At 64.9% G+C, this 113406-nt stretch carries 104 protein-coding genes (2 of these 104 cut by a window edge); 64 read left to right on the top strand and 40 right to left on the bottom strand.

Features of this window, described 5'->3' with window-relative positions:
* On the bottom strand, window positions 1–631 hold the 5' portion of the coding sequence (locus M2339_RS10855) for a cytochrome ubiquinol oxidase subunit II (protein ID WP_264586617.1). The gene continues 242 nt to the left of window position 1, outside the view; the window shows 631 of its 873 coding nt (coding positions 1–631); the start codon lies at window positions 629–631; its stop codon lies off the left edge, out of view.
* On the bottom strand, window positions 628–2955 hold the full coding sequence (locus tag M2339_RS10850; protein ID WP_264586618.1) for an FdhF/YdeP family oxidoreductase: 2328 nt from the start codon (window positions 2953–2955) through the stop codon (window positions 628–630). The genes M2339_RS10855 and M2339_RS10850 overlap by 4 nt, the downstream gene beginning before the upstream one ends.
* Window positions 2956–3177: 222 nt before the next feature.
* Between M2339_RS10850 and M2339_RS10845 the strand changes: the two genes are divergently transcribed.
* The 3 genes from M2339_RS10845 to M2339_RS10835 all read left to right on the top strand — a co-directional run bounded on the left by M2339_RS10845 (window position 3178) and on the right by M2339_RS10835 (window position 6683).
* Complete coding sequence (locus M2339_RS10845) at window positions 3178–4254, top strand: alpha/beta hydrolase (protein WP_264586619.1); 1077 nt, start codon at window positions 3178–3180, stop codon at window positions 4252–4254.
* Between the two features lie 90 nt (window positions 4255–4344).
* A complete protein-coding gene (locus tag M2339_RS10840) occupies window positions 4345–5694 on the top strand; it encodes an MFS transporter (protein WP_264586620.1) in 1350 nt (449 codons plus the stop codon).
* The gene (locus tag M2339_RS10835) at window positions 5691–6683 is read left to right on the top strand and encodes an amidohydrolase family protein (protein ID WP_264586621.1); all 993 of its coding nucleotides are present in this window, start codon (window positions 5691–5693) and stop codon (window positions 6681–6683) included. The genes M2339_RS10840 and M2339_RS10835 overlap by 4 nt, the downstream gene beginning before the upstream one ends.
* A 93-nt stretch (window positions 6684–6776) precedes the next feature.
* Here M2339_RS10835 and M2339_RS10830 read toward each other — a convergent pair whose 3' ends face one another.
* From M2339_RS10830 to M2339_RS10820, 3 genes are all read right to left on the bottom strand, one after another.
* Window positions 6777–7505 (bottom strand): SDR family oxidoreductase, encoded by a 729-nt coding sequence (locus tag M2339_RS10830; RefSeq protein WP_264586622.1) that lies wholly within the window; start codon window positions 7503–7505, stop codon window positions 6777–6779.
* A gap of 27 nt (window positions 7506–7532) precedes the next feature.
* A complete protein-coding gene (locus M2339_RS10825) occupies window positions 7533–8537 on the bottom strand; it encodes a Rieske 2Fe-2S domain-containing protein (protein WP_264586623.1) in 1005 nt (334 codons plus the stop codon).
* 183 nt (window positions 8538–8720) lie between these two features.
* Window positions 8721–9569 (bottom strand): TetR/AcrR family transcriptional regulator, encoded by an 849-nt coding sequence (locus M2339_RS10820; RefSeq protein ID WP_264578230.1) that lies wholly within the window; start codon window positions 9567–9569, stop codon window positions 8721–8723.
* Window positions 9570–9625: 56 nt separating this feature from the next.
* Here M2339_RS10820 and M2339_RS10815 point away from each other — a divergent pair, with 56 nt between their 5' ends.
* From M2339_RS10815 to M2339_RS10805, 3 genes are read left to right on the top strand one after another with little or no spacing between them, the layout of a single operon-like run.
* On the top strand, window positions 9626–11392 hold the full coding sequence (locus M2339_RS10815; protein ID WP_264586624.1) for a CocE/NonD family hydrolase: 1767 nt from the start codon (window positions 9626–9628) through the stop codon (window positions 11390–11392).
* On the top strand, window positions 11385–12053 hold the full coding sequence (ribB, locus tag M2339_RS10810; RefSeq protein ID WP_319801000.1) for a 3,4-dihydroxy-2-butanone-4-phosphate synthase: 669 nt from the start codon (window positions 11385–11387) through the stop codon (window positions 12051–12053). Before M2339_RS10815 ends, ribB begins: the two co-directional genes overlap by 8 nt.
* Window positions 12054–12066: 13 nt before the next feature.
* On the top strand, window positions 12067–12573 hold the full coding sequence (locus M2339_RS10805) for a flavin reductase family protein (RefSeq protein WP_264578232.1): 507 nt from the start codon (window positions 12067–12069) through the stop codon (window positions 12571–12573).
* Window positions 12574–12750: 177 nt separating this feature from the next.
* On the opposite strand, the gene M2339_RS10800 is transcribed toward M2339_RS10805, so the two are convergent.
* Window positions 12751–15534 carry a TonB-dependent receptor domain-containing protein gene (locus M2339_RS10800; protein ID WP_264606335.1) on the bottom strand — a complete coding sequence of 928 codons (2784 nt, stop codon included), beginning with the start codon at window positions 15532–15534 and terminating at the stop codon, window positions 12751–12753.
* A gap of 482 nt (window positions 15535–16016) precedes the next feature.
* On the opposite strand from M2339_RS10800, the gene M2339_RS10795 reads away from it, so the two are divergent.
* Window positions 16017–17153, top strand: a complete 1137-nt coding sequence (locus M2339_RS10795) for an LLM class flavin-dependent oxidoreductase (RefSeq protein WP_181558785.1) — start codon at window positions 16017–16019, stop codon at window positions 17151–17153.
* A gap of 159 nt (window positions 17154–17312) precedes the next feature.
* On the opposite strand, the gene M2339_RS10790 is transcribed toward M2339_RS10795, so the two are convergent.
* Window positions 17313–18023: an anti-sigma factor family protein gene (locus M2339_RS10790; protein WP_264586626.1), complete on the bottom strand. Its 711-nt coding sequence runs from the start codon at window positions 18021–18023 to the stop codon at window positions 17313–17315.
* A 28-nt stretch (window positions 18024–18051) separates the two neighbouring features.
* Window positions 18052–18510, bottom strand: a complete 459-nt coding sequence (locus tag M2339_RS10785) for an RNA polymerase sigma factor (protein WP_264588316.1) — start codon at window positions 18508–18510, stop codon at window positions 18052–18054.
* A gap of 115 nt (window positions 18511–18625) precedes the next feature.
* On the opposite strand from M2339_RS10785, the gene M2339_RS10780 reads away from it, so the two are divergent.
* Together M2339_RS10780 and M2339_RS10775 are read left to right on the top strand one after the other, a co-directional pair.
* A complete protein-coding gene (locus M2339_RS10780; protein WP_264586627.1) occupies window positions 18626–19951 on the top strand; it encodes a S8 family serine peptidase in 1326 nt (441 codons plus the stop codon).
* A gap of 95 nt (window positions 19952–20046) precedes the next feature.
* Window positions 20047–20742, top strand: coding sequence for a hypothetical protein (locus M2339_RS10775; protein ID WP_264586628.1), 696 nt, complete (start codon window positions 20047–20049; stop codon window positions 20740–20742).
* Between the two features lie 108 nt (window positions 20743–20850).
* On the opposite strand, the gene M2339_RS10770 is transcribed toward M2339_RS10775, so the two are convergent.
* From M2339_RS10770 to M2339_RS10750, 5 genes are all read right to left on the bottom strand, one after another.
* The gene (locus tag M2339_RS10770) at window positions 20851–22083 is read right to left on the bottom strand and encodes a serine hydrolase domain-containing protein (protein WP_264606334.1); all 1233 of its coding nucleotides are present in this window, start codon (window positions 22081–22083) and stop codon (window positions 20851–20853) included.
* 140 nt (window positions 22084–22223) lie between these two features.
* On the bottom strand, window positions 22224–23069 hold the full coding sequence (locus tag M2339_RS10765; RefSeq protein ID WP_264572128.1) for a beta-etherase: 846 nt from the start codon (window positions 23067–23069) through the stop codon (window positions 22224–22226).
* A 148-nt stretch (window positions 23070–23217) separates the two neighbouring features.
* The gene (locus M2339_RS10760) at window positions 23218–24027 is read right to left on the bottom strand and encodes a class I mannose-6-phosphate isomerase (protein ID WP_264586630.1); all 810 of its coding nucleotides are present in this window, start codon (window positions 24025–24027) and stop codon (window positions 23218–23220) included.
* A gap of 3 nt (window positions 24028–24030) precedes the next feature.
* Window positions 24031–25701, bottom strand: a complete 1671-nt coding sequence (locus tag M2339_RS10755; RefSeq protein ID WP_413714811.1) for an amidohydrolase — start codon at window positions 25699–25701, stop codon at window positions 24031–24033.
* Window positions 25698–26567 carry an NAD(P)-dependent oxidoreductase gene (locus M2339_RS10750; protein ID WP_264572130.1) on the bottom strand — a complete coding sequence of 290 codons (870 nt, stop codon included), beginning with the start codon at window positions 26565–26567 and terminating at the stop codon, window positions 25698–25700. The genes M2339_RS10755 and M2339_RS10750 overlap by 4 nt, the downstream gene beginning before the upstream one ends.
* Before the next feature lie 57 nt (window positions 26568–26624).
* Between M2339_RS10750 and M2339_RS10745 the strand changes: the two genes are divergently transcribed.
* Entirely contained in the window at window positions 26625–27884 is a 1260-nt protein-coding gene (locus tag M2339_RS10745) for a threonine ammonia-lyase (protein WP_181558795.1), read from the top strand.
* A gap of 35 nt (window positions 27885–27919) precedes the next feature.
* Here M2339_RS10745 and M2339_RS10740 read toward each other — a convergent pair whose 3' ends face one another.
* The 3 genes from M2339_RS10740 to M2339_RS10730 form a co-directional block, all read right to left on the bottom strand.
* Entirely contained in the window at window positions 27920–28315 is a 396-nt protein-coding gene (locus M2339_RS10740; protein WP_264572131.1) for a response regulator, read from the bottom strand.
* The gene (locus M2339_RS10735; protein ID WP_264606333.1) at window positions 28312–29763 is read right to left on the bottom strand and encodes a sensor histidine kinase; all 1452 of its coding nucleotides are present in this window, start codon (window positions 29761–29763) and stop codon (window positions 28312–28314) included. Before M2339_RS10735 ends, M2339_RS10740 begins: the two co-directional genes overlap by 4 nt.
* 152 nt (window positions 29764–29915) lie before the next feature.
* Entirely contained in the window at window positions 29916–30305 is a 390-nt protein-coding gene (locus tag M2339_RS10730; protein ID WP_264574524.1) for a nuclear transport factor 2 family protein, read from the bottom strand.
* Window positions 30306–30433: 128 nt separating this feature from the next.
* Here M2339_RS10730 and M2339_RS10725 point away from each other — a divergent pair, with 128 nt between their 5' ends.
* Both M2339_RS10725 and M2339_RS10720 read left to right on the top strand, forming a co-directional pair.
* Window positions 30434–32059: a GMC family oxidoreductase gene (locus tag M2339_RS10725; RefSeq protein WP_264586632.1), complete on the top strand. Its 1626-nt coding sequence runs from the start codon at window positions 30434–30436 to the stop codon at window positions 32057–32059.
* 64 nt (window positions 32060–32123) lie between these two features.
* Window positions 32124–33425 (top strand): MFS transporter, encoded by a 1302-nt coding sequence (locus M2339_RS10720; RefSeq protein ID WP_264586633.1) that lies wholly within the window; start codon window positions 32124–32126, stop codon window positions 33423–33425.
* Here the strand turns inward: M2339_RS10720 and M2339_RS10715 are convergent.
* From M2339_RS10715 to otsB, 3 genes are read right to left on the bottom strand one after another with little or no spacing between them, the layout of a single operon-like run.
* The gene (locus M2339_RS10715) at window positions 33404–34864 is read right to left on the bottom strand and encodes an alpha,alpha-trehalose-phosphate synthase (UDP-forming) (RefSeq protein WP_264586634.1); all 1461 of its coding nucleotides are present in this window, start codon (window positions 34862–34864) and stop codon (window positions 33404–33406) included. The two genes, M2339_RS10720 and M2339_RS10715, sit on opposite strands and share 22 nt — an antisense overlap.
* A complete protein-coding gene (locus M2339_RS10710) occupies window positions 34861–36657 on the bottom strand; it encodes a glycoside hydrolase family 15 protein (RefSeq protein ID WP_264586635.1) in 1797 nt (598 codons plus the stop codon). Before M2339_RS10710 ends, M2339_RS10715 begins: the two co-directional genes overlap by 4 nt.
* Window positions 36657–37331, bottom strand: a complete 675-nt coding sequence (gene otsB / locus M2339_RS10705; protein ID WP_319801001.1) for a trehalose-phosphatase — start codon at window positions 37329–37331, stop codon at window positions 36657–36659. Before otsB ends, M2339_RS10710 begins: the two co-directional genes overlap by 1 nt.
* Window positions 37332–37569: 238 nt before the next feature.
* On the opposite strand from otsB, the gene M2339_RS10700 reads away from it, so the two are divergent.
* On the top strand, window positions 37570–38037 hold the full coding sequence (locus tag M2339_RS10700) for a low molecular weight protein-tyrosine-phosphatase (RefSeq protein ID WP_264586636.1): 468 nt from the start codon (window positions 37570–37572) through the stop codon (window positions 38035–38037).
* Here the strand turns inward: M2339_RS10700 and M2339_RS10695 are convergent.
* Complete coding sequence (locus M2339_RS10695; RefSeq protein WP_264586637.1) at window positions 38024–38953, bottom strand: 1-phosphofructokinase family hexose kinase; 930 nt, start codon at window positions 38951–38953, stop codon at window positions 38024–38026. The genes M2339_RS10700 and M2339_RS10695 overlap by 14 nt on opposite strands.
* Window positions 38954–39227: 274 nt before the next feature.
* Between M2339_RS10695 and M2339_RS10690 the strand changes: the two genes are divergently transcribed.
* The 6 genes from M2339_RS10690 (at window position 39228) to M2339_RS10665 (ending at window position 47610) form a co-directional block, all read left to right on the top strand.
* Window positions 39228–41198, top strand: a complete 1971-nt coding sequence (locus tag M2339_RS10690; protein WP_264586638.1) for an extracellular solute-binding protein — start codon at window positions 39228–39230, stop codon at window positions 41196–41198.
* Window positions 41195–42274 carry a microcin C ABC transporter permease YejB gene (locus M2339_RS10685; RefSeq protein WP_181558805.1) on the top strand — a complete coding sequence of 360 codons (1080 nt, stop codon included), beginning with the start codon at window positions 41195–41197 and terminating at the stop codon, window positions 42272–42274. Before M2339_RS10690 ends, M2339_RS10685 begins: the two co-directional genes overlap by 4 nt.
* A 65-nt stretch (window positions 42275–42339) precedes the next feature.
* On the top strand, window positions 42340–43359 hold the full coding sequence (locus tag M2339_RS10680) for an ABC transporter permease (protein WP_413714904.1): 1020 nt from the start codon (window positions 42340–42342) through the stop codon (window positions 43357–43359).
* On the top strand, window positions 43356–44981 hold the full coding sequence (locus M2339_RS10675; RefSeq protein WP_264586640.1) for an ABC transporter ATP-binding protein: 1626 nt from the start codon (window positions 43356–43358) through the stop codon (window positions 44979–44981). Before M2339_RS10680 ends, M2339_RS10675 begins: the two co-directional genes overlap by 4 nt.
* A gap of 236 nt (window positions 44982–45217) precedes the next feature.
* The gene (locus M2339_RS10670; protein WP_181560230.1) at window positions 45218–45616 is read left to right on the top strand and encodes a VOC family protein; all 399 of its coding nucleotides are present in this window, start codon (window positions 45218–45220) and stop codon (window positions 45614–45616) included.
* A 917-nt stretch (window positions 45617–46533) separates the two neighbouring features.
* Window positions 46534–47610 (top strand): ABC transporter substrate-binding protein, encoded by a 1077-nt coding sequence (locus M2339_RS10665; RefSeq protein WP_264586641.1) that lies wholly within the window; start codon window positions 46534–46536, stop codon window positions 47608–47610.
* 20 nt (window positions 47611–47630) lie between these two features.
* On the opposite strand, the gene M2339_RS10660 is transcribed toward M2339_RS10665, so the two are convergent.
* The 3 genes from M2339_RS10660 to gmk form a co-directional block, all read right to left on the bottom strand.
* On the bottom strand, window positions 47631–48080 hold the full coding sequence (locus tag M2339_RS10660) for a YaiI/YqxD family protein (protein ID WP_264577533.1): 450 nt from the start codon (window positions 48078–48080) through the stop codon (window positions 47631–47633).
* A complete protein-coding gene (locus M2339_RS10655; protein ID WP_264606332.1) occupies window positions 48080–49879 on the bottom strand; it encodes a DEAD/DEAH box helicase in 1800 nt (599 codons plus the stop codon). Before M2339_RS10655 ends, M2339_RS10660 begins: the two co-directional genes overlap by 1 nt.
* Before the next feature lie 191 nt (window positions 49880–50070).
* Window positions 50071–50751 (bottom strand): guanylate kinase, encoded by a 681-nt coding sequence (gmk, locus tag M2339_RS10650; protein ID WP_181558811.1) that lies wholly within the window; start codon window positions 50749–50751, stop codon window positions 50071–50073.
* Between the two features lie 396 nt (window positions 50752–51147).
* Between gmk and M2339_RS10645 the strand changes: the two genes are divergently transcribed.
* Both M2339_RS10645 and M2339_RS10640 read left to right on the top strand, forming a co-directional pair.
* Window positions 51148–51351: a Flp family type IVb pilin gene (locus tag M2339_RS10645; RefSeq protein WP_264578257.1), complete on the top strand. Its 204-nt coding sequence runs from the start codon at window positions 51148–51150 to the stop codon at window positions 51349–51351.
* 111 nt (window positions 51352–51462) lie between these two features.
* Complete coding sequence (locus M2339_RS10640) at window positions 51463–51651, top strand: flagellar FlbD family protein (protein WP_181558812.1); 189 nt, start codon at window positions 51463–51465, stop codon at window positions 51649–51651.
* A 19-nt stretch (window positions 51652–51670) separates the two neighbouring features.
* On the opposite strand, the gene M2339_RS10635 is transcribed toward M2339_RS10640, so the two are convergent.
* The 4 genes from M2339_RS10635 to lepA form a co-directional block, all read right to left on the bottom strand.
* Window positions 51671–51997: a hypothetical protein gene (locus tag M2339_RS10635; protein WP_264576471.1), complete on the bottom strand. Its 327-nt coding sequence runs from the start codon at window positions 51995–51997 to the stop codon at window positions 51671–51673.
* 191 nt (window positions 51998–52188) lie between these two features.
* Window positions 52189–52383, bottom strand: coding sequence for a hypothetical protein (locus M2339_RS10630; protein ID WP_181558813.1), 195 nt, complete (start codon window positions 52381–52383; stop codon window positions 52189–52191).
* A gap of 40 nt (window positions 52384–52423) precedes the next feature.
* Window positions 52424–52738 carry an alkylphosphonate utilization protein gene (locus tag M2339_RS10625; RefSeq protein WP_181558814.1) on the bottom strand — a complete coding sequence of 105 codons (315 nt, stop codon included), beginning with the start codon at window positions 52736–52738 and terminating at the stop codon, window positions 52424–52426.
* Window positions 52735–54555: a translation elongation factor 4 gene (gene lepA, locus M2339_RS10620; RefSeq protein ID WP_264572150.1), complete on the bottom strand. Its 1821-nt coding sequence runs from the start codon at window positions 54553–54555 to the stop codon at window positions 52735–52737. The genes M2339_RS10625 and lepA overlap by 4 nt, the downstream gene beginning before the upstream one ends.
* 211 nt (window positions 54556–54766) lie before the next feature.
* On the opposite strand from lepA, the gene M2339_RS10615 reads away from it, so the two are divergent.
* From M2339_RS10615 to M2339_RS10600, 4 genes are all read left to right on the top strand, one after another.
* The gene (locus M2339_RS10615) at window positions 54767–55528 is read left to right on the top strand and encodes a CsgG/HfaB family protein (protein ID WP_264574542.1); all 762 of its coding nucleotides are present in this window, start codon (window positions 54767–54769) and stop codon (window positions 55526–55528) included.
* Between the two features lie 167 nt (window positions 55529–55695).
* A complete protein-coding gene (locus tag M2339_RS10610; RefSeq protein WP_264574543.1) occupies window positions 55696–56994 on the top strand; it encodes an FAD-dependent oxidoreductase in 1299 nt (432 codons plus the stop codon).
* 436 nt (window positions 56995–57430) lie between these two features.
* A complete protein-coding gene (locus M2339_RS10605) occupies window positions 57431–59599 on the top strand; it encodes a TonB-dependent receptor (protein WP_264574544.1) in 2169 nt (722 codons plus the stop codon).
* 127 nt (window positions 59600–59726) lie between these two features.
* The gene (locus M2339_RS10600; protein ID WP_264574545.1) at window positions 59727–60329 is read left to right on the top strand and encodes a nuclear transport factor 2 family protein; all 603 of its coding nucleotides are present in this window, start codon (window positions 59727–59729) and stop codon (window positions 60327–60329) included.
* Window positions 60330–60372: 43 nt separating this feature from the next.
* Here M2339_RS10600 and M2339_RS10595 read toward each other — a convergent pair whose 3' ends face one another.
* Together M2339_RS10595 and M2339_RS10590 are read right to left on the bottom strand one after the other, a co-directional pair.
* Window positions 60373–61788 carry an AtzE family amidohydrolase gene (locus M2339_RS10595; RefSeq protein ID WP_264574546.1) on the bottom strand — a complete coding sequence of 472 codons (1416 nt, stop codon included), beginning with the start codon at window positions 61786–61788 and terminating at the stop codon, window positions 60373–60375.
* Complete coding sequence (locus tag M2339_RS10590) at window positions 61785–61997, bottom strand: DUF4089 domain-containing protein (RefSeq protein ID WP_264572156.1); 213 nt, start codon at window positions 61995–61997, stop codon at window positions 61785–61787. The genes M2339_RS10595 and M2339_RS10590 overlap by 4 nt, the downstream gene beginning before the upstream one ends.
* Before the next feature lie 231 nt (window positions 61998–62228).
* Here M2339_RS10590 and M2339_RS10585 point away from each other — a divergent pair, with 231 nt between their 5' ends.
* The 10 genes from M2339_RS10585 to M2339_RS10540 all read left to right on the top strand — a co-directional run bounded on the left by M2339_RS10585 (window position 62229) and on the right by M2339_RS10540 (window position 72546).
* A complete protein-coding gene (locus M2339_RS10585) occupies window positions 62229–63839 on the top strand; it encodes a CocE/NonD family hydrolase (RefSeq protein ID WP_264606331.1) in 1611 nt (536 codons plus the stop codon).
* Window positions 63836–65131: a cytosine deaminase gene (locus tag M2339_RS10580; protein ID WP_264586647.1), complete on the top strand. Its 1296-nt coding sequence runs from the start codon at window positions 63836–63838 to the stop codon at window positions 65129–65131. Before M2339_RS10585 ends, M2339_RS10580 begins: the two co-directional genes overlap by 4 nt.
* The gene (gene argE, locus M2339_RS10575; RefSeq protein WP_264586648.1) at window positions 65131–66294 is read left to right on the top strand and encodes an acetylornithine deacetylase; all 1164 of its coding nucleotides are present in this window, start codon (window positions 65131–65133) and stop codon (window positions 66292–66294) included. Before M2339_RS10580 ends, argE begins: the two co-directional genes overlap by 1 nt.
* 180 nt (window positions 66295–66474) lie before the next feature.
* The gene (locus tag M2339_RS10570; RefSeq protein ID WP_264586649.1) at window positions 66475–67344 is read left to right on the top strand and encodes a bifunctional 5,10-methylenetetrahydrofolate dehydrogenase/5,10-methenyltetrahydrofolate cyclohydrolase; all 870 of its coding nucleotides are present in this window, start codon (window positions 66475–66477) and stop codon (window positions 67342–67344) included.
* Window positions 67345–67448: 104 nt separating this feature from the next.
* Window positions 67449–68156, top strand: coding sequence for a TetR family transcriptional regulator (locus tag M2339_RS10565; protein WP_264572161.1), 708 nt, complete (start codon window positions 67449–67451; stop codon window positions 68154–68156).
* 167 nt (window positions 68157–68323) lie between these two features.
* Window positions 68324–68905, top strand: coding sequence for an NAD(P)H-dependent oxidoreductase (locus M2339_RS10560; protein WP_264586650.1), 582 nt, complete (start codon window positions 68324–68326; stop codon window positions 68903–68905).
* 2 nt (window positions 68906–68907) lie between these two features.
* Entirely contained in the window at window positions 68908–69696 is a 789-nt protein-coding gene (locus M2339_RS10555; protein ID WP_264586651.1) for an ABC transporter ATP-binding protein, read from the top strand.
* Window positions 69693–70535 carry an ABC transporter permease gene (locus M2339_RS10550; protein ID WP_264586652.1) on the top strand — a complete coding sequence of 281 codons (843 nt, stop codon included), beginning with the start codon at window positions 69693–69695 and terminating at the stop codon, window positions 70533–70535. The genes M2339_RS10555 and M2339_RS10550 overlap by 4 nt, the downstream gene beginning before the upstream one ends.
* Window positions 70532–71695 carry a hypothetical protein gene (locus M2339_RS10545; protein WP_264586653.1) on the top strand — a complete coding sequence of 388 codons (1164 nt, stop codon included), beginning with the start codon at window positions 70532–70534 and terminating at the stop codon, window positions 71693–71695. Before M2339_RS10550 ends, M2339_RS10545 begins: the two co-directional genes overlap by 4 nt.
* Window positions 71695–72546, top strand: a complete 852-nt coding sequence (locus M2339_RS10540) for a bifunctional 5,10-methylenetetrahydrofolate dehydrogenase/5,10-methenyltetrahydrofolate cyclohydrolase (RefSeq protein WP_264586654.1) — start codon at window positions 71695–71697, stop codon at window positions 72544–72546. The genes M2339_RS10545 and M2339_RS10540 overlap by 1 nt, the downstream gene beginning before the upstream one ends.
* A gap of 16 nt (window positions 72547–72562) precedes the next feature.
* Here the strand turns inward: M2339_RS10540 and M2339_RS10535 are convergent, their stop codons facing one another.
* A complete protein-coding gene (locus M2339_RS10535; protein WP_264586655.1) occupies window positions 72563–73876 on the bottom strand; it encodes a Rieske 2Fe-2S domain-containing protein in 1314 nt (437 codons plus the stop codon).
* 15 nt (window positions 73877–73891) lie between these two features.
* Window positions 73892–75247: an FAD-binding oxidoreductase gene (locus M2339_RS10530; protein ID WP_264586656.1), complete on the bottom strand. Its 1356-nt coding sequence runs from the start codon at window positions 75245–75247 to the stop codon at window positions 73892–73894.
* Between the two features lie 222 nt (window positions 75248–75469).
* On the opposite strand from M2339_RS10530, the gene M2339_RS10525 reads away from it, so the two are divergent.
* From M2339_RS10525 to hpxZ, 4 genes are read left to right on the top strand one after another with little or no spacing between them, the layout of a single operon-like run.
* On the top strand, window positions 75470–76258 hold the full coding sequence (locus tag M2339_RS10525) for a creatininase family protein (RefSeq protein ID WP_264586657.1): 789 nt from the start codon (window positions 75470–75472) through the stop codon (window positions 76256–76258).
* Window positions 76255–76683 (top strand): cupin domain-containing protein, encoded by a 429-nt coding sequence (locus tag M2339_RS10520; protein ID WP_264574559.1) that lies wholly within the window; start codon window positions 76255–76257, stop codon window positions 76681–76683. The genes M2339_RS10525 and M2339_RS10520 overlap by 4 nt, the downstream gene beginning before the upstream one ends.
* The gene (locus tag M2339_RS10515) at window positions 76683–77483 is read left to right on the top strand and encodes a cysteine hydrolase family protein (RefSeq protein WP_264574560.1); all 801 of its coding nucleotides are present in this window, start codon (window positions 76683–76685) and stop codon (window positions 77481–77483) included. The genes M2339_RS10520 and M2339_RS10515 overlap by 1 nt, the downstream gene beginning before the upstream one ends.
* Window positions 77483–77866, top strand: a complete 384-nt coding sequence (gene hpxZ / locus M2339_RS10510; protein ID WP_264574561.1) for an oxalurate catabolism protein HpxZ — start codon at window positions 77483–77485, stop codon at window positions 77864–77866. Before M2339_RS10515 ends, hpxZ begins: the two co-directional genes overlap by 1 nt.
* A 25-nt stretch (window positions 77867–77891) precedes the next feature.
* Here the strand turns inward: hpxZ and M2339_RS10505 are convergent, their stop codons facing one another.
* Complete coding sequence (locus M2339_RS10505; RefSeq protein WP_264588318.1) at window positions 77892–79469, bottom strand: gamma-glutamyltransferase family protein; 1578 nt, start codon at window positions 79467–79469, stop codon at window positions 77892–77894.
* A gap of 152 nt (window positions 79470–79621) precedes the next feature.
* Here M2339_RS10505 and M2339_RS10500 point away from each other — a divergent pair, with 152 nt between their 5' ends.
* Entirely contained in the window at window positions 79622–80953 is a 1332-nt protein-coding gene (locus tag M2339_RS10500) for an amidohydrolase (protein ID WP_264606330.1), read from the top strand.
* 15 nt (window positions 80954–80968) lie between these two features.
* On the opposite strand, the gene dnaN is transcribed toward M2339_RS10500, so the two are convergent.
* Window positions 80969–82081, bottom strand: a complete 1113-nt coding sequence (dnaN, locus tag M2339_RS10495; protein WP_264586659.1) for a DNA polymerase III subunit beta — start codon at window positions 82079–82081, stop codon at window positions 80969–80971.
* A 172-nt stretch (window positions 82082–82253) separates the two neighbouring features.
* Here dnaN and M2339_RS10490 point away from each other — a divergent pair, with 172 nt between their 5' ends.
* Window positions 82254–82769: a hypothetical protein gene (locus M2339_RS10490; RefSeq protein WP_264586660.1), complete on the top strand. Its 516-nt coding sequence runs from the start codon at window positions 82254–82256 to the stop codon at window positions 82767–82769.
* A gap of 86 nt (window positions 82770–82855) precedes the next feature.
* Window positions 82856–84451 (top strand): M28 family metallopeptidase, encoded by a 1596-nt coding sequence (locus tag M2339_RS10485; RefSeq protein WP_264586661.1) that lies wholly within the window; start codon window positions 82856–82858, stop codon window positions 84449–84451.
* An 11-nt stretch (window positions 84452–84462) separates the two neighbouring features.
* On the opposite strand, the gene M2339_RS10480 is transcribed toward M2339_RS10485, so the two are convergent.
* Complete coding sequence (locus M2339_RS10480) at window positions 84463–84735, bottom strand: PepSY domain-containing protein (protein WP_264586662.1); 273 nt, start codon at window positions 84733–84735, stop codon at window positions 84463–84465.
* Between the two features lie 260 nt (window positions 84736–84995).
* On the opposite strand from M2339_RS10480, the gene rlmN reads away from it, so the two are divergent.
* Window positions 84996–86264, top strand: coding sequence for a 23S rRNA (adenine(2503)-C(2))-methyltransferase RlmN (rlmN, locus tag M2339_RS10475; RefSeq protein ID WP_264586663.1), 1269 nt, complete (start codon window positions 84996–84998; stop codon window positions 86262–86264).
* A gap of 9 nt (window positions 86265–86273) precedes the next feature.
* Here rlmN and M2339_RS10470 read toward each other — a convergent pair whose 3' ends face one another.
* Window positions 86274–86897 carry a flavin reductase family protein gene (locus M2339_RS10470; protein ID WP_264586664.1) on the bottom strand — a complete coding sequence of 208 codons (624 nt, stop codon included), beginning with the start codon at window positions 86895–86897 and terminating at the stop codon, window positions 86274–86276.
* Window positions 86898–87015: 118 nt separating this feature from the next.
* On the opposite strand from M2339_RS10470, the gene M2339_RS10465 reads away from it, so the two are divergent.
* From M2339_RS10465 to M2339_RS10455, 3 genes are all read left to right on the top strand, one after another.
* Window positions 87016–88251, top strand: coding sequence for an SAM-dependent methyltransferase (locus M2339_RS10465; protein WP_264576448.1), 1236 nt, complete (start codon window positions 87016–87018; stop codon window positions 88249–88251).
* Window positions 88252–88358: 107 nt separating this feature from the next.
* Window positions 88359–90590, top strand: a complete 2232-nt coding sequence (katG, locus tag M2339_RS10460) for a catalase/peroxidase HPI (protein ID WP_264586665.1) — start codon at window positions 88359–88361, stop codon at window positions 90588–90590.
* Between the two features lie 420 nt (window positions 90591–91010).
* On the top strand, window positions 91011–92228 hold the full coding sequence (locus M2339_RS10455) for an argininosuccinate synthase (RefSeq protein WP_264586666.1): 1218 nt from the start codon (window positions 91011–91013) through the stop codon (window positions 92226–92228).
* Between the two features lie 63 nt (window positions 92229–92291).
* Here the strand turns inward: M2339_RS10455 and M2339_RS10450 are convergent, their stop codons facing one another.
* The 5 genes from M2339_RS10450 to ispH all read right to left on the bottom strand — a co-directional run bounded on the left by M2339_RS10450 (window position 92292) and on the right by ispH (window position 96593).
* Complete coding sequence (locus tag M2339_RS10450; RefSeq protein ID WP_181558843.1) at window positions 92292–92435, bottom strand: hypothetical protein; 144 nt, start codon at window positions 92433–92435, stop codon at window positions 92292–92294.
* Window positions 92436–92540: 105 nt separating this feature from the next.
* Window positions 92541–94028 carry an alpha-amylase gene (gene amyA / locus M2339_RS10445; protein WP_264586667.1) on the bottom strand — a complete coding sequence of 496 codons (1488 nt, stop codon included), beginning with the start codon at window positions 94026–94028 and terminating at the stop codon, window positions 92541–92543.
* 187 nt (window positions 94029–94215) lie between these two features.
* Window positions 94216–94653, bottom strand: a complete 438-nt coding sequence (gene rnhA, locus M2339_RS10440; RefSeq protein WP_181558845.1) for a ribonuclease HI — start codon at window positions 94651–94653, stop codon at window positions 94216–94218.
* Complete coding sequence (gene thrB / locus M2339_RS10435; RefSeq protein ID WP_264586668.1) at window positions 94650–95633, bottom strand: homoserine kinase; 984 nt, start codon at window positions 95631–95633, stop codon at window positions 94650–94652. Before thrB ends, rnhA begins: the two co-directional genes overlap by 4 nt.
* Window positions 95634–95636: 3 nt before the next feature.
* Complete coding sequence (gene ispH / locus M2339_RS10430) at window positions 95637–96593, bottom strand: 4-hydroxy-3-methylbut-2-enyl diphosphate reductase (protein WP_413714902.1); 957 nt, start codon at window positions 96591–96593, stop codon at window positions 95637–95639.
* A gap of 255 nt (window positions 96594–96848) precedes the next feature.
* On the opposite strand from ispH, the gene M2339_RS10425 reads away from it, so the two are divergent.
* The 18 genes from M2339_RS10425 to M2339_RS10340 all read left to right on the top strand — a co-directional run.
* On the top strand, window positions 96849–97502 hold the full coding sequence (locus tag M2339_RS10425; protein WP_413714804.1) for a hypothetical protein: 654 nt from the start codon (window positions 96849–96851) through the stop codon (window positions 97500–97502).
* Window positions 97503–97573: 71 nt separating this feature from the next.
* Window positions 97574–99301, top strand: coding sequence for an arginine--tRNA ligase (gene argS, locus M2339_RS10420; RefSeq protein WP_264586669.1), 1728 nt, complete (start codon window positions 97574–97576; stop codon window positions 99299–99301).
* The gene (locus M2339_RS10415) at window positions 99301–100062 is read left to right on the top strand and encodes an SPOR domain-containing protein (RefSeq protein ID WP_264586670.1); all 762 of its coding nucleotides are present in this window, start codon (window positions 99301–99303) and stop codon (window positions 100060–100062) included. Before argS ends, M2339_RS10415 begins: the two co-directional genes overlap by 1 nt.
* Window positions 100063–100072: 10 nt before the next feature.
* Entirely contained in the window at window positions 100073–101089 is a 1017-nt protein-coding gene (nagZ, locus tag M2339_RS10410; RefSeq protein WP_264586671.1) for a beta-N-acetylhexosaminidase, read from the top strand.
* Between the two features lie 62 nt (window positions 101090–101151).
* The gene (locus M2339_RS10405; protein ID WP_264588320.1) at window positions 101152–101907 is read left to right on the top strand and encodes a segregation and condensation protein A; all 756 of its coding nucleotides are present in this window, start codon (window positions 101152–101154) and stop codon (window positions 101905–101907) included.
* Window positions 101904–102521: an SMC-Scp complex subunit ScpB gene (scpB, locus tag M2339_RS10400; protein ID WP_264586672.1), complete on the top strand. Its 618-nt coding sequence runs from the start codon at window positions 101904–101906 to the stop codon at window positions 102519–102521. Before M2339_RS10405 ends, scpB begins: the two co-directional genes overlap by 4 nt.
* A 95-nt stretch (window positions 102522–102616) precedes the next feature.
* On the top strand, window positions 102617–102859 hold the full coding sequence (locus M2339_RS10395; protein WP_181558851.1) for a twin-arginine translocase TatA/TatE family subunit: 243 nt from the start codon (window positions 102617–102619) through the stop codon (window positions 102857–102859).
* A 29-nt stretch (window positions 102860–102888) separates the two neighbouring features.
* On the top strand, window positions 102889–103359 hold the full coding sequence (tatB, locus tag M2339_RS10390) for a Sec-independent protein translocase protein TatB (RefSeq protein WP_264586673.1): 471 nt from the start codon (window positions 102889–102891) through the stop codon (window positions 103357–103359).
* A complete protein-coding gene (gene tatC / locus M2339_RS10385; protein ID WP_264574577.1) occupies window positions 103356–104144 on the top strand; it encodes a twin-arginine translocase subunit TatC in 789 nt (262 codons plus the stop codon). The genes tatB and tatC overlap by 4 nt, the downstream gene beginning before the upstream one ends.
* A 95-nt stretch (window positions 104145–104239) precedes the next feature.
* Window positions 104240–105226: a cysteine synthase A gene (locus M2339_RS10380; protein WP_264572192.1), complete on the top strand. Its 987-nt coding sequence runs from the start codon at window positions 104240–104242 to the stop codon at window positions 105224–105226.
* A gap of 11 nt (window positions 105227–105237) precedes the next feature.
* Window positions 105238–105666 carry a hypothetical protein gene (locus M2339_RS10375; RefSeq protein WP_264572193.1) on the top strand — a complete coding sequence of 143 codons (429 nt, stop codon included), beginning with the start codon at window positions 105238–105240 and terminating at the stop codon, window positions 105664–105666.
* A 20-nt stretch (window positions 105667–105686) separates the two neighbouring features.
* The gene (locus M2339_RS10370; RefSeq protein WP_264586674.1) at window positions 105687–107078 is read left to right on the top strand and encodes a GldG family protein; all 1392 of its coding nucleotides are present in this window, start codon (window positions 105687–105689) and stop codon (window positions 107076–107078) included.
* Between the two features lie 179 nt (window positions 107079–107257).
* Window positions 107258–107755 carry a division/cell wall cluster transcriptional repressor MraZ gene (locus M2339_RS10365; protein ID WP_181558856.1) on the top strand — a complete coding sequence of 166 codons (498 nt, stop codon included), beginning with the start codon at window positions 107258–107260 and terminating at the stop codon, window positions 107753–107755.
* Window positions 107755–108735 carry a 16S rRNA (cytosine(1402)-N(4))-methyltransferase RsmH gene (gene rsmH / locus M2339_RS10360; protein WP_264572196.1) on the top strand — a complete coding sequence of 327 codons (981 nt, stop codon included), beginning with the start codon at window positions 107755–107757 and terminating at the stop codon, window positions 108733–108735. The genes M2339_RS10365 and rsmH overlap by 1 nt, the downstream gene beginning before the upstream one ends.
* The gene (locus tag M2339_RS10355) at window positions 108732–109367 is read left to right on the top strand and encodes a colicin transporter (RefSeq protein WP_264586675.1); all 636 of its coding nucleotides are present in this window, start codon (window positions 108732–108734) and stop codon (window positions 109365–109367) included. The genes rsmH and M2339_RS10355 overlap by 4 nt, the downstream gene beginning before the upstream one ends.
* The gene (locus M2339_RS10350; RefSeq protein WP_264578308.1) at window positions 109367–111121 is read left to right on the top strand and encodes a peptidoglycan D,D-transpeptidase FtsI family protein; all 1755 of its coding nucleotides are present in this window, start codon (window positions 109367–109369) and stop codon (window positions 111119–111121) included. The genes M2339_RS10355 and M2339_RS10350 overlap by 1 nt, the downstream gene beginning before the upstream one ends.
* Window positions 111121–112548, top strand: a complete 1428-nt coding sequence (locus tag M2339_RS10345) for a UDP-N-acetylmuramoyl-L-alanyl-D-glutamate--2,6-diaminopimelate ligase (protein WP_264588321.1) — start codon at window positions 111121–111123, stop codon at window positions 112546–112548. Before M2339_RS10350 ends, M2339_RS10345 begins: the two co-directional genes overlap by 1 nt.
* Window positions 112545–113406, top strand: partial view of a UDP-N-acetylmuramoyl-tripeptide--D-alanyl-D-alanine ligase gene (locus M2339_RS10340; protein ID WP_264586676.1) — the 5' portion only. It continues 518 nt past the right edge of the window; 862 of the gene's 1380 nt are visible here — the first part of the coding sequence; it begins with the start codon at window positions 112545–112547; its stop codon lies off the right edge, out of view. Before M2339_RS10345 ends, M2339_RS10340 begins: the two co-directional genes overlap by 4 nt.

Genomic DNA, 113406 nt, shown 5'->3' with positions numbered 1-113406 from the left:
GGCCGCGGAAGACGCCGGCCCGACTGGCGGCCAGGTGCAGATGCGTGCGCATACCGGCCATGGCATAGATTTGCCCGGCAAGCTGCGGGATCAGTAGCGACTGCATGACCGTCCCGCTGGTCAGGCTGAGATGGACCGGCCGGCCCACAGGGATGGCCAGCCGATTGACAGTCGCGATGCCCTCCTTGGGGTAGATGAAGAGCCATTTCCAATCGAGCGCCACCACCTGCACCTCCAGTGGCGGCTGGTTGGAGGCGAGCGGGCGGTAGGGATCGAGCCGGTGCGTCGCATTCCACAGGAGGACGCCGAGCCCGATCACGATGGCGGCCGGCGGGATCCAGATGAGCAGCTCGAGCGGCCAGGAAAATCCCCAATTGGGCCGATAGGCGTCATCCCGGTTGGACAGGCGATAGTGCCAAGCGAAGAGGGGGACGAGGATGAAAACGGGCCCCGCTACGAAGATGAGCACGAGGGCAAGCTGAAGAAAAAGGTGCCACTGGTCCGCCGCCACAGGTCCAGCATGGTTGACCACGCCGAGCTTCAATGCCTCGCATCCGCCGAGCAGCAGCGGCAGGCCGAGCAGCGCGGCGCCCGGGCGAACCGCCCGAGCGCCTTCGCCACTGCGCTTCATCCCGCCTGTCCCCCTCCGGTGGCCGACTGCGCCACGATCCGCACCGGCACGCCCTTAGCAGCCGGCGTCTTGGAGGCTTTGTCATGATACCAGAGCGGGATGAGCGGGTTCATCTCCGGATAATAAGCGCCGACGCAGCCCTCCGGCAGGTCGAAGGGGGTCACGGTGAGCCCACCCACCTGCCGATCAATGCCATCGTCCGCATCGCTGGCGAGGCCCACGACCTGCCCGGCCGCAAGCCCGGCTGCCTCAATGTCGCGCGGGCTCATCAGCAGCACGTCGCGCGTGCCCTCGATCCCGCGCAGGCGATCGGAGAAGCCATAGATCGTTGTGTTGAACTGATCGTTCGAACGCATGGTGATGAGCCGGTAGCGGCCCGGCTTGTCCGGCACGCCCATGGCGGTGAGGCTCGTCGGCGTCGTGAACTCGGCCTTGCCGCTCTCGGTCTGCCAGATGCGCTCGCGGGCCTTGTTGCCCTTGAAGAAGCCGCCCGGCGTGAACAGGCGCTGGTTGAAGTCCGCGAACTTGTCCGGATAGGTCGCCTCGATGAGGTTGCGCACCTGGCCGTAATGGCCGACCCAGTCATCCCATTTTACGGCAGGGCGGGCGGGCAGCGTCGCCTTGGCCATGCCGGCGACGATGGCGAGCTCGGAGAGAAGATGCTCGCTCGCCCGCTTGCGCTTGCCGACCGAGCCATGGATCATTGAGAGCGAATCCTCCATCGTCACGGTCTGCGGTCCGCCGGCCTGCATGTCCTCCTCCGAGCGGCCGAGGCAGGGCAGGAGATAGGCGACCTCGCCGTTGATCAGATGACTGCGATTGAGCTTGGTGGCGATCTGGACGGTGAGCCGCATGTTGGTCCACGCGGCCTCCATCTTCTCCCGCTCCGGGATGGCGCGGACGAAATTGCCGCCCAGGCCGATGAAGGCGCGAATGCTGCCATCGATGATGCCCTCGCAGGCCTCGACGGTGTTGACGCCCTTCTCGGTCGGCGGATCGAAGCCGAACAGCTCTTTCAGCCGATCAAGCGGCACGAGTTCGGGCTTCTCGGAAATGCCGACGGTCCGCTGGCCCTGCACGTTCGAATGGCCGCGCACGGGAGAGATGCCCGCCCCCTCGACGCCGATATGGCCGCGCAGCAGCAACAGGTTGACCAGCATGCCGATGGTCTGCGAGCCATGGACATGCTGGGTGACGCCCATGCCATAGATGCCGATGACTTTCTTGGCGTCGCAATAGATCTGCCCGGCCGTTTCGAGATGAGAGCGGCTGAGGCCGGACTCCTGTTCGATCTCAGCCCAGGAGGTCGCGCGGACCTTCTCGACCATGGCTTCGAAGCCATGCGTGTGCTGCGCGATGAAGTCCATATCCAGAAGATGCTGCTTTTGCTCGGCCCATTGGCGGTCTTCTTCCGCGAGGACATGCTTGATCATCCCCATGATCGCGGCGATGTCTCCGCCTGGCTTCACCTGATAATAGAGGCAGGAAATCTCGGTCCGCTTCTGCGTCACCATCTGAACGGGGTTCTGCGGATCGACGAACTCGATCAACCCTTTCTCGCGGACGGGATTGAAGGTAACGATCTTGCAGCCGCGCTCCACCGCAGACTTGAGCGTATGGAGAAAGCGCGGGCTGTTGGTGCCGGTATTCTGGCCGAAGAAGAAGATCGCGTCGCAATGGTCGAAATCCTTGAGCTGACAGGTGCCGACCGGCGACCCCGTCACTTTCTTCAACCCGACCGAGGTCGTCTCATGGCACATGTTGGAGCTGTCGGGCAGATTGTTGTGGCCATAGAGCCGCGCGAACAGGGCATAGAGATAAGAGGTCTCCAGGCTGGCGCGGCCTGAGGCGTAGAAGACGGTGGACTTGGGATCGAGCGCCTTGAGTTCAGCGCCGATGCCCGCGAAGGCCTCGTCCCAGCTGACCGGCACATAGCGATCGCTGGCCTGGTCGTAGCGCATGGGGTGGGTGAGCCGGCCGGTCTGCTCGAGGTCATAGTCCTGCCACGCCTGTAATTCGGTCACTGTGTGCTTGGCGAAGAAGTCCGGTGTGCAGCTGCGCGTGGTGAGCTCCCACAGCGTCGCCTTGGCGCCATTTTCGCAGAATTCGGCGGGGTGGGGATGCTCCGGTTTGGTCCAGGCGCAGGAGACGCACATGAAGCCGCCGGGCTTGTTCTGGCGCCGCAATGTCTCCAGCGCCATGGGCGTTGCCCACTCCTTGCCGAAGATGCGCGCGACGCCGCTCAGCGAACCAAAGCCGCCGGAGGGGCCGCCGTAATGGACCGTGTCCTCGTCCTGCGTCGTGGGGTCATCTTCATGCGCCATCGTGCCCGCTCCCGTGCCATTTGCAGCATAACGCTTCGGACCGGCGAGCGATCCGATCTGTTTGGGGAAAGTCGAGAAGGGCGGCGTATTCAGCGATGGGTGGAGCACAAGCAGGTTTGCTTGCCATTATTTATAGAGTATTATAATATAGACGTCGAGGGAGTGGCGTCTGTGCTGGAGCATCAAGCTCACCTTCCAGATGCCAACTCTTTGGAGAGGTTGATGACTCGCAATCACATGTTTCCCGGCCAGATCGCGCGGTGCCTCCTCGTCGCGGTACTCGTCATTACGGGACCATCCGCGTCGCTCGCGAGGACCGCGGGGCCGCCGCCCCTGATGATCGAGCGACAAGGCTCCTTCGCAGCCGGAGGAACACGGGTCGGGGACCCAGCCGTCAAGTCCACTGTCTGTGATCACGGCTATGTGGAGTACCAAATCCCGGCGAATGCGGGCCCTACTGGCCTCTTCTTTTGGCATAGCTCCAGTGTCGCCGCCTGGAAAAACCGGTGGGACGGCGGGGAAGGTTTCGACAGCATCTTTCTGCGACGGCATTTCCCGGTTTATCTCTGGGATGGCCCCCGCGTCGGCCGCGCGAATCTGCCCTGTGAAACGGTGGAGTCAGCCCCGCGCTTGGGATCTGACCAGGAGACCTTCACGGCCTGGAGGTTTGGCCCAAGCTATATGAAGTGGCACCCCGGCGTGCAGTTCCCGACTGCGGACGCCCGCGCTTGGGAGCAGGCTAGCCGGGCCCGTTATGCCGAATATGATACGATGGAGAACGTCGCCTTGCAGGCGCATGCCGCAGCCGCCGCACTGGAGCGGACCGGTCCGGTGGTCATGATCACGAATTCGGCGGGCGGCCTCCGGGCTCTCCTCACGGCGATTGAGAGCGACCGCGTGAAGGCGATTGTCGCCTATGAAAATGTCGGCTTCGTTCTACCGGAGAGCGAGAATGACGGTTCGCCCCCAGGCCCCTACGGCCCGGTCTACGTGCCGCTCGAGACATTCAAGAAACTGGCAAAGATCCCCATGCAATTTGTCTGGGGAGACAATCTGTCGCAACCGCGCGGTCCGCAACTCGCGCTGCCGCTGAACCGGCGGTTCGTAAAGCTCATCAATCAATATGGGGGCAAGGCGGAAATTCTCGAGCTTGCCAATGCGGGCCTCAAGGGCAACACGCACCTCCCCTTTGCCGATCTCAATAATGTCGCCGTGGCAGATTTGCTTCAAAATTTCCTGGCGAAGCACAAGCTCGCGACGCCAGCGGGCGAAGTGTCGCGCAAACGACCAAATAATTAAATTTATATAGAATATATTGCCCGTGTCGATTTGTGATGTTAGCTGATTGGCGAGCGCTCTGCGATATGTGGAGGGCCGGAGGGGATCTGCATGGCTGTTCAGTCGATTGATAGCATTCTCGAGCGCCCAACGATGGGTCGCTACCGCTGGACCATCTATCTCCTGTGCGGCATCCTCATGGCCCTGGAAGGATATGACGCCTATATCGTTGCGAACCTCGCGGCCGTCATCGCCCGCGACCTCGATATACCCATTCCGTCCATGGCCTATGTGTTCTCGGCGCAGGCAGCCGGTATGGCCTTGGGCTTCTACACCATCCCCGTCCTGGCCGATCGCATCGGTCGCCGGAATATCATCCTGGTCGGTGCCACTTTCTTCGGGCTGCTGACGCTCCTGTCGACCGCTGTCCAGACGCTTGAAATGTTCACCCTTGTGCGCTTTCTGGCCTTCGCAGCCATGGGCGGAACGATGCCGAACATTGTCGCGCTGGCGACCGAGTTCATGCCGGAGAACCGCCGCGGCAAGTTGCTCACCTGGCTTTACATCGGCCACGGCCTGGGCGCGTCTGTGGCCGGGCTTGTCGGCCCAAGTTTCGTTCATTTTCACTCATGGCAGTCCGCCTTATGGGGCGGGGGCATCGCACTTCTCCTGCTGGTGCCCTACCTTTACGTTCGTTTGCCGGAGAGCTGCCGGTATCTGATGACGCGCAATCCCCGGGATCCGCGCGTCGCCCAGATCCTCGGAAAAATCGCTCCCGACCTGCAACTCGCGCCTGACACCATCTTCGTGTCCAACGAGGAGCGTAATGAGGGCTCGCCGGTGATCGGCCTGTTCAAAAGCGGTCGCGCACCCATGACGTTGCTCCTCTGGGTTGCCATGGGGAGCACGCTGTGCGTGGTGGCAACACTGACCTCCTGGCTCCCGAGCTTCCTCCATCTTCTCGGGGGCGTAGAGACCGGGGCCGCCGCGCGGATGTCGTCAGTGTCTGCGTTCGGCGCTATCGCTGGGCCGATTCTGCTGACCCTGCTCATGCAGCGCCTTGGTCTTGCTCCGTCACTGGCGCTCATGTCGCTGCTGGGATTTGCCGCAATGACCTGCTTCTACTTCGTGAGCGGCTATCATGCGCTGGGCTGGTTCCTGGGTTTCGCTTATGGCTTCTTCGTCATCGCCGTCCAGGCGGGCCTGAATTCCCTTGTTGCCTCAAGCTATCCCACCTCCATGCGGTCGACGGGTATCGGGTGGGCCGGGGGGATCGGGCGGGTAACCTCCATGATCGGTCCGGCCGTTGGCGGCGTGATGCTTGCGGCACAGGTCCCAGGCTTGTGGATCTATATGATCGTTGCTTCGCCGCTTCTGCTCACGGCCATTGCCATGATCCTTTTCCACGTCATCGTGTCGGGGCCGGCGTTGTCGGCTCGTACGGCAAAGGGCGTGCGATGAGCGCCCCCGGCCGCTCCGCCGTCCTCTCGCGCAGGGCGCTGCTGGGAGCTGTTCCGCCGCTCCTCGTCGCAGGGCCGGCGCTGGCACGAACGCGGCTGCAGCCATCGCAGCCCGATGCAACGGCGGGCATGATCGATGCTCATATCCACTTTTTCTCCGCTGACTTTGCGCACTATCCGGTCGACATGCGCAACGCCCGTGAGCCGGAAGAGGTGATGCGCGCACGCGTCCTCAATGCGCCTGTTACGCCCGAGAAGATGCTCCCCCTCTGGGAAAAGATGGGCATCAGGGCCGGCATCGGGGTGCAGTATAGCGGCGCCTATAAGACCGATAACACCTATCTTCTCGACGTCGCGCAGGCCCATTGGGACCGCATCCGCACGGAGATCATCCTGAATCCTGCGCAGGTGCAGAGTCGCAGCGTGCTTCAGGCGCTCCTGCCCACGAAGCGCGTTTCGGCTATTCGCCTGACCGGCTTTGTCGATGGGGACGGGGATTTGCCCTGGCTGAAGTCTCCGGGCGCGCAGGAATTGTGGCAGATGGCACAGGCTGAAAAGCTCCCGCTCTGCATCACCTACCTGCGGATGGACCCAAGGTCGGCGGCCCTCCGGACGGTGCGCGAACTGGCCGACCGCTACCCGGACTGTCAGGTCGTACTCGAACATTTGGGTTGGACTGGAGGCACAGGCAGCCAGGACGGTCTGCTTCCTGACCACATGGCCCTGAAGGATCACGAGACGATCGCCTTCAAGTGGACCAGCCTGAATGTCGACGCGCTTGCGGGCGCAGGCATCGACACGGCAAATTTCCTTCGTACCGCAGTAGACGTGTTCGGGGCGTCGCGCCTCATGTGGGGGTCCGATTACGGAAACACCACGAGGCCTTATGCCGGCATTGTTGCCGATGGGATTGATGCGACGCGCCTTCTCAACGCGGCGGAGCGAGCGGCAGTGCTTGGCGAAACCGCGCGGCGCGTCTTCAGGATTTAGGCCCCACTACCATTCTTATGCGCGATGCGACCCGGCGCGTGCCAGGTCAACGGGGCGGCACTTCGCCTCTTCGCGGGGTGGGGCAGCGCGCCATTACCATGGCACTGGACCACCCTCACCAAAAAAACCGCCGGTCGGCCCGTCTGCGTCCAGGAGAGCAAGGGAGATGGCGACTTTCGCCCCCGCCACCGGCGATTGGCCTTTGCCGCCAGAAAGCTCTGTGGCGCAAAGGCCCGGATTGGCCGCGTTGATCTTGATTGGCGTCCCGGCAAGTTCGTTCGCGAATTGCACGGTCACGGCATTGAGCGCCGTCTTGGAGCTGTTGTAGGCGAGGAGGCGACTGAACGCCATCGGCCCATCCGGCCCGCGGGTCAGCGCAAGGGAGCCAAGGCCCGTCGACATGTTGACGATGCGGCCACGGTCCGATTGGCGGAGGAGCGGCAGCATCGCCTGGATGACCGCCACCACGCCGAAGACATTGGTTTCGTACACCCTGCGCATTTCGTCGAGATCGGCGGTGCTTGGCAGGCTGTGCTTGTCCAGGGAAATGCCGGCATTGTTGACCAGGACGTCGAGCCGCTTGAAGCGGTCTGCTAGCACCGCAGCCGCAGCCTGAACCGATGCGCGATCGGTCACGTCGATGATCACATAATGGGCATCCAGGCCCTGATCGCACAGGGCCTCGGCAGCCTTTTGCCCGCTCGCAGGATCGCGGGCGCCGATCACCACCCGCATGCCGTGCTCTGCCAGGCCTCTGGCAATCTCGAACCCGATGCCCCGGGTTGCCCCGGTCACAAGTGCAACCCGTCCAGCCTCAGTCATTCCTCATCCCTTTTTACGGATCGGTCCTCAGACGTCGAAGGGTGCGGAGCGGGGATATTTCTCGAGATACTGGAGAAACTGGCCGAAATATTTGTCGGCCCTCAGGAGCGCGCTTTTGCCATAGCCCCGGAAACGGAGCTTGAAGAGGATCGGCTCATCCTCCGCATATAGCTTGTGCATATAGGCGATGCGGTTATCCAACTCTTCCTGCGCGGCCTGGTCGCCCATCTTCTCCGCATCGGACCGACGCATGGCGACGACGAAGAACGCGTCGGACCAGCCGGGCGCAACCTGCGAACTCCCGGCCATGAACAAGCGCTCGCTGCCATTGGGAAACTGCATATGCGCGGTAAGCCAGGTTGCGCCCCACAGCTGCGTATCGGCGATCCGCGTCACGGATTCCTGTCGGACGGTAATGAGATAGTCCTCGAACACCACGCTGACCGGATTCGGGTCAGGGATGCCATGCACGGTGGACAGATGCTGGAAGTCCACCAGATTCGAGGAGCCAATCCACCCTTCGATCTCTCGCTGCCCTCTGTGAAACGCACGGTAGACCAGCTCGTCTTCCCTAAGGTTCGGCATCTCGGGAAGGGGATAGAGCGGCTCTTCTCCGTTGAATGCCCAGATCATGCCCCAGCGCTCGGCAGCGGCATAATTGTAGATCCTCGCGGCGCCGGGAATAATCGTCTCGCCTGGAATTTCAGCGCATCGGCCATCGGCAGCGAACTTCCAGTGATGATAGGGGCAGCGCACCTTGCCATCGACAATTTCCCCGCCGGACAGGTCGGCGCCGACATGGGGGCAGTAGGCGCTCTGCACGACAGGCTCACCCTGCTCGTTGCGGTAGACGATGATGCGCGTCCCGAGAAAATCCTTCCCGACGATCTTTCCCTGCACCAGCTCCGAGGCCAGCATGATCGGATTCCAGTTCTTGAGATAGGTGCCGTCAGGGACCCGGCCATATTCCTGGCCGGCAAAAGGGCGCTGGCGTGAGGCGTTCACTTGCTCATCGACCGTCGTAACAGACATCACAATCCTCCTGGTTTTGGGCTCCCTATCACGCGCAAAATGAGAAGAAAAGTTTTTTATAGGATGCTATAAATATGTATTACCCCGGCCGTCGTGCGGATGTTCCTGCTCAGGACGAGCGGCATCGCTCGCTCCCACTGGTGGAACGTCGTCGAACACCGATGAGTAATGCTGCCGTGAGGCTCAGCCCGTGCGGGCGGGCTCGAGCGCAATTCCACTCAGCATGAGCTGATAGACGAAGGCCTTATATTCTGCCGCCACGTCGGAATGAGGGGCGCCGCCTGCTGCCAAATTGCCTTGCTCGACGAAGCGGGATGCGTGCTGATATTGCTCGCACAGCCCCATGATCGCGAAAAATGTGAAGTAGGGATCGACCTTCCGCAACGACCCTTCCGCCACGCCCTTGTCGATAATGTCGCGATAGATATCGAGCGTCTTCCCCACCCACAAAGCGATCAGCTCAGCCGCGAGCGGATCGGTCTCGTCGGCGATAATCTCGGTCATGAGCCGGTGATAGAAAGGATTGACGAAAAAGAAGTCGACCATCGTGTCGATTCTGATCTTTATCCGCTCCACGGCCGGCAGGGATCCCGCTTCGGTCTGGGCGAGGCCGTCGCCCAAAGAGACGGCCAGGGTTCGCGCGACGTCGACCAGCAGCCGGGTTCGGTCGGTGAAATAATATTTGAAAAGGGTGAGGTGTACCCCGGCATTGCGCGCCGCCATGGACAGGGACAGCTTTTCGGGCGGCACATGGCGCAGGAGTTCGACAGTCTTGTCGATCAACAGCTTCTTGCCGATACCACGCTGCCCGGATGGACGGCCGATCGAGCGCTTTTTGGCCGGTCGCGCGCCCTTCGTTTCGGCACCCTCGCTGCTGTTTTGGCTCTCCGCCTTCTTCCGGCCCATCTTAACCACCCTGGAAAGGGCATCGGATTTATCCGACACCTTGAAAACTCTGCCTGCGCATAATCGGCTTGCACGCCAGCCAGTTAGTCCGGCCGACATCCCGCGATACGGGGCGTTCATAGCCATAGCCGGTCCCCTTGTCATTTTCTACGGACGCGCAGTTTACGCGAAAGGCCGGCAGGATGGGAACGGCGGCCTACATCACGCCCGGAATAAATTCTAATCGTATTGAAATTAATCCCGGCCCCGGTTATGAGGCGCAAGCCAATTGGTCAGTGGAGAGCGAGAGGATGGGCGATTATCGGGAAAGACTGAGGCGGCCGCCCAACACGCCGCAATTTCGTGGAGGGCGCCCCCGCCAGCACGAGCTTTCCTTCCGCGATCGCATCCGCATCGAGCGGGACATTGCGGTGCCGACCCGGGAAGGCAAGCCGCTCTGGATCGACCTCTTTCTGCCAGCGGACCTGACGGGGCCGATCCCTGTTCTGGTCGCCTGGACCCCCTATGGCAAGCACGACCCGGCGCCGCTTGCGACGCTCTATCCGACATCCGGCGTGAAGGCAGAGTGGCAGTCGGACCTCACCATTTTCGAGGCCCCGGATCCCGTCTACTGGACCGGCCAGGGCTATGCGGTGATTACGGCCGACATCCCCGGAACTTGGTACGCGGAAACCGCAGCAAGCTATTTCTCGCGCAAGGAAGGCGAAGCTCATTATGATCTCATCGAATGGGCCGGCACGCAGCCATGGAGCAACGGGCGCGTAGGTCTGTCAGGCGTATCCTACCTCTCGTCGTCGCAGTGGAACGTGGCCGCACTTAACCCGCCGCATCTGGCGGCTATCAATCCTTGGGAGGGCTGGTCGGACACTTTCAATGAGATCGTGCGCCACGGGGGCATCCCAGAGACGCATTTCTGGCCGCACATCCAGGTGCGTTGGGGCGCCTCGGATACCATGGTGGAGGATCTCTGGGCGTTTACCGCCGAGCATCCGTTCTTCGACGAGTACTGGCAATCGAAGGTGCCTGATTTCGGCCGGATCGACGTCCCGGCCTATGTGGTCGCGAGCTGGAGCGACCACGGCGTGCATACGCGCGGCACCCTCGAAGGCTTCAAGAAAATCGCATCTTCGCGCAAGTGGCTCGAGGTTCATGGCGGCAAGAAATGGGGCTATTATTACGAACCTGCGTCCATCGCGCGCCAGACAGCGTTCTTCGACCATGTTCTGAAGGGCGTATCGAACGACATGGGCGCCTGGCCGCCGATCAGGCTGCACGTGCGCGACAAGGCTGGCTCGGCAATCATGAAGCAGTCAGAGCAATGGCCCGTGGAGAACACCCAATACCGTCGGTTGTATCTCGACGCAGCGACCGGACACATGAGCGGCAAGCCAGTCGCCGCCGAAGCAATCCGGAGCTATGATCCGCTCGATGACGCGGCAGAGGCGACGTTCGACTATCGGTTCGATGAAGACTGTGCGCTCGTCGGGCATATGAAGCTCAAGCTCATGGTCTCCACCGAAGACGCCGATGACATGGACGTATTTGTCGCGGTCGAAAAGGTCGAAGATGGCGAGAAGGTGGGCTTCATCCACTGGGCTGTGTTCGAGGACGGCGCTGCCGCCTATGGCTGGTTGCGCCTCTCGCGGCGTGAGTTGGACGCCGAACGCTCGACCGAATTTCAGCCCGTGCTCACCAACACCTCTGAGTGGAAGGTCACGCCGGGAGAGATTGTCGAAGCGCAGATCGAGATACTGCCCTCCGGCACGCTCTTCAGGGCCGGCGACGTGCTGCGGATCAGGATCAAGGGGCGGGACATTTACCAGTATCCCAAGCCGATGCTCTACATGCGGCACGAAGACACGGTCAATCGAGGCATGCACCACATCCACACCGGGGGCGAGCATGACTCCCATCTGCTGATCCCTGTCGTGGCCCTGCGCGATGCTTGAGGCAGAATATCCACGTCCGGTCGTGGACGGACCGCTGTCCCCGCTCTCGCCCATCCATGAGCTGGTTGGCGCGCTTCGTGCGGGCAGGCCTATCATCCTCGTGGATTCGGAAGATCGAGAGAATGAAGGTGATCTCGTTATTGCAGCCGAATTTGCAACGGCCGCGGAAATCAACTTCATGGCCCGTTATGGCCGCGGTTTGATTTGCCTCGCCCTCACTGCGGCTCGCGCGGAGGATCTGGATCTGCAGCCAATGGTCGCAACAAACAACGCGCCGCATGGCACGGCTTTCACGGTGTCGATCGAAGCTGCCGAGGGCGTGACGACCGGCATCTCGGCCCATGACCGCGCGCGGACCATCGCCGCGGCCATCGACGACAAGTGCGGGCCGCCCGACCTCGTCTCGCCAGGCCATATCTTCCCGCTCGTCGCGCAGCCCGGTGGCGTCCTCACGCGACCTGGTCACACAGAGGCAGCGGTCGACATGGCAAGGCTGGCCGGCCTGAAGCCCGCAGGCGTGATCTGCGAGATCCTCAACGATGATGGCACAATGGCGCGTCTGCCCGACCTCATCCGCTTCGCCGATCGGCACGGGCTCTGCATTGGCTCAATCGAAGACCTTATCATCCACCGCCGCCAGACAGAGCGTCAGGCAGCGTGACGGAGCAAATGACATGACCGAACTCTCCCCCGTGGCCATCAGCTTGCGCGAGGGGCTGCGGCGTCTCGCCAAAGCCGTCGTCGTGATCACCTGTCGCTATAATGGCGCGCGCTACGCGATGGCCGCGACCGCGGTGAGCGAACTCAGCATGGATCCCCCATCGCTGCTCATCTGCGTCAATCGCTCGGCGAGCTTGTACCTGCCGCTCTCTGAAGGCGCCGACTTCTGCGTGAATATTTTGCACAGCGACCATGCCGACATATCGGCAGCGTGTGCCGGCAAAGCGCGCGGAGAAGAAAGGTTCGCCACGGGCAAGTGGGGCACGGCTGCAGATGGCTGTCCCCGGTTGGAAGATGCGCAGGCGAGCTTTTTCTGTCGCTACGAGCAGGCTCTGGACTATGGCACGCATCACATTGTGATCGGCCGTGTCGAAGAAGTGTTCCTCACTGATGAGGTCAGCCCGCTGGTATACGCGAACGGTTCCTACGTCAGCCTGGGCGCCCCTATCGCTGCCGGATGATCGTTTTTACCGCGTGAGAGCAGGAGGTCTGGAAAGGCGGGTCCATGCACCGCTGAACCGGCCAACGGAACGGGTCGCCATGGCGGTGGCGAGCAGTTCGCCTCGTCAGGGCAATTGAAGCAGCAGAGACTTCCGTGGAACGGGCCAGCGCGCTCGCCGCACTGGCCCGCCCGATCGTCAGAAGCGAACCTTCGCCCCTACCTCGAACACGCGTCCGATCTTGTCGTAGAGCTGGCCGTTCACCGGCTGGCTCTGCGTCGCATAGGGACTGGACGGAGGATCCTTGTCGAGGAGATTGGAGACGCTGGCGGACAGCTCGAAATTGCCCGCTACGCGGATCGTCGAGAACAGATTGACGTAAGCGGCGGCCGGTATGTCGTTCTCATTGATCGTCAACGCAGGGATCGTGTCGAACTGGTTATCGTTCTTGCCCTTGCTGATGTACAAGAGCTGCGCTGACAGCGAGACCGCATCGGTGCTGAATGTCTGCGTGAGATTTCCCCGGAAGCGTGGCTGTGAGCCGAGGCTGCCCATCCCGTTCTCGCCCGACCGGTCGATGCCATTGATATAGGACCGCAAGGCGTAGGTTCCGGTGAAACGCGTGCTCATGGACACGCCGCCGCCAAGACTGACCTGGTAAGAGAGTGCCATGTCCAGTCCGCTCGTCTTGAACTGCGAAATATTCTGGACAGGCGCGACGAGGCGCGTCGGCGTTGCGCCGCTGAAGGTGATGTAGCTGCACGCCTGGGCATCGCCCGCCGAGCAGGCATTGCCGATATTGGCGGCAGTGATCGAGTCGATCGCATCCTTGAGGTCGATGAGATAGTAGTCGAGTGACATGCGCAGCCCGGGCAGGCTCGAGGGCTGTACGACAACGCCTAGGGTGAGCGTGTCGGCCTTCTCAGGCCTCAGATCGGGATTCCCCACCGTGCGGTTCTGCGGAATGACGGCCGTGACCCCGTTCACCGTCAAAGGCACGTTCACGAAAGAACCGGGCGAGAACAGTTCGTAGATCGCCGCTGCACGGATGTCCTTCGAGCGTGTCACGCGAAAACGCAGCCCCTGGATGGGCTCATATACGCCGCCCACCTTCCAGGTCGTCTGGCCCCCGGCGGTGCTGTAATCGGCATAGCGAATGGCGCCATTGAGATCGAGATTGCGCGCGAAAGACAGGTCCCTGGCGAGCGGCACGATTGCCTCGACATAGCCTTCCTTGACATTGAACTTGCCGGAGAAGGGCGCGACATTGCCGATCGCAAACCGACCGGCTGTCGCGAGCGGACCGGCCGTCAAAACCTGCGACTCTTGGCGATACTCACCACCAAAGGCGACGGCGACAGGCGCAGCCCAGGTGGAGAACGGCTCGCCGCGCATGTTGATGCTCGCGGCGTGCTGCTTGTAGATCACCTCGTGATAATCGGAGCGGTTCACATAAGCGAGCGCGGCCGGCGTTTGGGTGCTGACGGCATTCGGCCCGAAGATGTTGACTGGAACACAGCCAGCGGCGAGGGGATTGGCAGGCTGCCCGGCGAGGGTCGACCGGCAGACGATCCCGCCGCCCGGAGCCGCGACAGCATCCACTGCCAGATTCCAGAAGGCGGGTGAGAAGTTATTGCTGAAGTCGCTGCGGAACTGGTTTTCGCCATAGGAATAATGGGCATCATAGTGCCACGAATTGCCGAGGTCGCCCTCGACGCCAATCGTGCCGTGCGGCGTCTTGTTCTTTACCCGGAAATTGATGTTCCCGACATCATAGACACCCTTGGCGACGGTGATGCTGGTCAGCCCCTGCGCAGCCATGGCATTCTTGACCGCTTGCGGCAGGAAGGCATTGTCGTTGCGGATCGTAAAGGACGCAAAGTTCGGCAGGCCGCCGGTGAACAGGCCTAGCGTCTCTGAATAGCCCCCGGACAGGGTGATATTAAGAGCAGGCGAGACTTCGAAACTGCTGAGGGCGTGAACGACAAAGCGCTCGATGCCGGGGATCAGGCTCGACCCCTTGGACCGGCTAAGACCCTCGCCGCCAATCTGATTGGTGCCGTCATCGACACTGCCGACCTGATAGGGCCGGATGGTGCCATCATCATTGAAGGTATAGTTGCGCAGGCTGAAGTTGGCAGGGCCGATGATGCGGCCGCCGATGCTGTTGGAATTGCGCACGCCGTCGGCCACGATATTGGCGGGCAAGCCATTGGTCAGATAGGCTCTGTTGGTGACGATCATCTCTTCGCGGCGTCCCCAATCGCGGCGATAAATGTCCTGAATCTCGTCACTGCGGGCTTTCTCGACCGCCACGACGATGTTCCCTCGGCCGTCCCCGAACGACAAGCCTCCCACGGCGCCGAGCTTGTAACGGAAATTGTCGCCTTGCTGCGAAATGCCGGTCTGGGCAGACAGCTCGATGCCGGTCATCTTCTTCTTGAGAAGAATGTTGACCACGCCTGCAACGGCATCCGATCCATATTGTGCGGACGCGCCGCCCGTGACTACTTCGACCCTTTCAATCATGTTCGTTGGAATGACGTTGAGGTCCGTCGCGACGGGTGATCCGGTCGTGACCGAAGATGCCTGAGGCACAACCCGTGACCCATCGACGAGCACGAGGGTTCGCTGCCCGCCAAGCCCCCGAAGATCTGCCGTCGCCTGCCCCGGGCTCGCGAAGTTGTTCGCGTTTCCGCCGACCGAGCGCGTGGCCTTGAAAGCCGGCTCCTGCTGCAGCACTTCTGCAATGCTGATCGGCGACTGCTGATCGACGATATCGGCGCCGATGACTGACACGGCCGATGGTGCAGAAAAGCCGGCCGCGGCGGCGCGAGATCCGGTTACGATGATGTCGGTGCTATTGGCGCTTTCCGGCGCGCTGGCTTGTGTGCCGGCCTGAGGAAGAGCCGCCATGCCATCGGGCTGGCCACCTTCCGACGCATTCGCAGCGCTCGGTAGGCTCAGGACAATGCTGGTCACGAGTGCGGTGGTTGCCTTCCATGTTCCGCGCGGTGGCGTGAAAGCGGCAACTTTCCTGAGTGTCTTCATAATCCTCCCTCCAGTCAGCTTCGGCAGCATATGGCGCGCCGAGTTTTTTTGGTCTCTTGACGTCGTCCAGCCCTGGTTGGGCCTGGCGAGAAACGCCATCCTCCTAACCGATCATTCCCGCCGAAACAACTTATTTATAGATATATATAAAAACCGAAGTAAAGCTGTGAGCGCTTGTGAAGGTTGCCGTTTTTGCGTCATCTGCCAACTTCCCTTCACTCGGGATATGACACGGAAAAGACGGTATATTACGGCCCGTATCCCACGTGCGATGAGCCGCTTTTCACGCGCTCGGTTCGCTCGCTGTCCGAGCGGTCAGGCTTCGCGAGTCTCACGAAATAATAATTTCTATTGTGTTTTAATTATTGCGTTGATAGTCGGGCCGTGACGATAAGATTTGCGGGAGAAAACCCATGTATGAGAGGCGCAACGTTCGTGCAGGCGTATTCCTGCCCCCACATCACGGCAACGATGAGGACGTGGCGCTCTGCATGCGTCGGGATTTCGAGCTTGTGGACTGGCTGGAGCATCTCGGTTTCGCCGAATTGTGGATGGGCGAGCATCATTCCGGTGGCATGCAAATATATGGCTCGCCAGAGTTGTTCATCGCGGCTGCGGCGGAACGGACCTCGAGGATCAAGCTCGGCGCCGGGGTGATCTCGGTGCCCTATCATCACCCCTATATGATTGCGGATCGCATCCTGCAGCTCGATCATCAGACACGCGGTCGGGCCATGTTCGGCTTTGGTCCCGGCATGCTGGTGTCCGATGCGCACATGTTGAACATCAAGCCGGAACAGCAGCGTGAGAGGCTGGTCGAAGGCTTGGATGTGATTGTCCGTTTGCTGGATGGCGAAGTCGTCGATCACGATAGCGACTGGTTCTCGCTGCGGGAGGCGAGCCTCCAAATGGCGCCTTATAGCTTCCGTCGTCCCGAAATGGCGGTCGTGACCTCCAAGACGCCGATCGGATCGCGCCTGGCAGGCAAATACGGTCTAGGCATCCTCACTCATGGCGGCGGCGATGTTGCCGCGGCATGGAAGCTGGCGGAAGAAGCCGGCAGCGCCCACGGCAATCAACTCAATCGCGATAATCTGCGTGTCGTGGTTTCCTTCCACTTGGCCGAGAGCCGCGCGGATGCCGCTGCGGCCATGCGTTTCGGGCTCGAGCCTTGGCTGGCTTATCTCGAAGCGCTCAACCCGAAAAGCTATGCGGATACGCGCGCCAAAGCCGGATCCGATCCGGAGCGCATCATCGCGGCGCGTGGCGGGTTGATCGGCACGCCAGACGATGCCGTCGAATATCTCGAGGCCTTATGGGAAAAGACGGGTGGCTTCGGTTATATTACGATGACCGGGACCAATTGGATGGATTTCGAAGCGACCAAGCGGTCTTATGAGCTCATGATGCGCTACGTCATGCCACGGTTTAACCGGGCCAATGCCCAACGGGAACGGTCCTTCAACTGGGTCCACGAGAGACGCGATGAATTCAGCGGTGCCAACCAGGCCGCCATTGCCAAGGCTGTTTCAGAGGGCGGGAAAAGCTGAGCCGGCAATATGGGGCAACTCGCGGGGTGGGCCGGTCGGTGAGTGTGCGTCCCAGGTAAACTGGGACGGCGCCGCCTAAGAGTCAGGCCATCAATGGTGGCACCTCGGGCCGATTGGCGCAGCAAGACCACCTTTTTTATCCTCCGGCCTGTATGGCAGTTATTTCTTCCACCCTTTCGCCATGGCCCGCTTTTCGGCCGCCGCATCCAGCGGATCGCCGCTGATCTGGGCGTCCACATAGGCCATGATGGCGGCATCGCCACTGGTCGCCATGCGATAGCTTCCCTCGGTCTGGCGGGGATGGCTGACCAGCGCGCGGACGGCCCAGCTGTCCTGATCCCGACAGGCGACCCCGGCGGTGCTGGCGGTATCGAAGCTGCGGCAAATGTCGCCTTTGCCGTCCTTGAAGGTGAGGCGAACCCTGACCGGCGCAGCGGCACCATCGGCATCCCCGGCGCTGGCAAGCTGGGTGTCCAGTGCCTGCGTCAGCTCTGCGCTTGCGACCAGCCCGTCCTGAGCGGTGGCGCCGCCCTTTGGCAGCATCTGCGCCCCGACGAACCCCGCCACCAGTGCCGCCGCGACGGCCGCCCATTGCGGCAGGCCAAAGCCCGCACGGCTTGTGCGCCGGGCGCGCGCTTCGGCCAAGCCTTGCACGGCCCCATCGCTCGTTGCGATTGCGGCCATGCCGGCCGGCACCGGGGCAGCGGCGACTGGATCGAAGGCCGCGCGCAGGCCCGCCTGCAACCGGCGCTGCGCTTCCAGCTTCTCGCCCAGCGCGGGATTGGCGGCGACGAGTGCGGCGACACGCTTGGCCTCGTCCTCGGGCAGTTCGCCATCGAGCCAGGCATAGAGCGTTTCGTCATCGATCATGGGGCCGATCCTTGGGTCCGTCATCTGCTCATCCTTCGCCCACAAGCGCCAGCAGCGCATTGCGTCCACGCACCAGCCGGCTCGACAGCGTGCCGACGGGTATCTCCAATATCTCCGCGGCCTCCCGATAGCCGCAGCCTTCGATCAGCACGAGCGCGACAGCCTCGCGCTGGTCTTCCGGCAGCCGGGTCATCGCTGCCATCATCCGGTCGAGGTCCAGCCGGGCTTCGAGGCCGGGCCGGGGGTCTTCGCCCACCTGCTCGCCGGCTTCCTCCGGCAGTAGGCGCGCGGACTCACGGTTTCGTGCGCGCGCCGTATCGATCCAGGCGTTGCGCGTGATCCGGTAGAGCCAGGAGTCGAGGCGTGTGCCGGCCTGCCACTGGCTGCGGGACCGCAAGGCGCGCTCCACGGCGATCTGCGCCAGATCGTCCGCGTCGGCGGCGCTGTGCGACAGCCCATGTGCGAACCGGCGCAGGCGCGGCAACATGGCAGTGAGGCCTTCCTCGAACCCGTCCAAGCCAATTCCTTTCAGCTCTCGTGGATGAAACGACGCGGCACGAGCGTTTCATCCAAAGCTTGAGAAAAAATGATAAGGACCGACCATGGCGCGACAATCAACCGCAATTCTCCTGATCGCCGCTCTGCTCGGCGCAAGTGCGCAGGCGCAGCTTCTGCCGGGCAATATTGGCCAGCTTCCCAGCCAACTTCCCAGTCAACTTCCTGGCCAGATCGCCGGCGGCGTGGTCGATCCGCTCTTGCGTGATGCGCCCGCGACCATCGGCGGCGCGGTGGACACGCTCAGCATCCGCGCGGCTGACACGCTGGACCGGGTGTCCCTGCGTGATTTGCGCCGCGCCCGGCTCGATGCGCTGATCCGCGCCAACCGCGATGTGCTGGAGGCGGATGCCGACGGGCAGCCGGTGCGGCGGGGCGAGATCATCGCGCTTGATTCGTCTCCGGATCTGCTCGCGCGCCTCAAGGCGGCGGGTTTCGAGACATTGCGGACGGAGACGATGGCGGAACTGGGCCTGCGCACCCATGTGCTCGGCGTGCCGCGCGGCGAAACGGCGCGCAAGGCGCTGGAGCGCGCCCGCAAGCTCGCGCCGGAGGGCGTGTTCGATCTCAACCATGTCTTCGAGCCAGCCGGCGGGGCGCTGGGCGGCGCGGACGGCGCAGCGGCGGCCGGCGAGAGCGGGGCCAGCGATGTGCCCATCGGCATGATCGACGGTGGCGTCGCGGCCCATCCGGCGCTGGCTGGAGCATCGATCCGCCAACGCGGCTTCGCGGCGGGCGGGCCCAAGGGCAGCGGCCATGGAACGGCCATCGCCTCGCTGCTGGTCGGCCGGGACGGCGCCTTCAAGGGCGCGGCCACGGGGCGAGTATTGCTGGCGGCGGATGTCTATGGCGGCAATCCCGCTGCCGGATCGGCTGAGCTGATCGCGCAGGCGCTGGGCTGGCTGGTCAAGAGTGGCGCGCCGGTCATCACTGTTTCGCTGGTTGGGCCGCCCAACCAGTTGCTGGCCCGCGCCGTGGCGCTGGCGCAGCAGCGCGGCGTGATCGTCGTTGCGGCGGTGGGCAATGACGGGCCTGCCGCGCCGCCCATGTATCCGGCTTCCTATCCCGGCGTGATTGCGGTCACCGGTGTCGATGGGCGGGACCGGGCGCTACTCGAGGCGGGGCGCGCCAGGCATCTGGATTTTGCCGCGCCGGGCGCTGACATGGTCGCCGCGCTGCCCGGCAAGGGCTATGGGAAAGTGCGCGGCACATCCTTTGCCGCGCCGCTCGTTGCGGCACGTCTGGCTGCCGCGCAGGGCTCTCCCGCGCGTCGCGTCAGCGCGGTGGCCGGCGAAGCGGTGAAGGGCAAGGGCAATGTCGGGCGCGGCATCGTCTGCAAAGCCTGCCGCACGGTGCCCGCGACCGCGCGGTAAAAATTTTTCCGGCGGGTCGGGATGAAGTCCCATCCGGCCATCGTTCTCCTTCCGACGGGCCAGAAGAGAGGCCCGCATCTTGAAGGAGATGACATATGAACCGGATTTTGATCACCACGTTCGCCGCTGCCGCTATTTTCGCGATGCCCGCGCAGGCGCAGCTCCTTGGTAATGCCGGCGGGTCGCTGGGCGGCACGCTTGGTGGCACGCTGGGCGGTGCCGGCAATCTTGGCGGTACGCTCGGCTCGGTCGGCTCTGCCTCCCAGAGCGTCACCGGCACCCTGTCCGGCGCGGGCCGGGCCGACACCAGCCGCTCGGTCGATACGCGCTCGGGTTCGGCCAGCGCCAATGCGGGTCTGGCCGGCACGGTTGCCGGCACCGTTGAAGGGGCGACGTCCGCGACTGGCCCGGCTGGCTCCGTGACCGGTGGCGGTGCGCTCGGTACCAGCCAGAGTATCGACAAGAGCGTCGGTGTCTCGGCGCAGGGCGTTGGCACCGACGCGGTCCGCAGTACGGCGGGCGAAGTCGTCGGCACGGCGCGGGGCACGGTGCAGGGCACGGCCGAGACGGCGCGGGGCACCGCTCGCGGCACAGTGGAGACCGCGCGCGGCACGGCCCGCGGTGCGGCTCAAACGGCGCGCGGTACCGCTCGTGGAACGGCCAACGCTGCTCGCACCGCGGCCGGTCAGGTGCGTGATACCGCCAGCTCGGTGGATGCCAGCGGCACCGTGAGTGGCTCGGTCCAGGGTTCCGGCGCGGCCGGCCAGTCTGCCAGCACCGGCGACGAGTAAGCCTCCCTCGCACCGTCGCCGCAGAACGGCGCTGTGTGGGACAGACCGTTCGGAATGCCCCGGCTTCGATGAGAGGCCGGGGCATTTCTCATGCTCGAGAGATGGCGCTCAGCGCGGTGTCCAGGCGGCTGCGGCCTTCAGGAATGCAGCCGTCTCTTCGTCCGCGCTCATATTGGCTGGCGGGAAGTAGCTGAGCTTCACCACCACCGTGCGGCTCTCCGGATCGACGAACACATATTGTCCCTGCAGGCCGATGGCGGAGTAGGAGCCGCCGCCCAGCGTCCACCACTGATAGCCATAACCCATTGGCCCTGCTTCCTTGGGGTCGGTCGGCCGCGTCGATTCCGCGACCCAGGCGGCCGAGACGATCTGCTTGCCATTGGCCTTGCCGCCATCGAGCATCATCTGCCCCACGCGCGCCCAATCGCGCAGCGTGGCATTGTAGCCGGCGCCGTTGAACTCGCGGCCGACGCCCGGCGGGCCATCCATGATGAAGAAGCCGTCACGCTCGGCGCCCAGCGGCTCCCACAGATGCTTGGTCGCATAGCCGGCAATGGTGTCGCCGCCGCTCACCCGCTCGATCAGCCAGCCGAGCACGGCAGTGTCGATGGTCTTGTACTGGAACACAGTGCCCGGCGTGTGCAGCCGCTTCACCTGCCGCGCCATGTCGGCAAAGCGCGAGACATTCTTGACCAGCGCATTGATGTGATTGGTCGCGGCGATGCCGGGATTGGCGAAGTCGTAGCGCTCCTCATAGTCCACGCCCGAGCGCATCTGCAGGATGTGGCGGATCGACACGCCCTCATAGCCCGAGCCCTTCAGCTCAGGCAGATAGGCGGTGATGGGATCGTCGAGCGACTTGATCCGCCCTTCCGCCAGCGCGCTGCCGATGAGAATAGATGTCAGCGACTTGGTCATCGACCAGCCCATGAAGCGGGTCTGCTCATTGCTATTGTTGCGGTAGATCTCGGTGACGATCTTGCCGTCCTTCATCACCAGCAGCGCGTTGGTATAGGTGCGCTCCAGAAGGTCGTCGGCCTTGTAGGTCGTGCCCTTATAGGCATAGCTGAAATCGAGCGGCTTGTCGTTGCGCGGGAGCTGCCAGATCGGCCCGGAGCGCGGCGCCGAGCGTGTGGTGAACAGCGTGTCCATGCTGCGGAAGGTCAGGGACGCGACGTCCGCATCGTTCATGTGCCAGCGCAGGATCTGCACGGCGGGCGCGACATCGGACTTCGCGCCGCTGGCCAGCACGGGTGGCAGTTCCTGCTGGGCGAGGGCAGGGGCGGCACAGATGGCGATGGGAGCCAGGGCCAAGCCGACCCGGCGAGCAAGATTTTTCATGATTATGTCTCCTCTCCTGCGCTGTGGGTAATCCGGGTGCGGGCGGACGGCAAGAGATCGCAAAAACGAACAGGCGGCACGCCGTGAAGCCTGCCGCCTGTCTGTCTCTTGTCGCCTCGAAAGGGCGATGTTGTGGGCGCTCAGGCGGCCGGCTGGGCCTCACCCTTGAGCCGCGCGGTTTCCGCCGAAGTCGACTGCGGGCCGGTGTTGCGGCTGGAGAGGCCGTTCTTGGCATTGCCCTTCACGAACGGTTCCGGATCGCCCTCGCGCAGTTGCAGGCCGAAGATGGGCGAGAGGCCGGGGTGACGGCCAAGGCCACCGTACAGATCGAACCCGCGCTCGATCCAATCGCGCAGCGGATCGTCGTCGGTCAGCACGGGCGTATCTGCCACCGAGGCGGTGAACAGGAACACGGCGAGCAGGCGGTAATCGGCATAATTGGGCGTATCGCCACCGAACCACTTATTCTCCGCCAGCACATTGCGCATGATCTGGAGGTTCGGCGGCACCTTGGGCAGGCGGTCTTCACGGCCCACGATGATGTCCTCGATCTTGCGGCCGAACATCCGCTCGCGCGATTCGGTGACATATTGGTGATCCTGCGGGAGCGAGCGATCACGATATTCCTTGAGGAAGCAGGTCATCCACGGGCTGATCGCTTCTTTCCACAGCCAGGCTTCCATGCCTTGGGTGAGGGCGCGCACGCTGGGGTGCGGAATGAGCGTCGGCCGGTCGGGATAGGTCTCGTCCAGATATTCGGCGATCAGCCAGCTATCGAGCACCCATTTGCCATCGTCGACGATCGCCGGCAGGCGCTCGGTCTTGCCGCCGGTGCGCTCCAGAATGCCGGTAAAGCCGCCGGGCACCGTGTCGATCTCAAAGCCCTTGTGGGCGATCGCATATTTCGTCGCCCACACGAAGGGGCTGATCGTCGCGCCGCTCGCCAACGCCAGATCGTAAAATGTAATTTTGTTGTCTTTTGCCATTGCAGAGCCTCTTTCAGTCCTCGCCGTTGTCGGGCGCTGAATAGGGCTTTGCAATCTCGAATGCCAGTATTTTTGCGGCTAAGCGCAAGGGGAATGAGCAGAGCTGCGCGGGCCGGGCGCGCGCTCTCATTGACTAAGTCTGGCAGGCTCAGCTTTGCGCGATGAGGCCCCGGGCCGGTTCGGTCACGGTGAGCGTGGCGGAATCGGTCACCAGCCAGCACTCGCCCGCTGCCCAAGGCTGTCCGTCGATCATGCCCCGGCCGCTCAGCGGAACGAACCAGCACGGGCCATTGGCGCAGTCCAGGTCATGGCTGCCTTCATGCCAGCGCTCCAGCGCCAGCGTGAAGGGCGCCTCGTCGCGGCGGAGAAGCGTGTCCGCATCCACATCTGCGATGTTGACCGGCGCCCGCGTATAGGGCTCGGCGCGGCTCACGGCGACGCCATCATCCAGATGCAGCTCGCGCGGGCGGCCATAATCGTAGAGCCGATAGGTCACATCGACATTCTGCTGCACCTCGACCAGCGTGACGCCAGCACCGATGGCGTGGACAGTCCCGGCGGGGATGTAGAAGAAGTCGCCGGCCTTCACCGGCTTCCAGTCCATCAGATGCTCGATGCTCCCATCGAGCGAGGCGGCGCGCAGGGTCTCATCATCCAGCGGGCGGAGCGTCCCCATGCCAAGCGTCGCGCCGGGCTCGGCATCGAGGATGAGCCAGCACTCGCTCTTTCCGCCCGGTAGACCGCGCGCCTGGCCCTGTGCGTCATTAGGGTGAACCTGGACGGACAGGCGCTCGCTGGTGAAGATATATTTGACGAGCAGCGGCGGATGCTGGCCGTCCGGCCCATCGAACCAGACCTCGCCAATCTGCCGGCCCTGTCCATCCGGATAGGCCGCTGGCAGATCGGTGCGGCCCCAGGGCTTCTCGACATATTTGGTGGCAAGGCGAATGGCGTTCACGATTTAGCGATCCTTCAGAGCGACGCGCTTGCCGTCCATCCACAGTTCGAGGACCTGCGTCGCGGCAAGGTCGGTGGGGCTGGCCAGTTCGATGTCCCGGTCCAGAATGAGGAAATCGGCGCGCTGGCCGGGTGCGAGATTGCCGAAGCGCTCCTCTGCAAAAGCGGCATAAGCCGCGCCGCGGCCATAAGCGCGCAGCGCTTCCGCCAGTGTCAGGCGCTGCGAGGGCAGCCAGCCGCCGGCCGGCTCGTTGCGGGCATCGAGCCGCGTGGTGGCAGACTTGAGGCCGATGAAGGCATCCGCCGGCTCCACGGGGGCATCCGAGCCGAATGCCAGCGGCACCTTGTTGTCGAGCATCGTGCGCCAGGCATAAGCGCCGCCGAGCCGCTCCGGCCCGAGCCGCCGCGTCGCCATCGCCCAGTCGGAGGTGGCGTGCTGCGGCTGCATGGAGGCGATCGTGCCGCTGCGCGCGAAACGGGCGAGATCGGCCGGCTCGACGATCTGCGCATGTTCGATCCGCCAGCGCCGGTCGCCCTTATAGGTCTCGCTCAGTTCCTCGATGGCATCGAGAGTCTCGGCATTGGCCTGATCGCCAATGGCGTGAACGGCAAGCTGGAAGCCGTCCATCGCTGCCCGGCTCATCTGGTTGCGCAACTGGGCTGATGTCAGCAGCGCTAAGCCGCTCTCCTTGGGCGCATCGGCATAAGGCGCCTTGAGCCAGGCGCCGCGTGAGCCGAGCGCGCCATCCAGCACCAGCTTGACGCCGCCCAGCCGCAGCCGGTCGTTGTAGAGCCACGGCGTCGGCGCAGGCCCGGCGATCAGCGCGGCCTGCTCCATGCCGGCGGCATAGCCCAGAATGCGGATGCGTAGCGCCCCCCGGTCCCCGGCCCGGCGATAGGCCTGCCAATGCTCGATGCTGGTGCCCATGTCGGCCACGGTGGTGACACCGCGCGCCAGCAGCGCATCCTGCGCGGCGGACAGTGCCGCGTCATAATCCTTGGGCTGGGGTCGGGGGAGGGCGGGCGTCATCAGCGCCATCGCCTTGTCGACGAGGATGCCGCTGGGACGCCCTGCGACCATCTCGATCCGCCCGCCGACAGGCGCCTTGCTGGTCGGCGCGATCTTTGCGGCGGCCAGCGCGGCGGCATTGGCCCAGCCGGCATGACCATCGACGCGCTCCAGCCAGATCGGGCGCCCATCGCCCAGCCCATCGAGGTCGGCGGCAGTCGGGAAGCGGCCGAGGTTCCACTTCTCGTGATTCCAGCCAAAGCCGATGATCCACGGACGGCCGGGGTTGGCCGCAGCGAAGGCGGCGATCTTCTGCCGCGCCTCTTCGAGCGAATTGGTATCGCTCAGGTCCAGATTGAGGCGCGAGAAGCCGAGATCAATGACATGAACATGCGCGTCGATGATGCCTGGCATCAGCGTGCGGCCTTTGCCGTCAAAGCGGAAGCTCGGCCGATCGGGGCGTTTCTCGCCGCGCGCCAGCCGCTTTTCCACCCGGCCATCGTCGCTGATGACAAGGCCGGTGAAATGCACGAGATCCCCGGTCGCATCGACCGTGATGCCGTTCACATTATCGATCAGGCCCTGCGCGTCCGCGCGGGTCGCGCCCATGCCCAGTCCAAGCGCGAGCGCCGCCAGAACGGCGCTTGTCCTTCGTGCAAAACTCATGGCTTGCGCAGGCGCCTCACCAACGCGCTGGTATCCTGCCGTCCGCCGCCCATGGCGACGACCTCGGCATAATATTGATCGACCAGCGCCGTGACCGGCAATGTGGCGCCGAGCGTGCGCGCTTCATCAAGGGCCAGGCCCAGATCCTTGCGCATCCACTCCACTGCGAAGCCGAAATCGAAGCTGTCCTCGCTCATCGTCTTCCAGCGATTGTCCATCTGCCAGCTTTGCGCGGCGCCGCCACCAATCGCTTCCTGGACCTTGCCGAGGTCGAGCCCTGCTGCCTGCGCGAACCGCAGCGCTTCGGAGAGGCCCTCCAGCACGCCGGCGATGCAGATCTGGTTGACCATCTTGGTGGTCTGGCCCGCGCCGGCCTCGCCACAATGCACGATGCGGGCGGCATAGCTTTGCATGACCAGCCGCGCTGTCTCGACCGCCGCCTGGGTGCCGCCGCACATCACCGACAGCGTGCCGCCCTGCGCGCCGGACTGTCCGCCGGAAACCGGCGCATCGACGAAATGAAGCCCCCGGCTCTCCGCCTCGTCTGCGAGCTGCCGCGCGATTTTGGCGGAGACGGTGGTGTGATCGATGAACAGCACGCCGGGTCGCATCGTGCGGAACGCGCCGTCGCGCCCGATGGTCACCGCTTCGAGGTCGGCATCATTGCCGACGCAGCTGATGACGACCTCGGCCTCCGCCGCGGCTTGCGCGGGGCTGACTGCCGCCTCGCCGCCATGCTGCTCGACCCAGGCCTGGGTCTTGCCCATCGACCGATTGAACACCGAGAGGTCGTGCCCGGCGGCGGCGAGATGCCCCGCCATTGGTCCGCCCATCACTCCCAGCCCGATAAACGCGATTTTTGCCATAAGCAGGGCATAGTGGCAGTTTGCAGGATGCGCCAGATGGGAGTAGGGGGCGGCGCCATGAACAGGATCGAACCGCTTGAGCCCCTGACGGCCAGTGCCGATGCGCTGCCCGTCTCCGTCGCCGATGTCCGCGCGGCGGCGGCGCGAATTTCGGGCTCGATCTTGCGCACGCCCACGGTGGTGAGCAAGACGCTCTCGCAGATGACCGGCGCGACCGTGTATCTCAAGTTCGAGAACCACCAGTTCACCGCCGCCTACAAGGAGCGCGGCGCGCTCAATCGCCTGTTGCTGCTGGACGATGCGTCGCGGTCCAAGGGTGTCATCGCGGCGTCGGCCGGCAACCACGCACAGGGCCTTGCCTATCACGGCGCCAAGCTCGGCGTACCCGTTACCATCGTCATGCCCATGACGACGCCGCTGGTGAAGGTGATGCAGACCGAGGGTCACGGCGCGACCGTGGTGCTGGAAGGCGAGAAATTCGAGGACGCTTATAATCACGCGCGCAAGCTGGAAGCCGAGCGCGGGCTGACCTTCGTCCACCCGTTCGACGAGCCGGACATCATCGCCGGGCAAGGCACGGTGGCGCTGGAGATGCTGGAGGACGCGCCGGAGATCGACACGCTGGTCATCCCCATCGGCGGCGGCGGGCTCTTCTCGGGCATGGGCACCGCTGCGCGCGGCATCCGCCCGGATATCGAGCTGATCGGCGTTCAGGCCGAACTCTACCCCTCGATGTACGATGTGGTGAAGAGCGCCAACCTGCCCTGCGATGGCGATACGCTGGCCGAGGGCATTGCGGTCAAGGAGCCGGGGCAGCTCACGCGCCGCTTCGTCACCGCGCTCGCCAATGATGTCGTGCTCGTGACCGAGCGCGCGCTGGAACAGGCGGTGAGCCTGCTGCTCCAGATCGAGAAGACCGTGGTCGAGGGCGCTGGCGCCGCCGGTCTTGCGGCGTTGATCGAGCACAAGCCGCTGTTCGCCGGCAAGACGGTGGGCCTGGTGCTGTGCGGCGGCAACATCGATACGCGCCTGCTCGCCAATGTGCTCCTGCGCGATCTGGCCCGTTCAGGCCGCTTGGCGCGCCTGCGCATCATCATGCAGGATCGTCCCGGCGCGCTGTTCCATGTCGCTCGCATCTTTGATCAGGAGGCGGTGAACATCCTGGAGCTCTCCCACCAGCGGATTTTCACCAATCTGCCCGCCAAGGGCCTGACTCTGGATGTGGAGTGCGAGACGCGCGACGAAGCCCATCTCCAGCGGTTGATGCAGGCGCTGGCTGTGGCGGGCTACGATACAACGCCGGTCGAGCTGGCCTGAAAACGCCGCCGCGCCGGTGACGCGGCTTTGACCGGTCAGGTCAGCGGCGTGTCGGGTTCCGGCTGGCTGGCATTTCTGAATGCCAGCGCCGTCTGGAGCGCGTCATCCAACGCGGCCACGCTATAGGGCTTGGTCAGCGTGGTGACGTGCGCGAACGCCTCGGGGTGCAGCGCGCCGCCATAGCCGGTCACGAAGATGCACGGCGTGCCCTTGTCTCGCAGCATTTGCGCCAGCGGATAGCTTTGCTGGCCATGGATGTTCACATCCAGAATGGCGAGGTCCAGGGCCTGTCGGCCGATCAGCTCTGCCGCACTGTCGAAACTGTGCGCCAGAACGGGGTTCGCGCCGCGATCCAGCAGCTTGTCTTCCAGAACGAGCGCGATAATCGGCTCGTCCTCAACGATCAGGATGGTCAGGTCGTCCAGTCTCATGAAACAATCGATGCGTTGGTGAGCTTTGCCTTGATGGTGCACAGCAGGCCTGTCGGCCGAAAGTCTATGACGACGCCGCTGGCCCGTTCCGTCGAGAAACCGTGCTCGATAAGGCGCGACCCGAAACCCCGACTTGCGGGTTGCTGGACGGGCGGGCCACCGCGTTCTTCCCAACGCAGGTCGATCAATCGGTAATCCTCTTGTTCGTCCTCGATCGTCCAGCTCAGGTCTATGTGACCTTCAGGCACGGACAAAGCGCCATATTTCACAGCATTGGTGCAGAGTTCGTGAATGATCATCGAGAGAGACACCGCCGTCTGCGGCGCGATGGTGAAATCCCGGCCATCGAGATGCACCCGTGCCAGATCCTCGCCGATGGAGGCTTCGGCCGCACTGCGCACCGTCTCGATGAAGCCGGCGGTTTTCCAGTTGCTGGTCGTCAGCAGATTATGGGCCGCCGCCAGCGCCGCTAGCCGCGCATTGAAGGTCTGACGCGGAACCTCGGACCCGGGCATCTGGCGGAAGGACTGCATCGCGAGGCCCTGGACGATCGCCAGCGTGTTCTTCACGCGGTGATTGAGCTCGTTCATCAGCAGCGCTTGTCGTTCTTCCGATTCCACCTGGTCGGTCACGTCATGGCCCTGGACGAACACCCCGGAAACAGTCCCGCCTTCGCCCACGGTGGGTTGATAGACGAAGTCGAGATAGCGCTCCTGCACCTCGGTTCCCTCGTCATTCTGCAGCAGCACCTTGAGGCGACGCCCGATGAAGGGTTTGCCCGAGCGATTGACCTGGTCGAGCAGGTTCAGGAAGCGCTGTCCGCTCACTTCCGGCAGGGCGTCCTTCACCCGCTTGCCCAGCAGATCCCGGCCCCCGACCAGCTTGTGATACGCGGCGTTCGCCATGCGGAACTCATGATCCGGCCCGTGCAGAATGGCCACGAAGCCCGGCGCCTGCTCGAACAGGGATTTGAACTGCCCGGCCTCTTCCGCAAGGTCCAGATTGCGCGCCTGCACGGCATTGGCGCGCTGGATCAGGCCCATTTCATCGCGCATGGCCCGCAGCGTCTGCAGTTCGGTCACGTCGACCGTGTGTTGCAGGATGTAGGCGACCTTGCGTGCCTCGTCCGCAAAGGGGGTGTGGGTCGCACTCCAGTAACGCACGTCCATGCCGCCGTCGGGCGTGGGAATGTCGTAGCGGATGAGCGCGATCTCGTCTTGCTTGCCGGAGGCGAAAACCCGCCGGAACGAGGCTTCCAGCTGCCGGTGACTCTCCGAGTCCGGGTCGCTCGGAAAGGCATCGAACATGTTCTGGCCCAGCAGCTTGTCGCGGGTGCGCATGGTCACCTGCAGATAGGCGTCGTTCATCCAAACGATCCGCAGATCGCTATCGAGCAACACATAGGGATTGGGAGAACGCGCCAGCAGGGCCTGAAAATCGATCGTCACGGAGCCCTCGGAAAAGACGGACGGCGGTAGAATCCAGCCCGACAATGCACGATCTTGCGCGTCGGTTGCACAGAGTCAATTTCATTCCACCGGCGCCGCCCAAAGCCCGACGATTTTTGGTCGCATCTGCACGGGCGGCGAAGGCCCGCTGCTCAGAACATCCCGTTCGCGTTCGGCCCGCCGAGCTTCACGTCCTGCGCGACATCCCAATGCTCCACAATGAGGCCGTTCTCGATCCGGAAGATGTCAACCACCGCCCAGCCGCTATCGTCCGGCCAGCGGCGGACGTGATAGTGGACAATGACATGATCGCCATCGGCGAACATGCGCTTCACATCATGGACGCCCTGGGGGTGCACGGACCTGATATGGTCGAGAAACGCCTTGAATGGCGCGCGCCCCGTTTCGACCGAGGGGTTGTGCTGGATGTAGTCGGGCGCGATGAACCGGTCCACGGCGCCCGAATCCATGGGGTTGAGCACCTCGTCGAAAAGGCCGCGCACCAGCGCCAGATTGGCTTCCTCATCGGCGGTATATCGCATCTCATCGCTCTCCATCGCGGCAGGCGTGCGTTATCGCACTTGTGCTCGTGCATATGCACCGTAAGACCAGCAGGGCAAAGGCCGCAACGGTCTGGCAGAGACAGCGTGGAGGGGAGGGCGACCGACCGATGGATGAGGCGGACTTCGTCATCGTGGGCGCGGGCAGTGCGGGCTGCGTGCTGGCCAATCGCCTGAGCGCGCAGGCCGGAACCTCCGTCACGCTGCTCGAAGCCGGCGGTGAGTGCCGTCATCCGATCATAGACATGCCGCTCACCTGGATGCAGGCCGCCGCGACCGAGCGCTTCATCTGGGGCAATGAGAGCGAGCCCGACCCGCATATGGGCCATGGCACCCAGCCCATTCCGCGCGGCAAGGCGCTGGGCGGCAGCTCCTCGATCAACGGCACCATGTATATTCGCGGTCATGCGGCGGACTATGATCGCTGGCGCGATATGGGGCTCCCCGGCTGGGGCTTTGACGACGTGCTGCCCTATTTCCGCCGCTCGGAGACCAATTGGCGCGGCGCGGGAGCCGACCATGGCGGGACGGGCGAACTGCACGTCACGGCGATGAAGCCGGACCCGGTGCTGTTCCCGGCGTTCATGCGCACCGCGCGCAATCTGGGCTATGACGAGGAACCGGATTTCAACGTGCCGCGCCCGGAGGGGTTCGGCATTCCTGACTGCACGATCCGCGCGGGGCGGCGACACAGCACAGTGCGGGCGTTCATCGACCCGGTGCGGGGTCGCCCCAATTTGCGGATCGAGACCCATGCGCTCGCCTCGCGCGTCATCATGGAGCATGGCCGGGCGGTCGGGGTGGAGTATCGCAAGGGGGGCACGGTGCGGCAGGTGCGGGCGCGCCGCGAGGTGATCCTGTGCGGCGGCGCGATCAACTCGCCGCAACTGCTCATGCTCTCCGGCATCGGCCCGGCGGCGCATCTGGCTGACATGGGCGTGCCGGTGCTGCGCGATCTGCCGGGCGTGGGCGCCAATCTGCAGGATCATCCGATCGCGCTCAGCTTCTGGCAAGCCGCCGCGCCGGTGACCTTTGACGATCAGTTGCGGCTCGACCGGATCGCCCTGCACGCGGCGCGCTGGGCCCTGTTCGGCACCGGCAACATGGCGCAGAGTCCGATGTCGATTCAGGGCTTCCTGCGCTCTGGGCCGTTGCAGGATCGGCCGGATCTTCAGTTTCAGATCGTCCACGCAAGCTACGCTGCGCGGCCGTGGTTCCCCGGCTGGCGAAAAGGCGCGGGGCACCAGTTCTCGGCCGGCACGCTGCTGCTTAACCCCGAGAGCCGGGGGAGCATCGCGCTGCGCTCCGCCGATCCAGAGGCGCTGCCGAAAATCCATCTCAACTTCCTGAGCGAACAGGGCGATCTTAATCGACTCTTATGGTCGATGCACTTCATGCGCCGCTTTTTCGCCACCGCGCCGGCGCGGGATCTGGTCGCAGCGGAAGTCGCGCCCGGCCCCGATGCGGCGGATGATGCCGCGCTGGAAGGCTGGTTGCGGGCGACGGCGCGGAGCGGGGGCCATCCCGCCTGCACCTGCGCCATGGGCACCGACGATGCTGCCGTGCTGGATGCGCAGTTGCGGGTGCGCGGAGTCGAGAGCCTGCGCGTGGTGGATGCCTCCTCCATGCCGGCGCTGATTCGGGGCAATACCAACGCCCCCGTAATCATGATCGCGGAAAAGGCGGCTGACCTCATTCTGGGCAAGACGGCCCCGGCCGAGCCAGCCCAGCGATGATGGACGAGCAAGAACGGCCAGACCGGATGAACCGGCGGCGACAGGGTGAGAGGATGGGATCGAGATGAGCCAGAGCAACGCAATTCTGTCGGCCGATGCACGAGCGGATCCGCCGGCGCCTGCCAAGGCGGCCAGCGGATTCCAAATCTACATCGTCGGCCTGCTGAGCTTCATCATCATGGTCATCGATGGCTATGACATCGGGTCGATGCCCGTCATCGTGCCGCATCTGGCGCAGCTTTGGGGGGAGTCACCGGCCCTGTTCGCACCGGCCTTGTCTGCCGTGGTTATCGGCCTTGGTCTCGGCGCCTTCTTTCTCGGCCCACTGGGCGACAAGGTGGGGCGCCGGACGACGACCGTTGTGGCGCTGGGCGTTATCAGCTTCGCGACACTCGGCACGTCATGGTCCCAGACGGTTAGTCAGCTCTTTTGGTGGCGCTTGCTCACGGGCACGGCGCTGGGCGCCTGCCTGCCCAACGTGCTGGCGATCCTCGCGGAGGTGATGCCGGCCAAGCGGCGGGCGAGCGCGATGACCATTGTCGGGTGCGGCATTCCGGTCGGGGCAGCCGGCGCTGGTATCGTGGTGCCGTGGCTCACGACCGGGCGCGGGTGGGAAGCGGCGTTCACCGTCCCGGCGACCTTCATGTTCGTGATCACGATTCTTCTCGCGCTGTTTCTCACGCGCCTGCCGGCGGCTCCCGTAGCGGCCAAACCGGCGCGTGAGCGGGCATGGCACTGGACGGACATTCCCATATTGGCGCCGCTAGGGCGCGGCTATCTGCTTCGCACCACGCTGTTTTCCGCGCTGTTCTGCTTCAACGCCTTGTCCATGTACATGCTGGCGAGCTGGCTGCCGACGGTCCTGCGCGGGGTCGGCTTCAGCTTCGAGACGTCGGCCCATATGGCTTCCATCGTCCAGATCGGCGGACTGGTCGGCGGCCTCATTCTGGCTACGCAGATCGACCGTCACCGCACGATTCCGGCGCTGCTGGCAGGCTATGCGCTGGTGTCGCTCGGCTTGGTGGCGCTGGCGGTGCTGGCGCCGGCATTCACCACCTGGGGCCTGCTCATGCTGATTATCGGCATGGGCGTCGGCGGCGCCCATATCGCCCTGACGGCCGTGGCCGCGAGCATCTACCCGATCACGATGCTGTCGGCCGCCATCGGTCTGGCAGTTGCTGTCGCGCGCGCGGGTGCCATGGCGGGCCCGCTCGTGGGCGGGGCGCTGATCGCTGCCAACATGTCCGCCGGCATGTTCTTTCTGGCGCTGCTGGTGCCGGTCGGCTGCTGCATCCTATGCGTGCTCGCCTTCTCCAAGGCGCGGATCGCGACCGCGCCCTCCGCTCAGGAGGAGGCTGCAGCCTGAGCGGCCTCTTTCGTATCTGTGCCTTCTGAACTCTCCGAGACCTCGGCAGCGCTCTCTCGCGGCGGGTGTTCGCTCGTCAGCAGATCAAGGAAGCGCTTGAGCCACCAGCGAATGTCCTGCGTTTCCACGCTGTCCATCATAGCTCGCCAGCGCGTCTTGCGCTCTTCGAGCGGCATGAGCAGCGCCTGATGCAGCGCGTCGGCCAGTTCTTCCGGGCTGAACGGGTTGACCAGCAGGGCGTCCTGCAATTGCTCGGCGGCGCCGGCATAACGGGAGAGGATGAGGACGCCGGGATTTTCCGGGTCTTGCGCCGCGACATATTCCTTCGCGACAAGGTTCATCCCATCCCGCAAGGGCGTCACCAGCGCAGCGCGCGCGGAGCGGTACATACCGGAGAGGGCAAGCCGGTCATAGCCACGGTTCACATAGCGCAACGGCACCCAATGGGCGGTGGCGAACTCGCCGTTGATATGGCCCGAGAGCGCGTCGAGTTCGCGGCGGATGTCCTGATAGCTGGCGACCTGCTCGCGCGATGGCGGCGCGATCTGGAGGAAGGTGACCTTTTCCTGAAACTCGGGATGGTCCTGCAGCAAGCGGCTGTACCCGTGAAAACGCTGCTCCATGCCCTTGGAATAGTCCAGCCGGTCGACCCCCATGATGAGGTCACGGCCTTCGAGACTGCGCAGGATGCTTTCGCGCGCTTCATCGGCTTCCGGGGTGGTCGCGCTTTTGGCGAAGTCCCCCGCATCGATGCCGATCGGGCAGGCGACGACCCGCACGGTCCGGTCGCCGATGCGGATCACACCGTCCGATATTTCCGCCTCGGGGAACTGGTCGTGGACATAATAGAGGAAGGAATCGAGCCAGGCCTGGCACTGGAAGCCCAGCAGATCATAGGCGAACAGCGCATTCACCAGCTTGGCGTGGCTCGGCAGGGAGGTCAGCAGGCGCGCAACGGGCCAGGGCGTGTGGAGGAAGAAGCCGGTGCGGTTCGTAACGTCGCGTTTGCGCAGTTCCGCGCCGAGCGGGATGAGGTGGTAATCATGAACCCAGATCAGGTCTTCGGGCGTGATTAGCGGCAGTAGGGTGTCGGCGAAGCGCTCGTTCACCCGCGCATAACCGCCCGCGAAGTTGCGCTCGAATTCTGCGAGGTCGGTCCGGTCGTGAAAGAGCGGCCAGAGCGTGCGATTGGCAAAGCCGTTATAATATTCGTCGATATCCTGGGGTTCGAGGTCGACGGTGGCAGTAGTGACGCCATCACTCTTGCTGAAATTCACATGACCGGTGAACGTCTCGGTTTCATTGCCCGACCAGCCGAACCAGATGCCGTTTGTCTCGCGCAGCGCCGATGACAGCGCGACCGCAAGGCCGCCCTGATTGGCTTGTCCTTCCCCGGTCGGCGGGCTGACGCGGTTCGACACGATGACGAGGCGAGTCATCTGATGGTACTCCACGGCTTGCTGAGCAGAACGGCGCAGTTGATTAATCCAACCAACGAATAGGTTTGGGGATAGTTGCCCCACAGTTCGCCCGTGGCGGGGTCGATATCCTCCGAGAGCAGGCCGGCGGCGGTGCGGCGGCTGAGCATTTCCTCGAACAACACCCGCGCCTCGTCGACCCGTCCGGTGGCGTGCAACGCCTCGATCAGCCAGAAGGTGCAGACGTTGAAGGCGGTCGAGGGCAGGCCGAAATCGTCCTCGGTGGCATAACGGAGCATGTGGCTGCCGCGCCGCAGCCCCTGCTCGACGGCCTCGAGCGTGGTCTTGAATCGCGGATCGCCGGGCGAGAGAAAGCGCAGGTCCAGCAACTGGATGATGCTGGCATCCAGATCGTCGCCCCCGAATGTCGCGGACATGCGGCCTGTGTCTTCCCGCCAGGCCGCATCGATAATGGTCTGGCGCATGCTATCGGCGCGCCCCTGCCAGAAAGCAGCCCGCTCCGGCAGATCGAGCGCGGCGGCGGCATTGGCCAGTCGGTCGCACGCCGCCCAGCACATGGCGGCGGAGTAGGTGTGGACATGGCTGCGGGTGCGCAGCTCCCACAGGCCGGCATCGGGCTTGTCATAGACGTCCCACGCGCGCTCGCCCACGGCCTCAAGCGCATGGAAATCGTCGGTGCCGCCCATGCGCAGCAGCCGCCGATCAAAGAAGCTCTGGGTGCTGGAGAGGACGATCTGGCCATAGGCATCGTGCTGGATCTGCTCGGCCGCCTGGTTGCCGACGCGCACCGGCCCCATGCCGCGATAGCCGGCCAGCCCCGGCGCGATCCATTCGGTCAGCGTGGCTTCGCCACCCACCCCATAAAGCGGCTGGATATGGCCACCGCGCGCATTGTCGACGAGGTTGCGCAGATATTCGAGATAGCTCTCCAGAACATCGAGCGCCCCGAGCCGGTTGAGCGCCTGCACCGTGTAATAAGCGTCGCGAATCCAGCAGTAGCGATAATCCCAGTTGCGCCCGCTATCGGCATGTTCGGGCAGCGATGTGGTCAGCGCCGCGACAATCGCGCCGGTTTCCTCATGTTGGCACAGCTTGAGCGTGATCGCGGCACGAATGACCGCTTTCTGCCACTCCACGGGCGTGGCGAGACCCCGCACCCAGCCCTGCCATTCCCGGATCGTCCGATCGAGCATGGTGTCCAGCGTGATGCGCAGGTCGTCGGCAAAGCTCTCGTCTGGCCCCAAGAAGAAGTGCAGCGGCCGCTCGACGCGGAACAGCCGCTCGTCCTCGATCCAGCCGACCGGCGCGGTGGTCGTCAGGCGCAGGGTCATGTCCGAGAGCATGTAGCGGATGTGATTGGTGCCGCGCGTGCGGTGTGGATCGCGCGCGCCCCAGTCGCGCGCCGGGCGCAGGCGGATTCGGATGCGTGGGCTGCCCGCCACCGGCTTGACGATGCGGGCATAAGCGACCGGACGGAACATGCGCCCGCTCCGGTGGAAACGCGGGCAGAAGTCGATGACCTCAATGGCATTGCCATGCTTGTCTTCATGCCGCGTCACCAGCACCGGCGTGTTGCGCACATAATGTTGCGTCGTCTCCACGCAGTCTTCCAGGTCGATTTCCCAGAAGCCGCGCGCGCCCTCAGCGGCGCGCGGGGCCGGGTCGAGCAGGGAGGAGAAGGCCGGGTCGCCATCCACCCGGGGCACGCAGCCCCAGACGAAGCGGCCAGCCCGATCGATCAGGGCGGAGACCTGGCAATTGCCGATGGGCCAGAGGTCGAGTGTTGCAGTCATCAGAGCAGGTCCTCCAGCCAGGCATGTACGGCGCGCGGATTGGCAAGCTTGTATTGGGCTGCGGTCGGCCGCCGATCGCCCACGATCACCCCGATGCCGCCAAGCGCCTGCGCGGCGAGAAACGCGGCCTCGTCTGTCTCGTCATCGCCAAGGAACCAAGGCGAGGTGCCTGCCATGGGCGCGCGGCTCATCAGGGTACGCACGGCCTTGCCCTTGTCGCCGCCGGGCATCCGCAGTTCCGTCATCATCTTGCCGGGCTGGTAATGGAGACCGAGGTCTTCAGCGAGGCGGGTGGCAAGGGCGGTGGCTTCCGCCTCGATCTGCGGCGCCATGCGGAAATGCAGCGCGACGCCATAGCTCTTGTCCTCGACGATCACGCCCTCATGCCGGCCGGCGAAGGCGCGAAAGTCCGCGGCGGCTTCGTCCAGTCCCTTGGGCCGCACCGGATGCGCCGCGACGCCGCGCCAGCGATGCTCGCTGCCATGGCTGCCGGAAACCGCCAGATCCTGCGCGATAGGGCCGAGAATGGCGTCGATCTGCGCGATGGAGCGCCCACTCACGACGGCCAGACGCCCGTCGAGCCGCGTCGACAGCCGGGTGAGCAGGCTACGCAGACGCTCGTCTGCGATTACCTCTTCAGGACGGTCGATCAGCTCGAAGAGCGTGCCGTCCAAATCCAGAAACAGGCTGAGATGGTCGAGGGTGTCGATTGAGGGCGCTGGAAGATCGAATGCGGACGGATGCGAAATGGTGAATCCCCTGTCATGGTTTGCGTCATGGTTGGGTCCGCCGTGATTGGGTTCGGCGTGGCTCTCGTTGCGAACGCCCGCACATGGGGGCGGGTTCCTGTCTCGCGGCCTGGCCGAAGCGCGGCCGGGTCGCGTTCGTCGTCCGCGCATGATAGCGAGGCGCATGCTCAAGCCAACCCCATCCGCCATTTTGTTCGTCTGTCTCGGCAATATCTGCCGGTCGCCTTTGGCCGAGGCGGCCTTCCGCCACGAGGCGTCGCTGGCGGGCCTCGATGTGACGGCGGACTCGGCAGGCACGGGCGACTGGCATGTCGGGCGGCCGCCCGATCCGCGCGCCCAAGCCACCGCGCTGCGCCATGGCATCGACATCTCAACCTACCGCGCGCGGCAGATCGCCCCGGCGGATTTCCAGCGCTTCGACATGATCTTTGCGCTGGATGGGGACAATCTCGCCAACATTCGGCGCCTTGCACCCGCGGGGCATCGCGCTCATGTCGGCCTGTTGCTGGACATGGTGCCGGGGCGGGAAGGGCAGGCCGTGGCCGACCCCTATTTTGGCGATGAAGCCGGGTTCGGTGTGACCTGGCGGGACGTGCAGGCGGCGGCGCGCGCGCTGGTCAGCCGGTTTTGATCTGCGCGTAGAGGCGGTCGATGTCGGCCGGGCGGGCGAGGTCGGTGCCCGGCGTCAGCACCGCCGCAGTGCCACCGGCAATGCCATAGCGGAAGGCATCTTCCACCGGCCAGTCGCTGGCCAGCGCATAGACCATCGCGGCGACGAAGCTGTCCCCCGCGCCGACCGCGCTTTTCGCGTCGATGGGGATGGCGGGGTGATAGAGGGTGCTCTCTGCCGTCGCCAGCACCGCGCCTTCATGGCCTAGAGTGACCGCGACATAGCGGGCGCGGCCCGATCGTACGATGTCCTGCGCTGCCGCCGCAATGGCATCCGGGCCTTTCAGGTCGCGCCCGACGAGCTGCTGCAATTCGCCCTGGCTCGGCTTGACCAGCAACACATGCTCGTCGCTCAGGCCACCGCGCAGACCGGCGCCTGAACTGTCGAGCACGAAGCCGATGCCGCGCGGCGCCAGCGCGGCGGCAAGCTGCCCGTAGAAATCCTCCGGCACCCCGGGCGGGAGCGATCCGCTGGCCACGAAATAATCGCACGCCACCTGACTGAGCTGGTCGAGCGCCAGCCGCCATTCGGCGTCCTCCACCACCGGTCCCGGCGGCGTGAAGCGATATTCCTTGCCGCTGTCCTTCTCCAGCACCGAGGTCGCGACGCGGGTTTCGCCTTGGATGGGGATCTGCGCGCGCACCAGTTGATGCCGGTCGAGCAAGCCATCGAGCGCTACGCCCGTCGCCCCGCCGGACAGGTAATGCACCCGCGCATTGCCGCCCAGCCGCACGAACACGCGGGCGACATTGATGCCGCCGCCGCCGGGATTATGATATTCGCCAGCCGTCCGCATCTTGTGCGTGGCAAATACCTTGTCGACCTCATAGGCCACATCGATGGTGGGATTGAGGGTGAGCGTGGCGATGTTCTTCATGCGCATGGGCTAGCAGGATGCGCGCGGCGATCAAAGCCGTGCCGCGCTGTGCGGCAGCTGGTTGCATTGGCGGAGCAGGCGCGGCACGATGACGAGCAGGGCGTTTACGCGCCTGGCAGCCCGAATTATGACAAGATAAGTTCGATTCGAATTGTTAGTTAGGTCAACTAAAGTTAGACATTGAACCAATGGAGCGGGTGACGCGACATTCGGCGCAAGATCGAATGGGCATCACTTGTTTGCTGGACTCCATCTGGGGTTCGGAAGGGAGAGTATGGCTGGAGATGCTGCGGACGGCCCGAATGACCATGGCCTGGATGATGGCGGCCCGCCACCATCTGCCGGGCCGGTGAGGCAGCGCCTCGGGGTGCTTCGGCAACTCCTGCTGGCGCTACTCTGCCTTCCGCTGCTGCTGACGATCAGTTCCGCCAGCGTTCAGGCCGTGCCGGGCGGCAATGAGCTGATCTCCAGTCACGCCTATGCGGTGTTCGGCACCCCCAAATACGGCCCCGGCTTCAAGCATTTCGACTATGCCGATCCCAAGGCGCCCAAGGGCGGCACGCTGCGGGTGGCCTATATTGGCGGCTTCGACAGTCTCAATCTCATGGCCCTGCTTGGCACCCCGCCAATCGGCATGATGCAGGTCTATGAGCCGCTGATGCGGCGCAGTTCGGACGAGCCGGCGATGCGCTACGCGCTGGTCGCTGAGTCGATCACCTATCCCAAAGATATTTCATGGATGGATTTCCATCTCGATCCCCGCGCGCGCTGGCATGATGGCGTGCCGATCACGCCCGAGGACATCATCTTCACCATCGATCAGGCCAAGGGCCTGGTGACGCCCTCTCTCAAGCGCCTTGAACAGGCCGTGACGCGTGCGGAAAAGCGTGGGCCGCACACGGTGCGCGTCTATTTCACCCAGCCCAACAATCCCACACTGCCGACGGTGGTGATGGATATGTGGCTGCTCCCCCGCCATTATTACGCGAAGCACGCGCTCAACGCCGCCTCGCTCGACCGCCCCTTGGGCAGCGGCCCCTATAAGGTCGGCCGCTTCAGCCAGGGGCGCTGGATCGAATATGAGCGCGTGAAGGATTATTGGGCCAAGGATCTGGCGGTCAACAAGGGCCGCTACAACTTCGACATCATCCGGCACGATTATTACCGGGACCAGACGGTGGCCTATGAGGCCTTTCTCGCCGGCAATGTCGACTTCCGACAGGAAACGAGCGCAGTGCGCTGGGCGAGCGAGAAGCAATTGCCGGCCTTCCGCGCGGGCCAGATCAAGCGACAGGTCATCGATTACCGCAGCCCATCCTTCTATCTGGGCATCGTCATGAACACGCGGCGCCCCGCGCTGGCAGATCGCCAATTGCGGCGCGCGCTGATGCTGGCCTATGATTTCGAGTGGGTGCGGCGGACCCTGCTCGCCGGGCATCATGGCCGCCTGCACAGCTTCTACACCAACAGCGAGTTCGCGGCCGAAGGACTGCCCCAGGGGCGGGAGCTGGAGCTGCTCCAATCCGTGCGGGACGAGGTGCCGGGCGAGGTGTTCACCAAGGCGCCGGACCTGCCGGTTGGCGGGAACTGGCGCAATCGCCGGGCCAATCTCATCGAGGCGGTGCGGATCCTGCGGGCGGCGGGCTATCGCTATCAGGACGGCCGGCTGATCGACAAGACAACCGGTCGCCCCATGGCGCTCGAGCTGATCAGCTATTCCCCGCTGATGGACCGGCAGGTTTCGCTCTTTGTCGAGAATGCGCGGCAGCTTGGCATCGCCATCAGTTTCCGCTCGTTCGACAGCGCGCAATTCCGGCATCGGCTGCGGCATTATGATTATGATCTGCTGCTTAACATCCCGATGTTTCCCGGCCATGAGACGCCGAGCATCGGCCAGACATTGATCTGGGGCTCGCACGCCGCGGATCAGCCGCAATCGCTGAACTATCCGGGCGTCAAGAATCCGGCCGTCGACAAGATGCTCGCGCAGATGATCACCGCAACGGATCGCGAGACCGTGGTCGGCGCGATGCGGGCGCTCGATCGCATCCTGCTGTGGAATTTCTACGCCATTCCCTTCCAGCATGATTACCCGGCGCCGGTGGGGCAGATGCCGATCACCTATTGGGACCGGTTCGGCATGCCGAAAAAGCAGCCCGCCTATAATTTCCCGATCATGACGCTGGATACGTGGTGGAGTGACCCCGGCAAGACGGCCGGGCACGCACAAGGACAGTCCTCATGACGGCACTCTGGTCCTATGTCGCCCGGCGGCTTCTGCTGATGGTGCCGACGCTGATCGGCATCGTCACGATAACCTTCATCATCATCCAGTTCGTGCCCGGCGGCCCGATCGACCAGATCCAGGCGCGGTTCGCCGGCACCGCGATGGACGCGACGGCTACCATCGGCGGCAGTGTGGATACCGGCGCGAGCAGCGGCATCATGCCCACCGGCGAGTTGGACCCGGCGATGGTGAAGGAGCTTGAGAAGCTCTACGGTTTCGACAAGCCGGTGCTCTATCGCTACTTCAAGATGCTCGGCGATTTTGCGCGGTTCGAGTTCGGCAACAGCTATTACAAGGACCAGCCGGTGATCGATCTGATCATCGAGAAACTGCCAGTTTCGATCTCGCTGGGCCTCTGGACCACGCTCATCACCTATCTCGTTGCCATTCCGCTCGGCATCCGCAAGGCCGTGCGCGCGGGCACCGCGTTCGATGCCTGGTCGAGCTTCTTCGTCACCATCGGCTATGCCATTCCCGGCTTCCTGTTCGCGGTGCTGCTGGTCGTGCTGTTCGCTGGCGGCACGTTCTGGAGCATCTTCCCGGCGCGGGGCCTTGTCTCGGACAATTGGGAGGAGCTCTCGCTCATCGGCAAGGTGCTCGATTATCTCTGGCACATCACCCTGCCGGTCGCCGCGATGGTCATCGGCGCCTTCGCCAACCTGACCATGCTCACCAAAAATTCGATCCTCGATGAAGTGGGCAAGCAATATGTGACGACGGCGCGGGCCAAGGGCCTCTCCGAGAACGGCGTGCTCTATGGCCATGTCTTTCGCAACGCGATGCTCATCGTCATCGCCGGCTTTCCGGCCGCCTTCGTCAGCGTGCTGTTCACCTCCTCGCTGCTGATCGAGGTGATCTTCTCGCTGGATGGCCTTGGGCTGCTGGGTTTCGAGGCGACGATCAACCGGGATTATCCGGTCATGCTTGGCTCGCTGTTCATCTTCTCGCTGCTCGGGCTGCTGACCAATCTACTCGGCGATGTCACTTATGTGCTGGTCGACCCCCGCATCGATTTCGAAAGGCGGGACGTCTGATGAACGCCGAAACGCCCGTCGCAGCCCCGGCCGTTCATCCCCGGCCTGTGCGCCCGATCAGCCGGATGAGCCCGCTCACGCGCCGGCGCTGGGCCAATTTCAAGGCCAACAAGCGCGGCTATTGGAGCCTGTGGATATTCCTTGCGCTCTATGTGGTGACGCTGTGCGCCGAGCTGATCGCCAATGATAAGCCCATCTTGCTGAGCTATCGTGGCGAGATCTATGCGCCCGTTCTGCGCGCCTATCCGGAGACCACGTTCGGCGGCGTGTTCGAGACGGAGGCCAATTATCAGGACCCCGCCGTGCGGGCGATGATCGCTGAGGGCGACGGCTGGGCGATCTGGCCGATCATCCCCTACAGCTACCGGACGATCGATTACGATATCCCCGTCACCGCGCCGTCGCCGCCGTCCGCACGCCATTGGCTGGGCACAGACGACCAAGCGCGCGATGTGCTGGCGCGCATCATCTACGGCTTCCGCCTCTCGGTGACCTTCGGCCTGCTGCTCACCTTTTTCAGCTCCATCATCGGCATCACCGCCGGCGCCATACAGGGCTATTTCGGCGGGTGGACCGACCTCATTTTCCAGCGCTGCATCGAGATCGTGCAGAGCCTGCCGATGCTCTACCTGCTCATCATCATGGCCAGCTTCCTCACGCCCAGCTTCTTCACGCTGCTCGGCGTGCTGCTGCTGGTGAGCTGGATGACCCTGGTGCACGTCGTGCGCGCCGAGTTCCTGCGCGCGCGCAATCTCGATTATGTCCGCGCCGCCCGGGCGCTTGGCCTTGGCAACCGCACGATCATGTTCCGGCACATCCTGCCCAATGCGATGGTGGCGACCATTACGTTCCTGCCGTTCATCGTCTCCTCGTCGATCACGATCCTCACGGCGCTGGATTTTCTCGGCTTCGGCATGCCGCGCGGATCGCCCTCCATTGGCGAACTGCTCAACCAGGCGAAGAACAATCTCTATGCACCGTGGCTCGGCATCGCGGGGTTCGCCGTCATGGCCACCATGCTCTCGCTGCTCATCTTCATCGGCGAAGCGGCGCGGGATGCCTTCGATCCAAGGAAATCGACATGAGCGCCACGGACACGCCCCTGCTTGCGGTCGACAGGCTGTGCTGCTCGTTCCGCTCGGAAGGCCGCATCGTCGAGGCGGTGAAGGACGTGTCATTCACGCTGGAGAAGGGCCAGACGCTGGCGCTGGTCGGCGAGTCCGGCTCGGGCAAGTCCACCGCTGCCATGTCGATCCTGCAATTGCTGCCTTATCCGGTGGCGTTCCACCCATCCGGCTCGATCCGGCTGGACGGGCAGGAGATCGTCGGCGCCAGCGAGCGCACGATGCAGACACTGCGCGGCGCCCGCATCGCACTGATCCCGCAAGAGCCGCTGACTGCGCTCAACCCGCTGCACACCATCGACCGGCAGATCATCGAGGCGATGAAGCTGCACGATCCGGCGATCAGCCGGGCGGCGGCGGTTTCCAAGACCATCGATCTGCTCAAGCTGGTTGGCTTGCGCGATGCCGAGAACCGCCTCAAATCCTATCCGCACCAGCTCTCCGGCGGGCAGCGCCAGCGCATCATGATCGCGATGGCGCTCGCCAACGAGCCGGACCTGCTCATTGCCGACGAGCCGACCACCGCGCTCGACGTGACCGTGCAGGCGCAGGTGCTCGATCTGCTCAAGGATCTGCAGCAGCGCCTCGGCATGGCGATGCTGCTCATTACCCATGATCTGGGCGTGGTACGAAAGATGGCCGAGCGCGTCTGCGTGATGACGCAGGGCGAGGTGGTGGAAGCGGGTGACACCAGCGCGGTGTTCGACAATCCCCAGCATGCCTACACCCGCAAGCTGCTCGATGCGACGCCGCGCGGCGAACCACTGAAGATCGAGGGCGATCCCGCGCCGCTGGTGCGCACCGAGGATCTGAAGGTCCATTTCCCGATCAAGGGCTGGTTCGGCAAGCCGCGCGCCTTCGTGAAGGCCGTGGACGGGGTGACGCTCTCGATCCCGCGCGGGCATACGCTCGGCGTCGTCGGCGAGTCCGGCTCGGGCAAGAGCACGCTCGGCCTTGCGCTGCTGCGCATCAGCCGCTCGGAAGGGCCGATCTGGTTCGAGGACGAGCCGCTGCACGAGCGCAACTGGAAGCAGATGCGCCCGCTGCGCAAGCGGATGCAGATCGTCTTCCAGGACCCCTTCGCCAGCCTCAGCCCCAAGATGACAATCGGCCAGATCGTGGGGGAGGGGCTGCCGATCCACCGGCCCGACCTGACGCCAGCGGAGCGCTACGAGGCCGTCGCGACGATGATCGAGGAGGTTGGCCTCTCCACGGCGGTGCTGGATCGCTACCCGCACGAATTTTCCGGTGGCCAGCGCCAGCGCATCGCCATCGCCCGCGCGATCATCCTGCGGCCCGATCTCGTGATCCTCGACGAGCCCACCTCGGCGCTCGACATGTCCGTGCAGGCCCAGATCGTCGACCTGCTCCGCAACCTACAGGCGAGCCATGGCCTGACCTATCTGTTCATCAGCCACGACCTCAAGGTCGTCCGCGCCCTCGCGCACGAAGTGGTGGTGATGCGCAACGGCAGGATCGTGGAGCAGGGCTCCTCGCAGCAAATCTTCAATGCGCCGCAGACGGACTACACGCGTGATCTAATCGCGGCGGCGTTGGAGTTGCGGGCGCGGGCGGCGGCGTGATTGGGTTAGCAAGCCCGAACTGAGTGAGTGTCCGTTTAGAAATGTGGGGCTCGCATACCTGAATGGCCGCTTTGTCTTGGGAAGCGGCCATTCGCTTGTTTGAACTAAGAGAGCGTTGCCGTGTCAAAGATCACTGCCGGCGAGGATGATCCGAGCGTGACCGAGCGTCCGTGTCTGCTATGGTCGGACCGCAGGGCTGCGCTCAATCACGACGTAGCTTAATACGGAGAAGAAGCATGCTTTTTCACACGATGGTGGGATCGAACGACATTGAGCGGGCAAAGCGCTTTTATGATACCGTACTTGGCACGCTGGGGGTTGGGGAAGCGACCGTTAACGTGGCCGACAGCGGCCATAAGCGCCTGATCTACAACAACGGGAATGGTACCAATTTCATTGTTACGCAGCCAATCAACGACGAACCTGCGACCGTCGCGAACGGCGGCACCGTTGCCTTTTCATGCAGTTCGCCAGAGCAGGTAAAACAGTTTCACGATGTCGCCGTTGCAAATGGCGCCACATCGATTGAGGCACCCCCCGGTCCCCGCAATACGGCGTCTCTGGGCACGATTGAACTCGCCTATTTCCGCGATCCAGATGGAAATAAGCTGTGCGGGATCCATTTCCCCCAGTGATCGACGTTTTCTTAGTCGGCTGCCCGCCTATGCTTTGGTTGGGCAGCTGAACTTTCTGGTAAAGGCTAGGTTTCGCTGACGCTATCGCCGCTGAGAGCGACGGCGACCCGGTTCCATTGTCTCTCTCGATCGGAAGAGAAGGAGACGAATAAACTGGCTGAGGAAATCGAGCTTAGAAGAGTGATCGTCGAGAGGCAGCTATGTCGTCGTGTCTGGACAGGCCGCTTGTAAACCCAACGGTCGGGTGCGTGCCATGACCGCTTTGGAGCGTTAACAAGAGGTCGGCGAACGAAAAGCTTGGCTTGGTGAGTCGGCATCAGCAGGGGGTGTGCCAATACACGCCGTGTCCCAGTTCCGACCAGCACCCTAAGAGCATCGTCAGGTCCTTCATGTCTAAAGCGAAACCATAGCCCCAGCCACCATCGAAAGATGGCGTTGTCGCGATATCCACCATCCCTGGGTAGACTGTGACCGAATAGGGCTTCAGCCTTGCGATTGCAGGTGGCCACTTATCTTGTGGGATGTCGACGGAACGCTCTGAAGCACGAAGCGGATAGGCCCCCATCAGATGTCGAGAATCGGCTGCGATTGATTTCAGTTGCGCCTGATCATGAGTCGGGTGCGGGAGTAAGCAATATACGGCCAGCGCGCCTAAGGCGATGATTGGGAGGATAATGCGTATGCACACTTTCACCCAGGCCTCCCCATCTCTGCCCGTCCACGCCAGATGCCCCCGAGTTTACGGATCCTTCAAATGCCCGCAACGGCGTCTCGTCTGTACTGACCACTCTTGTCCTGTAACCAGCAAACCCCAACCCCCGCCACCCCAGGCAAGGATCAATGCCGTTCCGGGCATTGTTGGCGGCCTTGCGGCTCGCTAGCCTCCTGCCGTCAAAAGCGATGTGAGGGAGAAGAGGATGTCGGCATTCAATCGGGCGATGAGCCATGGCCATGCGCGTCGGCGTGGGCGCGGCGTCCTGTTGGCCGGTCTCTCACTTCTGCTTGCCGGCACCTCGGCTTGCACCCAGACGGATACGCCCGTGGCCTCGGCGTCGGCAACCTCTGCAACTGTGGCGCAGGCTGGCCCGATCCGCGCGTTCGGCAATCTCACCGTGTTCGAGTTCGCGCCGCTCTTCATCGCCGCTGAATCCTATTATCCCGCTCCCGTCACCATCGGACGCGGGAGCGTCGCCAATCTTGTCGGCGAGCCCGGTGCGACGCCAGATGACAGCAGCGCGCCGGCCGACATCGCGACCAATGCGGAGACGCAGGCGCTGCGCTATTCGCTGCGCAACCCGGACATGCGGATCGTCATGACCGTGACCGAAGGACTGTACCGCATCGTCGCGCGCAAGTCCGCCGGCATCAATTCGCTGGCTGACCTCAAGGGCAAGCGGATTGCGACCATTTCCGTCACTTCATCCGGATTCTTCACCCAGAAGATGCTGAAAACCGTCGGCCTTTCCAGCGACGATGTCACCATGGTCGGCATGAAGCTGCCGGACATGCCTCAGGCGCTGGCCGACCGGAAGGTCGATGCCGTGGCGATCTGGGAGCCGGAAGTCGAACGCGCCGCGCAGGCCATCGGCGATGATGCCATCGAGTTCAGCGGCAAGGGCGTCTATCGTGAGCTGTTCAATCTCAACACCACCGCCGGTGCGCTGGCCAATCCGGAGATGCGGCGGAACATCGTTGTGATGGTCCGCGCGATCATCGATGCCACGCAGGAGGTCCGCCGCGATCCCACACGGGCGCAGGAGCTGGTGGCGCAGAACAGCGGCTATCCGCTGGAGCTGGTCAAGCAGAGCTGGTCCCACCACAATTGGCTGGCGGACTGGACCGGCGACCTGCTGGACGTGCTCGAAGAAGAGGAAGCCTGGCTCGCCAAGCAGGACAAGCGCACGCCGCGCACCCGCGCGCAACTCGCGACGCTGATCGACACGAGCGTGCTGGAGGAAGCCAAGGCTCTGCCGCCGCTGCCCAAGCGGAAGTGACGTAACGCGGACCCTAGCCCTCAGCGCGACCGCTTCAGCCGCACGATCGTCTCATCCAGCGCCGAAAGAAAGCGTGAGCGGTCCGCCTTGCTGAATGGCGCGGGGCCGCCGATGATGTCGCCGCCGGCGCGCAGATCGGCCATGATGGCGCGGGTCGCGATGGCGCTGCCGATGGAGGCGGTGGTGAAGGGCTTGCCGGTCGGGGCGATCACGCTCGCGCCGGCTTTCAGGCAGCGATCGGCGAGCAAAATGTCCGCAGTGATGCAGATCGTCGTCGGGCCAGCCTGCTCGGCGATCCAGTCGTCGGCCGCGTCGAAGGCGTCGGACACGACCACCCGCTCGACCAGCGGATGATCGGGGATGCGGATGCGCTGGTTGCTGACGATCCTGACCGGCGTCTCATGCCGAAATGCCACCCGGTAGATTTCTTCCTTCACCGGGCAGGCATCGGCATCGACGAGGATTGCGATCATCTATCCTTGCCGGGCTTCTTGTGCGCAAAGGGCTTGGCGCCGCCCTTCCACTTGTTCGGACCCTTCTTCTTGCCGGCGCCATGCGGGCCGGGCTGGGCCTGATCTGGTCGGCCCCCATGCGGCCCGCGCGCCGCGGGTGCGCGATAGGGCTTGGGCGCATGGACGGGGCGAGCGTTGTCGCGGCGATTGCGGCGCGCTTCCTCGCGGGGCTTGCCGTCGGTCGGCTGGATGTCGACCTCGTCATCCTCGCTGGCGGTGCGGCGCACGGCGTCGAGGAAGCGCGCAGCGACGCCGCCCGCGACCTCGAACAAGGTTTCCTGCGCGGCGATGCGGATCGCGCCGATCTCTGTGCGGCTGATGTGGCCGCGCCGGCAGAGCAGCGGCAGAATCCATCGCGGATCGGCATTCTGATTGCGGCCGACATTCAGGCGGAACCAGGCGCTCTGCTCGAAACCGGGGCGGGGTCCGCGCGGTTCGGCGGGGGCATCGCTGCCCAGCAGATCTTCAGGCTCGGGCAGGCGCGCGCGATAGGCATGGGCCAGCATCGCGGCGACATCTTCCGGGCTGCGCTCGGCCAGAAGCTGGCGGCCCAGCTCATGATCCTGCTCGCTCAGCTCGACAGGCGCGCGCAGTGTATCGAGCAGGCGCTGGGTATCGGCGCGGCGAATGTCCTCGGCAGAGGGCGGCGAAATCCAGTCCGCCTGAATGCGCGCGCCACGCAGCATCGATTCCACCCGGCGACGGCGCGGATAGGGCACGATGAGCACGGCGGTGCCCTTCTTGCCCGCGCGCCCGGTGCGGCCGGAGCGGTGCTGCAGCGTCTCGGCATCGCGCGGAATCTCGACATGGACAACCAGGCTCAGCGTCGGCAGGTCGATCCCGCGCGCGGCCACGTCGGTTGCGACGCACACGCGTGCCCGCCGGTCGCGCAAGGATTGCAGCGCCTGATTGCGCTCATTCTGGCTATGCTCGCCGGAAAGGGCAACGACCGCGAAGCCGCGCTCGACCAGCCCGGCATGGAGGTGGCGCACATTGTCGCGCGTGGCGCAGAACAGCATCGCCGTCTCGGCTTCGTGGAAGCGCAGCAGGTTCACCACGGCATGTTCGATGTCGGCCGGCGCCACAGCCATCGCCTGATAGCTGATGTCGCCATGGCCGCGCTCCTGCGTCACCGTCGAGATGCGCAGCGCGCCGCGCTGATAGCGCCGGGCAAGCGCCACGATGGGGGCCGGCATGGTCGCGGAGAAGAGCAGCGTGCGGCGCTCCTGCGGCGTGCCGTCGAGAATTTCTTCCAGATCCTCGCGGAAGCCCATGTCGAGCATCTCGTCGGCTTCGTCCAGCACCACCGCGCGCAGGGTGGAGAGGTTGAGGGCGCCGCGTTCCAGGTGGTCGCGCAGGCGGCCGGGCGTGCCGACCACGATCTGCGCGCCATGCGAGAGCGCACGGCGCTCCTTGCTCGCATCCATGCCGCCGACGCAGGTGGCGATGCGGGCGCCGGCCTTGCCATAGAGCCAGATCAGCTCGCGGCTGACCTGCAGCGCCAGTTCACGGGTCGGCGCGATGATCAGCGCCTGGGGCAGGCCGGGCGGCGCCATGCGCTCGCCATCTTCCAGCAGGTCGGTGGCAATGGCGAGGCCGAACGCCACGGTCTTTCCCGATCCGGTCTGCGCCGAGACGATGAGGTCACGGCCATGCGCCTGCGCCTCCAGAACTTCGGCCTGAACCGGCGTGGGGTCGGCATAGCCGCGCTCGGCAAGGGCGTTGGCGAGAAGAGGGGGGAGTGTGGAAAAGGGCATGTATCTCGCTAATCAAAAAAGAGTGGAGCGGTGGACCATCCTCGCCGCAAAGCCTGTTTCAAAGGCCTCATCTGCGCGCGTCATCCTGTTTGGTGGTCCGCCTTATGCGCCCCCCATACAGATATGGAGGGCATCTGGCTTGCAAAGTTTTGCGTGGCCGGGCCGATGACCCCTGCGGGCCGGTGTGAGGGCTAGATTTCCTCGCGATCGAGCTTGCGGATGAAGCCGATGATGCCGGTCTGCCGGTGGCGCTTGAGCCGTTCGGCCTGCAGGATCGTGAGCACCTTGGCGAAACAGGCTTCGGCGTCGTCATTGACGAGCACATAATCATAGCCGTCCCAGTGGGCGATTTCGCTGTGCGCGCGCGCCATGCGCCGCTCGATCACGTCGTTGCTGTCTGTGCCGCGTCCCCGCAGCCGCGCTTCCAGCTCGATCATCGAGGGGGGCAGGATGAACACGCGGACCACATCGCCGCCGGCAAGCTGGTGAAGCTGCTGGGCGCCCTGCCAGTCGATATCGAACAGCACGTCGTGCCCGGCTTCCAGCATCCCTTCCACCGGCGCGCGCGGCGTGCCGTAGCGATGATCGAACACATGTGCCCATTCGAGGAACTGATTGTCCGTCACCATGGCGCGGAACCGCTCGAGATCGACGAAATGATAATCCTTGCCGTCGACTTCGCCGGGCCGCATCGGCCGGGTGGTGGCGGAGACGGACATGGTCAGGCCCGGATCATGCGCCAGCAGCTTGCGCGAGATGGTGGATTTGCCGGCCCCGGAAGGGGAGGACAGCACGAAAAGCATCCCCCGGCGCTTGAAGGATGCGGGCTGGGCAAGTGGATCGGCGGAAACGGGATCGGTCATGTCGGCCATGCTTGCTCCTGCCGTGAGTCTGTCGCCACGTCAATTGGCGGACTGAGACTTGGGCGGAGGAATCGCTTCCGCGCGCCCAGTCTGGAGGGCTTTTTGTGTGGATCGGTCGTCTTCCAACGGCTTCGTTAAGCGCACGTAAAGCCAGCCGGTGCTATGGGTTATGTCATTGGAGGATGACATGATTATGCGGATTCTCCGCACCGAGCGCGGAGCAAAGGCTTTGGAACTTGGGCTGGTAACCAGCCTCACCGGTATCGCGGCATTGATCGCCGTGGCTTCACTCGGTTTGGGCTGACGGACCTGTCGCCCCCTTAGCCCCACGTCATTTGGCGCTTCTCTTTACCACCTCTCCACCATTTGCGACGACGTTGAACCGGCAAATGTGAGGAGTGCCCCATGCCGCGCCAGACATCACCTGCTGTTGACCGTGACCTGACGCCCTTTGCTCGGCTGCGGGCAAATGAGCGCGGTGCGACGGCAGTGGAATATGGGCTGATCGCGGCGCTGGTGTCGCTGGCCTGCGTCATGGCGTTCCTGTCACTCGGCATCAATCTCTCCGAGCTTTTCTTCGGCATCAGCAACAGCCTGTCTGGCCGGTAAGGCGCGAGAAGCGGCAGCCTGCCGGATATTTTCCACCTTCGCGCGACGAGCAATTGCGTGGCGCGAGAATGCGCTTAGGCTGTCTCCAATCATAAGCAGGAGAGCGTGCCCATGTTCGTCAAGTTCACCAGCCCGGACCGCGCCCCCGTCGCCGTCAATGCGACGCAGATTTCGTTCATCTCCAATGTCGGCGAGGGCACGCGCATTCGCTTTGGCGAAGGCCGTAGCGTGACGGTCGTTGAACCGCTCGACGAAGTGATCGACCGGCTGAACCGGACCAACCAGCTACCCGAAAGCTAGGGACTAGCGCGTCGAGACTTCAGCTGCCCGCGTTGAGATTGATCGGAGGAGCAAGCGGATTGGTCTCATCCGGGTTGGCTTGGTTTGCACCCGCACCGCTCGCTTCGCCCGACAAAGCGGCCGCGATCATCGCTTCCCAAATCTCTTCATTGCCTGCGCTGGCCATTGCCGCGTCCGGCTCGCGCATCGTGCGGAGCACCGCGCGTGCGTCCTCAACGCAATCTTCCCATTCCAGGTCCACAGACCGGCTGGCGCTCGGCTCGGTGCCATCGGCATTCTCGCTCAGCCGCAGTCCGGCGAGCACGCGCGCAATGCGCTCTATCAGGGGCGTATGGGAAATGGGCATGGGGACATCCTCCAGCATGGTCTCGCACAGGGGCACGCGACCGCCGCGGACGCACCATGTCCACAACGGCGATGTGCCACTTCCATCTCGCTTGGGAGCTGGCCCTGATGAGACGCTTGTGCGGCCCGAAGGTTGCCGGACGCTCCCTCGAATGGGCGCCGTTTGCTGCTGGCAGGATTAGGGGCCGCGCCTTAACGCAGTTTCGCGATCGTCAGCCCGTCCGCCTTGGCGCGGTCCTTCACCGATTCCTCGCTGCGGGTCAGTGCCTTGGCGATGGCTTTCAGCGCCATGCCCTTCTTCGCCAGCGTGTGCAGCTTGTCGATCTCGGCGGCGGTCCAGGGCTGGCGATGCCGCTCGAAGCGTCCGCCGGCGTCAGTCTTGGCCATCAGGCTGCACTCCTTTGCGATGGGCGGCCAGGTGCCGCGCTCACCGCTTCTTCACGAACTCGGCGCGCAGCACCAGCCCCTTGATGCCCTCATAGCGGCAATCGATTTCCTGCGGGTCACCGGTCAGGCGGATCGACTTGATCAGCGTCCCGCGCTTGAGCGTCTGCCCCGCGCCCTTCACGGTCAGATCCTTGATCAGAGTGACCTGATCGCCATCGGCCAGCAAATTGCCGACCGCGTCGCGCACTTCCACCGCATCGGCCGCGCCCTGCTTGGCGGCCAGTTCGGAAGCCGGCAGCCACTCGCCGCTGGCTTCATCGAACACATAATCCTCGTCGCTAGTCTGCTCGCTCAACTGTCGTCCCCCATTTTGAGCGCGGCGATGAAGGCTTCCTGCGGAATCTGCACGGAGCCATATTCGCGCATCCGCGCCTTGCCCTTCTTCTGCTTCTCCAGCAGCTTCTTCTTGCGGGTGATGTCGCCGCCATAGCATTTGGCGGTCACGTCCTTGCGCATCGCAGCGATGGTCTCGCGCGCGATCACCTTGCCGCCGATCGCCGCCTGAATGGGGATCTTGAAGAGGTGGCGGGGGATGAGGTCCTTCAGCCGCTCGCACATATGGCGGCCGCGCTCCTCAGCCACGCCGCGATGGACGATCATGCTGAGCGCGTCGACCGGCTCGTTGTTGACGAGGATGCTCATCTTGACGAGGTCGCCCTCGCGCAGGCCGATCTGCTCATAGTCGAAGCTGGCATAGCCCCGGCTGATCGACTTCAGCCGATCGTAGAAGTCGAACACCACTTCGTTGAGCGGCAGTTCGTAGCTCACCTGCGCGCGGCCGCCCACATAAGTGAGGCCGGTCTGGATGCCGCGCCGGTCCTGACAGAGCTTGAGGATGCTGCCCAGATATTCGTCCGGCGTGTAGATCGTCGCCTTGATCCACGGCTCGTCGATCTGCTCGATGCGGCTGGGGTCGGGATAGTCCGCCGGATTGTGCAGCAGGATCTCGCGCGCGTCCTCGGTCTTCGATTTGCGCAGCTGGATGCGATAGACCACCGACGGCGCGGTGGTGATGAGGTCGAGGTCATATTCCCGCGTCAGCCGCTCCTGGATGATCTCGAGGTGCAGCAGGCCGAGGAACCCTGCGCGGAAGCCGAAGCCCAGCGCCGCGCTGCTCTCCATCTCGAAGGAGAAGCTGGCGTCATTGAGGCGCAGCTTGGCGATGCTCTCGCGCAGCTTCTCGAAGTCCGCCGCATCGACAGGAAAGAGCCCGCAGAACACCACCGGCTGCACTTCCTTGAAGCCGGGCAGGGGCGTGGTCGCGCCGTTCTTCACCGTGGTGATCGTGTCACCCACGCGGGTCTGGGTGATTTCCTTGATCTGCGCGGTGATGAAGCCGATTTCGCCCGGGCCAAGCTCCGGCAGCGTCTCAATCTTGGGGCGGAAGCAGCCGACGCGGTCGACCAGATGCTCCGTGCCGCCGATCATGAACTTGATGTTCTGGCCCTTCTTGAGCACGCCGTTGATGACGCGCACAAGGATGACGACGCCGAGATAGGGGTCGTACCAGCTGTCGACCAGCATCGCTTCCAGCGGCTTGTCCCGGTCGCCACTGGGCGCGGGGATTTTCTTGACGATCGCTTCCAGAATCTCGTCAATGCCGATGCCGGCCTTGGCGGAGGCGAGCACCGCCTCGCTGGCGTCGATGCCGATCACATCCTCGATCTCCGCCTTAACCTTCTCCGGTTCGGCGGCGGGCAGATCGATCTTGTTGATGACCGGCACGATCTCATGGTCATGTTCGATCGACTGGTACACATTGGCCAGCGTCTGCGCTTCCACGCCCTGCGCGGCATCCACGACCAGCAATGCGCCTTCGCACGCGGCGAGGCTGCGCGAGACTTCATAGGCGAAGTCGACATGGCCCGGCGTGTCCATGAGGTTGAGCTCATAGGTCTTGCCGTCGCTCGCGGTGTAATCGAGGCGCACGGTCTGGGCCTTGATGGTGATGCCGCGTTCCTTCTCGATATCCATGTTATCGAGCACCTGCGCGGTCATCTCGCGATCCGAGAGTCCGCCGGTGCGCTGGATCAAGCGGTCGGCGAGGGTCGACTTGCCATGGTCGATATGCGCGATGATGGAAAAGTTACGGATGTGGGCGAGGTCAGTCATTGCGCGCCGATAGCAGGCGGAAGGGTTCCGGCAAAGCCTTCTGAAAGAGGGCCCGCCACGACCATTTCATACAAGACATGAGGAGCGCCGCCTGTCATGCGCCGCCGCCGTGCAGTCGTTAACCTTGTGCCGCCATTTTGCTGTGATAAACAGCGGGCCTTGTGGTTCGGCAGGGGCGTCGACTGCATAATCCTTGTGGGTGAGGTAATACATGAAACTATCGATCAAACTGGCGCTGGCGCTGTCCGCGATCGGCCTGGTGGTGCAGCCGGCCATGGCGCAATCCTCGGGGCGCAAGGCGCAGGACAAGGGCACGCGCGAAATCCCGCGTTGCACCAAGAATCTGGGCACCGTCGCCATCGTCGAGCCGGACACGCAGTGGTGGCGCGAGCTGAGCCTCGGCAGCCCCGAAGCGATCCTGCGCATCTTCATCCAGCAGTCCGGCTGCTTCACGCTCGTTAACCGCGGGCGCTCGATGCAGAACCGCGCGATGGAGCGTGCCCTGGCCGATCAGGGTGAACTGCAGGCCGGCAGCAACATCGGGCGCGGTCAGGTGAAGGCGGCGGACTATTTCCTCCAGCCGGACATCGTGACCTCCAACAAGAATAGCGGCGGCAACGCTCTGGGTGGCATGCTGGGCGGCTTCCTGGGCCGCAGCACGTTCGGCGCGCTGGCCGGCGGCATCAACATCAAGAAGAGCGAAGCCAATGTGACGCTCTCGATCGTGAACGCGCGCACCACGGTCGAGGAAGCGATGACCGAGGGCTATTCGCGCAAGTCGGACCTGAGCTTCGGTGCCGGCGGCGGCGCGGGCTGGTGGGGCGGTTTTGCCGGCGCGGCTGGCGGCGGCTACCAGAACACGGATATCGGCCAGGTCATCGTGCTGGCCTATCTGGATGCCTATACCAAGCTGGTAACCCAGCTCGGCGGTCTGCCCGCCAATGCCTCGGCAGCGGCGCCCGCTGCACGCTGAGCGGCCTCTGTAAATCGATCTCAAAGGGCGGGCCGAATGGTCCGCCCTTTTCGTTTGGGCGCGCCTATCTCTCCACGGGCGTCGCTCTCATGCGCACGGCCCTTGCCTCGCGCGCAGCCTCGGCTAGGCTGCCCCCCGCAAGACACATTTTCTGGAGAGGCCGTTCCATGCGTCATATCGCCATCATCGGGTCTGGCCCTGCCGGCTATTATACTGCGGAAGCCTGCCAGAAGCAGTTCGGCGAGGATGTGGCGATCGACATCATCGACCGGTTGCCCGTTCCCTTCGGCCTTGTTCGCACCGGCGTCGCGCCGGATCACCAGTCCATCAAGGCCGTATCCCGCCGCTATGAAGCCGTGGCTTTGACCGACACGGTGCGCTTCGTCGGCAATCTCGTCATCGGGCGTGACGTGTCGATCCCGGAGCTTCAGGGCCTTTACGATGCGGTGATCCTCGCCACCGGCGCGCCGTCGGATCGCCCGCTGGGCGTGCCAGGCGACGATCTGCCCGGCGTCATCGGCAGCGCCGCCTTTGTCGGCTGGTATAACGGCCATCCCGATCATGCCGATCTCGCACCGCGGATCGACGAGCGGGATGTGGTCATCATCGGCAATGGCAATGTCGCGCTGGATTGCGCCCGCATCCTCGCCAAGACCGCGCGCGAGCTTGAGGAGAGCGATGTCGTCGCTCATGCCTATGACATTCTCAAAAAGGCGCAGCCCCGCTCGATCACAATCTTGGGTCGGCGCGGCCCGGCGCAGATCGCGATGACGCCCAAGGAGCTGGGCGAACTCGGCCGGCTGGAGCGCGCCTCCGTCCATGTCGATCCCGCCGATCTGCCGCCGACGTCGGTGGATGAGGCGCTGGAGCCGGGGCAGCGCAAGTCGCTGGCGCTGCTCCGCCAGTTCGCCGAGCCATCGCCCGAGAAGGTGGTGGCGATCCGGTTCGATTTCTTCGTCGTTTCCGAGCGTGTGGAGGGGGAGGGACGCGTCGAGCGGCTGGTGCTGGAGCGGACCCGGCTCGATGCGCAGCAGCAGAGCATCGGCACCGGCGAGCGTGTGACCATGCCCGCCGATCTCATCATCAGCTGCATCGGCTATCGCACGCCGCCCATTCCCGACGTGCCTTATGACGAGGCGCGCGGCCGCTTCGCCAATGAGGAGGGCCGCATTCGCCCGGGCCTCTATTGCGTCGGCTGGGCGCGGCGGGGGCCGAGCGGCACCATCGGCACCAACAAGCCCGACGGCTTCCTGATCGCCGAAGCCATCGCTGCCGACCAGCCCGCCGCCGCCGGCAAGCAGGGCCGGGCTGGCCTGGATGCGCTGATCGCCGAGCGCGGGCTGGAGATCGTCACCTTCCGCGACTGGCAGAAGATCGACGAAGCCGAAATTGCCCAAGCCCGCCTCGGTGCCCCGCGCGAGAAGTTCGTGCGGATCGCGGACATGGTGAAGGCGGGGCGGGGGTAGGGGGGCGCTCTCCGGCCGCCGCTTCTTTGATCCCTAATTATACATGCCCGCACCGGTCTCACCGTTGCGGCGACTCGGCTCGCGCAGGCGTCGCGCCAAGACACTTCGATTTGATCCGGTGGTCGTCGCCTGCTTTGGGTCGTGATCGTTCGGATCTCATGAAACCTCAATAAAACTGCCCTTTGAAGGTTGATCCACGCAGGCAGAGCACATTTGAGCCTCTGTCAAAAAATCGTCACGACCCTCTTTACATAAGTAAGCACGCTCTGCATACATACCAACGCCGAACGGGGAGGGCTCAACAGGATAAACATCGCTCACGCTGCGCGTGGGCTCGAGACGGTAACCGATGTGAGCTCTGGCCTGCGGGCATGACAGGTTTATCTGGAGGAAGCCCACAATGTTGTTTGCACGCAAGCCCGAGGCATCTTTGACGATGTCCCACAAAGCGTTTCTCGCCCTTCTTCTGGCTTCGACGAGCGCGCCGCTGATGGCTGCCGATGCCGCAGACACGGCCGAAGGTGGCGACATCATCGTCACCGCCCAGCATCGCGAGCAGCGCGTCACCGAAGTGCCGATCAGCCTCAGCGTCGTGTCCGGTGCGCAGGCCGCTGAATCCGGCGCGTCGAGCACGCTCGATCTCGCCCGCTTGGTGCCCGGCCTTTCTATCGGCCAGAACTCGGGCGACGGCGACTTCCCCTTCATCTCGCTGCGCGGCGTCGCCATGCGCGATTTCGCCGACACCAATGAGAGCCCGTCCGCCGTCTATGTGAACGAGTTCTACAAGGCGAACCTGATGGGCCTCGATTCCCAGATGTTCGACATCAGCCGCATCGAGGTGCTGCGCGGTCCGCAGGGCACGCTTTATGGCCGCAACGCGACCGGCGGCCTCATCCACTTCATTGCCGCAGCGCCGACCGAGCAACTGGAAGGCCATGTGTCCGTCACCTTCGCCGAGCGCAATCGCGTTCAGGCCGAGGCTGCGATCAGCGGCCGGCTGTTCGGCAATCTGCTGGGCCGCGTCAGCGTCTTCCGTCACCGTTATGATGGCTACATCAAGAACAATTTCCCCGGCGGGGAAGACGGCAACGCGCTCAACGCCAGCGCCATTCGCGGCCAATTGTCGAACCAGTTCGCGGACAATCTGAGCGCCGAGCTGTTCGTGCAATATTACAAGAACGACAATGAAGCGGGCAACATGTTCACCCACATTGCCGTGACGCAAGACCCGGTGACGGGCCTCTCCACCCGCAATCCGGGCGGCGTCGACTCCTTCGGCTATGGCGACAGCAAGCCGCTGGAGACGAACACCAACTTTGATGCCTATATGCGCTCGGAGCAGTTCACCGCCATCGGCAAAATCAAGGCCGACCTCGGCTTTGCCGAGCTGACCTCGATCACTGGCTTCGAGAAGGGCAAGAAGGACGCGGCGTTCGACAGCGACTCCACGCCCGGCGCACGCTCGACCGAAGTTCACCCGCGCGCCGAGCAGTTCTCGCAGGAGCTGCGCCTGGCGGGCGTGAACGGGCCGCTCACCTGGGTCACCGGCCTCTATTATTTCGACTATAATGTGAACGGCTATCAGCGCCGCACCACCTCGGCCGCTGCCGGGCCGCGCCGTCCGGTCTATTATGATCTGGACAGCGAGAGCTGGGCGATCTTCGGCAATGTCGACTATGCGCTGACCTCGACCCTCACCGCGACGGGCGGCGTGCGCTATACCGAGGAAGACAAGGAATATGATCTCAACAACACGGACACCGGCCCGGTGTTCAACACCACCACGGTGGGTGATCTCGCCAAGCGCAACGATGACAGCACGAGCTTCACTGCGCGGCTGAGCTGGGAGCCGCAGCGCGGGCAGCTGTTCTATGCGGGTGTGGCACGCTCGTTCAAGGCCGGCACCTTCAACGTCGGTTACACGTCGCTTCCGCTCTCGGCCATCTCGGTCCGCCCCGAACGGCTGACCAGCTACGAAGCCGGCGCCAAGTTCGCCACCTACGACAATCGCTACAGCATCAGCGGCGCGGTGTTCCATTACCAGTATAAGGACAGCCAGGCCTACCAGTTCGATGGCGTGTCGCTCTCCTCGACCACATTCAACCGCGATGCCGAGATCACCGGTGCCGAAGCCGAGTTCGCGGCAGAGCCGGTGCAGAATCTGCGCCTGCGTGGATCGCTGACCTATCTGGATGCCAAGCTGCTCGACGTGCAGCTGCCCGGCCTCGCCAATAACGGCCCTGTGGTCGATCGGCGGATGCCGCTGGCCCCCAAATGGTCGTGGAACCTGACGGCCAATTATCGTGTGCCGAACGTGCTTGGCGGCACGCTCGGCCTGCAGGGCGACATCGCCTATAAGGGCGTGCAGTATTTCGACGCCTTCAACAGTCCCAGCCAGCGTGAGGCAGCCTACGCCTTGTCAAACGTCCGCCTCTCCTGGACCGATGCAAGCGACTCGCTGACCCTTGCTGTCTTTGCCGAGAATGTGACGGACAAGCGCTATCGCACCGCCGCATTCGACCTCGCATTCCTCGGCATGGCGACCGAAGTCTGGGGCCGTCCGCGCTGGATCGGCGGCAGCATTTCCTATCGCTTCGGCAGCTAGAGCCTCGGGTCGCATCCGATCGCTCAATCGCCGTGGTGTCAGTGCAAGCCGACACCACGGCGATTTACTTTTAGGGCAAGACGCCCGCACATGGGGCGGGCCAAAACAGCGGCAAGGGAGCCAAGGCATGAGGATTGTCCGAGCATCGCGCAGCCGCTGGGTCTGGATCGTGGCCGCCTGCGCGGCCCTGTCCCCGATGCCGGCCATCGCGGAGCAGGCGGCTCCCGCCAAGCCCAGCGTCATCTACACCGGCAAAATGGAGGTGCGCGGCACGACGCGCGCGCAATATCAGCGCCTGATCCTCGATCTCGCGCATGTCTGGGCGGATTGTGACGCGGACCTGATGCGCCGCATTCTGACGGACGATGTCGATTTCTCCTATCCCGGCCGCCGCCTGATCGGCCGCGATGCCGCGCTCGCTGACCTCGAGGGCTTCTGCAAGGTCGCGACGGACCGCAGCATCTACTTTCCCGCCGATGCCTTCTACATCGACGTGCGCAATGGTCGCGTGGCGGCGGAAGTCCAGTTCCGCGTCACCCAGAATGGCGAGAAGCAGGTCGTCAACGACGTGTGGATCGCCACGGTGCGCAAGGGGCGCATCGCGATCATCAAGGAGTATCTGGATGGGCGGGTGCGGCTCCTTCAGGCCGAGGGCAAGCTCACTTATGGAGAGGACGCGCCGTTCCTCACGCCTTGGCCGCCCCGCGTGGAGCAGCCGCCAACGCCTTGAAGGTTAGCCCTGACGGTCAGCCCCTGATGCCAGGGCCCGAGCTTCAGGCGTTTTCCGACACCGGCGCGCAATCTGCCACGCTGGAGACGGCCACACCGGCTGCTTCAAGCCGCGCTGCGATCTGGAAAATCTTGGCCTCGGCCCAGGGCGCGGCGATGATCTGGACGCCCACCGGCATGGGGCCGCTGGTCATCACCGGCGCGGTCAGCACGGGCAGGCCGATATAGCTGATTGGCTGGGTGTAGATGCCGACATGCGCGCGGGCGAGCATCTCCTTGCCGCCCAGATTGAGGGTCTGCTGGCCGAGCTTGAGCGCGGCGCAGGGCGTGGCAGGCGCGAGCAGGACGTCATAGTGCGCGAAGGCCCGGCGCGCCGCCTCGCGAAACCGGTAGCGGAAGCGCTGGGCCTGCACGACGAGGGTAGAGGGGAGCAGGGCGCCGGCGAACAGGCGATCGCGCGTCGCCGGATCGAACTGGTCCGGGCGCTGGCGCAGGGCATCGATGTGCAGATTGCCGCCCTCGGCCGCCGTGATGACGAAGGCCGCATAGCGAGCGATCTCGGCTTCGGCGAGCTCGACATAGCGATCCGCGTTCAGGGCGTCGGCAACCTTGTCCACGGCTTCCAGCGCGACATCCTCGGCATTGCCCCGGAACCAGCCGCCCAGAACGCCGACGCGGAACGCATCGGTGTCTTCTCCGAGGCGGTCCAGAACCGGCTCAGGCGCTGCCGTCGAGCAAACGGGATCGCGTGGATCCGGCCCTTGCAGCACGTCATAGGCCAGCGCGAGGTCGGCCACGCTGCGGGTCATCGGCCCGATATGATCGAGGCTGGACACGAACGGGAAGGTGCCCGCACGCGACAGGCGGCCATAGGTCGGCTTGAGCCCGAACAGGCCGCAGAAGGAGGCGGGCACGCGGATCGACCCGTTGGTGTCCGATCCCATGCCGATATGCGCGAGGCCCGCTGCGACCGCTGCCGCAGCGCCACCCGATGAGCCCCCGGCGAGCCGCCCGAGATCGTGGGGATTGCGGGTCGGGCCGAAGAAATCATTCTCGGTCGTGAAGCCGTAGGCGAATTCATCCATGTTGGTCGATGCGACGATGATCGCGCCGGCCTCGCGCAGCAGCCTTACGGCGGTCGCGTCTTCGCTGGCGGGCGGGGCCTCGCGGCGCATCTTGGCGCCGGCCAGCGTGACCTCGCCGGCAATGTCGAACAGGTTTTTCACCACCACCGGCACGCCCGACATGGGGCCGCCCGGCTCACCCCGCGCAATCGCGGCATCGAGCGCCGCTGCCGCAGCCAGGGCCGACTCGGAAAAGACAGCCGTGCAGCTGTTGATCAGCGGATCGAGCCGTTCGATCCGCGCCAGCATGTCGCGCACCACATCGGATGCGCTGAACGTCCCGGCATTCACTCCGGCGGCGATCTGCGCCGCGCCCATCGCTGCAAAATCGCTCATGGCCGGAACACCGGTGCGGCTTCCAGCGCGGGATCAAGCTCGAGGGCCAGCAACGGGGCACTCTGGACGAGGATGAGGTGAAGATTGTTAATGACGCCCTCGCGATATTCGGCGGGCACCGGCAAGCCGATGATTTCCGGCGCGGCCGCCACATAAACGGCCACCCCGTCCCGATCGCTGATCTGGTTTTGCTTTTGCGTATTCGTCATTTGATCCTTGTCCGGACGACCGGCGGGCTGAAATCTTTGGAAATCAGATGTTTCCTGATGCCGGTCGGCGCCGGCAGAATCTTTTATGCATAATTTGCTCACTTAGGCAATTGTGCAGTTGCTGCATCGCGATTAGCCTTTGGGTTAAGACAGGCGCGGCGCTGCACCGCGCCGGACCGGAATGCTGGATCGAAAATGATGATGGACACGCGCCCCCCTGAACTCCTCTCCATGACGACGCGTGACGGCGTGCGGCTGGATGCGGACGTGTATCGGCCCGCGCCGGCGGGCGATCACCCCGTGCTGCTGATGCGCCAGCCCTATGGGCGGCGGATCGCGACGACGGTCTGCTTCGCGCATCCGGCCTGGTATGCGGCGCAGGGCTATATCGTCGTGATTCAGGACGTGCGGGGCCGAGGGACATCTGAGGGCGTGTTCGCACTGTTCGAGCAGGAGGCCGCGGACGGCGAGGATGCGATCAACTGGGCGGCGGGGCTGGCCGGATCGACCGGCGCGGTCGGCATGTACGGCTTCTCCTATCAGGGCGTGACCCAGCTCCTCGCTGCGGCGACGCTGCCGCCTGCGCTCCGGGCCATCGCCCCGACGATGGTTGGCTGGGATTTGCGGCAGGACTGGGCCTATGAGAACGATGCCTTCTGCCTCGCCGCCAATATTGGCTGGGCAGTGCAGCTTGCGGCGCAGAACGCCAAGCATGCCGGGGATGCCGACGCCTTTGCCGATCTGGCGCAGGCCGCACGGGCGCTGGCCTTGGGGCATGGCAATCATGCGCGGCCCGACATTCTGCATCGCCATGCCCGTCATGTGCCATTCTACCGCGACTGGCTCGACCGGGATTTTGCGGACCCTTATTGGGCGCGCATTTCCCCCTCTGCCCATGCAGACCGGCTGACCCAGAGCGGGCCGCCGGCGCTGTTCGTGACCGGCTGGTACGACACCCATCTCCCCGGCACCGTCGCGGCCTATCGGGCCTATGAGCAAGCGGGACGTGCCGACTCTGCGCTGGTCGTGGGGCCGTGGACGCATTTCCCCTGGGGGCGCCGGCTTGGCGGCAAGGACTTTGGCGAGGCGGCCATTGGAGAGATCGACCAGTTGCAACGGGCATGGTTCGACCAGCACCTCAAGGGGGAGGGGGAAGCGATTACGCCCGCCCGCGCCGTGCGGCTGTTCGACATGGGTCGCAAGGTCTGGCGGGATTTTCCGGCATGGCCCGGCGGTCAGCAATGCTGGCAGATCGGCACCGCCGGTCGCGCGGCGCTGGACGAGCGGGACGGCGTTCTGGCGCCGGGCTGCGAGCCGCAGGCACCGGCGGATTATCTGGTGCACGATCCCTGGCGCGCCGTGCCGACCACGGGCGGGGCCTTCGGCGCGGTGCCGGGACCGGTTGACCGCACCGATGTGGATGCCCGGCCCGATGTGCTCACCTACACCAGCCCGCCGATGGCGGCGCCCGTGACGCTGGCGGGCGAGACGGTCGCTGCGCTGGAGGTGACAGCGGATTGCCCGAGTTTCGACCTGAGCTGCATCCTCACCATCGTTGATGAAGCCGGGCGCAGCCATCACCTGACGGAAGGCTATGCCCATTTCGCGGTCGCATCCGACGGCTCTGCCACTGTGCGCTTGCGCCCGACATGCGCGACGATCCCCGCGGGCGCCCGTGTGCGGCTGGCCGTTTCGGCAGCGTCTTTCCCCGCCTATCCCATCAATCCCGGCACCGGCACGCGGCCGGTGGATGCCGGCGTTGAGGAAGCGGGCGTGATTACGCTGCGTCTGAACCTGGCGGAAAGCCGGCTGGTGTTGCCGGTGCTGGAGGAAGTGCCATGACGCCTCAGGATCGGCTTCCGCAGAATCTCGCGCCGGGCGAGCCCTTCGTCCTGCGCGGGGTGCATGTGCCCGCCACCTTCACGGCCTTCGAGGGTGGCGCGGAGATCGTCACGGCGGACATCGGCATCGAGCAGGGGCGCATCGCCTTTGTTGCGCCCTCGCTCCCCGAGACGCCGAGCGCTTGGCGTGACATCCGCCTGGATCGCATGATGGTCTGGCCCTGTTTCGTGGAAGCGCACACGCATCTCGACAGCACGCAGATCTGGGCGCGCTCCCCCAATCCCGATGGCACGTTCGGCTCTGCGGCCAGCGCGATCATCGCCGACCGCGAAACCCACTGGACGCCGGATGACATGCGCTGGCGCATGGATTTCGGCCTGCGCTGTGCCTACGCCCATGGCGTGCGGGCGATGCGCACCCACCTTGCATCCCAGAACGAGCAGATCGAGCAGCGCTGGGAGATTTTTTCGGAGGTGCGCGCAGCCTGGGCCGGGCGGATCGACCTGCAGGCCGTGCCGCTGATTTCCACCGATGTGCTGGCGGACGATGTCTGGTTCGCGCGGGTGCTCGATGTCGTGCGCCGTCATGGCGGCGTGCTGGGCGGCTTCGCGCATGTCTCGCCGCTGGTCGATGCCAGCCTTGAGCGGCTGTTCGACGCGGCGGACAAATACGGCCTCGCGCTGGACTTCCACGCCGACGAGACGGACGACGCCAGCTCGGACATCGTGCGCCGGGTCGCAACGCTCGCCGACCGGCGGGGCGGGGGGATGCAGGTGATGGTCGGCCATTGCTGCAGCCTCGCCATGCAGGACGAGGCACAGGTGGACCGGACGCTGGACCTGATGGCGCGCGCCGGGCTTTCCGTGGTCAGCCTGCCGGGTTGCAACCTCTATCTGCAGGCGCGGTCGCCGGGTCGCACACCGCGCTGGCGGGGCGTCACCCTGCTGCACGAGATGGCCCGGCGCGACATTCCCATCTGCATCGGCGGCGACAATTGCCGTGATCCCTATAATCCCTATGGCGACTTCAATCCGCTCGAATCCTTTCAGGATGCGGTGCGGATCGCGCATCTCGATCATCCGGTGGGGGACTGGCCGCGCAGCGTCACCACCACGCCCGGTGCGCTGGTCTCGCAGGCGCAGGCGATTGTCACAGGTGCGCCCGCCGATCTCGTTCTCTACCGGGCGAAGAGCTATAATGAGCTGTTCGTGCGCCACGGTGCGGGCCGTTTGGTTATGCGCGACGGTATCTTCATTGATGCCCCCCTCCCTGACTTTAGCGAGCTGGACTGATGCTGGATCACGCTCTCGACATTCTGGAAACGCTGGTCGCGTTCGACACGACCTCCAGCAAGTCCAATCGCGCCCTCATCGATTGGGTCGCCACCCGGCTCGCCGAGCGAAACATACCCTATTGGCTGGTGGAAGACGCCGATGGCGGCAAGGCCAATCTGCTCGCGCGGATCGGGCCGGATGTGCCGGGCGGGATCGTTCTGAGCGGGCATAGCGATGTGGTGCCGGTCGATGGCCAGCCATGGACCAGCGATCCCTGGACGGTGACCCGCAGGGACGACCGGCTCTACGGGCGCGGCGTGGCGGACATGAAGGGCTTCATCGCGCTGGTGCTCGCGCTGATCGACACGCCTGCGGTGCAATCCTTGCAACGCCCGCTGATCCTCGCGATCACTTATGATGAGGAGGTCGGCTGCCTCGGCGCGCCGCATCTGCTCGATCGAATGGCCGCTTTCGTGCCCGCGCCCGCCCTGGCGATCATCGGGGAGCCGACCAGCATGAAGGTGTTGTCGGTCCATAAGGGGATGCGGGTGTTCGACGTCACGGTGACCGGGCGGGAAGCGCACAGCAGCCAGCGCGATCAGGGCGTCTCCGCGATTGCCGCCGCCGTCGAACTGATGAGCCTGATCGGCGAGATGAATGCGCAGGCGCAGGACGCGATCCGGGCCGACGATCCATGCAGCCCGCCGGGTACGACGCTTTCGGTCGGCATCGTCAATGGCGGCACGGCGGCGAACATCCTCGCGCGCCAGTGCACCTTCCGCTGGGATCTGCGCTCGCCCAACGAGGCCGAAGCGGACGGCTATGAAGCGCGCTTTCGGGCCGCGGCGCAGGCGTTGGATGCCCGCATTCGCGCGCGTGCGCCGGAGGGCGGGGTTGTGATCACGCCACTGGCCAGCGCGCCGCCGCTGGAGCTGGATCGGGACAGCGCCGCTGAATCCTTCGTGCGGTCGTTGACCGGCGATAATGGGCTGAGCGGCGCGGCCTTTGTGGCGGAGGCGGGGCTTTATCAGAAGATCGGCATTCCGGCGGTGCTGTGTGGGCCAGGCTCCATCCTCCAGGCCCACCAGCCGGACGAGTGGATCGAGATCGACCAGCTGCGCGCCGGTGCGGACTTCCTGATGCGTCTTGCGGACCGCTTGTCGAGCGAGACCAACGGTTAACGAACCTGCCCCGGCTTATTTGCAAAACATGCTTACTTATGTAAGGGTTCGTGCCGTGCAGAGCCCTCTGCGCGTCCGGCGGTCGCATCGATCCAGCCGGAAGAAGCCGATGATGTGCAGGTGGATCGTGAGACGCCGAACCCTTAACCGCTCCGGGCCCGCGCCAAGGACCACCACGCGATGACGCGGATTGTCGATGGCCACGCTGCTGCCCGGCGCCTGCTGGCGCAAACGGCGCAAGATTCGGCCCTTGCCCAAGCAAGCCTGGGTCGCGCTCCGCGTCTCGCGCTGCTCATGATGGGGGAGGCGGCGCCTGCGCGTGCTTATGCCGCGCGCATCGAGGAGTTTGCCGGGCTGGCCGAGGTCGACACCATGATCGTCTCCGGCCCTGCCGATGGCTCATTGGCGCAGATGCAGGCGCTGGTGCGCCAGTTGAACGCCGATGAATCGATCGATGGTATTCTGCCGCTCACACCCTTCCCGTCCGGCATCGCGATGGCGGACATCGCTGCAATTCTCTCGAGCCAGAAGGACGTCGATGGCTTGACTCCGCTTAACGCCGGCCAGCTAGCGGCGGGGCTGGAGGGCCTGTTCCCCTGCACGCCACAAGCCGCGGTGCTGCTCGCGGAGGAGGTGCTGGGCGACCTGCGCGGGCTCAATGCCACCGTGGTCGGCGCCTCGGCCAGCGTCGGGCGCCCGCTCGCGCAGTTGCTGCTCCAGCGCGGCGTGACCGTGACGATCGCGCATATCGATACGCGCGATCTGGTGGCAGCCTGCCAGACGGCGGACGTGCTGTTCGCCGCGGCCGGCCGGGCGGAGCTGATCGGCGCGCGCCATGTGCGGGCAGGTGCCACGGTCATCGATATCGGCATCAATCTCGTGACGCAGGCAGATGGCAGCCGGCGCATTCTGGGCGATGTCGATCTTGCCGCCGTCGACGGGGTTGCAGCCGTGATCTCGGCCGTTCCCGATGGTGTCGGCCCGCTGACGACGGCATTCCTGCTGGCGAATACCGTGCTGGCAGCGCAAAGGCGGCACGCAGGGGCTTGAGGGCCGGGCCGCGATAGGGTCAACAAGGGGCCGGCGTGGGCCGGGTCATATGAAGAGGATGGGACGTGGCGAGACAACCGAGCGTAAGAGGACCGAAAGCAGCGGTGCGGAAGACTGTCGGCGCGCGTGCCGCCAGGACGCAGGTCGCTGAACCGGCCGACGATGCGAAGGGTCTGCGTCGCACGCGGGATGCGGCTGGCACGCGCAAGAAGATTCTGGAAGCCGCCATCGAGGAGTTCGCCGAGCGCGGGCTGAGCGGCGCGCGCATCGATTCGATCGCGCAGCGCTCCGGCGCCAACATGCGGATGATCTACCATTATTACGGCAACAAGGAGCAGCTTTACGTCTTCGTGCTCGATCATGTGTATGAGGACATCCGCAAGAAGGAAGCGGCGCTGAATCTCGCCAACCTCGAACCGTATGAGGCGATGATGAAGCTGTTCAACTTCACCTATTCGCACTTTGCGGCCAACCCGCATGTCATCTCATTGTGGACCGGGGAAAATCTGCAGCAGGGGGCCTATCTCTCCACCTCGATGCGCGCGCCGACGCTGAGTTCGCCGCTGATGGACGCCATCAAGGAGACGCTCGCGCGGGGCGTGGAGCAGAAGGTGTTCCGCGAGGATATCGATCCGCTGCAACTCTATGTGTCGATGGTTGCGCTGTCTTACTTCCACTTGTCCAATGTCTACACGCTCTCGGCGATCTTCAGCGCCAACCTGCACAGTGAGCGCTGGAAATCGGAGCGCCGGCGCCACGCCCAGGAGATGCTGAGCGCCTACCTCCTGTCCAGCGCCAAGCCGGACGCATGAGGACGACGCGGGAGACTCATCGGCGCTACCGGTGTATTTTCCGTCTTAGCGCTGCCGCACGTCTCGGCGGCCTTAACGGATAAGTTTTTGAAAAACAGTGCTAAAAAATAGAGGGGCGGCCAAGCGTCAGTCTTGTCTTAGTAAGCAGTTTATGTATAACTATCGGCATGAAAGTTCATGTTATATATGCCTATCCGCTGAAGACGGGCCTCGCGGTCGACATTCACAACACGGTTGTCTCCAGCCTGATCGAGGCGGGGCACGAGGTCGATGATCTGGATCTCTATGCGGAGAATTTCGATCCGATCCTCAATGAGGAAGACCGGACGATCTATCATGACGTCGCGATCAACCAGCGCCGCATCAAGCCCTATGTCGACCGGCTGCAGGCGGCGGATGCGGTGGTGCTCTGCCATCCGGTCTGGAATTTCGGCTGGCCGGCGATGCTCAAGGGCTATTTCGATCGGGTGTTCCTGCCCGATGTCTCGTTCAAGATGGTGGACGGCAAGCTGACGCCGGGCCTCGCAAACATCCGCAAGCTGACCAGCGTGACGACCTATGGCGTGGACCGGCTCCGGGCGCTCTACCTGTTCGATCCGCCGCGCTCGAATGCCACGCGCTTCCTGCGCGTTGTGTGCAACAAGAAGGTGAAGGTGGATTATCTCGCCCTCTATGGGATCAATAACATGACGGAAGCGCGCGCGGCCAAGTTCCTGGCGAAGGTCCGCAAAGAAATGCTGGCTTTCTGATCATGGGCGATCGCCGCGTTGACCCGAATCAGGGCGCGGCCGACGCCGCCGCGCCGATCGTTTCCTTCCAGGACGTCTCGCTGACGTTCGGGACAGGCGTCGAGGCCCTGCGGGGCATTAATCTCGATATCCGCCCCGGCGAGTTCATCAGCATTTTGGGGCCCTCGGGCTGCGGCAAGTCCACCTTGCTGCGCATCGCCGCCGGGCTGATCGACTATACCGACGGCGCGCTCCACGCCGATCGCTCCCACATCGCCTTCACCTTCCAGGATGCGACGCTGCTGCCCTGGCGCACGGTGCGCCGCAACGTCGAGCTTCTGCTCGAATTGCGCGGCGTCGGGCGGGAGGAGCGGCGCCGGGTGGCGCAGGAGAAGATCGCGCTGGTCGGTCTGAGCGGCTTTGAGGAGCAATATCCCAAGCATCTCTCCGGCGGCATGAAGATGCGCGTGTCGCTGGCCCGCGCCCTGACCCTCGATCCCACGCTGTTCATGTTCGACGAGCCCTTCGGCGCGCTGGACGAGATCACGCGCGAGCGGCTCAACGATGAAGTGCAGACCCTGCAGTTGCGTCAGCAATTCGCGGCGATGTTCGTGACGCACTCCGTGTCGGAGGCGGTGTTCATGTCGTCCCGCGTCATCGTCATGTCTGCGCGACCGGGCCGCATTGTCGGCACCTACGACATCCCGTTCCCGTTTCCGCGCGATGATGCGGTGCGCTTCTCGCCGCAATTCGCGGAACTGTGCGGCACGCTCTCGGCGGCGCTGCGGGATGCATCGGGAAGTGAGGAATGACCAAAGCGACTTATTTTCCGCCCCGCGCCGCTCGCACCAAGGCCAGTCCTGCTGCTCGCTGGGTCGCGCGACTGCTGCCTCCGCTGCTGCTCGGCCTCGTGCTTGCGGCCTGCTACGCTTATGCGCGCGCCGGTCTTGAGGAGTATCGCCAGTTCCTGATGCCCGGCCCCAGCGAGATCTGGGAAGGCGCCTTTGCTTCAGCCGCCGTCCGCGCGGAACTGCTGCGTGCCGCCGGCGTGACGGCGCAGATCGCGCTCACGGGTCTGGCCGTGTCGATTCCGGGCGGCATGCTGCTCGGCGTCCTCATGTTCCGCTCCTTCTGGATCGAGCGGGCCGTCGCGCCTTATCTGGTTGTGCTGCAGTCGATCCCGGTGCTGGCGATCATCCCGCTTATCCAGTCGCTGCTCGGCTTCGGCTTCCTGCCCAAGGTGCTGATCGTCGCCCTGTTTACCTTCTTCGCCATTCCCACGACTTTGCTGCTCGGCCTCAAGAGCCTCGACAAGGGCATTGGGGAGCTGTTCCGGCTGGAAGGAGCAGGCTGGGGCACGACGTTGCTCAAGGCGGGCATCCCGTCCGCGCTGCCGTCGCTCTTTGCCGGCATTCGGATTGCGGCGAGCCTCGCGGTGATCGGCGCCATCGTCTCCGAGCTGTTCTTCGTCTCGGGCGATGGCGGGCTGGGCCAGATGCTGGTCAACTCGAAGATCGATTTTCTCTACGAGCAGATGTACGCGGCGCTGATCGTCTCAGCGGTGATGTCGATCGGCGTCTATCTGTTCTTCGGCTGGCTTGGCGACCGGCTCTTCTCTCACTGGCACGATTCGGCCGGGGCGAAGGGATGATGCGGCGGGCACGTCATGCCGTGTTGGCCGCGCTGGCCTTGCTCGGCGCGGGCGCGCAGGCTGCGCCGGTCGCGCCGGGCGCCTTCGCCCGGGAGCATTACCGCACACCGTTGGCCAGGGTCTGCCCCAATCCGGTCGTCGTGCAGCTCGACTGGTTGCCGCAGGCCGAGCATGGCGGGCTGTTCCAGCTGATTGGCGGCGGGGGCAAGATGAGCCAGGGGCGCTACCAAGGCCCGCTCGGCGCGACCGGGATCGACCTGCTGATCCTGGTGGGCGGCAAGGGCATCGGCCTTGGCGATGCCGAGACGCCGTTTTCCGCGCTCTACATGGGCAATAGCCGCGCGGGCCTGCGTCCGCATCTGGCGCTGGTCGATCAGGATAATGCCTTCATCTTCTCGCGCCGCTTCCCGGCTACGGGCGTGGTGGCGATGCTCGACAAATCGCCCATGGGCTTGTTCTGGGATCGCGCGACCTATCCGCGCGGCTTCCGCTCGGTAGCGGACCTGCGGGCGTACGCACGGTCGGGGAAAGGCAAGATCTACCTCTCTACAACCCGGCGCACATTCGGGCGCTATCTCATCAATAACGGCCTGCCCAAGGATGCGGTGCAGGAGGGCTATAATGGCGACGCCGAAACCTTCGTCCTGAATCGCGGGCGCTGGCTCAATCAGGGCAGCATCACCAGCGAGGGCTATCAGTTCGCCCATGGCAAGCGCTGGAACAAGCCGGTCGATTTTCTGCTGCTCTCGGACATGGGCTATCCGCTTTATCCCGGTATGGTCTCGGTCGCGACAAACCGGCTCAACGAGCTGGCCCCGTGCCTCAAGGGGCTGGTGCCGCTGCTGCAACGCGCACAGGTGGATTATATCCGCGCGCCGGGCGAGGTGAACGACCTGATCTACCGGTTCAACGAGGGTGGCTTCGCGGCGCCCTGGTGGAAGACCTCGCGTGAGTTGCTGGCAGCGGCCTCTGCCGTTTCGCTCTCGCGCGGCATTGTCGGCAACGGGCCAAACAAGACTTTGGGCGATTTCGACATGACCCGCAGCAATGTGCTCCTCTCACGGCTCAAGCCCTATCTCGACATCCGCGCCAAGCCGAATGTGAAGCCGCAGGATGTGGTGACCAACCGCTTCATCGATCCTTCGGTCGGCCTGCGCTGATGCCTATGATTCTCGATGGCGATGCCACTGCGGCAGCATGGCGCGCGCGGATCAAGGCGCGGGCGGACGAGAGCGCGTTCGTGCGGGCGGGGCACCGTCCCTGCCTCGTCACGGTTCTCGTGGGCGATGATGAGGCAAGCCGGGCCTATGTCTCGCGCAAGCATCAGGATTGCGAGGCGCTTGGCTTTTCCTCCCGCCAGATCGATCTCCCCGCCAGCATCTCGGAGGCCGATCTGCTGGCGCTGATCGACATCCTCAACCGCGACGCCGCCTGTCATGGGCTGATCGTGCAACTGCCGCTCCCTGCGCACATCGATGCCGGCGCGGTGATCGAGGCGATCAGCCCGGACAAGGATGTGGACGGGCTCCACCCCCTCAATCTGGGGCGGATGCTGTCCGGTCAGCCGGCGTTGCGGCCCTGCACGCCGAGCGCGATCCTCGCTCTGCTGCGTGAGTATGATGTGCCGCTGGCCGGGCGCCGCGTCGCGATCATCGGGCGCGGGCTGCTGGTCGGTCGGCCGCTCGCGGCGATGCTGGCTGACAGGGATGTCGATGCGGTCGTCACCGTGCTTCATCGCGGCATGGCGGATATGACGCCTATGCTGCGCGAGAGCGACGTGATCATCGCCGCAGCCGGCCAGCCCGATCTTGTGCGTGCCGACATGGTGCGACCCGGCGCCTGCGTCGTCGGCGTCGGGATTACCTATGTCGACGGGCAGATGGTGTCGGACATTGCCGAGGATGTGGCGCAGGTGGCCGGCTGGGTGACGCCGCGCCACGGCTCGGTGGGGCCGATGACCCGCACCATGCTGATGCGCAATCTGCTGGACGCGGCGCTCAGCCTGAACTGAGCGCCATACCCGTCTTTCAATTATCCCGCGTCGGGCCGATGGCCGCGGCGAGCTGGGCCTGATATTCTTCCATCCAGTCCGCATCGACGGGCGCATTATAGGCGCCACCGCGCGCGCCGTTGACGATCTCGGGATCGTCCACGCCGGGGGGCACCGTGCCGGCATCCTGCAGCGCGCGGGCTGCCTTGATGATGCGCTTGCGGGTCTGCATGATCATCAGATCGCTGGTGACGAGATGCTCGTTCGAGCGGTCCACGATGTCGCCCATGCTCTCGGTGATATACTGGTCCTGCAGGGTGATGCCGGTCACGCCGGTGAAGCTCACCTCATTCTGCGCGGTGCGATCCACCTCATAGTCATTCTCGGCATTCTGGGCGAGCTTCCAGCGGCCGAACCAGTCGCTGCTGTTGGGCAGGAAATTGTGGCGGAATTCCAGACCCGCGATGGTGTTGCCATCCACCGTGGTGCGCAGCGGCTGGGTGCGCTTCACCCAGGCGAAGTTGATCACCATGGTATGGGTATCGTCCATCGGCACCCAGGCATTGGCGGTGACGTTGTCGGAGAAGGTGCCATCCGGGAACAGCGCCCAGAAAGGGAAGATATACTGGCAGATGCGCCAGTAGAGGCCCTCGCCATCGGCAGAGGGGCGATAGGCGCCGGCCATCGTGCCCCAGTCGGTATCCGTCACCTTGAAGTCGGGCGCGCGCTTGGTCACCGCGACGCTGTGCATGTTGGTCGCATCGACTTCGTCGTCGGCCACGCTGCCGACATGCAGGAAGCCGAAGTGGCTGGTGTCGATGTCACCTTCCAGCGCCTGCAGCCAGTTGCACTCGCGCTGGGTGAGCGTCACGCGCAGTTCGGCATCCGGCAGCATCGTGGCTTCGATGCAGGGGAGGGGCGGCGGCGTTTCGCGCTCGCCCATATACACCCACACCACGCCAGCGCGCTCAGCGGTGCGATACACCTTGGCATGGACGCGCGGCTGGAACTTGGCGGCGTCGGCTTCGGAGACGTTCGGCATATCCAGGCACTTGCCGTTCACGTCGAACTTCCAGCCATGGTACACGCAGCGAATGCCGCCCTTTTCGTTCCGCCCGAAGAAGAGCGAGGCGCAGCGATGCGGGCAGCGATGGTCCATCACGCCGACCCGGCCCTCGCTATCGCGGAAAGCGAGCAGCTTCTCTCCGAGCAGCATCAGGCGCAGCGGCGCGCCGTCCGCAGCGATCTCCGATGAGGCGCAGGCCGGAATCCAATATTGGCGCATGACGGTGCCCATCGGTGTGCCGGGGCCAACGCGCGTCATCAGTTCATTATTCGCAACCGAAACCATGCAACCTTCCTTCTTTCAGATGTCCGCGAGCGCGTCTTGATTGTCCCAGGCCAGCATCTTGCCGGGGTTGAGCAGGCCCTTGGGGTCGACTTCCCGCTTGAAGGCCAACTGGACGTGGTTGACCTGCTTCATGCCGCCTTCCTCGATGGTGTAGACATGCGGGTTGAACTGACGGCAGCCGCGCTGCTCATGATAGGCCATGATCTCGTTCAGTCGCTCCTCGGTGGTGAAGCGCACCATCTGGATGGCTGAGCAGCTTATGGCCGGGCCGCTGCGGGTAAATTCGAGGTGAAACATCACCTCCTCGCCGAAATGGCGCTGGAGTTCGTCGGCCAGTTCCACGCAATTTTGGGCCGGCAGCAGCGTTTGCAAATAGGTCAGCGTCGGGTCGACCTTGAGCGCCTGCAGCGTCGTGTGATTCCAGCACAGCTCGTAGAGCGGCACGCGCTTGCCCGTGGCAGGCGCGGTGCGGCTATCGTGCGCGATGCGTCCGCCATGAGCGGCGACGAGCGTCTCGAACCCTTCCCAGGACTGGCTGGCGACCATCACCAGCGCGCAGGCTTCATCGGCGCGCACATAGTGCGCGATGGGGCGCAGATAGGTGTGGGCGATCGGCGGGGCCATCACCCCGCACTGCTTCTTCACCAGGCCCGGACTTTCGGCGAACGCCTTGCCGAAGCGGGCGGCGCTCAGCAGATCGTCGAACGTGACGACCGCATCGATCCACCATTGCGCATTGGCGAGCGGCAATTCCAGCTCGGTGATGATGCCGGTCACGCCATAGCTGTGGTTGAACTTGGCAATGTCCGCGCCGCGCAGTTCGAGCACGCGCGGCTCGGCTTCCAGCGTCACGAGCCGGGCGCCGAGGATGTTGCCGGTCTCCCGCAACATCCCCCAGTTGATCGAGCCGACGCCGCCGGACCCGCCGGCAATGAACCCGCCGACGGTCGCGACGGTGCGGGTGGAAGGGTGCAGGCGCATTTCATAGCCATGCTCGGCCAGTTCCTGATCGAGCGTGATGAGGCGCTTGCCGGCCTGCACGCGGCACACGCCGTCCTTCACCCAGAGGAGCTGGTCCATCGCGCGCATGTCGAGCAGCGCGCCGCCCCGGATCGGCATGGCCTGGCCGTAATTGCCGGTGCCGCCGCCGCGCACCGTCAACGGCACGTCATGGGCGTAGCAGGCCGCCGCGATTTCCAGAATGTCGGCTTCGGAATGCGCTTCCAGCAGCACGTCGCCGGTTACGTCGGCGAGCTGGCGCTTGAGGATGGGGCTGTACCAGTAATAGTCGCGGCTCATCCGGCGCACCGCTGCGGCATCGGTGATGACCTTCGGCCCCTTCAGTGCGTCGATCAGACCATTCAAGTTCATAGGCTTCGATTCCGTTTCAATCCTGCGCGGCGCCGGGGCGGATCGCGATCATCCTTGCGCTCGGTCGAGCAGTAGTTATACATAAACTGCTTACTAAGAGAAGAGGGGAATCTGGGATTTGCGCGTGCGGGTCGTAGATTGGGTCGCCGAAATAGGGCAGAAACACAGCGGCGGGCGCGGTTGCGTCCGGCAACGTTCCTGCTGTTTTGAGGAATAAAGGCAATGCTTGAATATTGGCAGGATATGACGACCCGCGACTTCCAGTCGGTGGATGCCGCGCGCGATATTGCCCTTATGCCGGTCGCTGCTATCGAGCAGCACGGGCCGCATCTGCCGGTCTCTGTCGATGCCGATATCAATGCGGGTGTCGTCGCGGCAGCAGCGCGTCACTTGGCGGACGGCGTGCGCGTCGTCGCGCTGCCGATGCTCGCCATCGGCAAGAGCAATGAGCATATGGCCTTCCCCGGGACGCTGACCGTCGGGACTGAGACGCTGCTGCGCTACTGGATCGATATCGCCGAGTCCGTCCTGCGCGCCGGTTTCCGCAAGATCGTGGTGCTGAACTCGCACGGTGGCCAGCCCCAGCTTGTCGAGATTCTGGTGCGCGAGCTGCGGGTGCGTCACGGCGCTCTCGCCGTCTCCGCGAGCACCTATGGCTTTGGCGTGCCGGAGGGCCTTTTCAGCGAGGATGAGCTGCATCACGGCATTCATGCTGGCGCGGTGGAAAGCTCGATGATGCTCCACCTGCGCCCCGAGCAGGTGAAGCGCGATCTGCTGGCGGATTTTCCCTCGACCGGCCCGGCCATTGCACGCGATTATGATGAGCTTCGGCTCGAAGGCGCGGTGGGCATTGGCTGGATGACGCAGGATATCAATCCGGACGGGGCAATCGGCAATGCCAGCCTCGCCAATGCCGATCACGGCGCCCAATGTCTCGACCATGCCGGGCGCGGCCTCGCGCGCCTGCTTGCCGATGTCAGCCGCTACCCCTTGCCGGAGTCCCGCGCATGAATCCCGCCGTCTATCTCTCCCGTGCGACCGAACTGCAGGCGTTCCGCATCGCGCCGACCGACACCAACTATTTCGTGATCCTCCATGACAAGGCCGTGCCCGGCTTCGAACATGTGTGCGTGGTCGAGATTTTCGAGCCCGGCGGCAAGACCCCGCCGAACAGCCACAAGGCCGCCTTCGAGTTCTTCTACGTGCTGGAAGGGGAAGGGCGGGCGACCTGCGATGGAGCCAGCGTGTCGCTCAGCCGGGGCAGCGCCATGCTGCTGCCGCCCGGCGGCCTGCATGTCATCGAGAATACCGGGCCGGGCAAACTCTACACGCTCACTGTCATGACACCCGATGAAGGCTTCTCCGACCTCATCCGCTCTGGCGTGCCGGTCGATCTCGATGCCAGCGATATCGCTCTTCTCTCAGGAGACGCATGATGCCGGACCAGACAGCCTCCTATCATCGCCTCGGCAGCTCGCCGCGCCGCGCGTGGCAGGTGAATGCGCAGGAGGCCATTCTCGCGCAGGGCGACCAGCCGCGCCGCGTTGTCGCCTGCGAAGCCGCGCCGCAGAATCTGCAGATCGATCTGGCGCGCACGGCGATTGTCGTGGTGGATATGCAGAACGACTTCTGCCATCCCGATGGCTGGCTGGCCTCGATTGGCGTGGATATTTCCGCCGCGCGCTCGCCCATCGCGCCGTTGCAGGCGCTGCTGCCGCGTCTGCGCGCAGAGGACGTGCCCGTCATCTGGCTCAATTGGGGCAACCGGCCGGACCGGATGAACCTCAGCCCCTCGGTCCTCCATGTCTACAAGCCGGATGGCACCGGCACCGGCCTTGGCGATCCGCTGGCGAACGGGGCGCCGGTTCTGGAAGAAGGGAGCTGGGCGGCGGCCGTGGTCGACGAACTGCCGATCGCCCCGCAGGACGTGTGCGTCTCCAAATATCGCATGTCCGGCTTTTGGGACACGCCGCTGGACAGCATCCTGCGCAATCTGCGGGTCGATACGGTGCTGTTTGCGGGCGTGAACAGCGACCAGTGCGTGCTGGCGACGCTGATCGACGCGAATTGCCTGGGCTATGACTGCGTGCTGCTCACCGATTGCGCGGCGACCACCTCGCCGGCCTTCTGCGCCGAGGCGACGCTCTACAATGTGAAACAATGCTTTGGTTTCGTGACCGATTCGGCGGCCCTCGTCGCCGGCATGGACGCGGCGAGCGGGCAGGCGCGCGCGTGATGGAGATCAACAAGCCCGCCGTCCTCGCGGAGGTGACCGCGCTTGTGGATGCATACGAACGCGCGCTGGGAGACAATGACATCGCCATGCTGGATGGCATGTTCTGGCAGTCGGACCGCGCGGTGCGTTATGGGGTTGGCGAATGCCTGTACGGGATCGAGGAGATCCTCGCCTTCCGCAAGGCGCGAGCGGGCGGCTCGCCGCCTCGGACCATCCGGCGCATGGAGATCACCACCTTCGGCGATGATTTCGCGACCGCCAATGTCGAGTTCCAGCGGATCGGCGGCGAGGTCATCGGCCGCCAGAGCCAGAGCTGGGCGCGGCTGTCGGAGGGATGGCGCATCGTCTCCGCCCATGTCTCGCTGCAGGGAAGCGGCCACTGACGGCACGCCCCCGCGCGGACTGACTTCAGAAGCCCGCCGCCTTGCCGTCGCTGCGCGGATCGCTCGCGCCTTCCAGCTGCCCATCGGCATGGCGGACGATGGCGCCGGCATGGCCCATCATCGCCGTCATCGGTGCGACCAGCTCCACCTCATGCCCCGCCGCGCGAAGCTGCGCATAAAGCGCCGGGTCGAAGCGATCCTCCAGCTTGAGTGATGTGCTCTCTTCCCCCCATGTCCGGCCGAGCAGCCAGCGCGGGGCGGAGATCGCCTGCTGCAAGGGCACGCCGAAACGGGCGTAGCGGCTGAACAAAGCGGCCTGCGTCTGCGGCTGGCCTTCGCCACCCATGGTGCCATAGGCCATCACCCGGCCGTCATCGAAATGCGCCAGCGCGGGATTCAAGGTGTGGAACGGCTTGCGGCCGGGCTTGAGGGCATTCCACCCCTCGTCTGCAAGACGGAAAGAGCAGCCGCGATTCTGCCATGTGATGCCGCTCTGCGGCAGCACGAGGCCAGAGCCGAACTCGAAATAGGTGCTCTGGATGCAGCTCACCACCTGCCCGCGGGCATCGGCGGCGGCGAACCAGCAGGTATCTCCGAGGGCCGAGGGGCGCGGCCAGGGCATGGCGCGCGCCGGATCGATCGCCTGCGCCATCCGGTCCAGTTCCGCCGCGTCATCGAGCAGCGCCTTCGGGTCGATCTCCATGAAGGCCGGATCGCCGACATGTGCATCGCGGACGAGGAAGGCCTGCTTGGTTGCCTCCACCAGTCCGTGCAAATGCGCGAAGCTTTCGGCCTGTTCTGCTGGCAGGCGGTCGAACAGCGCCAGGATCAGCAGCGACGCGAGGCCCTGAGTCGGCGGGGCGGTGTTGTAGAGCATGGCGTCGCGCAGCCGCACGGAGAGTGGGGCAGGCGAGGTCGCGCGGTGGGCCGCCAAATCCTGCGCCGTCACCGGACTGCCGAGCCGGGTGAGATCGTCGGCGATTCGCTCGGCCAGCGCGCCGCGATAGAAGCTGTCCAGCCCGTCCTTGGCCAGCATCCTCAGCGTTTCGGCCAGTTGCGGCTGGCGCAGCGTGTCGCCCTCGCGGAGCGGGCGGCCCTCCGGCTCGAAGATCGTGCGATAGGCGCCCGGCACGCATGTCAGCTCGTCCGATTTGCTCGCGGCCAGTTCGGCGCCGCCGGCGGTCACCGCCACGCCCTGTTCGGCATGGGCAATGGCGTCCGCGAGCAGGCGATGCAGGGGGAAGGGAGAGGCCAGCGAGGACCGCGCCAGATCCCATCCGGAGACCGTGCCCGCCACGGTATTGGCGGCGAGCGGCCCGCGCCAGGGAATGGCCGACAGGCCGGCATAGGCATCGCCTAGCGCCCGAGGACTGCGCCCGCAGGCGTCGATGGCCCAAACCCGGCCGTCTGGCTCGTGGATCAGCCAGAAACCGTCCCCGCCGATACCCGTCATGTGCGGATAGACCGCGGCGAGGCAGGCGGCGGTGGCAATCGCCGCCTCGATGGCCGTGCCGCCATCCCGCAGGATGGACAGGCCGGCTTCGCTGGCCAAATGATGGGGCGCGGTGACCATTCCGTGGCTGCCTTGGGCACTGTCTTGCATGGTCATGGTCCTTTCCGCTCAGCGCATCCCGTACACTGCGGATGCACTAGTATGCATCTTCTGCATAACTTTCAACTTCACCTCGTCCAGACCCATGTCTATGCTCCGGCCCGGTTCGTGCCACCCAGCCTCCTGCTTTCCGGAGAGATGCCATGCTCAAATCCCCTCTCGCGTTCCTCCTCGCCCTGTCGGCGCTGGCCAGTCCGGCCATGGCCGCGACCGTGGATGCGCGGGCGACCGGTGCTATCGAGCAATCCATCAAGCAGAGCACGCCGGATCTGATCGCGCTCTACCGCGATCTGCACGCCAATCCCGAGCTAAGCCTGGCGGAAACCCGCACGGCCGCGCGGCTGGCGCTGGAAATGCGCAAGCTGGGGCTGGAGGTCTCCGAGAAGGTCGGCGGGACCGGCGTCGTCGCCGTGCTGCGCAATGGCGAGGGGCCGGTGGTGCTGATCCGTGCGGACATGGATGCCCTGCCGATGAAGGAGCTGAGCCAGTCGCCCTTCGCGAGCACCCGTGAGGCGCCGTATCAAGGCAAGACCACGTTCGTCGCGCATAGCTGCGGCCATGATCTGCACATGGCCTGGTGGGTCGGCACGGCGAAAGCCATGCTCGCCATGCGGGACCAGTGGCGCGGGACGATGCTGTTCGTCGCGCAGCCGGGCGAGGAAAGCGGGCAGGGCGCGCGCAAGATGGTCAAGGACGGTCTGTTCACGCGCTTCTCCAAGCCCGATTACGGCTTTGCGGCCCATGTCGGCAATGATCCCGTCGGGCGGATCGTGGTCAAGCAGGGTGCCTTTACCAGCAATTCGGACACCATCCGGATCACTTTCAAGGGCAAGGGCGGTCACGGCTCGATGCCGAGCCGCACCATCGATCCCATCGTGATGGGCGCGCGCTTCGTCATGGATGTGCAAACCGTGGTCAGCCGGCAGAAGGATCCGTTTGAGTTCGGGGTCGTGACGGTCGGCTCGTTCCAGGCGGGCACGGCGGCCAATATCATCCCGGACACGGCATCGCTGGCCCTGACGCTGCGCTCCTTCTCGCCGGAGGTGCGCGAGCAGCTGGTCGAGGGCGTGAAGCGCACGGCACTCTCCGTCGCGACCATGTCGCAGGCGCCCGAACCGGTGATCGATCACAGCAGGGGCGCGGCATCAGTCATCAATGACGATGATCTCGCTGCAAAAACCGCAGCTGCCCTGCGCACGGCGGGGTGGGACGACATTGCGCTGATCGCGGCCAGTGCGCCGGGCGGTTCGGCCAGCGAGGACTATTCCGAACTGGTGTCAGCCAGCGGCATGCGCTCGGTCTATCTGGGTGTCGGCGGCTATCTGCCGTCGGTCATCGCGGATTATGCCAAGCGCGGCGAGCCGCTCCCGACAAACCACTCGCCCTACTTCCTGCCGGACGCCGAAAGCGCCATCCCAACGGCCATACGCAGCCTGTCGGTCGCGGCCCTCTCGGTGCTGGCCAATCCCAAATAAGCCTGGTGCGCGGGATCAGACCCGCATCGGCATGAGCACGTAAAGCGCCGGCGCCTTCTCATTCTCGCGGATGAGCGTCGGCGCGGCGGCGTCGGCGAGGTGGACTTCAACCGAGTCGCCCTCGACCTGTCCGAGAATGTCGAGCAGATAGCGGGCGTTGAAGCCGATCTCGATGGGCGCGGCGCTGTAGTCGCCGGGCACTTCCTCGGCGGCAGTGCCGTTTTCCGGGCTGGTGACGGAGAGGGTGATCTTGTCCTTCTCCAGCGCCATCTTCACGGCGCGGGTCTTCTCGGTGGCGATGGTCGCGACGCGGTCCACGCCTTCCTCGAAGCTGCGCGGATCGATCTTGAGCAGCTTGTCGTTGCCGGTCGGGATCACGCGGCTGTAATCCGGGAAGGTGCCGTCGATCAGCTTGCTGGTCAGCACCGCATTGCCAAGGTCGAAGCGGATCTTGGTGGGCGAGAGGTCGATGCGCACGCTGCCATCCACTTCGTCGAGCAGCTTGCGCAGTTCGGCGATGCATTTGCGCGGAATGATGATGTCCGGCATGCCCTCGGCGCCATCGGGGCGCACGACCGTCACGCGGGCGAGGCGGTGGCCGTCGGTCGCGGCGGCCTTCAGCACCGGGGCGGCGTCTTCCGCGACGTGCAGGAAGATGCCGTTCAGATAATAGCGCGTCTCCTCGGTGGAGATCGCAAAGCGCGTCTTGTCGATGATCTGGATGAGCGAGGCGGCCGGCAGCTCGAAGCTGGTGGGCAGCGCGCCTTCCGCGATGATCGGGAAGTCGTCGCGCGGCAGCGTCTGCAGGTTGAAGCGGGCCCGCCCGGCCTGCACCAGCATTTTGCCCTCGGCAGCTTCCAGGCGGACCTGGCTGCCCTCGGGCAGCTTGCGCGCGATGTCGAACAGCGTGTGGGCCGAGACCGTGGTGGCGCCCGGCGTTTCCACCTGCGCCTGCACATTCTCGACGATCTGCAGATCGAGATCGGTGGCCATCAGCTTGATGGCGCCGTCGCCGGTCGCGTCGATCAGCACGTTCGAGAGAATTGGGATCGTGTTGCGCCGCTCCACGACCGACTGGACATGGCCGAGGCTCTTCAGGAGCGTCGCACGTTCGATGGTGGCCTTCATCCCTCTGGTGTCCGTTTCTTATCCGGTTGATGGAGTCGGAGCGAAGGAGTCCGCTCTTGGAGCCTCATTCCTTATCGAAATTGCCGCATGGGGCAAGTCGCCCCGAGAAAAAAGCGCGCGTCCACCCGGCGCCGTCTTGTGTTCGCGGGCGCGTTACGCTTTGTCCGGCGGCATGACGCTCACCTGCCCTGTCCGCGCGCTCGCTCTGCTGCTGATCGGCGCCGCGCTTGCCGCGGCCGGCAACGCGCGGGCGCGGGACGTGCTCGGCGTGTTCGAGGGCTGGGGCGCGTTCCGGGATCCGAACGCCCAGCGCTGCTTTGCCATGGCCCAGCCGATGGCCGGGGGCTGGGAAGCATCGCCCTGGCGCCCGTTCGCCGCCATTGGCTACTGGCCTCGCGCCGGGCTGCGCGGGCAGGTGAATATTCGCCTCAGCCATCAACTGGCCAAGGATACGCACGCGGTTCTGTCCCTCGGCGGCAAGCAGTTCGCGCTGGTTGGGTCCGAGGCGGATGTCTGGGCGGCGGACCCAGCAAGCGATGCGGCAATCATCGCCGCGATGCGCACCAACCGGACGATGAGTATATCCGGGCGGGCGCGGGCCGGCGGGCGCTTTACCGATCGCTATGCCCTGAGCGGTGCCGCCACCGCGATCGATGCGGCGGCGCTGGGCTGCGCGCGGCGACGTTAAGCGCTGCTTTCCCGGTCCCGCCACGCGTTGACAGCGCTCTTGTTGCATTGCAGCATGCGGCGCATCGTCCGGGGAGACCATGCTTCATGTTCTATCGCCACGCCCTAGGGGCAGTCATTGGCTGCCTGATCGCCACGCCACTGGCTGCGCAACTGCCCGAACCATCGCCTGACCGGATCAATGCCTGGTGGGGCCATGTCGAGGAACTTGCCAGCGACGCCAATGAAGGGCGCGGAGCCGGCACGCCGGGCTATGATCGCGCGGCTGATTATGTCGTCGAGGCCTTTCGCAAGCTTGGGGCGCGGGCTGCGGGAACGGACGGTTATTTTCAGCGTGTCGATCTGGTCGAGCAGCGTTTCGATCAGCCGGCGAGCACGGCGGTGCTCAAGCGCGCGTCGGGCGATGTGGCTCTGGCGACCCCGCAGGATCTGTTCTTCCGTGGCAACACGCCCATGCCGGCCAGCATCGACGCGCCGCTCGTCTTTGCCGGCTATGGCCTCTCCATAGCTGAGGCCGGTCACGACGATTTCGCGGGGATCGACGTCAAGGGCAAGGTGGTGGTCGTGCTGTCCGGCGGCCCGGCCGACATTTCGGGCGCGCTGAAGTCCGATGCGCGCTCGGCGCGCGCGAAGCTGCTCGCTGAGCGTGGCGCCCTCGGCATGATTGCGCTCACCACCCCCAAACAGGTCGAGATCCGATGGGAGCGGCAGGTCGGCAATGCGAGCCTCTCCTCCATGTTTCTGGCCGATCCGGCCCTGCGCGATGTCTCGGTGCCCTTCATGATGGCGACCCTCTCGCCGGAAAAGGCCGGCTTGCTGTTCGAGGGCACGGGGCAGAGCTTCGAGGCGCTGTCCGCCCTGTCGGACGCATCGGCGCCGCTGCCTGTCTTCGATCTGCCGGGCCGTTTTGCCGCGACGATCCAGGCGACCCAAAAGCCGCTCAGCAGCAACAACATCATCGCGGTCCTGCCCGGATCGGACCCGGCACTGGCCTCGGAATATGTCGTCCTCTCGGCGCATCTGGACGGCTATGGCATCGGAACACCGGTCAATGGCGATGCCATCTATAACGGGGCGTTCGATAATGCCGTCGGCGTCGCCAGCATGATCGAGGCGGCCAGGGCATTGGCGGCGGCGCCCCGGAAGACCCGCCGCTCAATCCTGTTCGCCATCATCACCGCAGAAGAGAAGGGCCTGCTCGGCTCGCGCTATTTCGCCAATCGTCCGACGGTGCCGGCCGGCTCGATCGTGGCGAACATCAATCTGGATATGCCGCTGCCGATCTTTCCGCTGACCAGCATCACGCCCATCGGCTATGAGGAGAGCACGCTCGGAGCTCATGCGCAGGCGGTGAGCGAGGCGATGGGCCTACCCATCGTCCCGGACCCAAAGCCGGATCGCAACGTGTTCATCCGGTCGGATCAATATAGCTTCATAAAGCAGGGCATCCCGGCGCTCTTCCCCAAATATGGTTTCAAGCTCGGGACGCCGGAAGAGGCGGTGGAGGCCGCGTGGCGCGCGAATATCTACCATTCTCCCCAGGATGATCTTCTGCAGCCGGTGATGAAGGCCGAGGGCGTGAAGCTGACCGACTATGTCATCGCGCTCACCCAGCGCGTCGCCAATGCGCCGGAGCGTCCGCGCTGGCTGCACAGCAGCTATTTCAAGCGCTTTGCGAACTAGTCAGCCCGCCGTCAGTCTCGTTCGCGGCGGACGATCGCGTAGGTTTTCGGGGCGAGATGGAGATCCCACTGCTGGCCCTGCGCATCGCGCGCGTCATCGACCTCCCAGCGGTTGTCGTCGATGTCGAACTCGATCTCGTCCCAGCTTTTAAAGCCCGCGTCGTGTAGCACAGCCGTGATGGCCTTCGCCTCCTCCGCGGTCGGGGCACGGTCCGCGGCGAGGGCGGGCGTCGCGCAGGCGAGCGAGGCCAGGGCGGCGAGGGGGAGCGGGAACGCGAACTTCATGGATCAATCCTCCGATAGGCGCCGAAGGATTCCACGGGAATGGCATATGTGGAATGATGTGCCTCGGGCGCGATGGGGCGTCCGACATCACGCTTGTGAGCAAGCGCCAGAGGGGCCCGGACGACCAAAGCGTAACGGCTCCTCGCTCGCCGGGTTCCCGCAACGACGGGAGATCCGGTTTCGCATGGGGATGCTCTGCCGGGATCGGCGTTGGTCAACGCCACTGGCGCAAGCTCCAACATGCGATTATATGCGCCCCCATGCCCCACACTGCGACGCCCCTCATGCCGATCCCCGGCCATGTCGATCCTGTGCCGGTCCCCCGCGCGATCACGCCGCGCGAGGACGGGCGGGTCGATCTCGTTGGTCTCTCCCGCGCCCAGATCAAGGCTGAGCTGAGTGCGGCCGGTCTCGATGAGAAGCAGGCGAAGCTGCGCGCCAAGCAGCTCTTCCACTGGCTCTATCATCGCGGTGAGACCGATTTCGAGCGGATGACCGATCTGGCCAAGCCGATGCGGGGCTGGATGGCCGAGCGCTTCATCGTCGGGCGGCCCAATGTGGTGGAAGCGCAGATCAGCTCGGACGGCACGCGCAAATGGCTGCTGCGTTCCGACGACGCGCAGGATTATGAAATGGTCTTCATCCCCGATGCGGACCGGGGGACGCTGTGCGTGTCCAGTCAGGTCGGCTGCACGCTCAATTGTCGCTTCTGCCACACCGGCACGATGCGTCTGGTGCGCAATCTGACGCCGGGCGAGATCGTCGGGCAGGTGATGCTCGCGCGCGATGCCTTGGGCGAGTGGCCAAAGGGCAGCATGGCCGGCTTCGGCGAGGTCGAAGAGGAAGAAGACGACGACGCGCCGCAGTACAGCCCGGACGGGCGCCTGCTCACCAACATCGTGATGATGGGCATGGGCGAGCCGCTCTATAATTTCGAGCATGTGCGCGATGCGCTCAAGGTGGTGATGGATGGCGACGGGCTGGCGCTCTCCAAGCGCCGCATCACGCTCTCCACCAGCGGCGTGGTGCCGATGATGGCGCGCGCTGGCGAGGAAATCGGCGTCAATTTGGCCGTGTCGCTTCATGCCGTCACCAAGGAGGTGCGCGACGAGATCGTGCCGCTCAACCGCAAGTTCGGGCTGGAAGAGCTGCTCCAGGCCTGTGCCGACTATCCCGGTGCCAATAATGCCCGTCGCATCACGTTCGAATATGTGATGCTCAAGGACAAGAATGACAGCGATGAGGATGCGCGCGAACTGGTCCGTCTGCTCCGCCAATATCGTCTGCCGGCCAAGGTGAACCTCATTCCCTTCAACCCGTGGCCCGGCGCGCCTTACGAATGCTCCACCCCGGAGCGGATCAGGCGCTTCTCCGACATCGTGTTCGAGGCGGGCATTTCCGCCCCGGTGCGCACGCCGCGCGGTCGCGACATCATGGCGGCATGTGGCCAGCTCAAGTCCGCCAGCGAAAAGAAGAGCCGCGCCGAGCTGGATCGGCTCGCGGCCGAGAAGCAGGCTGCGCTCGGCTGAGCCGAGCGTTCAGCCGGGGCGCTTCATCAGGAACTGTGTGTCGGGCCGGATCTCATAATAGTCGGCCGGACCTCCGCCCCGCGCCACCGGCACCGCATCGGTGGTGCGATAGATGCCCTCATGCAGGCAGGCCGGATCGATGTGGATGTGGACCACTTCGCCAAACACCATGACATTACCGCTTTGCGCGCCGGAAAGGCCACGCAGCGGCATGATGTCTGTCACCCGGCATTCGAACTGCACCGGACTGGCCGCCACCCGCGGTGCCGCGATCTCCACCGAGGCGAGCGGTTCAAGCCCAGCGAGCGCGAATTCGTCGACATCCGGCGCGACCTCTGCGGATGTGGCGTTCATCGCCTCAGCCAGGGAGCGGCCGACCAGGTTCCAGGTGAAGACGCCGGTCGCGCGGGCGTTGGTCAGGCTGTCCTTCACGCCACTGGATGAGAAGCCGATGATCGGCGGGCTGTAGGCGAAAAGATTGAAGAAGCTGTAGGGCGCGAGATTGGGCACGCCGGTCGCGCTGACCGTCCCGATCCACCCAATCGGCCTCGGCGCGACGATGGCGTTCAGCGGATTGTGCGCCAGCCCATGACCATCGGCCGGGCGGTAGCTGTGGAAGCTGGGGGTGGTCATGATCGTCTCATCTCCGACGGGCCGAGGCAGCGGAATAGCAGATGGACCGGTCAGGGAAAGCGCCCGCTCTTCGTGAAAGGGGGTGACCGAACGATCCGCCGCGCTATAAACGCGCGCCATGAGAATATTGGGTCGCCTGCTCGGCAAGATCATCAGTCAGGGCACATTGACCATCCGCTATGCGGATGGGTCGCAGGAAGTGTTGGGAACAGCCGTGAGGGGCTGGCCGGACGTCGCCATCCGCTTCACCGATGATGCCGCCGCACGCGCCATCCTGACCAATCCGGCGCTCGGCGCAGCCGAAGGGTTCATGGATGGCAAGCTCATCATCGAGCAGGGCAGCATCTGGAACCTGATCATGCTGGTCGCGGCCAATTCGCCGCTGGAAAGCGGCAAGACCCTTGATGAGCCGAGCCTGCTCGGCTGGTTGGGAGAGCGGATCAAGCACTGGCGCGACAATTACAACAAGCGCAGTCGCTCCAAGGCCAATGTCGCGCATCACTACGACCTGTCGGACAAGCTCTACGCGCTGTTCCTCGACAAGGACCGGCAATATAGCTGCGCCTACTTTACCGACCCCGATGCCGTGAGCCTGGAGCAGGCGCAGATCGACAAGAAGGCGCATATCGCCGCCAAGCTCGATCTGAAGTCCGGTCAGCAGGTGCTGGATATCGGTTGCGGCTGGGGCGGCATGGCCCTTTATCTCAACCGCGTGGCGGATGTGGACGTGCTTGGCGTCACCTTGTCCGAGGAGCAGCTCAAAGTCGCGCGGCGCCGGGCGCAGGAGGCGGGCGTCGCCGATCGCGTCCGCTTCGAGCTGATCGATTATCGCGATGTGAACGGCACGTTCGATCGCATCGTTTCGGTCGGCATGTTCGAACATGTCGGCGTGCGCCATTATCGCGAGTTCTTCCGCACCTGCCATAATCTGCTGAAGCCGGACGGGGTGATGCTGCTGCACACCATCGGCCGCCTCAATGGCCCGTCATCGACGGATGGGTTCATGCGCAAATATATCTTCCCGGGCGGCTATGCGCCGGCGCTGTCGGAGATCATGGAAGGCAGCGAGCCCAACCGCCTGCTGCTCACCGACATCGAAGTGCTGCGCATGCATTATTACTACACGCTCGAGCATTGGTATCAGCGCACGCTCGCGGCGAAGACAGAGATCGTCGCCCTGTATGACGAGCGCTTCTTCCGCATGTGGACCTTCTATCTGGCGGCGGCAGCGTCCGGCTTCCTCTATGGCAGCCAGACGATCTACCAGCTCCAGTTCGTCCGCAATCGCCACACTCTGCCCATCACGCGGGACTATATGGCGCAGGCCGAGGCGCGTTATCGCGCCAAGGGCTGATCCTTGATCGAAAATCTAGCTTTCAATAACGAAGTTTAATCGCTGTTTCAGGCGGCCGCTGTTCGATAATCTCCCCTCAATGAATTTTGATCGGGAAGGATATTGAAATGGACGCGAAAACAAGTGGTTCGCCGTCGGGTTGCCCGATGAAGACGTCCGCAGCCATGCGCTCGCTGCTGGGCCGCACCAATCGGGACTGGTGGCCCAACCAGCTCTCGCTCGAAATTCTCCAGCGAAACGGTCTCTCCACTGACCCGATGGGGGACGATTTCGACTATGCCGCAGCATTCAAGACGCTGGATTACGAGGCCGTCAAACGCGACCTCCATGCGTTGATGACGGACAGCCAGCCCTGGTGGCCGGCGGATTACGGCCATTATGGCCCGTTCTTCATTCGCATGGCGTGGCACTCTGCGGGCACCTATCGCACCGGTGACGGTCGCGGTGGCGCCAATAGCGGGCAGCAGCGCTTCGCCCCGCTGAACAGCTGGCCGGACAATGCCAATCTCGACAAGGCCCGCCGGCTGCTCTGGCCGATCAAGCAGAAATATGGCGCGAAGCTGAGCTGGGCGGACCTGATGATCCTCGCCGGCAATGTCGCGATCGAATCGATGGGTGGACCGGTGTTTGGCTTCGGCGGCGGCCGGGCCGACGTGTTCGAGCCGGAGAAGGACATCTACTGGGGCACCGAGGAGCAGTGGGTGGGCCAGGAAGGCAATCTCACCCGCATTGACGAGGCCGAGGGCCGCGCGCTGGAGGATCCGCTCGCCGCGATCCAGATGGGCCTCATCTACGTCAACCCGGAAGGGCCGGGTGGCAATCCTGATCCGCTCCAGTCCGCACGGGACATTCGCGAGACGTTCAAGCGCATGGGCATGGACGATGAGGAGACGGCTGCCCTGACCGCCGGTGGCCACACCTTCGGCAAGGCGCACGGCGCGGGCGATGCCTCCAAGATCGGCGCCGAGCCGGAAGGCGCAGACATCGCGCAGCAGGGCCTGGGCTGGCAGTCGAGCCATGAGAGCGGCATCGGCGATCATACGATCACCAGCGGCATCGAAGGTGCGTGGACGCCGACGCCGATCAGCTGGGACATGAGCTATTTCGACATGTTGCTCGACCATGAGTATGAGCTGGTGCGCAGCCCTGCCGGCGCGAAACAGTGGCAGCCGGTTGGCAATCCGCCCGAGACGCTGGCCCCGGCCGCGCACAATCCTGCCAAGCATGTGCCGACGATGATGACCACGGCGGACATGGCGTTCAAGATGGACCCCGCCTATCGGGTGATCATGGAGAAATTCCGCGCGAATCCGGACTATTTCGCGGATTGCTTCGCACGGGCCTGGTTCAAGCTGTGTCACCGCGACATGGGGCCGAAGGCGCGCTATCTCGGCCCCGAGGTGCCGGCCGAAGACCTGATCTGGCAAGACCCGATCCCCAAGGCCGACTATGCGCCGATCGACGCCGCCGATGTGGCAGCGCTCAAGGAGAAGATCGCGGCATCGGGCCTGTCCGTGGCCGAGCTGGTCACCACCGCTTGGGCCTCGGCCTCCACCTATCGCGGCTCGGACCATCGCGGCGGCGCCAATGGCGCGCGCATCCGCCTTGCGCCGCAGAAGGACTGGGAGGTCAATCAACCGGCGCAACTGGCCCGCGTCCTGAATGTCTATGAGGGCATCAAGGCGGGCTTCGACGCGGCGGCGTCGGGCGGGAAGAAGGTGAGCATTGCCGATCTGATCGTGCTGGGCGGCAGCGTCGGCATCGAGCACGCCGCCAGGGCAGCCGGGCGCGCGGTAACCGTGCCGTTCATTCCCGGTCGCACCGACGCCGTGCAGGACTGGACTGATGCCGAGAGCTTCGCCGTGTTGGAGCCCAAGGCAGACGGCTTCCGCAATTATCTCCAGGTCCGCTTCAGCGTGCCGACCGAGGAGCTGATGATCGACCGCGCCCAGCTTCTGCGCCTGAGCGCGCCGGAGATGACGGTTCTGGTCGGCGGGCTGCGCGTGCTCGGCGCCAATCATGATGGCCGCAAGGAAGGCGTGCTCACGGATCGTCCCGGCCAGCTGACCAACGACTTCTTCGTGAATCTGCTCGACATGGGCACGGCGTGGAAGGAAGTCGATGATCGCGGGGACGAGGTGTTCGTCGGCACCTGCCGCAAGACGGACGTGGAGAAATGGACCGCGACCCGCACCGATCTGGTGTTCGGATCGAACTCCCAGCTGCGGGCGCTGTCAGAGGTCTATGCGTCATCAGACGCTGCCGACAAGTTCGTGGCCGACTTCATCGCGGCCTGGGTGAAGGTGATGAACGCCGACCGGTTCGATCTGTTGGCATAATCCCACTTCCATGACGGATGCTTCGCCGCCCGGCTCCAGACATGGGGCCGGGCGGTTTGATTGAGGCTGGTGTGCACGGGGCAACGGTGCCGCGGTCTTGCCGGATGCTGGGGAGTGTCGGGAGGCGATAGCTGCCCCGGCAGGAGGGGGGTGCCGGGGCAGCAGGTGCCCGCGCGGCCGTGGGGAACCGGCGAGCAATGGACGCAGGCTGCAGGCTGCGTTCCAAGGCTGACAATAATGCCACCCGTTCAAGAACGAAAATCGATTAAAGTCGTCTCAATGATCGATCTTGCCGATGACTAGTGGCGGGCTGCCACCGGATTGGCGCGCCCGGCGTCCCTCACAGGTTGCGCGTTTTGAGCGACGCTGATAGGCGACCGGCCTGATCCTCGACCTCCAGTTCGAAAGACCCCTGTCGCCATGTCCGACACCATCAAGCGCGTTGTTCTCGCCTATTCCGGTGGCCTCGATACCAGCGTCATCCTCAAGTGGCTGCAAATCCATTATGGCTGCGAGGTCGTGACCTTCACGGCCGATCTGGGGCAGGGTGAGGAGCTGGAGCCGGCCCGGCAGAAGGCGCTGAATGCCGGCGTGAAGCCCGAGCACATCTTCATCGACGATCTGCGCGAGGAATTCGTGCGGGACTATGTCTTCCCGATGATGCGCGCCAACGCCATGTATGAGGGGCTGTATCTGCTTGGCACCTCCATCGCGCGGCCGCTGATCGCCAAGCGCCAGATCGAGATCGCCAAGATGGTCGGGGCCGATGCCGTGTCCCACGGCGCGACCGGCAAGGGCAATGACCAGGTGCGGTTCGAGCTCGGCTATTATGCGCTCCAGCCGGATATCAAGGTCATCGCGCCGTGGCGCGAATGGGATCTGACCTCGCGCACCAAGCTCATTGAGTGGGCCGAGCAGCACCAGATCATGGTGCCCAAGGACAAGCGCGGCGAAGCGCCCTTCTCCACCGACGCCAACATGCTGCACACCTCCTCGGAGGGCAAAGTGCTGGAAGATCCGTGGGAGGAGGTGCCGGACTATGTCTATTCGCGCACCGTCAATCCCGAGGATGCGCCGGACACGCCGGAGTATATCACCGTCGATTTCGACAAGGGCGACGGCACGGCCCTCAATGGCCAGGCGATGAGCCCCGCGACGCTGCTCGAGGCGCTCAACGAACTGGGCCGCAAGCACGGCATTGGCCGGCTCGATCTGGTCGAGAACCGCTTCGTCGGCATGAAGTCGCGCGGCATGTACGAGACGCCGGGCGGCACGATCTATGCGCTCGCGCATCGCGGCATCGAGCAGTTGACGCTGGATCGCGGCGCCGCCCACCTCAAGGACGAACTGGCGCCGCGCTATGCGGAACTGGTCTATAACGGCTTCTGGTTCTCACCCGAGCGCGAGATGCTGCAGGCGGCAATCGACCACAGCCAGCTGAAGGTTGCGGGCACGGTCCGCCTCAAGCTCTATAAGGGCAGCTGCATCGTCGTGGGCCGCAAGTCGCCCAATTCGCTCTATAGCGAGAAGGTTGTGACCTTCGAGGATGATGCGGGCGCCTATGATCAGCGGGATGCGGCTGGCTTCATCAAGCTCAACGCCCTGCGTCTGCGCTTGCTCGGGCGCCGCGATATTTAAGGAATGTGGGCCGGCGGTGTCCGGCCCCACTTTTCTGCGCGCAAAAGCGCGTTCAGGCCGGCGTCAGCTCTGGGCCGAGCCCCAGAACAGAACGACCGCCATCACAATCACCGCAAGCACGAGCGAGATGCTCAGCACATAACGGACGATGTGCGGGGTCTGGCCGGCACGGGCGTCTTCGGTGGTCTTGTGAACCTCATCTTCCATCTGAGAACTCCTTTCAATTGAGCCAACGCGCGATGTTGGAGGGTCGTTCCTGAGCATCAGTCGCCCCGGAGTTCCCAAAAGGGCAATGCGCTGGCGCTGAGCCCTTCAAAATGCGTCGCTGCGCACCCACACGCTCACGCTTCCGCCATTCACCCGCGCGGTCAGCCGTCCCTCATCGTCCGACCAGATTTCTTCCTCGCAATGCCCGAGATAATCGCGGAAGCCCGCGCCGGCATGGTCCGGGCCGAGATCGAAGACCTTGCTGGCATCGCCCGCATTGGTGAGCAGCACGACGCAGCCCGGCGCATCCTCCGTGCCGTGGCGGATGAAGCCGATGGCGTGGGGATCGTCGAACAGATCGGTCTGCGGCCCATGCGCGAAACGCTGCCGCGCTTCGATCAGCTTCTCGAGGCCGTCAATCGCCGGCATCTCGACCTCATGAGTCTCGCCATCGCCGCCCGTATCCTTGTACCGCGCGCCATAGAGATCGGGATAGAACACGCAGGGCACCCCCGCCTCGCGCAGCAGGATAAGCGCATAAGCCAGCGGGCGGAACCAGGTTTCGACGGGTGCTTCCATGGCCTGCAGCGCCTGGGTGTCGTGGTTTGCCACGATCGTCACCGCCCGGTCCGGGGCCACCGCCACCAGCGAGCCGTCGAAGATCGTCCGCATGTCGAATGCGTCGCCCGCGCAGGAGGCCTCGTGAAAGCGGTGATGCAGGGCGACGTCGAACAGGGCGAGCTGATGATCGACCCGGTCGAGATAGGTCTGCAGGGCGGTCATGTCCGGGTGCCAATATTCTGCGACCACGAACAGATCGTCCGCCACGCTCTCCCGCATATGCCCCACCCAGTCGCGGAAGAACCAGGCCGGGATATGCTTGGCGGCATCGAGCCGGAAGCCATCGACAGGAAGCTGCTCGGCCAGCCAGCGGCCCCAATATTTCAGCTCTTCATAGACGGCGTTGTTGCGGAACTCGATGTCCGATCCCATCAGATAGTCGAAGTTGCCGAGTTCCTCGTCCACCTCCGCGTTCCACTCGCCATCGCCATAGTCGTTGACGAGCTTGAAGACGCCATTTTCATTGGGCTCGTCGAGATGGTCCACGCCGCTGAAGCAGCGGGCATCCCAGATGAACTTGGAATGGGCGCCATTGCGCCCCGGGAAGGTGAAGCGCGTATAGGCGCGCGCCTCGAAAGCTTCGTCCTCGATCTCGGTGCGGTTATCCGGATTGACCCGGCGCACGCGCACCTGCTCCGTCTCATCCCCGCCCATCTTGTGATTGAAGACAACGTCGTGGATCACCCGCAATCCGGCCTCGCGCAGGGCAGCACAGGCCCGTTGGAGCGCGGCGCGATCGCCATATTTGGTCGCCACCGTGCCCTTCTGGTCGAACTCGCCGAGGTCGAACAGGTCATAGGCGTCATAACCAACCGAATAGCCGCCCGCCGCCCCCTTGCCGGCCGGTGGCAGCCAGACATCGGTTATGCCGATGTCCGCGAGGCTCGCGCTCTTGTCAGCCACCTCATCCCAATGCAGCCCTCCATCCTGCGTGTACCAATGGAAGAACTGGATCAGGGTGCGTGGCGGCATAACAGTCCGATCTTTGGCTAACGAGCCGAGGATCGGCTCCACGCCGTAACGAAGGTTGGCGGCGGACGTTCCAGCCGGCGTAAAAGCGCGCACGCCGGGCGCTGCGGCGAACATTCAACGCCACTTTGAATAAGACGGTTTAGGCCCTGGTCATCGTGAGAAAGCGCATGAGGATCAGCGCGAAAACCTAACCTCTCGCCCGCTCCGCGGCGTCACTGGCGAGACGGTCGGCGCGCTCGTTCTCCGGGTGGCCGGAGTGGCCCTTCACCCATTGCCAGTCGATCCGGTGGGGGGCGACGGCGGCGAGCAGTTCTTGCCAGAGGTCGGCATTCTTGACCGGTTTCTTGTCGGCGGTGCGCCAGCCATTGCGCTGCCAGCCGTGAATCCAGCGGGTGATGCCGTCCTTCACATAGTTGCTGTCCGTGGAGAGGATCACGTGACACGGCCCCTTGAGGGCGTTGAGGCCGGCGATTGCGGCCATCAGCTCCATGCGGTTGTTGGTGGTGTGCGCTTCCCCGCCGGAAAGCTCCTTCTCATGGCCGTTGAAGCGCAGCACCACGCCCCAGCCGCCCGGTCCGGGATTGCCCTTGCAGGCGCCGTCGGTGAACAGCTGAACGGTTTTCACGAGGCCGAGCCGAACAGCGCCGCTGCGTCCGTTTCGGCATAAAAGTCGAGGCGCCGCAGATAGGCCAGCGGATCCTTGCGCGTCACCAGCGCATTGGCGGGCGTGTTGATCCAGTCATAGGCGCGGGTCAGCAGGAAGCGCAGCGCAGCGCCGCGTGCGAGGACAGGCAGCGCGGCATATTCCTCCGCGGTCAGCCCATGCGTCGCGCGATATCCCGCGATCAGCGCCAAAGCCACGGCGCTGTCGAAGTCCCGCCCGTCGGGCCCGAAGCACCAGGCGCCATGCATGATGGCGAGATCATAGGCGCGGATGTCCGTGCAGCTGAAGTAGAAGTCGATCAGTCCGCCGACCTCATCGCCGCGCATCAGCACATTGTCCGGAAACAGATCGGCATGGATGACGCCACGCGCCAGCGCATCCGGCCAATGCGCGTCGAGATAGGCGAGTTCGGTCCGTACGCGCTGTTCCAGCCCCGGCTGGATGGTATCCAGCGCGCCGCCGCAGTCATTGGCGAGGCGGTGCCATCCTTCCGGGCCGAGCGTGTTGGGGCGCTCGCCGGAGAAATCCTCGGCGGCGCGGTGAAACTGCCCCAGCGCCGCGCCGGCAGACCGGGCCTGCGGCGGGGTCGGGTGGGTCACCGAGACGCCGTTCAGAAACTCGATGAGGGCGGCGGGCCGCTCGCACAGCGTCTGCAGTGCCTTGCCTTCGCGGTCATGGATGAAGCGCGGCACGGGGCAACCTCGCGCGCCGACATGATCGAGCAGGTCCATGAAAAAGGGGAGGTCCGCCACATCCACGCGCTTTTCGTAGAGCGTCAGGATGAAGCGGGCGCCGTTGCCGTCCGCGCCGGTCGTGTCGACCAGATAATTGCTGTTCTCGACGCCCTCGGCGATGCCCTTGGCGGCGAGCAGGGTGCCGACATCGTAGCGTTCGAGGAAGAGCGCCAGCGTCTCAGCCGGCACCTGCGTGTAGACAGCCATGGCTCAGGCCGCTTCCAGGCCGCGCGGCAGCTTGAAGGTGATCGATTCGGTGGTGGTGAGCACTTCCTCCTCGGTCACGTCGAAGCGGGTGGCGAGCTTGTCGATCACGCTGCGCACCAGCACTTCGGGCGCGCTGGCCCCGGCGGTCACGCCCAGCGTCTCGACGCCGGCCAGCCAGTCGAAGTCGATTTCGTCGGCGGTTTCGATCAGGCGGGCGCGCGCGCCGCTGCGGTCGGCGACCTCGACCAACCGCATGGAGTTGGAGCTGTTCGGCGCCCCGATCACCATCACAGCCTGCGCACGACGGGCGATTTCCTTCGTTGCGGCCTGGCGGTTGGAGGTCGCATAGCAGATGTCCTCGCCCTTCGGCGCGGCAATGTCCGGAAAGCGCCGCTCCAGCGTCGCGACGATCTCCGCGGTATCGTCGACGGACAGGGTGGTCTGGGTGAGGAAGGCCAGCGACACGCCGGGGGCGGGCTGGAAGGCCTCGGCATCCGCCTGCGTCTCGATCAGCGTCATCGCGCCGTCCGGCACCTGGCCGAACGTGCCGATCACCTCGGGATGGTTGGCATGGCCGATGAACAGGATGTGGCGCCCGGCCTCCACCTGCCGCTCGGCCTGTCGATGGACCTTGGAGACCAGCGGGCAGGTCGCATCGAGATAATCGAGACCGCGCGCCTCGGCATTGGCGGGCACGACCTTGGGCACGCCATGGGCGGAAAAGACGACTGGCCGCCCATCGGGCACCTGATCCAGCTCGTCCACGAAGATGGCGCCCTTGGCGCGCAGCCCATCGACGACGAAGCGGTTGTGGACGATCTCGTGCCGGACATAGACTGGCGCGCCGAACTTCTCGAGCGCCCGCTCCACGATCATGATCGCGCGGTCGACACCGGCGCAGAAGCCGCGCGGTGCGGCGACCAGAACGGTGAGGGCGGGGCGCTGGCGAGAGGCAGGCATGTCGGGCATATGTGTCGATCCATCCATCCAGTCCCATTAGGGGCATGGCCGCCTGAGGGAAAGCCGGAAGAATGGGGGAGGGCGCAACGGCCGTCCGGTTCATCCTGCGGTCATCTGGCGCGGGCGAGGTCTTTGCAGCCCGTCCGGGCGACGTGCCCTTTCGGTTGCGCGCCCGTGGGAGCGCGACTAAGAAGCGCGGACCCGATTGTGCGCGGGATATCCCGCGCGCGCCAGAATGAAGGAATTGGAGCCATCGTGCGGATCGCCGCTCTCTCGAAACCCGCCGTTCTGGCAGCTCTTGTCGCCCTGATGGCCGGCTGCGCGAAGCGCGGCGACATCGACTCCGCCGGACAGGGCATCATCCAGTTCCGCACCGCATGCCCGACTGTGGCCGTGGCCGCGCACACCGGTGACGTCACCCTGTTCGACCCGGCCGACAGCCGCGACGCGCGCGCGATCGATGTGGTCGCGACGCTCACCGATGTGCGGCCGTCTTGCACGACCGGCGACACCGACATTTATTCGCAGGTCGGCTACAAGGTGGTCGCGGTGCGCCGCGATGCCGGCCCGGCGCGGACGGTCGATCTGCCCGTCTTCGCGGCGGTCGTGCGCGGCGCGACGGCGGTGACGGCCAAGCGTGTCACCATGGTGCGGCTGAATTTCGCCGAGGGCGCGCTGCGTGCCGAGGCGACCGGCAGCACCTCTGCCTATATCGATCGCAGTGCGGCAACGCTGCCGCCCGAGATCGAGCGCATGATTACCCGCCCGCGCAAGACGGGCGACCAGGACGCCGCGCTCGATCCGCTGGCCCGCCCGGAAGTGCGCGAGGCGATCCAGCGAAGCAGCTTCGAGCTGCTCCTGGGTTTCAACCTGACCACCGACCAGCTCCGCTATAACGTGACCCGCTGATATTTTCCGGCGGCCGGACGACCGCAGCATCCTGCAGCCGCGCCGCCGATGCTGACAGGACCGCTGACCCGATGAATATCTTCGCTCGTATTGCCGCCGCGCTGGACGGCCTTCTGGACGACATGGTGCAGGCTGGCGAATTGCCCGCCGGCCTCAATCGCGCCGCCGTGACCGTCGAGCCGCCGCGCGACCCGTCGCATGGCGACATGGCGACCAATGCCGCGATGGTGCTGGCCAAGCCCGCCGGCACCAATCCCCGCGCCCTTGCCGAGCTGATCGCCGGCCGGCTGCGGACGCTCGCGGATGTCGACGGCGTGGAGATCGCCGGCCCCGGCTTCATCAACCTGCGTCTTGTCCGCACTGCCTGGGAAGACGAGCTGGCCGCCATCCACGCAGCCGGCGCCGACTATGGCCGCTCGACGATGGGCAAGGGCGTGCGCGTCAACATCGAATATGTCTCGGCCAATCCGACCGGGCCGATGCACATGGGCCATTGCCGGGGAGCGGTCGTCGGCGATGCGCTGGCGGCGCTGCTCGAATATGCCGGGCACAGCGTCATCCGCGAATATTATATCAACGATGCCGGCGCGCAGGTGCAGACGCTCGGTCGCTCGGTGCATCTGCGCTATCGTGAGGCGCTGGGCGAGACCATCGCGATCCCCGAGGGCTTCTATCCGGGCGAATATCTGATCCCCATCGGTCAGGCGCTGGCGGCTGAGTTCGGTGACCGTTACGTCGGAGCACCGGAAGCGGACTGGCTCGACCTGTTCCGCGAGCGCGCCGTCGCCGCGATGATGGACATGATCCGCGCCGATCTGGCGCTGCTCGGCATTCACCATGATGTCTTCGCTTCCGAGGCCGCCGTGCAGCAGGCCGGCCGCGTCGATGCCGCGCTGGCCCGGCTGGAGGCGGAGGGCCTCATCTATCAGGGCGTACTGGAGCCGCCGAAGGGTGAACTGCCGGACGACTGGGAGCCGACCGAAATGACGCTTTTCCGGGCGACGCAGTTCGGTGACGATAGCGACCGGCCGGTGCGCAAGTCCGATGGCGGTCTGACCTATTTCGGCACCGATCTCGCATATCATGCCCAGAAGGCCGAGAATGCCGACCAGCTGATCGACATCTGGGGCGCCGACCATGCCGGCACCGTCAAGCGCATCAAGGCCGCCGTGGCTGCGCTGACCGGCGGCAAGGTCCAGTTCGACGTCAAGCTGGTGCAGATGGTGCGCCTGATGCGCAATGGCGAGCTGGTCCGCATGGGCAAGCGGCTCGGCAATTTCGTCACGCTGGCCGACGTCGTCGAGGAAGTCGGCAAGGACGTGGTGCGCTTCACCATGCTGACGCGCAAGGCCGATGCGCAGATGGACTTCGACTTCGCCAAGGTGGTGGAAGCCAGCAAGGACAATCCGGTCTTCTACGTGCAATATGCCCATGCGCGGATTTCCTCGCTGGCGCGCCGGGTGCAGGAGAGCTTCCCGGACGGTCTGCCGGCGGCGGACAGCGCGCTGTTCGGCCCGGAGGAGCTGGATCTGGTCAAACAGCTGGCCACTTTCCCCCGCGTGGTGGAGGCTGCCGCCAATGCGCGTGAGCCGCATCGCATCGCCTTCTATCTCTACGATCTTGCCGCCAGCTTCCATGGGTGGTGGAACCTCGGCAACGATCAGCCCGAGCGGCGCGTGATCGTCGCGGGCGATGCGGGCCTCACTGCGGCGCGACTGCACTTGAGCGCCGGAATCGGTCAGGTTATCAAGAACGGCCTGGCCCTGATGGGCGTCAGCGCGCTTGAGGAGATGAACTGATGTCAGCCGGGGAGCCGAACAACGGTCTCAATCTTGATGACGAGGACCGGCTGCCCTGGCTGGAGCCCGCAGGAATCGAGGAAGAGACCGAAAGAGTGTCCCCGTTCCGCATTGTCGGTCTGGCGGTGCTGGGCCTCGTTCTGCTCGGTGTGATTGTCGCCGGCGGCTATCTGTTCAGCAATCGCGATCGCAGCGGCAGCGATGGCTCGGCGCCGCTGATTGCTGCAGAGAACAAGGATTACAAGGTTCCGGCCAACGCGTCGGACGCGCGCACCTTCGATGGGGAAGGGGACGAAGCCTTTGCAGCCAGCGAGGGCCGGGAGGCTTCGGGCCGCATCGATGCGAGCCGCGTGCCGGAAGCACCGCGTGACGATTTGAAGCAGACCGGCCCGACCGCGCCGGCTCTCGCCGTTCCCGCAGAACGTCCGGCGGCAAAACCCACCGTCATCGCGCCGGTCAAGACGGCCGCCACGCCCAAGCCGGCGGCGCCGGCTCCGGCGAAGGTCGAGGATGTCGATACCTTGACCGGGCCGCGCGTGCAGCTCGGCGCCTTTGCATCGCGCGCCATCGCCGAGGAGGTCTGGAAGAAGCAGTCCGGCCGATTCGATTATCTCTCGGCCCTCAAGCACAGCGTCGAGCCGGTCGAGACGGGCGGACGCACCCTGTATCGCCTGCGCGCCAGCGTCGCCTCCCCGGCGGATGCCACCGCCACCTGCGGGCGGCTTCGGGTGGCGGGCGAAAATTGCATCGTCGTCCGGTGATCTCCGCGCGATGAAGCCGGTCATCTTCGGCCTTGCCGGCGAGCGTGTCAGCGCGGACGAGCGGGCGCTGATCCGTGCCTGCGACCCGGCAGGCTACATCCTATTCGGCCGCAACATCGCGGACCGCGCCCAGTTGCGCGCGCTGACCGATGAGCTGCGCGACATTGCCGGGCGGGACGATCTGTACATCATGATCGATCAGGAAGGCGGCCGCGTCGCGCGCATGCGCCCGCCGCACTGGCCGGACTGTCCCCCCGCCGCGCGCTTCGATGCCCTTTATGATCTCGCGCCCTCCAGCGCCATGGAAGCCGCGCGCTGCAACGCCCGGCTGCTCGGCACGATGCTCTCCGAAGTCGGGATCACCGCCAATGCCGCGCCTGTGCTCGATCTGCGCTATCCCGGCGCGAGCGACATTGTTGGCGATCGGTCCTTCGGCGCTGAGCCGATGCGGGTCGCGGCGCTGGGCCGGGCGACGCTGGAGGGGCTGAGGGACGGCGGTGTCGCGGGCATCGTCAAGCATATGCCGGGGCATGGTCGCGCGCTGGTCGACAGCCATCTCGCTTTGCCCACGGTCTCGGCCAGCGCCGATGAGATGGAGCGCGACCTCGCGCCATTCCGTGCACTGCGTCACGCCCCGGCGGGCATGACCGCGCATATCGTCTACACCGCCTGGGATGCGGATCGACCGGCCAGCCTGTCGCCTTATGTGATTCGAGAGATTGTTCGCGGCGCCATTGGCTTTGATGGCCTGCTGATGTCCGACGATCTCGACATGAAGGCGCTGAACGGCCCGGCGGATGAACTGGCCGAAGCGGTGGTCGCTGCCGGTTGCGATCTGGCGCTCAATTGCTGGGGGCGGATGGACGAGATGACGGCCATCGCCGCGCGCTTGCCGGACATATCCGACGCGGCGCGTGAGCGGCTGGACCGGGCGATGGCGAGCATCGCCGCCGGCGCCGATCCGGCCTGGCCGGGCGAGAAGGCGATGGCGACGCGCGACGCGCTCTTGGCCCTTGCGCCGGCATGAGCGCCAGCTCGCCCGTTCAGACTGCCGATAAGGCGCCGACCGGGCTGTTCGATGGCGAGTGGATGGAGCCTGTCCGCCACCTGCCGGGCGATGCCATCCTCACCGTCTCGGTGGAAAGCTGGGAAGGGCCGCTCGATCTTCTGCTGGCACTGGCGCGGACGCAGAAGGTGGATCTGCGCGAGATTTCCATCCTCGCCCTTGTCGAGCAATATCTGCGTTTCATCGAGGAAGCTGCGGAACTGCGACTGGAACTGGCCGCCGATTATCTGGTGATGGCGGCGTGGCTCGCCTATCTCAAATCCGGCCTGTTGCTGCCCAAGGAAGCGCAGCCCGAGCCCTCGCCCGAGGAACTGGCGCTGCGCCTGCATCTGCGGCTGCAGCGGCTGGAGGCGATGCGCGAGGCGGGCGCCCGCCTGATGGCGCGGGATCGGCTGGGTCGGGACGTTTTCCCCCGCGCGGCGCCCGAGGGGCTGCATCGGCCGCGCGCAATTGTGTGGCAGGCCAGCCTGTTCGACATCATTCAGGCCTATGGGCAGGTGAAGGCGCGGACGGCGCCGCGCATCCACATCGTCCATCGCCGGCCGGTGATGACGCTGGATGAAGCCATTGAGCGGGTGTCCCGCCTGATCGGCATGGAGCTGGACTGGGCCGAGCTGGGCCGGTTCCTCCCCGAAACCGCTGATCCGCAGCTGCGCCGCTCGGCGTTGGCCAGCAGTTTCGTCGCAGCGCTGGAACTGGCGCGGCTGGGGCGCGTCGAACTGCGGCAGGAAGAGACGTTCGCGCCGCTGTACCTGCGCGCGCCGGCAGTGCCGTCATGAGCGTGCCGGCGTCCCATGCTGCCAGCGAGATGGAGCGTCTCGTGGAAGCCGTGCTGTTCGCGGCCGAGGCGCCGCTGACGGTCGCCGAGATCCAGCGGCATAGCGGGCTGGACGGCGATATCCGGGGCTGCCTGTCGGCTTTGGCCGCGCATTATGCCGGTCGCGGGATTGAACTGGTCGAGCGGGGCGGGCGCTGGCATTTCCAGACGGCAGCCGATCTCAGTCATATCCTGCGCCGCGAGCGGGAGGAGCCGCGCAAGCTCAGCCGGGCCGCGGTCGAGACGCTGGCGATCATCGCTTATCACGAACCGGTCAGCCGCGCGGAGATCGAGGCGATTCGCGGCGTGCAGGTCGGCAAGGGGACGCTGGACGTGCTGATGGAGGCGGGCTGGGTGCGCCCGGCGGGGCGGCGAGAGGTGCCGGGACGGCCGCTCACTTATGCGACGACCCCTGATTTTCTCAGCCACTTCGGCCTCTCCAGTCGGCGCGATCTGCCCGGGATCGACGATCTGCGCGCTGCCGGCCTGCTCGATCCGGTCGATCTGGCGATGGAATCACTGGATTTGCAGGGGAGTCTTGAAAATGACCCACAAGATGAAGAAGATGAGGACTGATCGCCTTATTCGATGAGGCAAGGGCTGATGCCGGGATGGCCATTGCGCTATGGACCCGCAGGGCTTAGTTAGGGCGCATTCACAGGAGATTTCTGATGGGTTTCGGTTCCCCGATTCACTGGGTCGTACTGGTGCTGGTGATCGTGCTGCTGTTCGGCGGCGGACGCATCTCCAGCCTGATGGGCGATGTCGCCAAGGGTATTAAGAGCTTCAAGAAGGGCCTTGCGGATGATGACGGCGATACGGCGAGCGCGGCGAAGCCTGCGCAGCGCATCGATCGCCAGTCCGCAGCCGGCGAGAGCAGCGCGACGCGCGAAGAGCAGAAGCTCGAAAGCTGATCCGGGCGGTCTGATCAGGCCAACCTGGCATGTTTGACATTGCGTCCACAGAGCTGCTGCTGATCGCGGTGGTGGCGGTCCTCGTGATCGGCCCCAAGGATCTGCCGCGCGCGCTCTATAAATTCGGTCAGATCGTCGGCAAGGCGCGCGGCATGGCGCGCCATTTCCGCAGCGGCATCGACGCCATGGTGCGCGAAGCCGAGCTTGAGGAACTGCAGAAGCAGTGGGCCAAGCAGAACCAGAAGATCATGGACGAAACCCGCAATACGGAGTTCAGCGATCCGGCGAGCACACCCGCCCTGCAGGATCATAGCGCGCCGGAACTGCTGGGGGATCGTGACGACAAGGTCGCGACCGATGATGCGCCGTCCCATCCCGGTGAGACCGTCGAGGATGCCGGCCCGGCGCACAAGCCCGACGCGCCCGCCGGCGAAAGCATGGCGCAGTCCAGCCTGCCGCTTGGCACCTCCGACGAGCCGAACGGACCGCGTACCGCATGAAGGACATTGACGATACCAAGGCGCCGCTGCTCGATCATCTCATCGAGCTGAGAAAGCGCCTGTTGCGCTGCGTCGCCGCGCTCTTCATTTCCGGCGCGGTCTGCTATTATTTCGCGGGCGACATTCTCGGTTTTCTCGTCGAGCCGCTCAAGCAGGGCTTTGGCAACACGGTCGGAAAGCTCGTCTATACCAAGCTCTATGAGGCGTTCTTCGTGGAGCTGAAGGTCGCCATGTTCGGCGCCTTCTTCATCTCCTTCCCGATCACTGCCAACCAACTCTGGGCGTTCATCGCGCCGGGCCTCTATGCCAAGGAAAAGCGGGCGCTGCTGCCTTTTCTGCTGGCAACGCCCATCCTGTTCGTCGGCGGCGCGGCCTTCGCTTATTATCTGGTGATGCCGACCGCATTTCACTTCTTCCTGCGCTTTCAGGGCGATGCGGGGGGGATGCAGCTGGAAGCGCTGCCCAGCGTGGACAGCTATCTCAGCCTCGTCATGCAATTCATCCTGGCCTTCGGAATCAGCTTCCTGCTGCCGGTCCTGGTGATGCTGCTCAATCGGGCCGGCATCGTCTCGCGCGCGCAATTGGTGGGTGCGCGGCGCTATTTCATCGTCGGTGCGGTGGCGGTGGCGGCGGTTCTCACGCCGCCCGATGTGGTCTCTCAGCTCATGCTCGCGATTCCGCTCATCATCCTCTACGAAATGACCCTGATCTTCATCTGGTTCACGGATCGGCGCGCGGCCCGCGAACAGGGCGAGGACGAGCAGGCGCTCGTCCGGTCCGAATAAGCCCGTTCCGGCAGCGCTGCGGGACAAGCTTGGCTTGCGGCGACCATGCAATCTCCTGCCTTGCCCAGCGCGCTTCGTCGTCCTAGTCAGTCGCTATGACCGTCCATCCCAATACGATCTCCCTCATCGGTAATACGCCGCTCGTCCGGCTGGCCGGGCCGTCCGAGGCCAGCGGCGCCGAAATCTACGGCAAATGCGAGTTCATGAACCCCGGCGCCTCGGTCAAGGACCGCGCCGCCCTGTTCATCGTGGAAGATGCCGAGGAAAAGGGCCTGCTGCAGCCCGGCGGCACCATCGTCGAAGGGACGGCCGGCAATACCGGCATCGGGCTGGCGCTGGTCGCCAATGCCAAGGGCTATCGCACGATCATCGTCATGCCCGAGACGCAGAGCCGCGAGAAGATGGACACGTTGCGCGCGCTCGGCGCCGAGCTGGTGCTCGTCCCCGCCGCGCCTTATGCCAATCCCGGTCACTTCGTGCACACCTCGCGCCGTCTCGCCGAGGAAACGCCGAACGCGATCTGGGCCAATCAGTTCGACAATATCGCCAATCGCAAGGCCCATATCGTCGGCACGTCCGAGGAAATCTGGGCGCAGATGGAAGGGCGGATCGATGGCTTCACCTGCGCGGCCGGAACGGGCGGCACGCTTGCGGGCGTCGGCCTCGGCCTCAAGCAGAAGAGCGAGGCGATCACCATTGCGCTGACCGACCCTTATGGCGCGGCGCTGTATAATTACTACGCCCATGGCGAGTTGAAGGCGGAAGGCTCCTCGGTCGCTGAGGGGATCGGGCAGGGGCGCATCACCGCCAATCTCGAAGGTGCGCCGATCGACACGCAGTTCCGCATGTCTGACGAAGAAGGCATGATGTGGGTCGAGAAGCTGATGGGCGAGGGGCTGTGCGTTGGCCTTTCCACCGGCATCAATGTCGCAGGTGCCGTTGCACTGGGCCGCAAGCTCGGCCCGGGCAGCCGGATCGTCACCATCCTGTGCGACACGGGCCTGCGCTATCTTTCCACGCTTTACAATCGGGACTGGCTGGTTTCCAAGGGATTGACGCCTTTCCCATGGTTGGCGGACTAGGGAGCGCAAAGATGGCGGACAGTCGGCCCGAACGGGAAGCAGTGAGCCGCAAGAGCGACGTTCGCGCCCATCGTGAAGAGTTGCAGCGCGTGCAGATCGGCCTGGTCGGGTTGGCCGCGGTTCTGCTGGTCGTTACGCTGGCGAACCTGATCGTCGATGCCGTCCGTCAGGATGGGACGAGCGATACCGCGACGATGTCGAGCGATGCGTCGTCCGCCGCCGCACAGACCGGTGGCGCCAATACGACCGGCACCCCGGCGCCGACCAACAACGAGCCGCTGGCGGATCTGGGCGTCACCCCGACCACATCGGACAGCGCCGCGCCCATCCTGCCGTCACCCGTGCCCGATCTTGAGCCCGATCCGCAATTGCGTCAGCGCATGGATCAGGACCGTGATCAGGCCCAGTCGCAGCGCCCCGCCCAGCAGCAGACGCCCTGAGCCGTCGCCCGGTTGCCGCGATGCCCCGCACTGCCTTGCTGCTGGCGGCGACGCTTGCCCCTGCCATCCTGTCGCTTCTGCTCGGGCTGACCAGCTCCAGCCTGCGGACCGGGCGGCTCGATCCGCTCGATTGGCTGTGGCCGGGCACGGCGGGGATCATTGTGGGCGCCATCCTGCTGACCCGCGCGGTCCGCTCCGGGCAGGGGGACCGCGCCGAGGCTGCTCCTGCGAGGTTGCGCTGGCCGACGGTTGCGGCTTTGTGGGCGGTCGTCCTGCTGCCGCCGCTGTGCCTGATCGGGTTGGCGTCCGTCCGTCTGCCCTGGGCCGGCATGATCGCGCTCGCGGCGGGATTGGCCCTCGTCGGCAGTCTGTGGGCCTTGGTCGCAGGACGTTCCCGCCGGGTAAGGCTGGGTTCCGCGCTGGCGTTGTGCGCGGGGGCTGTGCTTGTCGCGAACTGGGCCGTGCCGGCCATGCGCAATGCTTCCCCATCCACCACAGCCGGGGATCGGCCCAGCGTCGCTTTGTTCTCGGCCTTGCCCTTGCATGATGTCGCCATGGGCGCCGTTCACGGATTGCCGGCGACGCAGTCGATCGGCCTGCGCTCGCCCTTGCTGCGCGCGCTGGACCTCCATGTCGCCCTGCACCCTCTGGACGCGCTCAGTGACCAGAGCCTGGCTGGGTACGAGGCCGTGCTGCTGGCCCAGCCGCGCGCGATGGCGCCGGAGGAACTGGTCGCGCTGGACCGCTGGGTGCGCGCGGGTGGACGCGCGGTGGTGCTGGCCGATCCGCTATTGCTCTGGCCGGACCCGCGCCCGCTCGTCCATCCCGGGCGGCCGCCGCTCACGAGTCTGCTCGATCCGCTGCTGGCCCATTGGGGCGTGCGACTGGAGGCTGCGGAGTTCACTGCGCAATCCCATGGCGATGGCCATGGGGGCGAGGCGTCGGATCGGCGGAGCCTGGCGTCAGGCGCCTTGCTGCAGGTGGCAGGCGCCTCTCGTTTCGTGGTGCGCGAACCGACAGCCGGCTGCACGCCCGCCGAGCAGGGGTTCATTGCGACCTGTCGATTGGGCAGGGGGCAGGCGTTGCTGGTGGCGGATGCGGACTGGATCGATGACCGCCTCTGGACGCTGGCGTCGCAAGATGGGGCCGACCGCGCGCTGCGTACCAGCGATGCGCCGGACGTTCTCGCGGCGTGGCTGCGCAACGAGCCGCTTTCGATCGGCACTTTCACGAGTTGGGTGAAGGACGAGGCCGCTCTGGTGCGGGGTCTCCGCTTCGCGCTGGCCGCTGCGCTTGTCCTTTCCCTCCTGCTGGCCCTGGTGGTGCGCAATCCCCGCTATTCCCAGCCCATGTTTCGGACAAATACGGGCCATAATGAGAACATAAGAAAAACGGAGGGCATTTCTCCCTAATCTGCCCAAGATTTTCCCATCATTTCCCACTTTATCCAAGATTCTCCCTTTTCTCCCCGGGGACGGACTGCTAATACCGCAGGCCTAGGGGCACTCGTATCTTCGCGAGTCTATCAACCGGTCAGCTTGGTGCTTTCCGGAGCGGGAAGGCCTGTGCCCCGCGCAGGGAGTTCGTTGGGGTGTCATCGGCTTATTTCATGGGGAACGGGGCGAGTGCCCTGGACGGCAAGGGGCGCTTCGCGCTGCCGATGTCCTTCCGCTCCGTCCTGAATGAGCACAGCACCCAGCCCGGCACCATGCTTGTTCGGGCCGACCCCACCCGCAAATATGTGTCGCTTTTCGGCAGCAAACAGCTCGATTTCTTTCAGAACAAGTTCGACGAGGCCGCCCGCATCGCCATGACCCGTGGCGAGGATTTCGACGCGGAAATGGCGGACGCGAACTTCTGGAGCACCATCAAGACCGTTACCATCGACTCCGGCGGCAGGTTCACCCTGCCGCCGGCTTTTCGGCGGTTGTACGGCATCACCGACGCGCTCTTCATTGTGGGGGGCGGTCGCCTCGTCCAGCTTTGGAGTCCCGAGCGCTTCCTCGCCGAGAATTCGGCGAACCTGCTTGCCATCGAGGAATGCGAAACCTTCCTCGATGAGCTCAAGGCCAAACGGGAGGAGCGCTGATGAGCGCGGCTTCCCTTGCGAACCCGCCGGCCGAGCCGCACCGCCCCGTGCTGCTCGACGAAGTGCTGGACGCGCTTGCCATTGCCCCTGGCGAGCGTCATGTCGACGGCACATTCGGTGCCGGCGGGTACAGCCGCGCCATGGCCGCGCGCGGTGCGCGGGTCTTCGCGATCGATCAGGATCCTGACGCCATTGCCGAAGGGCAGGCGGTCGTCGCAGCCAGTGAGGGCGCGATTACGCTGCTCGCCGGCAATTTCGCGCAGATGGAACGGCTGCTGGCTGAGGCCGGTGTCGACAGCGTGGATGGCGTGACGCTGGATATCGGCGTCTCCTCGATGCAGCTTGATCGTGAACGCCGTGGCTTCTCCTTCCGCTTTCCGGACGCCCCTCTGGATATGCGGATGAGCCAGTCCGGCGAGACGGCGGCCGAATTTCTCAACCGCGTCGATGAGACCGAGCTGGCCGACATCCTCTATCATTATGGCGAGGAGCGGCAGTCGCGCCGTGTCGCGCGTGCCATCGTGGCGGCGCGCCCGCTGGCGACCATCGGCGATCTCGTCGGCGCGGTCCACAAGGCGCTCGGCAAGCGGCCCGGCGACAAGACCGATCCGGCGACGCGGACCTTCCAGGCGATCCGCATTCACCTCAATGGTGAGTTGGATGCGCTGGAGCGCGGTCTGGATGCCGCCGAGGCCGTGTTGCGCCCGGGCGGCCGGTTGGCGGTGGTGACCTTCCACAGCCTGGAAGATCGCATCGTGAAGAATTTTCTCCGCACGCGCAGCGGGCAGGAGGGTGCCGGCTCGCGCCACCGACCGGAGGTCAAATCCGCCGTGCGGCCGACCTTCCAGAAGCCCGCGCGCGCTGTTCGCCCCGGCGATGCAGAGCTCAAGTCCAACCCCCGTGCGCGCTCCGCAACGCTGCGTAGCGCCATCCGAACTGAAGCCCCTGCCATGCACCAATCTGTGGGAGCACGATCATGATCGCCATCAAGCGCTTGCAAAGCATCATGTGGATTCTCGTGGTCGCCATGGGGGCGCTCGCCGCCTATCTGATCAGCCTGCAGGTGGCGACGGAGCGGAACGCGGTGCGGCATACGATCGACCAGATCCGCTGGACCCGCGCCGACATCCGCTATCTTGAGGCGGAATTCGGCGCGCGGGCAACCATGCGTCAGCTCCACGCCTGGAACACCAGCGACCTGCGCCTGTATGTGCCGGCGCCTGCGCAATATCTGCCCAATGAGCGCGCGCTCGCCAATCTGGACCGCATGGCGCCGGTGACCGGCGGCTACAGCCCGCCGCCCGTCATGACCGCGATGGCCCAGAACACCCCGCCTGCGCCGGTCGCGGCAGCGCCCGTCAGGCCGGCAGCGCGCAGCGGCGCCGATGTGGCCTCGGAATTCGCGTTCATTCGCACTGCCTCGGCTGCCGAGCCCCGGCCGCCCGTGGCGGAGGCTAAGGCGAAAACGGCGCCGGCAACGCGCGCGCCGGCAGAGGCTGCGGCGCGCCGCACTGTCGAGCCCGATCCGGCCTCCCGCAAGGCAGCCCGGCTGGCCCTGCTCGACAAGAAGCTGCTCGGCGGCCCGGCTCTAAGTGAAGCTATGGTGCCCTGATGGCCACCATTTTGGCGCGGCCGGAGCCGCGTTCCGAGAATCGGAAGCCGACAGATCTGGTCACGGTGGCCCACGGCCGGATCATGCTCCTCCTGCTTATTTTCGCCGCGATCACAATGGTGATGGCGGCGAAAATGGTCTGGATGGGCATTGACGCCGGCACCCAGGCCGAGCGCATGGCCAGCCCTATCCCGATTCCGGGGCGCGCCGATATTGTCGATCGCAACGGCGTGCCGTTGGCGCGCGATATCGACGGTTATGCCATTGCCGTGCGCCGCGACCGCCTGCTCGGCGATCCGCGCGATCTGGCCAAAAAGCTCCACGCGATCTTCCCGGACCAGTCCGAAGCCGATTTCTACGCCAAGCTGACCTCGGGCGGGCAGTGGAACTACCTTCGCACCCGCGCCGTCCCGCGCGACGTCGCCGCTGTGAATGCGCTGGGCGAGATCGGCATCGAGTTTCCGCGCGAGGCGGAGCGGCTGTATCCGCAGCGCACGCTGGCCGCGCACCTTATCGGTTTCGTCAATCGGGACGGGTTCGGTGCCATGGGCGTCGAGCGCGCGTTCGATGACCGGCTGACTGACGAAAAGACGCGCGGGCAGCCGCTGCAGCTCTCCATCGATAGCCGCGTTCAGGCCGCGCTGGAGGAAGAGCTGTCGCTCGGCATGGCGGAACAGAGCGCCAAGGGCGCCGTCGGCATCGTGCTGGATTCGCGCAATGGCGAAGTGATCGCCATGGCGTCTCTGCCCACGTTCAATCCCAACCGCCTGGTGCCGGTCGAGGCGCCGATGGTGATGGGCCCGGACGGCCAAATGCGCCGGGGCCAGATCACCTGCGACATGTCGCCGCGCTGCAATCGCGTGGTTCAGGCGCGCTACGAGCTCGGCTCGACGTTCAAGCCGCTGTCCTTCGCCATCGCCATGGATGCGGGCGTCATCGTCAGCATGAGCAAGCGCTATGATGCCACGGCGCCGCTGCCCGTCGGGCGCTTCACCATCAAGGATGACCACCCCCTGGGCCGCTGGCTGACGGTGCCGGAGGCGCTGGTGCACTCCAGCAACATCGTCACGGCCCGCATCGCCGATGAAATGGGGCAAAAGCCGCTTGAGGCTGCCTATCGCTCGCTGGAGTTCGACCGTCCGGCCACGGTGGAGCTGCGCGAACAGGCCGGCACGCTGTTCCCGTCGCGCTGGTATCGCACGACGATCATGACGACGGCCTATGGCCATGGCATCGCCGTGACGCCGATGCATCTGGCTAGCGCATATGCCGCGCTGGTGAATGGCGGCATCTGGCACCCCACCACCGTTCTCAAGCGCAAGCCGAATGAACAAGTGGCCGCCCGCCGGGTGTTCTCCGAGCAGACCAGCGCGAAGATGCGCCAGTTGCTGCGGATGATCGTGCAGACCGGCACCGGGCGCAATGCGGATGCCGAAGGCTATCGCGTCGGCGGCAAGACCGGAACGGCCGAGAAGCCCAAGGACGGCGGCTATGCCCGCCGCTCGCTGGTCTCCACCTTCGCTGCGGCTTTCCCGATGGAAGCGCCGCGCTACGTCGTCATCGTCATGATGGACGAGCCGCAGGGCAGTGCCCGTTACCCGGGCATCCGCACGGCCGCTTATACGGCCGCCCCGGTGGTGAAGTCCTTCGTGTCGCGCGCCGCGCCGCTGCTGGGCGTCTATCCCGAGGCGTTCCGCGACGTCGACATTTCTGAGCTGACCCCGTTGGTCAAAGATGAAGAGGTGGCCGAATGATGCGCCTTTCCACGCTTGTGCCCGACTCGATCGATCCGGCCAAGGACGCCGAGGTGAGCGGCTTCGCGCTGGACCATCGTAAGGTGGCGCCCGGCGCGGTGTTCGGCGCGTTTCGCGGCGCGCGGGTGAACGGCGAGGACTTTATCGACGCCGCCATCGCTGCGGGCGCCGTGGCTGTCGTCGCGGCCCCGGACGCGCGGGTGACCGGCGTCCCCCACATCGCCGCCGAGGAACCGCGCCGCCTGTTCGCGAGCCTCGCGGCGCGCTATTATGCGCCCTATCCGCAGACGCTGGTCGCGGTCACCGGCACGAACGGTAAGACCTCGACGGTCGAGCTCACCCGGCAGCTCTGGCGCATGATGGGTCATGGCGCCGCGTCCATCGGCACGCTGGGCGTGACGACGGCCGTGGATCAGGTGTCGACCGGCCTCACGACCCCGGACGTGGTGACCTTCCTCTCCAATCTCGCCGGGCTCGCCAAGGAAGGCGTCGATCATGTCGCCTATGAGGCGTCGAGCCATGGGCTGGCCCAATATCGCGCCGAGGGCCCGCGCGTCGCGGCGGGCGCCTTCACCAATCTGAGCCGCGATCATCTCGATTATCACGGCACCATGGACATGTATTTCGCCGCCAAGATGCGGCTGTTCGACGAGGTTGTCGCCGACGACGGCGTCGCTGTCATCTGGGCCGATGACGAGCGCTCTGCCGAAGTGATCGAGCACGTGCGTCGCCGGGGTTTGCAGTTGATGACGGTCGGTTCGGCCGGCGAGACGCTGCGGCTGGTCACGCAAACGCCGACGCATCTTGGGCAGACGCTTATGATCGAGGCGGAGGGCGCCACGCACAAGGTCGATCTGCCGCTCATCGGCGCCTATCAGGCCGCCAATGCGCTGGTTTCCGCCGGATTGGTCCTCGCAACCGGCGGCGCGCTGAAGACGGTGCTGGGCTTGCTCTCGCGCGTACAGCCGGTGCGCGGTCGGCTGGAACGTGCGGTCATCACCACCGCCGGTGCGCCGGTCTATGTCGATTATGCCCATACGCCCGACGGGCTGCGGGCGGCCATCGAAGCGCTGCGCCCGCATGTGCGCGGTCGGCTCATCACCGTGTTCGGCGCCGGCGGGGATCGCGATGCCGGCAAGCGCCCGCTGATGGGCGGCGTTGCCAGCGACCTGAGCGATGTCGTGATCGTCACCGATGACAATCCGCGCGGGGAAGACCCGCAGGTGATCCGTTCCGCGATCATGGCCGGCGCGCCGGGCGCGCGGGAGATTGGCGGGCGCCGGGCTGCCATCGCTGCTGCCATTGCCGAGGCGGGGCCGGACGATATCGTGCTGCTGGCCGGCAAGGGGCATGAGCAGGGTCAGATCATCGGCGATCGCGTGCTGCCGTTCGACGATGTCACCGTGGCGCGGGAATGCGCTGCATGAGCTTGTGGACCTCCGACGAGATCGCCGCAGCAACGGGCGGGACAGCCTCCACGGCCTTCGCGGTGGGCGGCGTCGCGTTCGATAGCCGGGAGGTCGCGACCGGCGATCTGTTCGTCGCGCTGCATGGCGAGAGCGCGGATGGTCACGCCTATATTCCAGGGGCGCTAGCGTCCGGCGCAGCGGGGCTGCTGGTGGATAGGGCTGTCGAGGGGCCTTGCGTCCGCGTCGCCGACACCGCGAAGGGCCTCGATGATCTTGGCCGTGCCTCGCGCGAACGGACGTCGGCAAAGATCATCGGCGTCACCGGCTCCGTTGGCAAGACGGGCGTCAAGGAAGCGCTGTTCGCCGCGTTTGACCGGATGAGCCAGGGGGGCGCCCATCGTTCGCTCAAGAGCTATAACAATCATGTCGGCGTGCCGCTCTCCCTAGCGCGCATGCCGCGCGAGGCGCATTATGGCGTGTTCGAGATGGGCATGAATCACGAGGGCGAGCTGCGCGCGCTGACCGCGCTCGTCCGCCCGCATGTCGCCATCGTCACGACGATCGCGCCGGCGCACATCGAGTATTTCGGGACGGAAGAGAAGATCGCGCTGGCCAAGGCGGAGATTTTCGAAGGCCTTGTCGAAGGCGGCACGGCGGTCATTCCCGCCGACTCGCCCCATGCGCCGCTCCTGACCGACCACGCCCGTCGTCACGCCGGGCAAGTCGTGACCTTCGGGCGCGATGCCGGGGCGGATGTCCGACTGATCGACGAAATGTCCGTGGGCGCTGCCGGTACCCGCATCACCGTGCAGACCCGCGCGGCGCGCCTCAGTCTGGTGGTCGGAATGCCCGGTCGCCACTGGGTCAGCAATGCGC

The organism is Sphingobium sp. B2D3C, from assembly GCF_025961835.1.
Lineage (GTDB): Bacteria > Pseudomonadota > Alphaproteobacteria > Sphingomonadales > Sphingomonadaceae > Sphingobium.
This window is presented reverse-complemented; position numbering and strand designations above follow the sequence as displayed.

Excerpts from the sequence above, each read along its gene's own strand:
- M2339_RS10850 (WP_264586618.1), bottom strand. The coding sequence starts at position 2,955 with ATGGCGCATGAAGATGACCCCACGACGCAGGACGAGGACACGGTCCAT.
- M2339_RS10845 (WP_264586619.1), top strand. The coding sequence starts at position 3,178 with ATGACTCGCAATCACATGTTTCCCGGCCAGATCGCGCGGTGCCTCCTC.
- M2339_RS10840 (WP_264586620.1), top strand. The coding sequence starts at position 4,345 with ATGGCTGTTCAGTCGATTGATAGCATTCTCGAGCGCCCAACGATGGGT.
- M2339_RS10835 (WP_264586621.1), top strand. The coding sequence starts at position 5,691 with ATGAGCGCCCCCGGCCGCTCCGCCGTCCTCTCGCGCAGGGCGCTGCTG.
- M2339_RS10830 (WP_264586622.1), bottom strand. The coding sequence starts at position 7,505 with ATGACTGAGGCTGGACGGGTTGCACTTGTGACCGGGGCAACCCGGGGC.
- M2339_RS10825 (WP_264586623.1), bottom strand. The coding sequence starts at position 8,537 with ATGTCTGTTACGACGGTCGATGAGCAAGTGAACGCCTCACGCCAGCGC.
- M2339_RS10820 (WP_264578230.1), bottom strand. The coding sequence starts at position 9,569 with ATGGCTATGAACGCCCCGTATCGCGGGATGTCGGCCGGACTAACTGGC.
- M2339_RS10815 (WP_264586624.1), top strand. The coding sequence starts at position 9,626 with ATGGGAACGGCGGCCTACATCACGCCCGGAATAAATTCTAATCGTATT.
- ribB (WP_319801000.1), top strand. The coding sequence starts at position 11,385 with ATGCTTGAGGCAGAATATCCACGTCCGGTCGTGGACGGACCGCTGTCC.
- M2339_RS10805 (WP_264578232.1), top strand. The coding sequence starts at position 12,067 with ATGACCGAACTCTCCCCCGTGGCCATCAGCTTGCGCGAGGGGCTGCGG.
- M2339_RS10795 (WP_181558785.1), top strand. The coding sequence starts at position 16,017 with ATGTATGAGAGGCGCAACGTTCGTGCAGGCGTATTCCTGCCCCCACAT.
- M2339_RS10790 (WP_264586626.1), bottom strand. The coding sequence starts at position 18,023 with ATGATCGATGACGAAACGCTCTATGCCTGGCTCGATGGCGAACTGCCC.
- M2339_RS10785 (WP_264588316.1), bottom strand. The coding sequence starts at position 18,510 with ATGTTGCCGCGCCTGCGCCGGTTCGCACATGGGCTGTCGCACAGCGCC.
- M2339_RS10780 (WP_264586627.1), top strand. The coding sequence starts at position 18,626 with ATGGCGCGACAATCAACCGCAATTCTCCTGATCGCCGCTCTGCTCGGC.
- M2339_RS10775 (WP_264586628.1), top strand. The coding sequence starts at position 20,047 with ATGAACCGGATTTTGATCACCACGTTCGCCGCTGCCGCTATTTTCGCG.
- M2339_RS10770 (WP_264606334.1), bottom strand. The coding sequence starts at position 22,083 with ATGAAAAATCTTGCTCGCCGGGTCGGCTTGGCCCTGGCTCCCATCGCC.
- M2339_RS10765 (WP_264572128.1), bottom strand. The coding sequence starts at position 23,069 with ATGGCAAAAGACAACAAAATTACATTTTACGATCTGGCGTTGGCGAGC.
- M2339_RS10755 (WP_413714811.1), bottom strand. The coding sequence starts at position 25,701 with ATGAGTTTTGCACGAAGGACAAGCGCCGTTCTGGCGGCGCTCGCGCTT.
- M2339_RS10750 (WP_264572130.1), bottom strand. The coding sequence starts at position 26,567 with ATGGCAAAAATCGCGTTTATCGGGCTGGGAGTGATGGGCGGACCAATG.
- M2339_RS10745 (WP_181558795.1), top strand. The coding sequence starts at position 26,625 with ATGAACAGGATCGAACCGCTTGAGCCCCTGACGGCCAGTGCCGATGCG.
- M2339_RS10740 (WP_264572131.1), bottom strand. The coding sequence starts at position 28,315 with ATGAGACTGGACGACCTGACCATCCTGATCGTTGAGGACGAGCCGATT.
- M2339_RS10730 (WP_264574524.1), bottom strand. The coding sequence starts at position 30,305 with ATGCGATATACCGCCGATGAGGAAGCCAATCTGGCGCTGGTGCGCGGC.
- M2339_RS10725 (WP_264586632.1), top strand. The coding sequence starts at position 30,434 with ATGGATGAGGCGGACTTCGTCATCGTGGGCGCGGGCAGTGCGGGCTGC.
- M2339_RS10720 (WP_264586633.1), top strand. The coding sequence starts at position 32,124 with ATGAGCCAGAGCAACGCAATTCTGTCGGCCGATGCACGAGCGGATCCG.
- M2339_RS10715 (WP_264586634.1), bottom strand. The coding sequence starts at position 34,864 with ATGACTCGCCTCGTCATCGTGTCGAACCGCGTCAGCCCGCCGACCGGG.
- M2339_RS10710 (WP_264586635.1), bottom strand. The coding sequence starts at position 36,657 with ATGACTGCAACACTCGACCTCTGGCCCATCGGCAATTGCCAGGTCTCC.
- M2339_RS10700 (WP_264586636.1), top strand. The coding sequence starts at position 37,570 with ATGCTCAAGCCAACCCCATCCGCCATTTTGTTCGTCTGTCTCGGCAAT.
- M2339_RS10695 (WP_264586637.1), bottom strand. The coding sequence starts at position 38,953 with ATGAAGAACATCGCCACGCTCACCCTCAATCCCACCATCGATGTGGCC.
- M2339_RS10690 (WP_264586638.1), top strand. The coding sequence starts at position 39,228 with ATGGCTGGAGATGCTGCGGACGGCCCGAATGACCATGGCCTGGATGAT.
- M2339_RS10685 (WP_181558805.1), top strand. The coding sequence starts at position 41,195 with ATGACGGCACTCTGGTCCTATGTCGCCCGGCGGCTTCTGCTGATGGTG.
- M2339_RS10680 (WP_413714904.1), top strand. The coding sequence starts at position 42,340 with ATGAGCCCGCTCACGCGCCGGCGCTGGGCCAATTTCAAGGCCAACAAG.
- M2339_RS10675 (WP_264586640.1), top strand. The coding sequence starts at position 43,356 with ATGAGCGCCACGGACACGCCCCTGCTTGCGGTCGACAGGCTGTGCTGC.
- M2339_RS10670 (WP_181560230.1), top strand. The coding sequence starts at position 45,218 with ATGCTTTTTCACACGATGGTGGGATCGAACGACATTGAGCGGGCAAAG.
- M2339_RS10665 (WP_264586641.1), top strand. The coding sequence starts at position 46,534 with ATGTCGGCATTCAATCGGGCGATGAGCCATGGCCATGCGCGTCGGCGT.
- M2339_RS10655 (WP_264606332.1), bottom strand. The coding sequence starts at position 49,879 with ATGCCCTTTTCCACACTCCCCCCTCTTCTCGCCAACGCCCTTGCCGAG.
- gmk (WP_181558811.1), bottom strand. The coding sequence starts at position 50,751 with ATGGCCGACATGACCGATCCCGTTTCCGCCGATCCACTTGCCCAGCCC.
- M2339_RS10645 (WP_264578257.1), top strand. The coding sequence starts at position 51,148 with ATGCCGCGCCAGACATCACCTGCTGTTGACCGTGACCTGACGCCCTTT.
- M2339_RS10640 (WP_181558812.1), top strand. The coding sequence starts at position 51,463 with ATGTTCGTCAAGTTCACCAGCCCGGACCGCGCCCCCGTCGCCGTCAAT.
- M2339_RS10635 (WP_264576471.1), bottom strand. The coding sequence starts at position 51,997 with ATGCCCATTTCCCATACGCCCCTGATAGAGCGCATTGCGCGCGTGCTC.
- M2339_RS10630 (WP_181558813.1), bottom strand. The coding sequence starts at position 52,383 with ATGGCCAAGACTGACGCCGGCGGACGCTTCGAGCGGCATCGCCAGCCC.
- lepA (WP_264572150.1), bottom strand. The coding sequence starts at position 54,555 with ATGACTGACCTCGCCCACATCCGTAACTTTTCCATCATCGCGCATATC.
- M2339_RS10615 (WP_264574542.1), top strand. The coding sequence starts at position 54,767 with ATGAAACTATCGATCAAACTGGCGCTGGCGCTGTCCGCGATCGGCCTG.
- M2339_RS10610 (WP_264574543.1), top strand. The coding sequence starts at position 55,696 with ATGCGTCATATCGCCATCATCGGGTCTGGCCCTGCCGGCTATTATACT.
- M2339_RS10605 (WP_264574544.1), top strand. The coding sequence starts at position 57,431 with ATGTCCCACAAAGCGTTTCTCGCCCTTCTTCTGGCTTCGACGAGCGCG.
- M2339_RS10600 (WP_264574545.1), top strand. The coding sequence starts at position 59,727 with ATGAGGATTGTCCGAGCATCGCGCAGCCGCTGGGTCTGGATCGTGGCC.
- M2339_RS10595 (WP_264574546.1), bottom strand. The coding sequence starts at position 61,788 with ATGAGCGATTTTGCAGCGATGGGCGCGGCGCAGATCGCCGCCGGAGTG.
- M2339_RS10590 (WP_264572156.1), bottom strand. The coding sequence starts at position 61,997 with ATGACGAATACGCAAAAGCAAAACCAGATCAGCGATCGGGACGGGGTG.
- M2339_RS10585 (WP_264606331.1), top strand. The coding sequence starts at position 62,229 with ATGACGACGCGTGACGGCGTGCGGCTGGATGCGGACGTGTATCGGCCC.
- M2339_RS10580 (WP_264586647.1), top strand. The coding sequence starts at position 63,836 with ATGACGCCTCAGGATCGGCTTCCGCAGAATCTCGCGCCGGGCGAGCCC.
- argE (WP_264586648.1), top strand. The coding sequence starts at position 65,131 with ATGCTGGATCACGCTCTCGACATTCTGGAAACGCTGGTCGCGTTCGAC.
- M2339_RS10570 (WP_264586649.1), top strand. The coding sequence starts at position 66,475 with ATGACGCGGATTGTCGATGGCCACGCTGCTGCCCGGCGCCTGCTGGCG.
- M2339_RS10560 (WP_264586650.1), top strand. The coding sequence starts at position 68,324 with ATGAAAGTTCATGTTATATATGCCTATCCGCTGAAGACGGGCCTCGCG.
- M2339_RS10555 (WP_264586651.1), top strand. The coding sequence starts at position 68,908 with ATGGGCGATCGCCGCGTTGACCCGAATCAGGGCGCGGCCGACGCCGCC.
- M2339_RS10550 (WP_264586652.1), top strand. The coding sequence starts at position 69,693 with ATGACCAAAGCGACTTATTTTCCGCCCCGCGCCGCTCGCACCAAGGCC.
- M2339_RS10545 (WP_264586653.1), top strand. The coding sequence starts at position 70,532 with ATGATGCGGCGGGCACGTCATGCCGTGTTGGCCGCGCTGGCCTTGCTC.
- M2339_RS10540 (WP_264586654.1), top strand. The coding sequence starts at position 71,695 with ATGCCTATGATTCTCGATGGCGATGCCACTGCGGCAGCATGGCGCGCG.
- M2339_RS10535 (WP_264586655.1), bottom strand. The coding sequence starts at position 73,876 with ATGGTTTCGGTTGCGAATAATGAACTGATGACGCGCGTTGGCCCCGGC.
- M2339_RS10530 (WP_264586656.1), bottom strand. The coding sequence starts at position 75,247 with ATGAACTTGAATGGTCTGATCGACGCACTGAAGGGGCCGAAGGTCATC.
- M2339_RS10525 (WP_264586657.1), top strand. The coding sequence starts at position 75,470 with ATGCTTGAATATTGGCAGGATATGACGACCCGCGACTTCCAGTCGGTG.
- M2339_RS10520 (WP_264574559.1), top strand. The coding sequence starts at position 76,255 with ATGAATCCCGCCGTCTATCTCTCCCGTGCGACCGAACTGCAGGCGTTC.
- M2339_RS10515 (WP_264574560.1), top strand. The coding sequence starts at position 76,683 with ATGCCGGACCAGACAGCCTCCTATCATCGCCTCGGCAGCTCGCCGCGC.
- hpxZ (WP_264574561.1), top strand. The coding sequence starts at position 77,483 with ATGGAGATCAACAAGCCCGCCGTCCTCGCGGAGGTGACCGCGCTTGTG.
- M2339_RS10505 (WP_264588318.1), bottom strand. The coding sequence starts at position 79,469 with ATGCAAGACAGTGCCCAAGGCAGCCACGGAATGGTCACCGCGCCCCAT.
- M2339_RS10500 (WP_264606330.1), top strand. The coding sequence starts at position 79,622 with ATGCTCAAATCCCCTCTCGCGTTCCTCCTCGCCCTGTCGGCGCTGGCC.
- dnaN (WP_264586659.1), bottom strand. The coding sequence starts at position 82,081 with ATGAAGGCCACCATCGAACGTGCGACGCTCCTGAAGAGCCTCGGCCAT.
- M2339_RS10490 (WP_264586660.1), top strand. The coding sequence starts at position 82,254 with ATGACGCTCACCTGCCCTGTCCGCGCGCTCGCTCTGCTGCTGATCGGC.
- M2339_RS10485 (WP_264586661.1), top strand. The coding sequence starts at position 82,856 with ATGTTCTATCGCCACGCCCTAGGGGCAGTCATTGGCTGCCTGATCGCC.
- M2339_RS10480 (WP_264586662.1), bottom strand. The coding sequence starts at position 84,735 with ATGAAGTTCGCGTTCCCGCTCCCCCTCGCCGCCCTGGCCTCGCTCGCC.
- rlmN (WP_264586663.1), top strand. The coding sequence starts at position 84,996 with ATGCCCCACACTGCGACGCCCCTCATGCCGATCCCCGGCCATGTCGAT.
- M2339_RS10470 (WP_264586664.1), bottom strand. The coding sequence starts at position 86,897 with ATGACCACCCCCAGCTTCCACAGCTACCGCCCGGCCGATGGTCATGGG.
- M2339_RS10465 (WP_264576448.1), top strand. The coding sequence starts at position 87,016 with ATGAGAATATTGGGTCGCCTGCTCGGCAAGATCATCAGTCAGGGCACA.
- katG (WP_264586665.1), top strand. The coding sequence starts at position 88,359 with ATGGACGCGAAAACAAGTGGTTCGCCGTCGGGTTGCCCGATGAAGACG.
- M2339_RS10455 (WP_264586666.1), top strand. The coding sequence starts at position 91,011 with ATGTCCGACACCATCAAGCGCGTTGTTCTCGCCTATTCCGGTGGCCTC.
- M2339_RS10450 (WP_181558843.1), bottom strand. The coding sequence starts at position 92,435 with ATGGAAGATGAGGTTCACAAGACCACCGAAGACGCCCGTGCCGGCCAG.
- amyA (WP_264586667.1), bottom strand. The coding sequence starts at position 94,028 with ATGCCGCCACGCACCCTGATCCAGTTCTTCCATTGGTACACGCAGGAT.
- thrB (WP_264586668.1), bottom strand. The coding sequence starts at position 95,633 with ATGGCTGTCTACACGCAGGTGCCGGCTGAGACGCTGGCGCTCTTCCTC.
- ispH (WP_413714902.1), bottom strand. The coding sequence starts at position 96,593 with ATGCCTGCCTCTCGCCAGCGCCCCGCCCTCACCGTTCTGGTCGCCGCA.
- argS (WP_264586669.1), top strand. The coding sequence starts at position 97,574 with ATGAATATCTTCGCTCGTATTGCCGCCGCGCTGGACGGCCTTCTGGAC.
- M2339_RS10415 (WP_264586670.1), top strand. The coding sequence starts at position 99,301 with ATGTCAGCCGGGGAGCCGAACAACGGTCTCAATCTTGATGACGAGGAC.
- nagZ (WP_264586671.1), top strand. The coding sequence starts at position 100,073 with ATGAAGCCGGTCATCTTCGGCCTTGCCGGCGAGCGTGTCAGCGCGGAC.
- M2339_RS10405 (WP_264588320.1), top strand. The coding sequence starts at position 101,152 with ATGGAGCCTGTCCGCCACCTGCCGGGCGATGCCATCCTCACCGTCTCG.
- scpB (WP_264586672.1), top strand. The coding sequence starts at position 101,904 with ATGAGCGTGCCGGCGTCCCATGCTGCCAGCGAGATGGAGCGTCTCGTG.
- M2339_RS10395 (WP_181558851.1), top strand. The coding sequence starts at position 102,617 with ATGGGTTTCGGTTCCCCGATTCACTGGGTCGTACTGGTGCTGGTGATC.
- tatB (WP_264586673.1), top strand. The coding sequence starts at position 102,889 with ATGTTTGACATTGCGTCCACAGAGCTGCTGCTGATCGCGGTGGTGGCG.
- tatC (WP_264574577.1), top strand. The coding sequence starts at position 103,356 with ATGAAGGACATTGACGATACCAAGGCGCCGCTGCTCGATCATCTCATC.
- M2339_RS10380 (WP_264572192.1), top strand. The coding sequence starts at position 104,240 with ATGACCGTCCATCCCAATACGATCTCCCTCATCGGTAATACGCCGCTC.
- M2339_RS10375 (WP_264572193.1), top strand. The coding sequence starts at position 105,238 with ATGGCGGACAGTCGGCCCGAACGGGAAGCAGTGAGCCGCAAGAGCGAC.
- M2339_RS10370 (WP_264586674.1), top strand. The coding sequence starts at position 105,687 with ATGCCCCGCACTGCCTTGCTGCTGGCGGCGACGCTTGCCCCTGCCATC.
- rsmH (WP_264572196.1), top strand. The coding sequence starts at position 107,755 with ATGAGCGCGGCTTCCCTTGCGAACCCGCCGGCCGAGCCGCACCGCCCC.
- M2339_RS10355 (WP_264586675.1), top strand. The coding sequence starts at position 108,732 with ATGATCGCCATCAAGCGCTTGCAAAGCATCATGTGGATTCTCGTGGTC.
- M2339_RS10350 (WP_264578308.1), top strand. The coding sequence starts at position 109,367 with ATGGCCACCATTTTGGCGCGGCCGGAGCCGCGTTCCGAGAATCGGAAG.
- M2339_RS10345 (WP_264588321.1), top strand. The coding sequence starts at position 111,121 with ATGCGCCTTTCCACGCTTGTGCCCGACTCGATCGATCCGGCCAAGGAC.